Source organism: Microbacterium sp. LMI13-1-1.1 (assembly GCF_040815625.1).
GTDB lineage: Bacteria > Actinomycetota > Actinomycetes > Actinomycetales > Microbacteriaceae > Microbacterium > Microbacterium forte.
The window spans coordinates 445,123-557,113 of the sequence record NZ_JBFPNL010000005.1 but is presented as its reverse complement, the minus strand read 5'-3'; the positions used below and the strand labels follow the sequence as shown (position 1 = coordinate 557,113).

Here is a 111,991-nt window from a genome sequence, read left to right as displayed (position 1 = left end):
ACGACGGCTCGGGCGAGGAGACGGCCGCGCGATTGGTCGAGATCGCGCGCGATCGCGACTACGTGCGCGTGGCGTACCTTGCGCATTCGGGGTGGCCGGGGACCCCGCGCAACCACGGCATCGACGACGCACGCGGCACGTACATCCAGTTCGTCGATCAGGACGACTGGCTCTATGACGGCGCCCTCGAAGCCCTCTGCGACTATGCCGACCAGCACTCCTCCGATGTCGTGGTGGGCAAGGAGGTCGGCATCGGTCGCCGGCTGCCGAGCCGCATCTTCCGGAAGGACGTGCCCCGGGCGCGCCTCGGCGAGGATCCGCTGCTCGAGATGCTGACGCCGCACAAGATGTTCCGCACCTCGTTCCTGCGCGAGAACCGCATCCGCTTCCCCGACGGCAAGGTGCGGCTCGAGGATCACCTGTTCGTGATGCGGGCATACTTCGAGGCGTCGACGATCTCGATCCTCGCGAGCCAGCCCTGCTACGCGTGGGTCAAGCATGCGGGCAGCGCGAGCTCGTCGCGCATCGAGCCGGAGACGTACTTCCCTCATCTCGAGGCCGTGCTCGACCTGGTCGAGCGCTACACCGAGCCCGGGCGACTGCGCGACAGGCTGCTGCGTCACTGGTTCCGCGGAAAGATCCTGAAGCGGCTGACCGGCAAGAAGTTCCTCGGCTACCCGGATGAGTATCGCGACCGTCTGATCGACGTGGTCGGGCCGCTCGCGAAGCGCCGATTCGGACCGGGCGTCGACGGTGGCCTGTCGTTCCCGAACCGCATCCGGGCAGGGCTGCTGCGCGCCGATCGGCGGGCCGACTTGGTGAGCTTCGCACGGTTCGAGATGGAGATGAAATGCCGCGCGGTCGTGACGTCGGCCCGGTGGTCGCGGGGTGGCGGCCTGTATCTGACGTTCGACGTCTCGGTCACCCGCGATGGACAGGAAGCCCTCGTGTTCGAACACGGCACGGGGCGTCTGACCTCGTTGCCGGTGTCGATGGACGGCCTGCCGACCGCTCTGCTCGAAGCAGGGCGCGAGCTGCAGAACGATCACGTCGAGCTGGTGCTGCGCGACAAGGCTGCAGGGGTCGAGCGTCGCATCGCCTCCGTGCATCCGCGCAGCCTCGGTGCGATCTCGGTCGCGATCGATCCGCTGAAGGTGTTCGGGCCTGCCGACGAGTCACGCGGCGCGAAGCTGTTCGTGACGGTCAGGCGGGCGGGGTGGACGTTCGACGTGCCCCTCACCGCGGATGCCGAGACCCTCGCGGACGCGGGGCACTCGCCGCTGCTCGCGGGTCGCACGTGCACGCCGGTCGTCGGGCGCGGCGGTTCTGTCGAGCTGCGCCGGCAATGGCCCGGAGGGCGCCTCAAGGACCTGGCCGGCCGTGCGGTGCGCCGCGTGCGGAGCGGGTCGCGCAAGAAGTGACGGTCAGCGCGGGAGCGTGAGGATCTCGGCTCCGGTCTCGGTGATCGCGATCGTGTGCTCGGTGTGGGCCGTGCGGCAGCCGGTGGCGCTGCGGAGGGTCCAGCCGTCGGCGTCGGTCACCAGCACGTCGGTGTCGGCCATGACCCACGGTTCGAGCGCGAGCAGCAGACCAGGGCGCAGCGTGTAGCCACGACCGGGGCGCCCAGCGTTCGCGACGTGCGGGTCCTGGTGCATCGTCGAGCCGATGCCATGGCCCCCGAACTCGAGGTTGATCGGGTAGCCGGCATCGCTGAGCACCGAGCCGATCGCGTGCGAGAGGTCGCCGATGCGGGCGCCCGGGCGGGCGACGGCGATGGCCGCGGCGAGCGCCCGTTCGGTCGCGTCGATCATCGCCAGATCGGCGGATGCGGCGTCGTCGGAGGGTCCGTCACTGTCGCCGACCACGAAGCTGATGGCGGCATCCGCCGAGATCCCGTGCAGAGTGACCGCGAGATCGAGGGTGAGCAGGTCGCCGTCCGCGAGCGCGTAGTCGTGCGGCATCCCGTGCAGCACCGCGTCGTTCACCGCGGTGCAGACGTAGTGTCCGAAGGGCCCGCGGCCGAACGACGGGGCGTAGTCGACGTAGCAGGACACTGCGCCGGCATCCTCGATCATCTGCTTCGTCCAGCGGTCGAGATCGAGCAGGTTCACGCCGACCGTCGTGCGCTGCTTCAGCGACTGCAGGATGCTGCCGACGAGCGCGCCGGCATCCCTCGCCCGGGCGAGCTGGTCGTCGTTGAGGATCTCGATCATTGTGGCCTCCGCATTCGGCGTCGTGGTCATTCCAATAACTATCCCGGTAATACTATCCCGGTATTAGAATGGGCACATGATGGTTCGCATGCCACTGACTCCCGCCGAGGTCGAACGCGGAGAGCGTCTCGGCGCCCTGCTGCGGCGAGCGCGCGGCGAGCGGTCGATGCTGAGCGTCGCCCTCGACGCGGGTGTCTCCCCCGAGACTCTGCGCAAGATCGAGTCGGGTCGGGTCGCGACTCCCGCCTTCTCGACCATCGCGGCGATCGCCGGTGTGCTGCACCTCTCACTCGATTCGGTCTGGGCCGAGATCGAGCCGCCGGTGCACGCGATCGGTCACGCGCAGGTCGCGTCCTGAGATGGCGCATGCGCTGATCACGGGCAGCTCGCGAGGCATCGGTCGCGCGGTCGCTCAGGCGTTCGCCCGCCGAGGCGACCGTGTCGTCGTGCACTACGGCCGCGATCGGGATGCCGCAGAGCAGACCCTCGCATCGCTCGAGGGATCGGGTCACGCGGTCATCGGCGGCGACCTCGGGGATCCGGTCGAGGCGCAGCGCGTGGCCGAGGAGGCCGTCGCCGCCCTGGGTTCGCTCGACATCCTCGTGAACAACGCCGCGGTCGCGCCGAGCGTTGCCAACGCGCATCGCGTCGACTCGGCGTCGTATGCCGAGTGGCAGGCCGCCTGGTCTGCGATGGTGTCGGTCAACCTGCTCGGGGCGTCGAACGTGACGATGCTCGTCGCGCAGCACATGATCGAGCGCGGATCCGGCGGGGCGATCGTCAACGTCGGGTCGCGTGGAGCGTTCCGCGGTGAAGCCGACCACCCCGCATACGCCGCGACGAAGGCGGGGCTGCAGGCGTTCGGCCAGTCGATGGCCCTCGTTCTCGCCCCGCATGGCATCTCGGTGACCTCCGTCGCTCCCGGCATGGTGGCGACCGAGCGACAGTCGGCGAAGCTCGAGAGCGAGCAGGGCGACAGCATCCGCGGGCAGAGCCCGTTCGGTCGCGTCGGCACCCCCGAAGAGGTGGCGGATGCCGTCGCCTACCTCACGTCTTCCTCGGCGGTGTGGGCTTCGGGCACCGTGCTCGACCTCAACGGGGCGTCGTACTTCCGCTGAGCTCGCCGCTCTCTCCTAGCGAGAACTGTCGTGGACGCGTCGAATCGCCGTCTCCGTCGCCGCCGACCCGTGAACCTGGGTGGTCACCTCGAGCGCGAGACGTCTCTGAGCGGCTCGGTCGGGTGCATCCGTCGCGACCGCAGCCTCGTACTCCTCGATCTCCGGTCGACTGAGGAATGTGAAGATCTTGAGACGCGCGATCACGTCGGAGTCATCCGTATCGAGCCAGAACCGATAGAACGAATACGGGCTGCACATGTCAGCGTCCAACCAGATCGCATTGCCCTCGCTCTTGCCGAACTTCGTGCCATCGCTGTTCGTGATCAGCGGTGTGCCGAAGGCGTGCACCGACTTCCCCTCGACCCGACGGATGAGAGCCGTGCCGCTCATGAGGTTGCCCCATTGGTCCGCACCACCGGTCTGCAGGACGCACCCGAGCTGCCGATGGAGCTCGAGGAAGTCCAGACCCTGCAGGATCTGATAGCTGAACTCCGTGTAGCTGATTCCCTCGGCGGATGCCAGGCGAGAACTCACTGCGTCCTTCTTCACCATCGTCCCCACGCGATAGTGCGTGCCGATCTCACGAAGGTAGTCGAGCGCAGACAGCGGGGCTGTCCAGGCGAGGTTGTCAACGATGCGGGCGGAGTTGTCGCCCTCGAAACTCAGGTAGCGCTCAAGCTGCGATTTCAGCTTGTCCACCCACTCCGCCACCGTCGCCCGAGAGTGCAGAGTGCGCTCAGCCGTCGGGCGAGGATCTCCGATGAGCCCCGTAGAACCGCCGACCAGTCCCACAGGTCGGTGTCCAGCGAGCTGTAGCCGCCGCATCGTGAGCAGCTGCACGAGGTGCCCGAGATGCAAGCTCGGCGCCGTCGGATCGAACCCGCAGTAGTACACGACCGGCGGCCCCGCGAGCAGAGCCCTCAGTTCCTCCCGATCGGTGGACACCTGGATCAGACCTCGCCAGACCAGCTCATCCCAGACGTTCTCGGGCTCACGCCCCTCACCCGCCATCGATTCAGCACTGCCTCTCTTGTTCACGCGACGGTCACCCCGAGCGATGGAGCCCCGACACGACCTCGACTCGCCCGTCCTGCATCGGACACAGAGACGACCCCAGGGGGTAGCTCATCACCGACGAGGAAGACGGTGGGCGGCTGCTGCAGGAGTTGCTCGAGCACCTCGAGCACATTGGCCCGGGTTACCTTCATCAGAGACTCACCGACTGTCCAGGGATCTTCCCAGGCGCCGTCGGTACAGGCGCGTCGAAGCAGAAACAAGAGCATCCCCCGTGGATCGCTCACCCCGAGCAGCAATCGCCCACAGGTGAGCGATGCCGTTGGTCTCGTGCGGGTCATCTCTGGATCCGACGCGCAATGAGACGAAGATCGCGAAACTGGGCGTACCGCGCATCGGCGCACTGATGAGACGCCCTCCGTTGTCGGCCAGGCGCTCGCTGATCTCAACCGGCATCGATCGCTCGTCTCGAGATCAGAGCCACACCCGTGAACACCGCGATGCATGCCAGCGCACCAGCCAGCGGGTAGACGACGGAGAACCCGAGGATCGACGCCAGGCCGAGCGTCCAGAGGTAGCTCAGCAGTTGGCTCAGGCCGCTGATGCCCTTCCGGAAGCCGAGGGTCGTCGGACGATCGGCGTCTGTCGTCGACTTCTGCACGACGATGGTGATCCCGCCGATCAGGAGATTCCCGCTGGCACCGATGAGTCCGGCACCGAGAGCTCCGAGCCACAGCGCGCCGGAGATGCCGCCGACGACGACAAGTGCGGGACCGAGTCCGGACAGGAGCCCGACGAGCAACAGATTGAGACGGGGAGAATCGCCCAGCCTCTGCAAGGCCAATCCCCCCAGGATCATCCCGACCCCTGAAGCCAGGAGCAGCGCCGCCAAGGCGACGCTGCCTTCCTCCTGGCCGCTCTCCAGGGCGAATCCGAACAGGAGCGACTGAGACCCTCCGAACGCCGCGAAGAGCGCAGCTTCGATCAGGATGTAGCGACCCGCCGTCCCGGTCATCGCTCTCCGGGCGTTCGCCGCCAGATCGGCCAATGGATGACCTGCTGCGGCGGGGCCTGCATTGCCAGCGGACACGCTGCGCGGCAGAGCGATCACGGTGAGAACCAGCGACAACAAGAACGACACGCCGTTTGCCGCCACCAGCCACCTCCCATCGACTGTTGCCGCCGCCAGGGCGCCGGCGGCCGGCGTGACGACGCTCAGCAGTGACAGCGCAGCTTGATATCGGCCGTTCACTGTGCTCAAGCGCTCGGCGTCCACGAGTTGCGGCAGCAGGGATTGGAAGGCGATCTGATTCATCAAGACGACCAGAGACAGGAAAGGCACGGCGACGTAGACGATCGGCGCTCGCTCCGGGCCTGTCACGAAGACAGCCACGGACAGCGCGACACACGCACCAACCGAATCGGCCACGATCAGCGCCCGACGAGCGGACAACCGGGCGACGAAGCCACCGACGAGAGGGCCGAAGATCGCACGACTCAAAGCATCTGCGACGAAGCCACCGAGAGCCAACTGCGTGGAACCGGTCATCGCGAAAAGCCACAGCGGAACGATGGCGGCTTGGAGGCTCGTGCCGGCCCAGCTGCACACCTGGGCTATCCAGAAGTACGCCGGCCTGAAGGCACGAGTGGTCGTGGTCGTGTCGCTCACGCTTGTTCTCTTTCTTGGAACCACTGGATCTTCGATCTGACGCCGGTTCCGCAGATTGCGTGCAGGGTGTCGTGCACCTGTCCGGAGAGGTAGCTACTGCGGATCGGCCACTCGTATGTGGAGATCTCCACGAAGTTGTTCGTCGTCGCAGACGAGGCGGTCTCGAAGGTGACGGTGTCCTGCGAAAGGGTGAGGGACTCAGACGATCCAGGGTCCTGCGAGAGCCACCGTTTCCGCGCGAGACCTGCGATGGGTGCCCAAGCAGATGGACGAGTCCATTTCCTTCTCCTTCGACGAACCGAACGGCATTGCTACTCCTTTGTTTTCGCATTCCCCGCGCCATGCGGTTCTCAATACCGTAAAAGGAGAAATTCATTAGATGCAATATGCAATTGGGGGGCCAGGCCGATCAGCGCAACAATGAGGAAACGATTCCAATATGCGAATATGCCGACATTTGGGAATAATGCACCGACGTGGAATTTCTGATGAGTGCCGACGGATTCGCGAAGGCGCGACAATGTCTGCGATCGGCGCACCGGCTCACTCCTCGGGCATAAGAATGCCCGAGGAGCGCCTACGACCGCCTCGGTTTCAGGCCCGGAGAACGGACTCGAGCAGCCCAGGGAACAGCGCGTCGAGATCGTCGCGCCGCAGCGTCAGCAGCCGTCGTCGGCCGTTGGCCTCGTTGCGGATCACACCCGCCTCACGCAGCACCTTCATGAAGTGCGACTTGGTCGACTTGGGGAGGTTCGGATCGGTCACGTGGCACGCGGCCATGTCGAGCGGGCCGTCGGCGAGCTGCCGGGCGATCGCCAGGCGCTCGGGGTCACTGAGCGCGAAGAGCACGTCGGTGAGCTGGATCTCGGAGCGATCCGGGTGCGGGAGTTCGCCTGGCATGGTTCGAGAATAGTTGAACAATCCGTGGAACGCGAGTACGCTCCGATAGTTCGATGATTCTCGAACTCAGGACTCGAGACCAACCCCGCGGGAGCACGCATGACCACCACGGCACCGATCACCACGAACCCGGGGTCAACATCCGCCATCCGCCGCCCGCGGTTCGGATTCGCGCTGGCGATCGTGACGCAGATCGCGATGATGACCGGCGCGAGCGCTCCCTCGCCGTTCTATCCGGTGCTCGCCGCCGAGATCGGATTCGACGCGATCGTCATCAGCGCGGTCTTCGCCGTCTACGCGGTCGCACTGCTGCTCGCGCTGCTCTCGGCCGGCTCCCTCTCCGATCACATCGGACGCCGTCCCGTCGCGATCGGCGGGCTCCTGCTGCTCGCCGGCAGCATGCTGCTCTTCTGGCATGCCGACTCGGTCGCGACTCTGATGCTCGCGCGCATCCTGCAGGGTGCCGCGAGCGGTGTGCTCATCGCAGCACTCTCGGCCGCTGCCCTGGATCTCGCACCCGGCGGACGCTCGAGGGTCGCCGCCCTCTGGAACGCCCTCAGCCCCGGAATCGGCCTGGCGCTCGGCGCGCTCGTCTCGGGCATCGCACTCGACGTGACCGGCCAACCGCTGCTCGACGTCTTCGCACCGCTCACCGTCATCTACCTCGTGCTCGCCGCACTGTTCTTCCTCGCACCCGAGACTGCACCGCTGCATCCTGGGGCGTGGGGGTCGCTGAGTTTCCGGCTGTCGGTGCCCGCCGGCATCCGCTCGGACTTCTGGCGGGGCGCACCGGCGATCATCGCCGGGTGGGCGACGGGCGGGCTCTTCCTCTCGCTCGGCGCCAACATCGTGCGCACCGAGCTCGGCGGCGAAGCGCACGTCTGGCAGGGCCTCGCCGTCGCGATGCTGGCGGGCATCGGCGCGATCACCGCATTCGTGTTCCGCAATCGCCGACCGCGCACCTCTGTGATCTTCGGCACCGCGGCTCTCGCGACCGGCACCGCACTGTCGCTCATCGCCCTCGGCGTCGAGTCGCTCCCCTTCTACCTCGCCGCGACGGCTGTGACCGGCATGGGCTTCGGCACCGCGTTCTCCGGAGTCGTCGCCTCACTCGCACCGCGCATCCCCGCCACCGACCGCGCCGACACTTTCGCCGTGATCTACCTGCTCGCGTACCTCGCATTCGGCGTGCCGGCCGTCGTCGCCGGAACCCTGGTCGGCGTGTTCGGGCTCGGCGCGGTGTGCGTGGGATACGGCGTCGTGGTCATCGTGCTCGCAGTGGTGGCTCTCGTGCTGCGGGTACGCCGCGCGGAGTAGGCGGGCGCGGGCCCTCACCCTTCGTGAGGCCCCATCGGGGCGCGCAGCGAAAGGACCCGCATCACAAGGTGCTCACCTCTTCGGGAGGAGAACTGCGCCTGGGGAGGAGACTTCGCGCGAATCCCTCCTCCCGAAGGGCGGATCTCCTCCCGAGGCGCCGCGTTCCCGCGGGGCTCACAGCCCCCTTCGGGAGCCCGCATCGGGAGGACGCGCATCACGAAGCCCCCACTCTCTCGGGAGGAGTCCTGCTCCTCGGGAGGAGAACCGCTGCGGAGGAGATCTGCTCCTGAGGAGGAGACTTCGCGCGAATCCCTCCTCCCGAAGGGCAGATCTCCTCCCGAGGCGCCGCATCCCCGCGGGGCGTACACCCCCTTCGGGAGCCCGCATCGGGAGGACGCGCATCACGAAGCCCCCACTCCCTCGGGAGGAGTCCTGCTCCTCGGGAGGAGAACCGCTGCGGAGGAGAACTGCGCCTCGGGAGGAGGCTTCGCGCGAATCTCTCCTCCCGAAGGGCGGATCTCCTCCCGAAGCGCCGCGACCCGCATCCGCCGACTTCCCCTATCGAACGATTAACGATAGATTTCTGTTGTTGCTCGATGAGAGGTGGAGTCATGGGGAAGGCGACGATCGTCGTGTTGAAGGTCGTGATCGTGCTGGCGCTGATCGGATCCGTGGCGGTGCAGGCGCTCATCGTGCCGCTGCTGTGGATCGACCTCGCGGCCGAAGAGCTGTGGGGCCGGATCGCCTTCGTATCGATCGTGGTTCTCGGCGTCGGCACCCTGCAGGTCTTCGGCATCTGCGTATGGATGCTGCTGACGAAAGTGCGCCGCGGATCGATCTTCTCGACCTCGTCGTTCCGCTACATCGACGTGATCATCGGAGCGATCCTCGTGGCCGCGGCACTCGCCTGGATCCTCGCGGCGATACTCGCACCGGGCTCGGCCGCGCCGGGCCTCGTGGCGCTCATCGGCGGCGCGGGTGTCGTGCTCGGCGGCATCGCCCTGCTGGTCGTCGTCATGAAGGCGCTGCTGCGGCAGGCCATCGAGCGCGACACCGAAGCACAGTCGCTGCGCTCGGAGCTCGACAACGAGGTGATCTGATGCCTGTCGTCGTGGATATCGACGTGATGATGGCGCGGCGCAAGATCGGCGTCGGCGAGCTGGCCGAGCGCATCGGCATCACCCCCACGAACCTCGCTGTGCTCAAGAACGGGCGCGCGAAGGCCGTGCGCTTCTCGACCCTCGACGCTCTGTGCGAGGTCTTGGAGTGTCAGCCGGGCGACATCCTGCGCTGGGAAGCGTGAGGGTCGGGAGGCCTGCGACGCGGATGCGACGCACGCGCAGCGTCGGATGCCGGATGCCTAGCGCCCCGCGAGCAACTCCCGCAGCCGTTCGGCCTCGCCCTCGGCCATCCCGTATCCGTGCTCGGGCCCCGGGTACACACCTTCGCGCACCTCGCTCGCATACGCCGCGACTCCGGCCACAGACACAGACCGCACATCGGCATAGCGCTTGACGAACTTGGCGACCCCGCCGGCATAGATCCCCAGCAGGTCGTGGAAGACGAGCACCTGGCCGTCGGCATCCGTTCCGGCTCCGATGCCGATCAGCGGAATGCGCAGCAGGGGTGCGAGCGCCGCGGTGACCTCCGACGGCACGGCTTCGATGACGATCAGTGAGACTCCGGCGTCCTGCAGGGCGAGGGCATCGTCGATGACGGTGAGTGCGGCGTCGGCGGTGCGTCCCTGCGCGCGGTATCCGCCGAGCGACGTGGCTGTCTGCGGCGTCAGTCCGACGTGCCCGACGACGGGGATTCCGGCATTCACGAGCGCGCGGGCACGATCGACCGTGGCGCCGCCGCGTTCGATCTTGACGAGGTCGACTCCCGCCTCTTTGACGAAGCGCTGCGCGGTCGCGACGGCGATCTCGTCCGACGCCTCGTACGACCCGAAGGGGAGATCGCCGACGAGCAGCGGCGTGGTGAGTCCTCGCCGCACCGCCTTCGTGAGCATCAGCATCTCGTCGGTCGTGACGGGCACCGTGCTGTCATAGCCGAGCACCGTCATCGCGGCCGAGTCGCCGACGAGCACCATGTCGACACCGGCCTCCTCGACGATCTGCGCGCTCGGAAAGTCGTACGCGGTGACCATGACGATGGGTTCGCCGGCATGCTTCTTCACGTCGAGATCGCGCAGGGTGAGGCGCTTGGTCGGGGCGGCGTGAGCGCTCATCGGGTCGCCACCAGTTCACCGACGGCGTCGTCGACGCGGACGATGGCGTTCGACCCATCCACGTGCACGACGACGGGTTCGTAGTCGGCGAGGTCTTCGGGCGAGTAGTCGGCATAGGAGATGACGATGATCGTGTCGCCGGTGTGCACGAGGCGGGCGGCGGCACCGTTGACCTGGATGACGCCGGACCCACGTTCGCCGACCAGCGTGTACGTCTCGAAGCGCGAGCCGTTGTCGACGTCGACGACGTGCACCTGCTCGTGCGACAGGATGTCAGCGGCCTCGAGCAGGTCGGGGTCGACGGTGATCGACCCGACGTAGTGGAGGTCACTGCCCGTGACGGTGGCGCGGTGGATCTTCGACTTCAGCATGGTGCGTCGCATCAGGCATCGCCCTTTCCGTCGGTGGTCGTGCTGGTCTCGGTGGTCTCGCTGGTCTCGGTGGTCGAGGTGAGAGTCAGCATGTGGTTGTCGATCAGTCGGGCAGCGCCGACGCGCGCGGCGACGAGGAACAGCGCGTCCCGGTCGACCACCGCCACCGGCCGCAGGGTCTCGGCATCCCGGAGTTCCAGGTATTCGGCGTCGATTCCGGCCGCCGAGAGCACAGCGTGGGCGGACGAGAGGATGCTGTCGCCGTCGCGCTCCCCCGATCGGTGCGCCGCGTCGGCGGCATCGAGGGCGCGGTTGAGCGCGGTCGCCTGGGCGCGAGCATCCGCGTCGAGGTAGACGTTGCGCGAGCTCATCGCGAGCCCATCTGCTTCGCGCACGATCGGGCACGCCACGACGCGCACGTCGAGGTCGAGGTCGCGCACGACCCGGCGCACGACCAGCACCTGCTGCGCATCCTTCTGACCGAAATAGGCGACGTCGGGCTGGACGATGCCGAACAGCTTGGTGACGACGGTGGCGACGCCGTCGAAATGGTGGGGTCCGCGGCTCGCTCCGTCGAGCACCTCGGTGATGCCCGCGACGTGGATGTTCGTGGCGAACCCATCGGGGTAGATCTCGGCCCGATCCGGTGCGAACAGGATGTCGACGCCCTCGGCCTCGGCGAGCGAGGCGTCGCGGGCCTCATCGCGCGGGTAGGTGCTGAGGTCTTCGTTCGCGGCGAACTGGGTCGGATTGACGAACAGCGAGACGACGACGAGGTCGTTCTCCGTTCGCGCCGCCCGCATGAGCGAGAGGTGCCCCTCATGGAACGCGCCCATCGTCGGCACGAGTCCGACCGACCGGCCCACTGCCTTGGCGTCGCGCACCGCGGCTCGCACCTCGGCGATCGTGCGGAGGATTCTCATGCCTGTGGCTCCTCGGTGGCGGCGGTCTGTTGGGTGGCCGCGTGATCAGCGGTCGTGTGGGCGGTCGCATGTGGCGCGCGTCCGGCGACCGCGCGGGTCGCAGTGGCGAGCGCGTCGAAGAGGTCTTGGTAGTCGCCGGATGCCGCGCGCTGCCGCGCCACGGTGGCCTCGTCACCGCGCGCGATCGGCCCGGTGAGAGCGGATGCTGCGCCGCGCGCCGCCCAGTTGTCGACCGTCTGTCGCACGAGTGGTGCGAGGTGGGCGCGGTCGACGCCTGCATCCTTCGCGAGGTGTTCAGCGGCATCGAGCACGGTCAGCACGAAGTTCGAGGCGAAGGATGCGGCGGCGTGATACTCCCCGCGGTGGGCGTCGTCGACGTGGAAGGGGTTCGCACCGATCACCCGCGCGAGCGCTTCAGCCACCTCGAGCGCCTCGGGCGTGCGCCCGTCGACGGCGACGCCGATGCCGCGGAAGACCTCGCTCGTCTCCTTGCCGGCGAAGGTCTGGAGCGGGTGGAGGCTGAAGTCGACGTCGGTGAGCGGCGTCGCACCGGACACGTGCGCCACCAGCCGCGCGTGGGGGCGGGCGGCGAAGGCCACCGCTGCGATGGCGGAGTCCGGGACGCAGAGCAGCGCGATGTCGGCATCCGGCATCGAGTCCTCCCGGCGCAGTGGCCCCCGGACGACAAGGCCTGCCGCACGCAACGCCCGTGCGAGTACGCCGCCGAGACGGCCGGCGCCGACGATGGCGATGGTCGTGTCAGGGGCGAGAGCAGGGGTTCTGTGCATGTCGATTCCCGGCCGAGACGTGCGGCGCGGATGGGATGAGTATCCGCCCGAGGCGGGGTGTGCGCAAAATCTGAGAGCGATGTGCACACCGTTTCGTCTGCATGGGTTGCATAAATCATCAACTATCACGCTAAGAGCCGTGCTTATTGATTCGGCTCGACTTCCGCCCGGTCGTTGAGCGAGGTCGGCGACGCCGCCCGAGACGAGACACCCCGAACGCTGCGACGCCGCAGTCCCGAGTTACAGGTAGTACGTGCGCGAGAGCAGTTCACCGTCTTCGCGGACCCACTCGATCGTGACGCCGCGCACCGCTGGACCTCCCAGAGTCCGACCCAGAAGCACCTCGAACGACGCCGTCGGCGGCACGTCGAGCGGAAGCTGCTCACTCAACGCCGCCTCGATGCCGGCCGTCGCCGTGATGCCTGACACGGTCAGAACCTCCCCGCTCGTGTTGCGGAAGCTCCCGACCCGTCCATCGCTGCGGAACATCCACGGCTCCGGCTCGGCAACCGACGACGCCCGGAGGCTGCGGCCACCCGGCTGTGCCGTCGGCTCGCGGTTGAGCGCCTCCCCGATCTCGCGCACCCCGCCCTTCGCGCATAGGCTGTTGATGAATGCGATGACAGCGACGGTCGACGCCGCGATGGATGCCACGGCGCCGAGCCACGAGGGCACGACGACGCCCCAGAAGTCGGTCGGCACGGATTCCATGACCGCACTCTATCCGCGGCCGCCGACACCGGACAGGGGCGGCCTGCTCCGTGACGAGTCCTTGCCGCGTTTCGTGTCGGGCGGCTCCGCCGGCCTCGCTCAACGACCGGGGAACGGCAGGCCCCCGCATCCGCCGTACCCTTAACTGTTCTGCCCCACCCCCGGGCACCTTCTCTGGAGCATCCCCATGTCTGCAACTGCGGTCGACGATCGTGCCCGCTATCGGGCGAACCCGACGGTCCTCGAAGCGCTGAAGAGTCCGAGGATGCTGACGCGCGAGGTGCTCGCGGGTCTGGTCGTGGGTCTCGCGCTGATTCCCGAGGCGATCGCGTTCTCGGTGATCGCGGGCGTCGACCCGAAGGTGGGACTGTTCTCGTCGTTCATCATGGCGGTGTCGATCGCCTTCCTCGGTGGGCGTCCGGCGATGGTGACCGCGGCGACCGGAGCCGTCGCGCTCGTGATCGCCCCGGTCGCGCCGACGTATGGGATGGACTACTTCATCGCGACGGTGATCCTCGCCGGCATCTTCCAGGTGATCCTCGGGGTGCTGGGGGTCGCGAAGCTGATGCGCTTCATCCCCCGCAGCGTCATGGTCGGGTTCGTGAACGCGCTGGCGATCTTCGTGTTCAGCTCGCAGTTCCCGCAGCTGATCGATGCGCCGTGGCTGGTCTACCCGCTGGTCGCGCTGGGAATCGTCGTGATGATCGTGATGCCGAAGATCACCACGATCGTGCCGGCACCGCTCGTGTCGGTGATCATCGTGACCGCTGTGGTGATGGCGTTCGCGATCACGGTGCCGACGGTCGGCGATCAGGGCGAGCTGCCCAAGAGCCTGCCCGAGCTGTTCATCCCGAACGTGCCGCTGACGTGGGAGACGTTCACGATCATCGCGCCGTTCGCGCTCGGGGTGGCGCTGGTCGGACTCATGGAGTCGCTGCTCACCGCCAAGCTCGTCGACGAGATCACCGACACCCACTCGAACAAGACGCGGGAGTCGTGGGCTCAGGGCGTGGCGAACATCCTCTCCGGAACCTTCGGAGGCATGGGCGGATGCGCCGTCATCGGCCAGACCATGATCGGCGTCAAGGCCTCGGGCGCGCGCACCCGCATCTCGACGTTCTGCGCCGGCATCTTCCTGTTCCTGCTGGTCGTCGTCTTCGGTGACTTCGTGAGCACGATCCCCATGGCCGCCCTCGTCGCCGTGATGATCATGGTCGCCATCGGAGCGTTCGACTGGCACAGCGTCAAGCCGTCGACCCTCACGCGGATGCCGAAGAGCGAGACGTTCGTGATGGTGGCGACCGTCGTGCTCGTGCTCATCACCCACAACCTCGCGGTCGGCGTCGTCGGCGGAGTGCTGGTCGCGTCGGTGCTGTTCGTGCGGAGGGTCGCGCATTTCGTGTCGGTGAGCCGGACCCTGTCGGATGCCGGCGACGCCGTCACCTACACGGTGACCGGCGAGCTGTTCTTCGCCTCGAGCAACGACCTGACGACCCTGTTCTCGTACCCGGAGGATCCCGACCGCGTCGTCATCGACCTCACCGGATCGCACATCTGGGACGCCTCGACGGTCGCAGCTCTGGATGCGATCGAGACGAAGTACACCGCGCTCGGCAAGACGGTCGAGATCATCGGGATGAACGACAGCAGCCAGCGGATGCGGGGAAGGCTCACCGGCGGGTTCGAGTAGCACCGCGCCGAGCATCCCCGGTCGTTGAGCGAGCACGGCGGAGCCGCGCGAGACGAAACGCACCTCACCGGGTCCGTCGGGCCACCACGTTTCGTCTCAGGCGACTACGTCGTCTTCGCTCAACGAACGACAGGCGCCCTTTCAGCGCACCAGAGAGGGCCGCTTGCTGTCGAACTCCCAGCCAGGCACGAGGTACTGCATGCCGATGGCGTCGTCCCTGGCTCCCAGCCCGTGTTCGACATACAGCTCATGCGCCTCGGCGAGCCGAGCGCGGTCGATCGTCACGCCGAGCCCCGGGCGGTCGGGCACTCGCACCGCCCCGTCTCGGATCTCGGGCGCATCGACCGTCAGCTGCTGGCCGTCCTGCCAGATCCAATGCGTGTCGAGTGCGGTGATCTCGCCGGGCGCCGCTGCGCCGACCTGTGTGAACATCGCCAGCGAGATGTCGAAGTGGTTGTTCGAGTGCGACCCCCACGTCAGGTCGAAGTCGTGGCACAGCTGCGCCACGCGCACCGAACCGGCCATGGTCCAGAAATGCGGATCCGCGAGCGGGATGTCGACGGCGTCGGAGCGGATCGCGTGCGCCATCTCTCGCCAGTCCGTCGCGATCATGTTCGTCGCTGTGCGCAGGCCGGTGCGCCGACGGAACTCCGCCATCACCTCTCGACCCGAGAATCGGCCTTCCGCGCCGCACGGATCCTCGGCGTAGGCGAGCACATCGGCCAGGCGGCGGCCGATGCGCACCGCATCCTCGAGCAGCCACCCGCCGTTCGGGTCGAGCGTGATGCGCGCTTCGGGAAACCGTTCAGCGAGCGCGGTGACGACGTCGGCCTCGACCTCGCCGTCGAGCACGCCGCCTTTGAGCTTGAAGTCCGAGAACCCGTAGCGGATCTGCGCGGCTTCGGCCAGGCGCACGATGCCATCGGCCGTCATGGCCTCTTCGCGCCGCACGCTCTCCCACCCGTCGCCGCTCTCGCGCAGATAGGGGAGGTCGGTGCGGTCAGCATCGCCGATGAAGAACAGATACCCCAGCATCGGCACGCTGTCGCGCTGCTGGCCGTCGCCGAGAAGCTCCGCGACCGGCACGCCGAGGTGCTGGGCGTGCAGATCGAGGAGCGCCGACTCGATGCCGGTGACGGCGTGCACGGTCGTGCGCAGATCGAACGTCTGCAGCCCACGACCGCCCGCGTCCCGGTCGGCGAAGCGGGTCGCGATCGCCCGTAGCAGCGAGCGGTATCGGCCGACCGGCTGGCCCGTGAGGAACTCCGCGGCCTCGGCGATGGTGCCGCGGATCGATTCGCCGCCGGGGACCTCGCCGAGCCCCTCCCGTCCGTCCGAGTCCGTCGCGATGACGATGTTGCGTGTGAAGAACGGCGCGTGCGCGCCCGAGAGGTTCAGCAGCATCGAGTCGTGCCCGGCGACCGGGACGACCTCGATCCTCTCGATCGTGGGCACGGAGGTCATGCCGACACCTCGCGCCGCCCGTCGACGAGACGCGACACGTGCCAGGGGTTGGCGTCGCGCAGCACCTCGGGGAGCAGCCCGTCGGGGATGTTCTGATACGCCACCGGGCGCAGGAAGCGCTCGATCGCGAGGCTTCCGACGCTCGTCGTGCGCGAGTCGCTGGTGGCGGGGAACGGGCCCCCGTGCACCATCGCGTGCCCGACCTCGACCCCGGTGGGCCATCCGTTCGCGAGGATGCGCCCGACCTTGCGCTCGAGCACCGGAAGGAGCGCGGCGGCGAGCTCATGATCATCGGCGCTCAGCTGCAGCGTGGCGGTCAGCTGACCCTCGAGCCGTGAGGCGGCCTCCACCAGCTCGGCGGCGTCGCCGTAGCGCACCACCAGGGACGCGGCCCCGAAGATCTCCTCGTTCAGCACGGGATTCTCTTCGAACGACGAGAGCTCGGCGGCGTGGATCACCGGCGCCGGAGCGTGCGGCCCCTCGCCGTCGGTTCCCCGCGCGAGCACCTCGGCGTTCTCGTCTCTGGTCGCGACACCGTCGCGCCACGCGTGCGCGATGCTCGGCGAGAGCATGGTCTGCCCTGTGGCCGCACGCAGGGATTCCGACACGGCCCGCAGGAACGCCTCGCCCTTGGCGCCACGAGGGACGAAGACGACACCGGGCTGCGTGCAAAGCTGCCCGCTCGACCCCGTCGCACTCTGCACGTACCCCGCAGCGAGCGCCTCGACATCGCCGTGCAGGGCCCCCGGCAGGATGAACACCGGGTTCACCGAGCTCATCTCGGCGTAGACGGGAATCGGCACCGGCCGCGCCTGTGCCGTGCGTACGAGCGCGAGACCGCCCTCGCGTGATCCGGTGAACCCGACGGCGTGGATGTCGGGGTCGGCGACGAGCGCCTGGCCGACGCTGCGTCCCGGGCCGAAGATGTGCGAGAACACTCCGGGATGCAGTCCGTGCGCGTCGATGGCGCGTGCGATCGCCGATGCGACGAGCTCGCTCGTGCCGGGATGCGAGCTGTGCGCCTTGAACACGACCGGGCACCCGGCGGCCAACGCAGATGCGGTGTCTCCCCCGGCAGTCGAGAACGCGAGCGGGAAGTTCGACGCCCCGAACACGGCCACCGGCCCGAGCGCGATCTTGCGCTGGCGGATGTCGACGCGCGGAAGAGGTGTGCGGTCCGGCTGCGCCGGGTCGATCCGCACGCCGCGGTGCTCTCCGGCACGCACGACGTCGGCGAACAGCCGCAGCTGCCCGGTGGTCCGAGCACGCTCACCGAGGAGTCGCGCCTGCGGCAACCCGGTCTCCTGCATCGCCCGCTCGATCAGCGTGTCGCCGATCGCGTCGATCTCGTCGGCGATCGATTCGAGGAACGCCGCGTGAGCGTCGGGGGCGAGTCGGGAGAACGACGTGAAGGCCTCGGCCGCGGCGGCGGTCGCCGCGCGGAGCTGCTCGACGTCGATCTGCGAGTAGGGGGGCTCGAGCTGCTCGTCGGTGGCCGGGGCGATGGCGTACAGCGCGGTGCCGGTGCCTGGCACCGAACGTCCGGCGATCGACGAATGCCCGGTGAGGATGGCGGTGGTCATGTCACACTCCTTGAGTCGACGGCGGTGGCGCCGAGAGGATCGGCGAGGTCAGGCGGGAACGGCGGCGAGCAGGCCGGCGCGCTCGAGAAGCTGCGCCAGATCGGCGTCGTCCTGCGCCGACAGGTCGTGCAGCGGCGGGCGGACGGGACCGACGCCGTGTCCGGTCAGACGGAGACCCGCTTTGACGATCGAGACGCCGAATCCCTTCCCGCGGTTGCGGATCGCGATGTACGGCAGCACGAAGCGCCCCAGCTTCTCGGTCACCGCGGCACGGTCCTGAGCGCGCACATCGCGGTAGAACTCGAGCGCGAACTCGGGGACGAAGTTGAACATCGCCGACGAGTACGTGCTCATGCCCATCTGCAGCAGCGGCAGCGCGTAGGTCTCTGCGGTGGGCAGACCGCCCAGGTAGAACAGGCGCTCACCGTTGCGCACGTAGACCGATGCCAGGTGCTCGATGTCGCCCGTCGCGTCCTTGAACCCGACGACGTTCTCGTGCCGTTCGGCGAGGATCGCCATCGTCTCGGCCGAGTAGATGGCGTTGCCGCGGTTGTAGACGATGATCGCGAGCTTCGTAGCCGCGGCGATCGCCGAGACGTGCTCGACGAGACCCGCCTGGTCGCACTCGGTGAGGTAGGGGGGCAGCACGAGGATCCCCTCCGCGCCGGCCTCCTCGGCCGCCCGGGCGTTCGCGATCGCGTGCCGGGTCCAGCCGCCGGCCGAGGCGAGCACCGGAACCTCGGGTCGCGACGACTGCACGGCCGCGCGGACGACCGCTGCGGACTCGGCCGCATCGAGACTGAACCCCTCGCCGGTGCCACCGGCGGCGAAGAGACCGGCCACCCCGAAGCTCGCCTGCCATTCCACGTGCTCGCGGTAGCGCTTCTCGTCGAATTCGAGCTCCGGCGTGAACGCCGTCGCGGGGAACGAGAGAAGACCGTCGCGAAGGTGGTCGGCCAGCTCGGTGGGCGTGAATCGTGCCACGGTGCACTCCTGGGGTGTCGCGCCGGTATCCGGCTCGGATCTGAACAATCGTCACGCTATGCGTGAAACGATGCGCCTACAAACCAAATGGTGGATGGATCAATGCGCCGTCTGCATCAGAGTCCCGACATCTCCGGCACCGGTGTCGGCAGCGGCCGACCGTCGAGGTGGGCCCGGAGGTTCGCGAGTGTGAGGTCTCGCATGTCGAGCCTCGTCTCATGCGTGCCGCTGCCGACGTGGGGCAGCAGCGTCACGTCATCGCGGATGAGCCGCGCGGGCACGTCCGGCTCGTGCGCGAACACGTCGAGGCCGGCTCCCGCGATCCGACCGTCCTCGAGAGCGGCGATCAGTGCATCCTCATCGACGACCGAGCCGCGTGCGATGTTCACCAGGAAGCCGTCGGGTCCGAGCGCGTCGATCACCTCGGCATCCACGAGGTTCTCGGTCGCCGCCCCACCGGGAACCGCGATGACCACGACGTCCGATCGGCGCGCGAGGTCGACGGCCGATGCCACGTGCTCCCACGGCACGCCCTCGACAGGACGTCGGGTCGTGTACAGGATCGTCGTGTCGAAGGCGGCGGCGCGTCTGGCGATCGCCTGCCCGATGCGGCCGAGGCCGAGCACGCCGACCGTGCTGCCCGAGAAACGACGCGTGAGCGGAAACCCTCCCGACTCCCACGCGCCGTCGCGCAGGAACCGCTCGGAGGCGCCGAACCGGCGGAAGACATCGAGCATGAGCCCGAGCGCCGTGTCGGCGACGCAGTCCGTGAGAACGTCGGGCGTGTGGGTCACCCGGATGCCGCGGGCGACCGCCTGGGCGACATCCGTCGTGTCGTATCCGACGCCGAAGTTGGTCACGATCTCGAGGTTCGGGAGGGCGGCCATCAGCTCGGAGGGAACGCCGTTGCGACCGCTCGTGACGACGGCGCGCACCTTCGCGGCATCCGTCGGGTCGAGGGCCGCGAGGTCGTCGGGCAGGCGCACCACGGAGTACTCGTCCTGCAGCGTCCGCTCGAGAGAATCGAGCAGCGGCCCCGCCTGAGCGACGGAGCCGGGAGCGAACGGAGCGGAGGTTTCGGGAGAGTTGATCATGGCGCGAGACTACGTCCGGCCAACGATGCAGTTCCATAAGCGAAGTTGCATGGATTGATGCGCCGCCAGCATCTATGGGGTGAGACCGGCGTAATCTCGCGGATCGCGACTCGGCCGACGGATGCCGCACGGCACCGGCCCTCGGCACCGGCCGCCGGTGCGGCCTTCGCACCTGTTGACGCTCGGGAGGCGGTCTGCGACATTCACAACGGGCCGACAGCCAACGAGGGCCGCGGCCGTCCCCTACCTGGAGGAACCCGATGAAGCTTTCTTCCCCCCGACGCAGAGGCACCCGGGCAGCCGCGGTCACTGCCGGAATCGCATCGATCGCACTGCTGGCTTCGTGCTCCGTCGCCAACTCGGAGTCGGAAGGCGGCGGCGAGGGCGGCACGGGCGACACCCTCCGCGTCGTACTCACGCAGGAGCCCCCGACCCTCGAGGCGTGCGACGCCAACCTCACCTCCACCGGCGTCGTCGTGCGCAGCACGGTCACCGAGCCGCTGGTCGAGCGCAACCCCTCGACGGGCGAGCTCGAACCGTTGCTGGCCACCGAGTGGGAGCAGACCGGCGACACGGAGTGGACGTTCACCGTCCGCGATGACGTCACCTTCCAGGACGGCACGCCGTTCGATGCCGAGGCAGCCGCCTACTCCATCGATCGCGCCGTGAACGGTGACCTCGGCTGCAACGTCGAGGGCTACATCTTCGGCGACGACGACCTCGAGGTCGAGGCGACCGACGCCACCACGCTCACGGTCACCACCCCGAGCCCCGACCCGATCCTCCCCCTGAAGCTGTCGTTCATCGAGATCGTCTCGCCCGAGACCTCGAACACCGAGTTCGTGCGCGAGCCGGTCGGCACCGGCCCCTACGCGATCGGCGAGTGGCAGGCCGGCACGAAGCTGACGCTCGAGCGCAACGACGACTACTGGGGCGACGCCCCGCAGTTCGCCGACGTCGAGTACCAGTGGCGCTCCGAGGGCACCGTCCGTGCCGCGATGATCACCAGCGGCGAAGCCGACATCGCCCTCGGCCTCAGTGCTGAGGACGGCATCGGAGACCTGGGCGTGAGCTACCCGAACAACGAGACGATCGCCCTGCGCTTCTCGGGCGAGACGGCTCCGCTCGACGACATCCGCATCCGTCAGGCGATCAACTACGCCATCGATCGCGAGGGCATCGTCTCGTCGCTCTACCCCGATGGCGACAAGGTGGCCGCGCAGCTGATCCCCGAGGGCATCGTCGGGTTCAACGCCGACCTCGAGCCGTGGGAGTACGACCCCGAGAAGGCGAAGGCCCTGGTCGAGGAGGCTGCGGCCGACGGCGTCGCGGTCGACACGAAGATCCTCATGCCGGTGCGCACCGCGCAGTTCCCGAAGGTCAGCGAACTGGGCGAGGTGCTGCGCGAGCAGTTGGCGGCCGCGGGGCTGAACGTCGAGCTGCGCATGGTCGACACCACTCAGCACCTGCAGTACCAGCTGAGTCCGTTCGTCACGAACGAGGGTCCGATCTCGATGCTCATCCAGCACGGAAACCAGGCAGGTGACGCGCAGTTCACGGTCGAACAGTACATGCTCACGGGCGGAGCACAGGCCGAGTTCGGCGACCCGGCCCTGGACGAGCTCATCACCACCGCGCGGACCCTCACCGGCGACGAGCGCCAGGCCGCGTACGAAGAGGTCTTCGCCTACGAGCGTGAGAACGTCGTGGCCCTGGCCCCGATCGCGCACCAGACGGTCATGCTCGGTCTCGCCGACCGGGTGACCTACGAGCCCAACTCGTCGACCGGCGACGAGCTGCGCATCAAGGAGGTCTCGCTCGCGGGCTGACCGCGAGCGAGAGTGAGAGTGAGAGGCGGGCAACCATGTGGACCTACCTGAGAAAACGAATCCTGCAGAGCGCGCTGCCGCTGATCGCAGTCGTCCTGGGTGTCTTCGTGCTCGCCCGCCTCACCGGCGATCCGTCGCAGCTGTACCTGCCGCTGAACGCGACCGATCAGATGCGCGAGGACTTCGCGGCCCGCAACGGCTTCGACCAGCCGCTGTGGAAGCAGATGGGCGATTACTTCCTCGGAGTCCTGCAGCTCGACTTCGGTCAGTCGCTGCGCACCGGTGAACCCGCGGCCGAGATGGCGCTGCGCGCCTTCCCCGCCACCCTGCAGCTCGCCGCGGTCACGATGATCCTGGCGATCGTCATCGCCGTGGCGCTCGGCAGCTGGGCATCGCTGAAGCCGAACGGCATCGCCGACCGCATCGTGAGCTTCTTCTCGATGACGGCGGCGAGCGTGCCCGACTTCTGGGTGGCCATCCTCGGCATCTGGATCTTCGCGATCACGCTGGGCTGGCTGCCGACCTCCGGCACCGACGGAGCGCTCGTCTGGATCCTCCCGGTCGCGACGCTCATGCTGCGGCCGGTCGGAGTGCTCGCCCAGGTCGTGCGCGGGTCGATGGTGACGGTGTTGGGTCAGCCCTACATCCAGGTCGCCCGCAGCCGCGGTGCAGGGCAGATGCACATCGTCTCGAAGCATGCGCTGCGCAACGCCGCAGCCCCCGCCCTCACCGTGGCAGGCGACCTGACCGTCGGCCTCATCAACGGCGCCGTGGTCGTCGAGTCGATCTTCGGCTGGCCCGGCATCGGCAAGCTCATGATCGACTCGATCCTGCAGCGCGACTTCGCGGTGCTGCAGGCCGCGGTGCTGATCACAGCACTGGCGATCTTCGCCCTGAACATCATCATCGACCTCGGTTATGCACTCCTCGACCCGCGAGTCAGGCCGACGTCCGGCTCTCGCGCCCGTCGTCGCGGCCCGGGGGCGCTCTCCGACACGAAGGCAGAGGTGCTGACGAATGTCTGACAACAACGCATCGACAGTCACCGTCCTCACTCAGAAGGCGCGCGGAGCACGGTCGTCCGGCCGCGCCAACCTCTGGCAGCTGCTGTGGAAGGACAAGGTCGCCGCATCCGCCGCCATCATCCTCGCGTTCATCGTGCTCACCGCGATCGTCGGTCCCCCGCTGTTCGGCGAGATCGCGCAGCGGCAGGACCTCGGGGCGCGCAACATGCCGCCGTTCAGCTTCCAGCTCGGCTGGGAGTACGCACTCGGCAGCGACTCGCTGGGACGCAGCCTGCTCGCCCGCATCGTCACCGCGGCAGGCACCACCCTGGGTGTCGCCGCCGCGGCCGTGGTCGTCTCTGCGATCGTCGGATCGATCTGGGGCATGTGGGCCGGATTCCACCGCGGATGGCGCGAGTCGGTGTCGATGCGCATCGCCGACGTCATCATGAGCTTCCCCTCGCTGCTGCTCGCGGTCGTGATCCTCTACGTCTTCAACCCGAGCGCGGCGAACATCGTGCTCGTGCTCGCGATCACACGCATCCCTCTCTACCTGCGCACCGCGCGAGCGGATGCTGCCGAGCTGCGCTCCCGGATGTTCGTCGATGCCGCGACGAACTTCGGAGCCACGAATCGCGCCATCGTCTTCCGTCACATCGTCCCGAACGTGCTGCCGACTCTCGTCACGCTCGCCACGCTCGAGTTCTGCTACGTGATGCTGGCCGAGTCCTCGCTGAGCTTCCTCGGCATCGGCATCCAGCCGCCCGACGTCAGCTGGGGCCTCATGGTCTCGCAGGGGCGCCAGTACCTCGCCGAGGCGTGGTGGCAGTCGGTGCTCCCGGGTCTTGCGATCGTGATCACCACGGTCTGCGCCAACGTGCTGGCCGCGTGGCTGCGTCTCGCGACCGATCCGGGCCAGCGCTGGCGCCTGCAGAGCAAGAAGCGTCGTCGCGTGATCGGCTCGATCGCCGCGCGCCGCTGAGCCCCTGGTGACGGTCCTCGAGTTCACGCTGCTGGGTGCGGTGATCCTCGCCGCCGCCTGCATGCAGGGCTCGATCGGATTCGGCATGGGCATGCTGGCTGCCCCGTTCATCGCCCTCATCGACGCCACGCTGCTGCCGGTGCTCGTGATCATGCTGGCGATGGTCGTGACGCTGATCGTGGTGGTGATGGATCGCGCAGCGCTCGACCTGCGAGGGGCCGGCTGGGCGCTGGCAGGCCGCGTGCCGGGAACCGTCGTCGGCGCGGGCCTCGTCGCCGTCATGTCGGCGACCGCGCTGTCGTGGGCGGTCGCCGGCGTCGTGCTGCTGGGGGTCGTCATGTCGCTGCGCGGCTGGCACCCGCGGGTGACCAGGACGACGCAGGCGGTGGCGGGGGCGCTGTCGGGCCTCATGGGCACGACGACGTCTGTGGGCGGCACACCGATGGCGATCATCTGGCAGGGGTCAGAGGGGCCACGGCTGCGTGGCACGATGTCGGCGTTCTTCCTCGTCGGGTCGTCGCTGTCGCTCGTGGCCCTGTTCCTGTGGGGCGCGGTGCCGACGCATGCGCTCGCCACCGCCGCCTGGATGGCGCCATTCGCCGTGGGCGGCGTGGTGCTGTCGCGGTTCGTGAACAGGTTCCTCAATCGGCGGCGTACGCGAGCGATCGCCCTCGGGGCGTCCGCTCTCGGCGCCGTGACGCTGATCGTCACCCGCCTGGTCGAGATGTTCTGACCGGATGCCGAGGCGCTCAGCGCCTCAGTCCTCCTGCTCAGCGAGCTCGATCCTCGTGCTCAGCGCACCTGACGCTCGAGGGGAAGACCGGCGTCGAGCAGGTCGATGTTGCGTGCGATGTCGGCGGCGCGCGCGGTGAAGACCTCGCTGGCGTGACCCGAGTGGTGCGGGGTCAGCACCACCCGGTCGAGCGCGGCGAACCTCTGCACGACAGGAGGCGCCTCGGCGCCCTGCGGCGCATCCCACCACACGTCGATCGCCGCCCCTCCGATGCGTTTCTCTGCGAGGGCTGCGTACAGGGCGTCCTCGTCGATGAGCGCGCCACGGGCGACGTTGACGATCAGCGCGTCGGCGTGCAGCTGCGCGAGCGCGTCGGCATCGATCATCCCGCGCGTGCTCTCGGTGAGGGGTGCGGTGACGACGACCACATCGCTCTCGCGCAGCAGCGGATGCAGCTGCTCTTCGCCGTACACGCGATCGAGCAGCTCGGTGCCGGGTCCGCCCGCGTCCGGATGCCGGCGCAGGGCGACCACGCGCATCCCGAACGCCTTCGCGAGGTGGGCGACGGAGCGGCCGATCTCGCCATAGCCGATGAGCCCCAGGGTGCTGCCGGCAAGCGATCGGTGGTACGGCACGCCCGTCGGAGGAGAGCCCGGCACGGTGGCGATCGTGCGCCACTCTCCCCGGCGCATCTCGGCGTCGGCCTCGAGCGCTCGACGGCGCAGCATGAGCGCCGTCATGATCACGTGCTCGGCGATCGCGGGGCCGTGATGACCGGTGTTGCACAGCGGCACACCATCGGGCACGGCTTCGGCATCGATCCGGTCGACTCCGGCACCCGTCGCATGCACGAGCCGCACGTGATCGGCGCCGGCCATGTCGTCGGTGGTGAGCCGCGAGCAGATCACCACGTCGGCACCGTCGATCGCGGCGCGCGCGGAGCCGGGCACACCAGGATCGGCGAACACCCACTCGTGCGGCCGCTCGGTGCGGCGCAGATCGTCGGAGAACGCCGACATGATCGCGTCGGTGACCGCGATGCGCAACGGACGGCTCGCCGCGATCACCAGCGGGGACTTTCCAGCACGTATCCGGGGTCGACCCGCTGCATGTAGCCGGTGTCGTCGCGCTCGCGGATGCCGCCGTCGAGGTACTGCCGATGCAGCCGCGCCAGCGCCTCGGGGTCGAGGTCGACGCCGAGGCCCGGTGCGGTCGGCACCGCCAGCGACCCGTCGACGAAGCTCAGCGCGCCCGGCGCGATGACGTCCTCGTCTTCACGCTTCCAGGGCCAGTGCGTGTCGCATGCGTATCCGACGCCGGGAGTGGCCGCGGCCAGGTGGGTCATCGCGGCAAGGCTGATGCCGAGGTGCGAGTTCGAGTGCATCGAGAGCCCCCACCCGAGAGTCTCGGCGAACCCGGCGAGCAGGCGCGAGCGCTCGAGCCCTCCCCAGAAGTGGTGGTCGGAGAGCACGATGTCGATCGCGCCGAGACGCACCGCCTCGGGGATGTGCGAGAACGCCACGACGCACATGTTGGTCGCGAGCGGCAGATCCGTGTGGCGGCGCACCTCGGCCATGCCCGCAAGGCCCGGGGTGGGGTCTTCGAGGTATTCGAGCACGTCCTTCAGCGCGTCGGCGACCCGCAGCGAGGTCTCGACGGTCCAGGCACCGTTCGGATCGATGCGCAGCGGGTGATCGGGAAACTCCTCGCGCAGCGCGAGGATCGCCGCGATCTCGTCGTCGGGCGCGAAGACCCCGGCCTTGAGCTTGAGCGCTGTGAAACCGTAGGTGTCGACGATGCGCCGCGCCTGCGCGACGATCCCCTCGGGCGTGAGGGCTTCGCCCCACTCGTCGACGGACCCTCCCGGATGACCCGCCCACTTGTAGAAGAGGTAGCCGCTGAACGGCACGGCATCGCGCACGCGCCCGCCCAGCAGCTCGCTGGCCGGCACCCCGAGCATCTTTCCGCGGATGTCGACGGTGGCGACATCGAACGGCGAGAGCACGCGGTCGCCCGTGCTGGTGCCCGTGACCATGCCCGACATGCCGTGCCCACCGCGGATGCCGTCGCCGGCCACGCTGCGTTCGACCCGCGCGCGCAGATCATTGGTCGCGAACACGTCGCATCCGAGCACCGCGTCGGCGGCGACCTTCATCCGCTGCAGGTGCGCACTGTCGCCATAGGTCTCGCCGAGCCCGACGACCCCCGACTCGGTGATCACCTGAACGATGGCGCGCAGCGCCAGGGGCTCGTGCACGCCGACGGTGTTGAGCAAGGGCGGGTCGTGGAAGGCCACGGGCGTGATGCGGACGGACCGCACCGCGTTCTCGGCCAGCCGCGTGGCAGCAGGGACAGACAGCAGGAGCTCTTCGGACATCACGCCTCCGTTGGTGAGACTCCGGGGACTCCGCATCAGCGGATTCCGCGTCATCGAGTTTCTCCGACACTATGGTGGGGACAGATGCGCAGACAAACCAAAAGTCGCACTGATTGATGTCGGGAGTGGATCGATGATCTCGCTGGTACAGCTCGAATGCTTCATCGCCGTGGCCGAGGAACTGCACTTCGGGGCGGCGGCGACACGGCTGAAGATGACCCAGCCGCCACTCAGTCGTCAGATCCAACAGCTCGAGCGCGAGCTCTCGACCAGGCTGTTCGACCGCACCAGTCGTCGTGTGGCGCTGACCCAGGCCGGGCGCGCGCTGCTTCCCAACGCGCGCCGCCTCCTCGACCTCGCGGCGAAGGCCGTCTCGGATGTGCGCTCCGTCGGCGAGGGCGCGGCCGGCACCGTCACGATCGCGTACACGGCGATGGCGGGCCAGGCGGTCGTGCCCGATCTGCTGCGCCGTGCGTCAGCCGAACTGCCGGGTGTCACACTGCTGCTGCGCGAGCTCGTCTCCCTCGACCAGGTGGAGGAGCTCGAGAAGGGCACGGTCGACATCGGCCTGATGCGGCCGCTGCTCGCCCGACCGCAGATCAGCAGTCGCGCGGTCTACCGCGAGCGCCTGTCGTTGGCTCTTCCGAGCGATTCGGCCCTCGCGCAGCGCGGCGAGCCGCTGAAGCTCATCGACCTCAAAGACGAGTCGCTGCTCATGTACTCGCCGAGCGGCGCACGGTACTTCCACGACCTGCTGCTGTCGATGTTCGTGGCGAGCGGGGTGCATCCGCACATCGTGCAGTACGCCGGGCAGGTGCCCGCGCTGCTCGCGATGGTCAGCGCCGGCATCGGGTTCACGCTGGTGCCGGAGTCCGCCGAGCGAATCTCCCCCGACTCGGTGACGCTGCTGCCGATCAGCGACGCCGATCCGTCGTCGCGGGTGAACAGCGTCGAACTCGACATCGCGTGGAACGCGGAGTCTCACAATCCGCTCGTCGAACGACTGCTGAGCCTGGTCGACGAGGTGGATGACTCCGCGTGATCGATGCAGCGAGCGCATAGCCCAATGCCGATGTAGGGCTTGATCAGGATGAATCCGCACGCCTAGCGTGAACGGAAGATGATCAGTGCTGATGGCACGACCCGTGCTCGACGAGGAGGACGCATGCCGAACGACGTCGCCGCGACCGCCGATGAGTCCGCTCGACTCGGCGAGTCCGTGAACCCGACGCCCAGCGGGCAACCCGCCGCGCGTGACGACATCCTGCGTGTCGAAGACCTGCGCGTCGCCTACCGGATCGGCGACCGCGAGGTCGATGCGGTGCGGGGCGTCGACCTGAGCGTGGGTCGCGGCGAGGTGGTCGCGATCGTGGGCGAGTCGGGCTCGGGCAAGAGCACCGTCGCGCAGTCGATCATGAATCTTCTCGCTCCCAACGCCGAAGTGGTGAGCGGGCGCATCGAGTTCGAGGGCGAAGACCTCATCCCACTGAGCGAACGCCGCTGGCGCAGCATCCGCGGACGCCTGATCGGGCTGGTGCCGCAGGATCCGGCGCTGTCCCTCAATCCCGTGCGGCGCGTGGGCGTGCAGGTGGCGGAGCCACTGCTCGTGCACGGACTCGCGACGAAGCACGACGCTCACGATCGCGCGGTCGAACTGCTCGAGATGGCAGGGCTGACGTATCCGGCCGAGCGGGCGAAGCAGTACCCGCATCAGTTCTCGGGTGGCATGAAGCAGCGCGCGCTGATCGCGGGGGCACTGGCCGCGCAGCCGAGCCTGATCATCGCCGATGAGCCCACGAGCGCTCTCGATGTGACGGTGCAGAAGCAGATCCTCGACCACCTCGCGGACCTGACGCGAGAGCTCGGAACGGCGATCCTGCTCATCACCCACGACTTGGGGATGGCGGCCGAACGGGCCGACCGGGTCATCGTCATGAAGCAGGGCGAGATCGTCGACTCCGGGCCGGCAGAGCAGGTGATGAACGCCCCGACGCACGAGTACACGCGCAAGCTCATCGCCGCAGCGCCCCGGTTGAGCGCGCACGAGCGGCGGACCGCATCGACCACGGCCCGCATCGAGTTCGGCGGAGAGCCGATCGTGCGGGTGACCGAGCTGACCAAGATCTTCCCGCTGCCCAAAAGCGCAGGCGACCGCCGCACGCTCACGGCCGTCGACGCCGTCTCACTCGAGGTGCGCCGCGGTGAGACGCTCGCCGTCGTGGGCGAATCCGGATCGGGCAAGAGCACGCTCGCGCGACTCGTGCTGCGCCTCGAGGAGCCGACGTCGGGATCGATCTCCTTCGCCGGCGAGGACATCACCCACCTCAAGGGCGAGAAGCTGCGTCAGCTGCGGCGGCGGTTCCAGATGGTCTACCAGAGCCCGTTCGACTCGCTGAACCCGCGCATGACGATCGAGCAGCTCATCACCGAGCCGCTGCTGTCGTTCGGCGAGGGCGATCGACAGTCTCGATCGAAGCGCGCTCTCGAGCTGTCGGAGCAGGTCGCTCTCCCCGACGGGATGCTCGGCCGCTTCCCCGACGAGCTCTCCGGCGGCCAGCGACAGCGCGTGGCGATCGCCCGCGCCCTCGCGCTCGATCCCGAGTTCCTCGTGCTCGACGAGGCGGTCTCGGCGCTCGACGTGTCGGTGCAGGCGCAGATCCTCGCGCTACTCGACGAACTGCAGCGCGAGCGCGAGCTGACCTACCTCTTCATCACGCACGACCTCGGAGTCGTCGCCGAGACGGCCGACCGCGTCGCGGTTCTCAAGAACGGAAAACTCGTCGAGTGCGGTGACGCGACGCAGATCTTCACGGCTCCGCAGGAGGAGTACACCCGCATGCTGATCGAGGCCGTGCCCGCGTTCTCCGCCTGACGCGGTCCCCGGTCGTTGAGCGAGCACGGCGGAGCCGAGCGAGACGACACGCCCCCGCATCGGCCCACCACGTTTCGTCTCAGTCGACTTCGTCGTCTTCGCTCAACGAACGGCATACCCCCGGTCGTTGAGCGAGCCGTCGTCGCCCCCCCCGGTCGTTGAGCGAGCACGGCGAAGCCGAGCGAGACGAAACGCACCCCACACCGGCCCACCACGTTTCGTCTCAGGCGACTTCGTCGTCTTCGCTCAACGAACGGCATACCCGGTCGTTGAGCGAGCACGGCGAAGCCGAGCGAGACGAAACGCACCCATCGAACGGCATACCCCTCGGTCGTTGAGCGAGCACGGCGAAGCCGAGCGAGACGAAACGCACCCATCGCACGGCGCAACGTTCACTTCGCACTCCCCGTGCGTTCACCTCCGCCGCCTATCTTGAGTGCGGTCGCGCGAACGCGGCTAAGAAACAGACAGATCGTTGTACATAAACCACAACTCCGGGGTAAAGTCAGATCAGACATACCTCGATGACGAGAAAGGCGACCATGGTCGACATCCGAAAGAAGCGCTGGTCTCTCCTGGGAATCGCTGCGGTGGCGGCCGTGACCCTGACCGGCTGCGCAGGCAGCAGCACCGAGACCGACGGCGGCTCGAGCGACGGCGGGTCGGATGCGACCCTCATCGTCTACACCAACTCGAACAGCGACGGCCGCGGTGAGTGGATCACCGAGAAGGCAGCGGATGCCGGCATCGACATCGAGATCGTGGGCCTCGGCGGCGCCGACCTCACCAACCGCATCATCGCCGAGAAGAACAACCCCGTCGGCGACGTCGTGTTCGGTCTGAACAACATGTTCTTCGAGCAGCTCAAGGCCGAAGAGGCGATCACCGCCTACGAGCCCGAGTGGAGCGGAGAGGTTCCCGCCGACGCGGGAGACCCGGCCGACGGCGCCTTCTGGCCGCTCGTCGAGCAGGCCATCGTCACCGTCTACGACGAGAACACGACCACCGACGCCCCCTCCGACGAGGAGGACCTCTGGACCGAGAAGTACGCGGGTCGCTACGAGGTCAACCCGGCACTCGGCCAGGCCACCCCGCAGCTCGTGCTCGCCAGCATCCTGTCGCGTCACCTCGACGAAGACGGCGACCTCGGCGTCAGCGATGAGGGATGGGACCTCGTGAAGGCGTACTACGCCAACGGCTCGCCCGCGGTCGAGGGCACCGATCTCTATGCCCGCATCACGCGTGACGAGATCGACTACGGCGTGCTCCCCTCGAGCGGCATCGCCGCCCGTGACGAGGAGTACGGCACCAAGACCGGCATGATCGTTCCCGACTACGGCGTGCCGTATGTCACCGAGCAGATCGCGCAGATCAACGGCACCGGCAACGAGGACAAGGCGCAGGAGTTCATCGACTGGTTCGGCAGCGCCGAGGTGCAGGGTGAGTTCGCCGCCGAGTTCAACTCGATGCCCGTCAACGAGGGCGCGGTCGAGCAGGCCAACCCCGAGGTCGTCGAGCTCATGGGCACGCTCGACCGTCAGGACATCGACTTCGGCTTCGTGAGCGAGAACCTCGGCGCGTGGGTCGAGAAGGTCACGCTCGAGTACATCGGCTGATCGAACCGAACCCCTCTTCACCACCTAGCCGGAAAGACAGCATGATCCGTTTCGAAGATGTCGAGGTCGCGTTCGGCGATCACCATGCGGTCTCGCACCTCGATCTGGAGATCCGGGAGGGTGAGTTCTTCACCCTCCTGGGTCCGTCCGGATGCGGCAAGACCACGGCCCTCCGCACACTCGCCGGATTCGTCGAGCCGACCGGCGGGCGCATCCTGATCGGCGGGCGCGACGTCACGCGCGTGCCGAGCGAGAAGCGCGGCGTGGGCATGGTGTTCCAGAACTACGCGCTGTTCCCGAGCATGAACGTGCGCGAGAACATCGCGTTCGGCCTCTCTGTCCAGAAGACGTCGAAGGCCGACCAGCGCCGCCGCGTCGACGAGATCGCCGACCGCACCGGGCTCGCGCAGTCCCAGCTAGAGAAGAACGTGTCGGAGCTCTCGGGTGGGCAGCAGCAGCGCGTGGCGATCGCCCGCGCGCTCGCGCTGACCCCCAGCATCCTGCTGCTCGACGAGCCGCTGTCGAACCTCGACGCGAAGCTGCGCGTGCAGCTGCGTGAGCAGCTGAAAGAGCTGCAGCGCGAGGTCGGCGTGACCACGGTCTATGTCACGCACGATCAAGAAGAGGCGCTCACCCTCAGCGACCGCATCGCCGTGCTCGACGCCGGCACGCTGCAGCAGGTCGGCACTCCCGAGGAGATCTACGACCGCAGCGCGACGCCGTTCGTCTGCCGGTTCATCGGCGAGAACAACCGTCTCAGCCCGGCGCAGATCACGAGCCTCGGCGGCGGACTGGATGCCACGGCAGAGAGCTATGTGCGGCCCGAGAAGCTGCACCTTGCCGAAGCGGACGAGGTCTCTGCGGCATCCGCCTCCCTCGCTGGCACCATCGTCGACCGCACGTACCACGGCAGCCACAGCGTCTACACGGTGACGGCAGAGGATGCCGCGCTGCGCGTCAGCGTGCCCGCCGCGGCGAGCGCCCGCCAGTGGAACCCGGGCGACGCGGTGCGCGTCGACGTCGACCCCCGCTGGATCCTGCAGTACCCGGCGGCGTGACATGTCGACTCCCCAGAACTCGCAGAACTCCCAGAACCCCACAGACCCCGCGGTCCCGCCGTCAGCGGCCGTGACCGGAGAAGCCGGCTCCTTGACGACCCACGCGGTCGTCGAGGGTCAGACGCCGGGACCGCGGCCCCGTAAAAGAGGAAAGCCCGGCAGCGTGAAGGCGATGCTGCGCTCGCCGCTCGCCTGGATCACGGGCATCATCGTGATCTGGTTCGCAGCCGCCTTCCTCGTGCTGCCGAACGCCGCCCTGCTCGGCGTCACGTTCTTCCCCGACGGCCAGTTCAGCATCCGCGCCGTCGAGAAGCTGTTCGGCAGCGAGCGCGCGCTGAAGACGCTCGGCAACAGCTTCCTGCTCGCCGTAACCCTGTCGATCACGGTCAACGTGGTCGGTGTGTTCATCGTGCTGGTGACGAAGTACTTCCAGGTGCGCGGCGCGAAGATCCTCTGGCTCGGCTATGCCACGACCCTGATCTACGGCGGCATCGTATTGGCCGCGGGATACAACTTCATCTACGGCCGGTTCGGGTTCTTCACGAACATGATGGTCAACGTGTGGCCCGACATGGACCGCGACTGGTTCTCGGGCTACTTCGCCGTCGTCTTCGTGATGACGTTCGCGACCACGACGAACCACATGCTGTTCCTCTCGTCCTCCCTCGGCAAGGTCGACTACGCGTCGATCGAGGCGGCGAAGCTCATGGGCGCGTCGACGTGGACGATCCTGCGCCGCATCGTGCTGCCGGTCATGAAGCCGATGCTCTTCGCCGTCACGGTGCTCACATTCCTCATCGGGCTCGGGGCGCTGACCGCTCCGCTCGTGCTCGGTGGACCCGACTTCCAGACCGTCGCACCGCTGATCATCGATCTCTCGCGCAGCCCCATCACGCGTGACATCGCAGCACTCCTGGCGATCGTGCTCGGCATCGCGACGATCATCCTGCTCGCGATCATGAACCGCTTCGAGAAATCGGGCGTGTACTTCTCGGTCGCCAAGGTGGCGACGCCGATCCAGAAGCAGAAGATCCGCAACCCGTTCGCGAACGTCGTCGTTCACGTCATCGCCTACCTGCTGTGGGTGATCTACCTGATCCCGGTCGTGCTGATCGTGATCTTCTCGTTCGTGGATGCGCGCAGCATCCTCGCCGGTTCCATCACGCTCGACAGCTTCACGCTCGACAACTACATCACCGTGTTCTCGAGCGCCGAGGCGATCCGTCCGTTCATCGTCAGCGTGGTCTACAGCGCCGTGGCGTCGATCGTCGTGGTCGGCGGGCTGCTGTTCGTGGCGCGGATGCTGCAGAAGCACCGCAACCTGCTGACGACCGCGATCGAATACGTGCTGCACATCCCATGGATCCTGCCCATCGTGCTGATCGCGCTCGCCCTCGTGACCGCATTCGACGAGCCGCGGGCCATCGTGGGCGGCTTCGTGCTCACCGGCACGCCGATCCTGCTGCTCATCGCCTACATCTGCGTGAAGATCCCGTTCACGCTGCGCCTGCTCAAGGCCGGGTTCGCGTCGGTGCCCGATTCACTCGAAGACGCCTCGCGCATCCTCGGGGCGAAGTCGCTGACGACGTTCCGCAAGGTGCTGGTTCCGCTGGTGCTGCCGACGGCCGCGGCGATCACGGCTCTGAACTTCAACAGCCTGCTCGACGACTACGACGCGGCGATCTTCCTCTACCACCCGCTGTTCAAGCCGCTGGGTGTGGCGATCCAAGAGAGCACGCGTGGCGAGAACAATCTCGACGCGATGCCGATCACGTTCGTCTATACAGTGCTGCTCATGATCATCATGGGTGTCACCATGTATCTCGTGTATGGACGAGGTTCGCGCGCCGGAGCGCCCCGCAAGGCCAAGAAGGCGCGCGCGTGAGTGGTACATCGTCTCCGGATGCTCCGGGGCTGCGCGTCACGGTCAGCGATGTGGCCGCGGCTGCCGGAGTCTCCCGCGCGACCGCGACCAGGGCACTGAAGGGCGAGGGGCGCTTCGCTCCCGAGACCCAGGAGCGGATCCTCGCCGAGGCCGAGCGCCTCGGATATGTGCGCAACACGATGGCGGCCGAGCTCGCCGCCGGCCGCACCGGCACCGTCGGGCTCATGCTGCGCGACGCGAGCAACCCGGCATACGGCCTGCTGTTCTCGCGGCTGCAGGATGAGGCACACAGGCGTGGCCTCGACCTCGTGACCGTGACGATCGGCGCCGACGTGCAGGGCGCCGAGCAAGTGAACGCGCTGCATCGGCTGCTCGGGATGCGCGTGGCCGGACTGATCGTCGCGACCGGTGGCATCACGGCCGCGCAGCTCGAGCCGTTCGCCGACCAGGTGCCGATCGTGCGCGCGGGGCGGGTCGAGACGGCGGAGCGGATTCATACCGCGCACTATGACGATCCGGAGCACGGGCGGATGCTGGCCTCGCATGTTCTGTCGTTGGGGCATCGGCGGGTGGTCGTGCTCTCCGGTGCGGAGGACGTGTCGTTCGCAGAGCATCTGCGGGCGTCGGCGATGGAGTCGACGTTGGTCGCTGGCGGGGCATCGGTGACTGTGGTGTCTGCGGGGGCTGCGCCGACCGATGGAGTGGATGAAGCGCTGGATGCCGTGCGCGCCGGGGCCACAGCGGTGATGTGCGCGTCGGACTATCGGCAGCTCGCGGTCATGCGCGCTCTGCGTGCTGCGGGGTTGTCTGTGCCCGGCGATGTGAGCGTGACGGGGTGCGACGGCATCCTTCCCGGTGCCGACCTGCTGGGGCTTACGACGCTGCGGATTCCGGTCGAGGCTGTTGCGGCAGCGGCTGTCGAGACTATGCAGCTTCTTCTGAGTTCTGACGCCGACTCTGCGCCGACCGTCCGGCAGCCGTTCGTGGGAACTCTCGTGCCCGGGTCGACTGCCGCGGCCATCTGACTTCTGTCCTGTACTTGTTCGTCGTCTCACTGGAAGAGAAATGATCCTCACCGAGCACTCTCGCCCATCGCACACCTTCGTGCACATCTCCGATACGCACCTTCCCGGTGAACGCGCGCCGCTCTACGGGAGTGGAGCGGATGCCGATGCGAACCTCGCTTCTGTGTTGTCGCGGCTGGTGTCCTCGGGGCTTCGCCCTGACGCTCTCCTGTTCACCGGGGATCTCGCGGATCGGGGGGATGCTTCGGCTTATCGGCGGTTGCGGGAGTTGGTGGCACCGGCGGTGGAGACGCTGGGGTGTGAGGTCGTCTGGGCCATGGGCAACCACGACGAGCGTGGGGCGATGCGGACGGAGTTGGGGCTTGCCGGCGGCTCTTCGGATGCTGTTGTCGAGGTGCGGTGGTTCGGTGGGATGCGGGTGATCGTGCTGGATTCGACAGTTCCCGGGCAGCACTGGGGGCGGGTCGATGAGGCGCAGCTCTCCTGGTTGGCGGCCGAGCTTGCTACGCCCGCCCCGGAGGGCTCGCTGCTCCTGATCCATCACCCGCCGCTGCCGACGGTGCTCGACCTTGCGGTGACTGTGGAGCTACGCGAGCAGGCTTCCCTTGCTGAGGTGCTGCGCGGTTCGGATGTGCGGGGGATCCTCTCGGGGCACGTCCATCACCCGTCCTTCGGCACGTTCGCGGGGATTCAGGTGTCGGCCGCGTCATCGAGTGCGTACGGGCAGGATCTGGCGCAGCCCGTCGGAGCGACGCGTGGGCAGGATGCCGCGCAGGGGTACAACCTCGTGCACGTGTACGACGGGACGATCGTGCACTCGGTCGTCGGGCTTGAAGTCGGTGCGGATGTCGGGGAGCCGGTGGCGGCGGAGGAGGCCGGGCGGCGGATCGCTGGGCGGGGGATCTCTTGGCGGGAGCGGCGCCCCGTTCGTTGAGCGGGTCAGATGTGTCGCGCGACGCGAGGCGGTCAGCGTGGTGGGCCACAGTCACACTGATGGCAAGGGCTGTGCCCTGGTCAGTCTTCCGTCAGCCGCCGACAAACCCGGACATGACAACAGCGAAGCCGGCGGCTTCGCACGCAGCCGCGAGGTCCGCGGTGGGGTCATGCGCTCCTAACGCGAAGGCCCCGAGAAGCGTTTGCCCATCAGGAGCCGCCTCTTTCACGGCGTCGACCGTGTCAGCTATTGACCCGTGGTCGGCGCTAGGGGTGTTGCTGAGAACCCGAGAGGCGAGGTCCGCCCACTGGCTCAGCTCGTCCTGACTCATGCGATCGGTTTCGAAAGCGGCTCGCGCATTGTAGAGAATGGTCCGCACGTCGCCTAGCGCCGCACAGGTTGCTTCATCCTCGGCGGCAGTCGACGTGGGTGTCGGCGTCGGCGTTGCTGTCGAGGGCTGCGCCGTCGAGGTCTCGTCCCCTAGGTTTGGCGACGAAGCGCAACCGGTCAGGCTACCGAGCAAGAAGACGACGAAAGCGGCGCCATAAAGCGGGAGGCGGCCGGTTCGAAGGAGCGACATGGCTTCAACTTACTCGTCCAGCCGACAGTGGCAGGAGCCACGACCGCAGAGGATGCGCGGCAGCTGGTGTTGTAGCGCAGGCATTGGATAGCGTGCGGTCATGTGGAAACGCGCAAACGTCGTCACGGTCGCCCTCGTCTCTGCGTTCTGCACTGCAGCGCTCGTCGGGTGTACGGCCTTGGCTCCAGAAGCTGTCGAGACACCAGCGACGGTCACGACAACGGATGGTTCAAGCGCGGCGCCAGTGCCTAGCGGGACGCCAGCGCCCGAAGCATCACAGGAATGTCGACTGCCCCGCGGAGATTCCACGATCTTGAACGATGAGCTGCTTGATGTGGACCTATACGCGGCCATGGCTGATTTCGGCCCGCGGGCGGGAGCTGAAGGCACAGTGAGCTACGCGGAGGATGGGACTCTCGCTTCGTACTTGGTCGCACCGGGGGATTCCAAGGCTGCAATCCGCGATCGGCTCTGCGTTGGGCACTACTCGTTCGAGGCGCTGAATGCGGTTCGACGCGGCAGCCTGTACTCGGTGGAGCCGACGAATCAGGCGTACCTGACACCGCTGTATGCGGGCGACACGCTGAATCTCAGCCCCTACACGATCGCGAGCGTCGGAGACGTCAACGGTGAAGTTCACTCATACGAAACCGTGTTGATCCTGCCCCCACAGCATTGAGGCTCCAATGGCCCTGCCCCGCAGCGGGCGGTAACACGCAGATCAGTGGCTCCAAGACTGCGCAGGGTCAACCACCGACACATCACGTCGAGCCGTGTGAAGTGCTCCCACCGCTCGGAGTGCCTCGCGAAGTCCCGCCACTCCCGTGAAGTGATGTGTCGGCATCCCGAGCTCCTCCGCCCCGACGAGCTTGCTCGCCGAATCATCGGTGAAGAAGACCTCCTGCGGTGCGAGCTGCATCTCATCGAGCACGTGTTGGAACGCCCGCACGTCGGGCTTCGTCCACCCGATCTCTGCGGAGTTGAAAACAGCCTCGAAGTGAGAGCCGATGTTGATCGAATCGACCTCGTCCGGAATCGTGTCGGTCCCGTTGGTCAAGATCGCAGTGCGGATGCCGTTCGCTCGCAGTTCATCGACAAGGTGGAGCACCTCCTCGTCGACATGGAAGGGCTGACTCCCCCACGCCTCAGCTGCTGCCGCGTTGCCGAGCTCGACGCCGAGCCGCTCAACCCACTCTCGGCGAGAGATGCGACCGGTAGTCACCTGTTCGAGATGGTGTGGAGCGAAGGCGATCGCCTCGATGGAGCCGCGTTCGAGTTCGTGAGCCCGCTCAATGCGCGCAACGTTCTCGGGGTCGAAGTGACGGACGACGCCGTCGAGGTCGAAGAGCACGGCGCGGATGGGAGGCATCGGAACAATGTAGCGGGGCAGACAGTCACCAACCGGCGTAGGCCATGATCGGAGCATGGAAGCTTCGACGATTCTCCCGAGGTCCCTAATCGAGATCTCGAGCCGCTACGACATCCCGGTCGCGAACATCCGGTCCGCTCTGAGGTCGAAGTACCCCGAGCTGCGCCCGATGCCCAAGTCGCTTGAGCTGAATGACGACCACGTCGCCCACATCCTGGCTAGCTTTCCAACCGAAAGCGCGCGCCCGCTCGAAGCCCACTCGACGCCCGCACTTCTTGGCCAGTATGCAGACATCATCGCTGAACTGCGGGCACGCGGCGTCATACGCACTGCCAACGCACCGGTCGGAGACTACGCAGAGCACCTCGCGCAGCAGGTGTACGGCGGGACGCTCGCGAACAACTCCGTGAAGTCACATGACCTGCTGAGCGAAGCGTCTCAGCGCATTCAAGTGAAGGCGCGAGCCGTAGGAAAGGCGAGCAACCGTACGACGAAGTTCTCGACCTTTCGGTCATTCGAATTCGACCTCGCTTGCTTCCTCCTGTTCGATTCCCGTACGTACAACCTCATCTGGGCACGCGAGCTCGCGCCTGACGTCGCGCGCTCACTGGCTCGACACTCAGACCATGTGAACGGGGATCACCTGACCAGGGCCGTCGTCGAGCGTGAAGGTGAAGACGTGACGGCGGACTTTCGACGCGTCCTGGACTTGGCGGGATCGTAGAGGTTCACCCCCGATCAGGGAGGAGTTCGCGTCCGCCGAAGATCGGTACGGCTCTCAGTTCCAAGGCATAAGGCTCAAGATCCTCAGCGGATCGCGCGCCCTGCACATCGGACCCCACATACCAATAAAGGTGCCGGGAACCGTCCTGGCGATGCTGCTGCGCGAGGGCAAGAGCTTCGTTGCGAGTCATCAACCACGCACGATCTGAACTGAGATCGACGAGGACGAGGGTCTCCGCCCGAAGGTCATGTGGAAATGTAAACCCGAGGGACAAGCGCCCCGTACCACCGGCCGGAGTAGGGGTGTACTTCGTTTTTACTTGAACCGTTGTTGCCCGCGTAGCTCCCGGCGCGTACACGACGAGGTCGACCCCGGAGTCGGTCGTAAGGCGTGCCGAATCCAACCCCATCTTGAGCAGCTTGTACTGGGTAAGGAGCTCGCCGGCTGCTCCGATGTGCAGAGTACTCAGGGATGACGAGGTACCCAACGCACTCAGTCCTTGTATCGCCGCACGGCGTCCCTGATCGCGTCGGCATGAGCATAGATCTCGTCCAGCTCCTCGAGAGCATGGCGCGTCTCGACCTTCTCTTCGTCGAGCAGGCCGAGGTACTTCTGCTTGCCGTTGAAATGAAGGCGCGCGACCGGCTTGCGGTTGTTGTCGTCGAGAAGGACGGCGAAGTAGCTCTTCGCATCGCGGTGGGTCACTCGCTGTGGCTTCACTTCTCCACAAGCGATGGCCTTCACGATCTGGTAGCCCTCAAGCTCCTCCAGAGTTGTCTCGATCTCTGTATCCCGATCGAGGTCTGCCTCCGCTACCTCGGCGCTGGCGGGTGCTGGCGCCGTCGACGTATGAGTGATCCCGCTGACGCCCAGCGCAGTCTTGAGCCTCTCGTTGACCCGCTCCGTAAGGAACTGCTGACCGGCCTTGCTCACAAGAGTCGTGAACTGCTGACGGACCTTCTGCGTGTAGGAACCATCGAGCACGCGCGTCGCGAAGAACTTGATCCACTCGTCGGTGGGCTCGCGGAACTGTGCCGCGATCTCGCGCTTGAGCGCTCCGATGTACTTGAGTTCCTCTGCGGCGCTGATGATCGAGTCGAGATCGAAGCTCTCCTTGCTCAGCTTTTGGATCTCGTGGATGAGCGTCTCGTCGATGTCGAGCAGATCAAGGACGAGGAACGGCTTCGCGTCCATGCGGTTCGGAGCATCGAGGTCGGTGTAGAACTGCCAGACCACGCCATTGGTCAAGATCGCGATCCGGGCATTGGTGACAGAGAAGTAGCGGAACAGCTGTGACGCGTGCTCGATCTTGAGCGCACCCATCGACGGCTTGCACTCGATGAGGATCTGCACCTCACCATCACACATGATGGCGTAGTCGACCTTCTCGCCCTTTTTGGTGCCCACGTCTGCCGTGAACTCCGGGACGACCTCAAGTGGGTCGAACACGTCGTACCCGAGGATGGTCGAGATGAACGGCATCACGAAGGCGTTCTTCGTCGCCTCCTCCGTCCCGATTGCCGTTGCCTGGTTCTTCACCTTGGTCGCCAGGGAATCGAGACGCTCCGAGAACTCCACCGCTACTCCGATCTTCGTTGAACACGCATTTATCCAGACGATAGCGGAATGCCGGGACATCGGGACAGAAAGCTGGGCTGCGGAAGTGCGCGGGGTCTCCGCTCGGCGGCGAGCGCGCTGATGCGGCATCCGTGATCTGCTGGTGTCCTGCCATGGCTTCTACACCGCACTCACCAGGCATCACGAGGGCGAGGACCGGATGCTGCTCCCCGCACTCGTGGAGGATCATCCGGAGCTGGGCGCCGCGATCCGGAAGCCATGCAGGATCATTCGATGATCTGCCATCTCATCAACGGGCTGCAGTCGGTGCTCGTCGGGGCGCGACCGCCGCGGAGCCGGCGTCCCATCGCGAGGGCATCAGCGCCATCATGGAGAGCCACTTCCGTTATGAGGAGCGCGAGCTGCTCGACGAGCTTGACACGCTCGCCCGCGACGCTAGTCCGGGACGTATGCCCAGGCCCCTGTGAGCGCTTGACCGATCGAACGAGCATGATGTCCGGCTCCACCTGCCACACGTCCATCTCGCTCGACGGGTTCGTCGCCGGTCCTTACCAGAACCGCGACAACCCCCTCGGAGTGGCGGCATCGAGCTGCATCGCTGGCACCTCGGCGATACACGAGCGACGGATGCCGACGACGCGGCCACCTCGTGGCTCGGACGGCCTTGCGGTGCGCACGTGATGGTCGAAACCTGTTCGATCCGATCCGTGGGCGAGAGGGAGGAAGACTGGCGCGGCCGGTGGGGCGGGGAGCCGCCGTACCGCGCGCCGGTGTTCGTGCTTTCGCATCACACGCACGAGCCGATCGAGACGGAGGGAGGGACGACGTTCGACTTCGTGACCGGCGGGTTCGACGCGGCATATGCGGCGGCGGCCGAAGCTGCCGGTGGTGCGGGGGTGGATATCGTGGGCGGTGCGGCGGTCGTGCGGCAGGCGCTGCACGACCGGGTGATCGATGAGCTGGCGCTGGACATCACTCCGGTGCTGTTGGGGTCCGGAAGCGGATGTTCGACGGGGTGGAGGAGTTCGGGTTCGAGTCGGCGGAGGTGCTGCGCTCACCATTGGCCACGCATGTGCGGTACCGGCGGCCGACTGAGTGAACAGGCGACGTAGCGCTTCAGGATCGCGCGCACCTCGGCGATCGACCGGCCGAACACAAGCGTGATCGTCGTTCTAAGCCAGATTGTCGCTACGTTCGCCGGCACGTCGAGCGCCATAGAGGGCGCGCTCGCATCGCGAATCCACGCCGGGGCCGCGGAGAAGAGCGACCTGTCGTCAGACGCCGAGATCAGGCGTGACGACGGCAACATACAGCATGTCGTCGTCCTCGATGCGCCAGAACACCGTGTAGTCGGTGCCCGGGATCTTCGTGCCCCACAGATTCAGTGAGGATACGTGTTCGGACCACGGCGCATGCGGGGCCTCATCGGGATCCTTCATGATCTGGTCCAGGACGTCCCAGAGTCGTTCGTACACGTGCTCACGCAGCTGATCTACGACGTCACCAGCGTCGTTGGCGAAGGAAACTTCCATCCTTGTAGGATATAGCACGGTGGGTCAGAACCCAAATGCCCCGATTCCCCCACTACCCTATTTCCCGTGCTACATTGGAACCACTAGCTCACCACTAGGTGATCGAGAGCTTGGAATAGCCCTGATCAGAACCTCGCACAGGCGGGGCTTGCCCGGACACGAGAGCCGGGGACAACCGAAGGAACACACCGACCATGACACTCGTGCATTCAGATGCTCGGGGCCGACTCAGCCTCGGCAAGATCGTTCAGGCTGATCGCGACTACCGGGTAACCACCAGCCCATTTGGGACCGTCACGTTAGAACCCGTGACGGTTATCTCGGACTACGAGCGGCGAGTCCTCTCCAACGCAGAGCTTGTCGAAGCGTTGCATGCTGCCAATGGGCAGATCGAGCGCGGCGAAGTCCGAACCATGACCCGGAGGCCGGTACGCCAGGAGGCGTGAGGCTCAAGGCATAGAAAGGTGCGCAGGGAATCCGCGCACCTTTTCTATGCCTTGATTGGTCTCCCAAAAACACATACCGTTCGATCCCGGCCACTCCGGCCTCGAACTCGGGCGGCCCCCGAGCGGAACCTGTGGCCGCTGCGCCTCGCAGTCATGTTTTCCTCGAGCGACATCGGAAACTGTCTGAGTGACTCGTGGTCATTCTCTAACCCGAGCCGGCACTGCGCCTCGTGCACTGGATCCTCGAAGCGAGGTCCTGAGCGCAGACAGAGGGCGCGAGTTTCGGCTCGGCGTTCTTGCTCAACGTCGCGAAGGTGTAGGAGGACTTCGTCGGGTCGGGGCTTCCGCCGACGCTGAAGCCCGAAGGGTTCGAAGTCGATCTGCAGGTGTCGGACTGGCGGTTGGACACTACGGCCGGGTTGTCGCGGTGGCCGACACCAGCACAAAGTGTGGGGTGAGAATGATGACTTGCCCCCCCCAACGCCGACGTGTACCAAGGGCTGACGTACGCGAGCACAGCGCAGGTGCCCGAGGTGCATCTGCTGTACGTGTCGGGAGATGTGGAGCCGAGGCGGTACCGATCGCGGCCACGGGGACCGTGGTGGTGGCACATGTAGTGGATCTCAGCGGGCCAGAAGAGTTGATCACTCGAGTTGCCGAGCTGGCGCGTGCGCTCGTCGCTTCGAGTCACTGACGCCTCACCTTCCTTTCGCAAGCCGAAGACGCCCGTCTCATGGAAGCCGTTCGCCGTCATCGGCGGAGTGCTCGCCGTAGTCGCGACCATCGTCGTGGTCAACGTGGCATTGTCCTCCGGGGGAGGCGACGCAGAACCGGCGGCGACGGCCTCGCCAAGCTCAACGCCCCGCGATGAACCGGAGCCGACTCCTGAGCTGACCACAGCACCAGAGCCGACGGCAACACCTGAGTAGGTCACTCTGACCGCCTCGAACAATACGGATCTCGTAGCACTCCTCACTGGGCCTCAGGATGGCCCGACGGCCGAAGCGTTCGCGACGAAGTATGAAGGCCAGACCATTGAGTTCGATGGTGCCATCGGAGCGATGAACTCTCACGACGGCTACACGACGCGGTAAGGCATCCTCATCAGTGTCGGCGACTACAACGAGACGCAGTCGTTCGATGGCCCCAACTTCCAGTTCCGCGATGTGAACGTCACAAACGATCTGAATCCGACCGGCGACGTGCCCGATTCCGTCGGCGTCGGAAACAATCTGCACGTGGTCGCTCGTGTGGGTGCGTACGAGCCGGACACAATCCTCTTCCTGCTCGAGCCGGTGACGGCACTCGTCCGCTGAGATTCTTCACGGTGGTCTGATCTGGGGCGAGTGCGGTGGATCCCACCGCACTCGCCCCAGCGGCCTCGCACTTGGCGCCAGCGATCACGGGATCGCGGGGTGTCCGTGATTGTCGCGAACTTCGTCGTCGCACTTACCCCCAGCCGCGCGGCAGGCTGAGCGGTTCGGGGCCATCCGACCCAGTGTCGCTGCATGTTAGCGCCTGCGCCCTGCCGACCTTGGGCATCGGGCGGCTCGACCATCACCCGCCTCGATGCGAGCGAAACGGAGCGGCGGTCGCGGAGAGGGGGAGGGTTGGGCCCTGCCCGAGTTTCCGCTTATCCCTGTCGCGAGTGGTCACCTCGCCCCCCATCCCCTAGGGTGAGCGAAACACTAATCCTCTACTGCTCGGAACTGCCAGTGCCCCAGTTCGACTTCGGCCATTTTTATAAGTTCATCGTTTCCGCTGGCCTCGTCCTCGTCGCGTCCGCGTTCGTGCTGCCGTGGATCTTTTTTCAGTCCACAGAGATTCTCACGATCCCGAAACATGAACTTGATGACCTTACTGGTACTGCGAAGGAGCTGATCCTCGAGCGCCAGGACGGTCTTCGAGACTTTCAGGAGGGGGCGTTCCCAGCTGCCCCGATCGTCCTCGGCTTAGTCGGCGCCCTTTCAGTTGTGGTCGGCCTAATCGCGTGGCATGCTCGCCAAACAACGCAGAACGCCTTGGAAGATATCGATCTTGAGACGAAATTGGCCGCGCTATCAGATGCCACCCCAACTGAAGTCGATTCCAAACTCCGAGAAGAGGTCACGGAGGATCTAGGACATCGTGGGGTAGCCGCGATTGTCGAACTAGCCGATACTGAGCCTGGTTCGCCAGATTCGGCGGGGCCAGGCGGGCCGACACGCTCGGGGTCCGACATGACGAACCTAAACAGGTTTGGCGCCGTGAGTTCTCTGATGGATCGAATGCGGGACTGGGAAACTGCTCTGTTCGAGCGGCTACAGCAGGCGTACACAGGTGAGACCCGTCCACGCCGCAATGTTCGTCTGACCACCGTTGACGGACGGGTCTATATCCTTGATGTGCTGCTCTCGCCAGACACCGACAGCAACTGGGGACAGCTGGCAATCGAGTTAAAGGCCGTCTCGACCCCCAGCCTCCTTATCCCCCGAATACGCGACGCCGTCACTCGGATCGGCGCCGCAGCCATGAGCCTCAAAGCTGGCCTCGTCTATACCGGCCTGCGCGGTCGCCCGCCCAGGACCACAACCACCGCGGTTGTCATGTTGATATGCAACAACTTCTCACTCACCAATGAGAGGCTGCGGCTATCCGTGGAGGCCGCCGTACAGGAACTCCACTCGATCCTGCAAGTCAGGGTCGGCGTTGTAGTGATCTCCGCGGATTCATTTGAAGCCACGGACGCAGCCACTATGCGGGCGATCATCACCCAGGCGTGGACGACTCACACTGACAACGATCAGCTCGTCTGGCGCCCTTGACAAGGAGGACGTATATTCACTCAGCGATCGACTCCTCGAGCGCGGTAGCAACGGCTTCGAACTCAGCCAAAGCTGCGGTGAGATCCTCTACGATCTCCCGAGCGATGACGTCCGGCGATGGCAGCGAGGCGAGATCGTCGAGAGAGTCGTTTTTCAGCCAGGTGATGTCGAGGTTGACCTTATCGCGGGCGATCAGCTCGTCGTAGTCGAACGATTTCCAGCGTTCGGACTCCACACGCTCTTCGCGCGAGTTTCCGTGTAGGTACGACTCGACGAACTCGTCGAGGTGTGCACGGCGCAGCGGATTCTGCTTGAGCGTGAAGTGCTGGTTGGTGCGCAGGTCGTACACCCAGATCTTGCGCGTCCACGGAAGTTCGCTCGCGGGCTTCTTGTCGAAGAACAGCACGTTCGCCTTCACGCCCTGCGCGTAGAAGATACCGGTGGGCAGGCGAAGAATCGTGTGCAGGTCGAAGTCGTTCAGCAGCTTTCGTCGCAGCACCTCGCCGGCGCCGCCTTCGAAGAGCACGTTGTCGGGGAGTACGACGGCGGCTCGTCCGTTGATTTCGAGAATCGTCATGATGTGCTGTACGAAGTTGAGCTGCTTGTTGCTCGTCGTGGCGACGAAGTCGGCACGCTCGATCTCGGTGTTTTCCTTCGACTCCCGTCCGTCGGCGCCGACCATTGTCATCGACGACTTTCGGCCGAACGGCGGGTTCGACAGCACGACGGAGTATCGATCGCCGGGGTCGTTGATCAGAGCGTCGCGCACGTCGATGAGGGACTTGCCGTTTGGAGTGCCGATGCCGTGCAGGAGCAGGTTCATCGCGGCCAGGCGTGCCGTGCCGTCGACGAGTTCGGTGCCGTGGGCGAAGTCGTCGCGCAGCCGGTCGCGCTGTACCGGCGTGAGGTGTTCGGCATTCCGAGACGCGTGGTCGTGGGCGACAAGCAGGAACCCGCCGGTGCCACAGGCGGGGTCGACCACGGAATCGTCGGCATTGGGCCGTACAACGTCGACGATGGCCTGGATCAGGTCGCGCGGAGTGAAGTACTGACCCGCTCCTGAGCCCTTGTCTGAAGCGCCCTTGGCGAGCAGCTGCTCGTAGGCATCGCCCTTGAGGTCGGTGCCGGATGCCGACCACTGCTCCTTATCGATGAGGTCGACGATGAGGCGTTTGAGCTTGGCTGGGTCTTGAATGCGGTTCTGCGCCTTGCGGAAAATGACGCCGAGAGTACCGGGCTGGTTCGCCAAGCCCACGAGGATCTTGGTGTACTCGAACTCCAGCGCCACGCCTTCAGCGTCGAGCAGGCGCTGCCACGAGTACTCCTCGGGCACGATCTGCTGCGGCTGGAGCTTACGGTTAGCACGCTCGTGCGCCATCTTGAGGAACAGCAGGTACGTGAGCTGCTCGATGTAGTCGAGCACGCCAACGCCGTCATCACGCAACAGGTTTCGGAACGAATCGAGCTTGTCGACCAGGCGACGGGAATCAGTCATCGGTTTCCTTTCTCGGCGGCCGCATGGATCCTTCTGAGAACCGAGGGGTCGACGGACGCACTGAGGAGTTGTCCATCCGGAGTCGGGTGAACACGCCGCGTCCGGTTGAAGATCTCCGAATGGTTGAGGTCGACGATCGACTTCAGGTACAGGTGCACCTTCGACTCGTGGGTGAACGCACCGCGCAAGGACCTGAGCATCGGCGTCGTCGTGACCCACTCGTAGGGAGAATCTCGGATCAGCTGATACTCGATAGCCCTGGTGACGCAGGCAGCAACCCAGTCGGCGAATTGGATGCTCGAACTCAGCACGCTATCGATGTGCATAGGTGGTTCGATGATTCGTCTCATCTCCGGATGTTCGGAGGCACGGCCTAGGACATGGCTGTACATCTTGGGTAGGCGGGTGGCTCGCGTCTTCTCGTTGATCTGATCGATCATCACCATCACGTTGCGGTCGCAAGAGTCGGCGTGGCGAGCGATCCTGTTGAGCGCTTCTCGCATCGCTGCGGTCTCGCGCTCTTCGGTGTTGAGGCTCGTCTGTTTAGGGGAGCCGAGTGGCTTCTCATCGGCGTAGTAAAACAGGTTGCCCTGAAGAGTGCGGAGCCGACGCACGAGAGAACCGAACACGCGGATCTGCTGTGGGTAGGTTCGGTCGGTATCCGGGCGGAAGATGCTCGCGCCCTTGCGCTCCCAGCGGCCAGGGTGTTCAGCGGCCCCAATCTCCGTTCGGAACAGCGTCTGCTTCTGCTCAGCGAAGATGGCGCCGAACTGTCGAGCATTCTGGTGCGGGATGATGAAGCCGGCATAGCCGAACGCGGGGCTCGTGTTGAACCGCGGATGCGTTCGGTCGACGAAGGAACCGGTCTCGCCGATCTCGTCGATGTACGCCAACAGCATGTTTACGATTATCCCGTCAACGCAGAAGCCCACGCTTGCGCGTGGGCTTCTCGAATCGGCGCTCGAGGAACTCTTTCATCCTTAGCTACCAACTCTGATCCTAACTCACAAAGATGGGTGAGGCGAGAAGAGATCTCCCCAGTTGCGCTTCGTGGAGAGGCCTGGGGGATGGAGATCCCCAGACTGGACCGCCGCGCGCGACCATTGTCGGTCCGCTTACGCATCCGCGACACCACGGCTCTCCCAGACCCCGAACGATCCTTCGACACTCACCCATTCGACGCGACCGTTGCATGAGCGGCCCAGTGCGACTGCTGCGGCCGTTGACGGGGACGAAAAGACGAGGTCTCGCGTGGTGCGTCCCGTCTTGTTCTCGACCATAATCGAACCGTCGGCAACGAGTTCTTCGTGGCGGGCTCGGTAGCTCGCGTATGCTCGCTGCGTGCTGGCAGCGTTGCCGACGCCGTGCCACACCGGAACCACGAGTGAGCCGCTGAGCATCACGAACTCACCGTCGATCTGCTGGGCTTTCGCATCGACGCCTTGCTTCGGATTCTTCAGTCGGAAGATTGGAGATACGGCATACTCGGACGATCCGGATGCTCCTGCTGTGGGACGAACGCGTATGGCATTCACTCCGAGAACTGGGAGCACGATCTGCAGCTGCCCGAGGAAATACTCCATGTCGGACAGGTCGGCCTCGGGGAGTCGTGGTCGCGGGGGAGCGGTGCCGTTCTCGAGCGTGACGCGGCCGGCTTGCGTGGCGAGTTCGATCAGACGCGACTCGAGGTATCGGACGTGCGATTTCGTGAGGTTCGTGTCCTTGGACGTGACGATGACCGCTTGGCTCCAGAACGGCTTCTCCTTGGCATGGCTGCGCAACCTTGTTGCCACCGTGTCTGCTTCACCGACATAGCATCGAGTGCCGCCGACGGCATGCTCGTCTTCGCCGAGAAGAAGGTACACGCCAGTGCGCTCGGCTTCTTCGCGTGCGACGAGCTCAGCCAAATCAGACCTGCGCGCTGAAACGATACTGCCGGTCCAGTTGGTGATCTCGGCGGTCGTGAGGCCGCCCGGCGTCCCGTCAGCGAGGAAAAGCTTGACCTGCTTGCCTGTCATGCGTCGAGCATCTCGGCAACTTCTGACATCTCGGTCGAGGATCCTGTCAGACGGCCCGAGAAGGCAGCCAGAAGCAGGGAACGACGCAGGGCCGTTGAACGGAGGCGCGCAGATGCGATCGCGTTCGAGAATCGTCTTCTGTCGGCATCAAGCGAAGAGAAACTGTCCAGTAACCGGTCTTGCTCAGCCAATGTCGGAAGCGGGATGGCCAGTGAGTCGAGTTTGCCAAGGCTCAGATTGTGTTGACCAGCGCTCGACGCCGCCAGCTTCTCGATCCTTAGGCGAAGCTGCGGCGTCGACAGCATTGCGTGGACCCACTGCGGACGGACCAGGTCGGAACGAAGTCGGTAGCGGATCAGGTAGGAGGCGAAAGCAGCGTCAAGATCAGCAGGCGCGACAGCTGATCGACCAATGAGATCAAGAGATCCATTCGTGCGAACGATCAGGAGATCTCCTTCGGACAACATGGACTTTGCAACGTCAGCACCAGAATTGGCTACACGCTTCTCGTCGCTCAGGTCGATCGTGCCGTCCACAAGGTTGGGGATTCGAACAACCGCAGGCCCGGGGCCTTCAGCGACACATTTTTCCGAGGTCCCATAGCCGGCGTCTGTCGCAAGGCTCGCAAGCGAGGCGGTCGGCCACTCATGCAGTCGCGCAAGCGTGACCGTTCTCAGAGTGTCCACCCCCCGGCGCGCCTGGCGGATATAGCTCTCCGCAGCATCGAGGTGGGACAGATGATCCTCGAGGATCGCGATAATACGGCGTTGCTCCCCCAAGGTTGGAACAGGCAGCTCGAAGGCGTACCATCGCGGCATTTCGATCGATGCGACGGTCGTCCCCGCCTTGCGCGTGTCTCTCAAGAGATCGCGCTCGAATGCTCGTAGACCCCAGGCGATCCACCGCGGATCGATTCCGTCGCGCGGAACCACGGCCTTCATGTCCTGGTTCATAGCGGTGGCAAACGGAACCAGGGCCACGGGAATTGTGCGCTCCAAAATGCCCGAGCGAGTGACGACGGCAATCGATCCCTCGGGTACGAGTTTGGTCGATGACCCTATTACTGCCGCTGCTGTCACGTGGTCCGTCGTGCTGTGCAGGATCTCGGGCCCCATGTCCTTTGGGGACAACCAAGGCACGTCGCCATTGGTCCAGAAGCTGGGGTTTGATTTTGACGGCGTGCCTCCGCCGTACCATGTGCCTAGATCGCGGAGCCTAATCTTCTCCCAGCTCACGCGGCCAACTCCCGACTCAGTTCTTCGATGATGTCTCCCGCATTGTCACCGAGATCGCGGAGAGCGCCGTCGATGCCGCCTCGCTCATCAAATGGTGCGTTCTCAAGGTCATCAGCATCCAACTCCGCAGAGGAGGCAATTACCTGCATCATCTTGTCTAGCCACCACCGCTGAGTCACGGTGAAGGTCGCACCCGCCTGTTCTTGGCGCGTCAGCCAGTTCGCGTAGCGCGCCTCGACCTGCTCGGCGTAAGGCACGAGAGCATTATCGACTCCAGCCTCGAGGCGGAGCAGTGAGATGAGGTCGGTGACACCGTGCCGATCGCGGTTCTCGGGGCGGCCTCGGTACTCGACCTCGAGCGAGAGATATGCATTCCAGATCAGGTCGACGGTCCAGTTGTGCGGCGGACGTGCGATCCGCTCCTTGAGCTCTTCGATCTGCGCGAAAGAGATGCCCCGCCCTTTTGCCTCGAACATCAACTGGATCGCGGTGATCTCCGCACGGTGCTCGTTCAAGTATTCGCGCCAGGACTCGACGATCTCCTTTGCACGCTCTGTCCGCTGCACGCCGTACGCCTCGTTGAGCACATCGGCGCTAACCTCGTCGATCACCTGATCCTTCAGACGACGCAGTTCGATGATCCGCGTGCGCAACTCGGGATTCGCAGCGAGCGGCTCAGTGGCCTTTTCGAGCATCTCCTCGATCACGTCTGCGGGCGCGCGGTCTGGCTGCGCGGCGATCGCCTCTGCCTGCTTCTCAGTATCCACGGCACCGACCAGCGCTCGCACGATCGCATGCATCGACGTGTGCGCGACATCATCCAGCTCGGCGCGTTCTTCGGGCTTTAGTTGCCGGTCCAGCGCGGCCAGGCGGCTGGCGAGAGTCGCGGTCTCATCCTCGCTCAGGTTCAGCGTGGCGGCCTTGTCGAGCAGCTTCTTGAGGCTGATCGATCTGTCGCGGTTCAGGGGCGGCTCGACGAAGTCGTGCTCGGTGACGCCGATCGCGTCGACGATCACGAACCGGGTCTTCGCCTCGGCGTCCTCGGTAACCGAACGGAGATCTGCCGAATCGATGGTGCGCGCACCACGCCCCTTCATCTGCTCGAAGTACTGGCCGCTGCGCACGTCGCGCATGAACATCACGCACTCCAACGGCTTGACGTCGGTACCGGTGGCGATCATGTCCACGGTGACCGCGATGCGCATGGCGGGACTGGTGCGGAAGGCCTTGAGGTAGCCCTTCGGGTCTTTCGCCGAGTACGTGATCTTCGTTGCGAAGTCGTTGCCTTTGCCGAACACCTCGCGCACGGTCTGCACGATCTCCTCTGCGTGGTTGTCGTCCTTGGCGAAGATCAGCGTCTTCGGCACGGTGTGTCGGCCGGGGAAGATCTCAGTGAAGAGCTTGTCGCGGAAGGTCTCGAGCACGAGACGAATCTGACTCTTCGCCGTCACCGCGCGGTCGAGTTGGCCCGGCGCGTAGTCGAGATCGGCATCCAGCTTGACCAGCTTTTGCTCACGGGTACCGCGGTTGACGGTTGGCACGTATGTTCCCGCATCGATCGTCGAACCGTTCCCGGTGATTTGTGTCTTGATCCGGTAGATGTCGAAGTCGACGTTTACGCCGTCAGCTACCGACTGCTGGTACGTGTACTCAGAGACGAGGTTCTGCTGGAAGAATCCGAAGGTCTGCTTGCTCGGCGTCGCCGTGAGCCCGACGATGTGTGCGTCGAAGTATTCGAGCACGCCTCGCCACACGCCGTAGATGGAGCGGTGCGCCTCGTCGACGATCACCAGATCGAAGGCTTCTGGCGGAAGGTCAGGATTGTACGCGACGGTCACCGGCTCGTTTGGCGCGAAGTCGTCCAGGCCAGGGTCATCGCCCTCGGGAACGTCTTCATTCTTGATGGCCTTGAAGACTCGCTGGATCGTCGAGATCGCGACCTTCGTGGAATCCGGCATCCCGCCGCGTGTGAGCTTCGCGACGTTGTAAAGCTCGGTGAAGCGTCGACCGTCATCGGGTGTCCGGTAGTTCTGGAACTCGCCCGTTGTCTGATCGGCGAGGTTGTTGCGGTCGACGAGGAACAGCACCCGCTTGAAGCCACCCCATCTCAGCAGCCGATACGCCTCGGTGACCGCGGTGTACGTCTTGCCCGCACCGGTCGCCATCTGTACCAATGAACGTGCGAAGCGCTGCTCGGCGAGGCTGCGCTCAATGCCTTTTACCGCATCGATCTGAGCAGGGCGGAGGCCCGACTGATCGAGGGTAGGAAGTTCCAGAACCTTTCCACGCCACGTGGGTGCCACCGACGGCTTGTCGTTGGCGGAACGGATCGTGGCGGCCAACGTCTCCGGTTTAGGAAAGTTAAAGATGCGTCGTGACCGCGGCACCGGGTCGAACCCGTTGGTGAAGTGAGTCTCAGTGCCGGAGGCCTCGAATACGAAGGGCAGACGTCCCTCGGGGGCGAGCGACTTCTTGCGCACGTCGTCGGGAAGACCGGTGGCGTACATTGCCGATTGCCACTCCACGCCCGAGAGGGGCGTGCCCATCGGCTTGGCTTCAATCACGCCGACCACTGCTTTGTCGACGTAGAGCAGGTAATCGACCCGCCCGTGCCCGGACTTCATGATGACTTCGCGCACGGCTATCCCGCGCTGCGGAGAAAAGAGGTTGAGGTTCTTGCGGTCCTGAACAGACCAGCCGGCAGCAACGAGCTGGCGGTCGATCTCCACCCGCGCCCTCTGCTCCGCCGCCAGCTGGGCGCCCGCACTCTCATCCATCAGTTGAGAGCTTATCGGCGGCCCCGACGCACTGAGCGAAGTCTGACGCAAACGGGCCGGGTCGACAGCCTCACGACAACGGCGTGGTGCGTCCTGTCACGTGATTCGTAGGACGGCACCGCGATTCCATCAGAGCCACGGCGTACACTGACCTATAAGTAGACGCACCGTTGCGAAACCCAAGCCTCAAGGAGCTCGACCATGGCCCTCACCGCACACTCCACCATCGGCGACTGGATGGACGACCCGACCGGCGGGCCACTCATCCGCGCACTCTTCGAGCAGACGGGCGCCGACCCCGAGCTCCTAACCCCCGTGCTCGGACTCCCGCTGCAGCAGCTCGTCGCGATGAGCCAGGGCCAGCTCCCCCAGTCGGTCGTCGACGACCTCGTGCGCGCAGCCAACGGTGGCGAGATCCCCGAGGCCGACGAGTCCGAGGGCTGGACCGAGAAGCCCACCACCGGACGCTTCGCCGGTAAGACCGTGATCGTCACGGGCGCAGCATCCGGAATCGGCAAGGCCACCGCATCCCGTATCGCCCGTGAAGGCGGACGCGTCATCGCCTCCGACATCGCCGCCGACAAGCTCGACGCCCTTAAGGCCGAGCTGCCGGATGCCGACATCACCACCGTCGCCGGTGACCTCACCAAGCAGGACGCGATCGACGCCGTCATCGCCGCCGCGGGCGACCGCATCGACGCTCTCGCGAACGTCGCCGGCATCAACGACGACTTCTCCCCCGCAGGCGAGACGACGGATGCCGTCTGGGACCGCGTCATCGCCATCAACCTCACCGCCCCGTTCAAGCTCATGCGCGCGGTGCTGCCGATCATGGAGAAGGCCGGCCGCGGCTCGATCCTCAACGTCTCCAGCGAAGCGGGCCTGCGCGGCAACTCCTCGGGCAACGCCTACACGGCCAGCAAGCACGGCATCATCGGCGTCACGAAGTCCGCGGCGTTCATGTACGGGCCGAAGGGCATCCGCGTGAACTCCGTCGCACCGGGAGGCGTCGCCACCGGCATCCCGATGCCTCCGAACATGTCGGAGTACGGCTCGGGCCGCCTGGCCCCGTTCCAGCAGGCGATCCCGACAGTCGCGACCGCCGAGCACCTCGCCGCGTCGATCACGTTCCTGCTGTCGGACGACGGCGTGAACATCAACGGTGCCGTGCTGGCATCCGATGGTGGGTGGTCGGTGCAGTAAGCGTCAGTATTGGAGGCCGGCACGGCTGCCGTGCCGGCCTTCGAACTCGCCGATCGCTCGACGAGCCCTGCGCAGCTCGAAGATCCCGACGCCCACTCCGGCGCCGAAGACGACGAGGCTGATCCACCGGTAGACCGCGCTCGGATCCAGCGCGATCGCGACGGCCCATCCTGCGAGCAGGACAGTCGAGAACACGATCGTGTAGAGCGCGAAGTTCTTGCGGCGTTGCAACGCGATGCGCTGCTGAATCAGGGAGGGCTCGGCGGTGGGCTCGCTCATGGGGCGAGCCTAGACCGCTCCATCGCTCGAAGGCTCAGGTCGCCGCCTCTCACGACGGATGACAGACTGACCCCATGCCCGAGCGTCCGGAGATTGTCTGCATCTGCGGCTCCATGCGATTCCTCGACGACATGCGTGCGGTGAGCCAGAGCCTGACTCTTGCGGGCCACATCGTCCTCCTGCCCTCCGAGATCGACGGCCCGATCGCTGACGCACAGAAGGCCGCGCTCGGCGAGTTGCATCTGCGCCGAATCGATCTGGCCGACCGCGTCGAGGTAGTGAACCGGGGCGAGCACTACGGCGAATCGACGCTCCGCGAGATCGCCTACGCGGAGGCCGCGGGCAAGCCCGTAACCTTCGTCGGCCTCGCCTGGGGCTCGCAGTAGTCCTCACATCTCCGCCGCCTACCCTGGCTCTCATGAAGAAGCTCTCCACGCTCGCGTCGCTGGCCGTCGGCATCCTGATGCTCTCCGGATGCTCGCAGGCGTCGACCATCGCGGCCTGCGGTCAGGTCGCCGCTCAGGCCGCGCAGGTGACCGGAGTGATCGGCAGCGTCAGCTCGCCGACTCCCGAGGCCGCGCAGGCAGCTCTCGATGAGGTCAAGACCGTCGCCGAGAACATCCGCGGAGTCGATGGACCCGAGGAGTTCGTCACCCTCCGCGACTCGTGGACGACGAGCATCGACGCATTCGCCACCGAAGGCGAGAAGGCCATCGCGGGTGACATCACAGGCCTGGACGCGGCGACGACAGAGATGCGTGCGGCGACCGACGCGATGCTCGCGTACTGCACTCCGTAGTCGGCACCGCCCGCGGGCACTTCAGCCGCTCGTTCGGCGGAACCCTCATCGCGATCTCGACTCTCTCGACGCTCGCACGCCCGCCCTCGAAGGCACGAGGCCATCACCGCGGACCTCCCCTGCATCCGCTCGGACGAGACGTTCACCCGGATTCCGGGGCAGCGACTGCTTCTAGTTCAGACAGCTCTGTAGTACCGTTCAAGCCACGCTGACGAACCGAGACCCGTGATGCGACTTCGACTGTTTCTGATTGCCGTGGCGGCCGTGATCGGCGCTGCATTGACCTGGTGGGGCGCCACCACGCTGTTCGCCTCCGGTGTGCGGGCTGACCTCGAGGGAACTGCCGGCGGTCTCGACCTACTGCCTGCTGCTGCGGCCGCAGGGGGAATCGTATGCGTCGTCTGGGCGCTGTGCGCGCTCGCCTGGCAGGTGGGCATCATCCGGACGCGACGACGTTCGCGGCGCTCACCGGAGGGACAACCCGCGCGCTGACCTGGGCGCTGACACCAGCTCGGTGACGGTGCAACCCACGGGCGTGACCTATCGCGCAATGCCTCGCAGCAGCCGCGTCACCGTCTCCTCGACGCGCTCTGCGCTCAACGGCTGACCGATCAACGCCGCGTAGGACGCCATGGCGATGAGCTGGTCGGCGATCGCGTCGGCATCCACGTCGGCCCGCACCTGACCGTCGACCTGTCCGCGCGCGATCCGCTCGGCGACCCACGAGCGGATCGGCGCCGCGAGACGCTCGTTGAGCGCCAGGCCGAGTTCGTGGTCGGTGGCGGTCACCGCGATCAGCGCCCGGGCGAGCGCCACGCCCTCGGGCCTCGCGAGCCCGGCAGACATCGCCGAGAACCAGGCGTGCAGGTCAGCCCGGATGTCGTCGCTCATCGCGACTGCGGGATCCGCTCCTGGCAGGTCTCCTTCGAGCAGCGCCTCACCGAGGATCGCCGCCTTCGACGGCCACCAGCGGTAGATCGTCTGCTTGGCGACTCCCGCGGTCTCGGCGAGCCCCTCGATCGTCACCGCTTCGTAGGCGCCGGCCACCACGGCAGCGCGCATCGCCTCGAGCACAGACTGGCGCGCTGCTTCACTTCGGGGACGGGGCACCTGAACAGGCTATCCATCGGAACACCTTCAGTTGCGCGGGCGGTAGGTGTGAGCGACCGCTCCTGATGCGAAATCGCGGCGCTCGATGAGCTCAAGGCTCAGGCGCTGGCTCAGACCGTCGAGCAGCCGCGGGCCGCTTCCGGCGACAACCGGGTGCACGACGAAGGTGAACTCGTCGATCAACCCCCGCTCAGCGAGCGCGAGAGGGAGAGTCACCCCACCGACGGACATGCCCTGGCCCGGCTGCCGCTTGAGCTGCTGAACGGCCTCACCCAGGTCACCTCGGATGAGCTCTGCGTTCCAGTCGACCGCATCCAGCGCGCTCGACACGACGTGCTTCGGCACGCGGTCGATGGCCTCGGCGAACGGGATCTCCCATTCCTGCATCCAGTCGGGCCACACACCGGATGCCGGGCGACGCCACGCGCCCTCCATCATCTCGTAGGTCGTTCGGCCGTAGATGACGGCATCCGCCCGCTCCATCTCAGACGTCCAGAAGCCCATCAGCTCCTCATCCGGAGCGACACCCGCCTCGTGGTGGACACATCCATCGAGAGTGACGTTGATCGCGTAGCGCAGTGGTCTCATCTCGCACTCCTTAGCCAGCAGATTGCGCCATCCTCGCATTCCTTCGCATCACCTTCAACGGGACGGTTGTGAGATCTGGTCTGCTCGGCAAGCACCCCTTCATGCTCGTGCGCAATATATAGGGAAAGTGTTGATTCTCAGCCTCGCATAAGCAAATATCGTCCTCACATGGAGCAATTGACGTCCGAAACGGAGTAGTTCGAGACGTGATCTCCGCCAGTAGGTCGTGTTCCGCGCGGCCGAGAGAAACGAGAGGGGGAAATGATGCTTATCGCGCCCAAGAATCGTCGTGTATTTGTTGGCCGTCAGGGCAAGAGCAAGTACGGAGGCCGCCCTTAGGAGGCCGATAACAATGAAGAAGGGGCCGGTGTTCGCACCGGCCCCTTCTCCTGGGGAGGGGTGGCACGTTGGAAGCGATCTATCGAGAGATCTGCGCCGAGCTCGGTCTCGAGCCGAGCGTGGTCGAGCAGCCTTCGAGAAACACCGCGGTGGAGGTGGCGGAGTTCCACGGGGATTCAGGTTCCGTCTGGGCACCAATCAGCGCCACGAGAATCTGGGGATGCCGCACCTGTCTCGGATCATCGCTATTGCTCCTCGAGCAGCACTACGCAGACTTCGATCGCCCCGGCCTCGTCACGGAGGAGGCGATCAGCCTCATTCTGCGGATGCTGGACGGGCATGGCATTCCCGTCGCGGTCACCAACATCTATGGACCACAATGCTGGTCCGTCTGCTTCCCTGTGCCCGACTGCGAGGATTGCCGTGATGCACCGCGGGAGCTGTCGGACCTCACCCGCACCTTTCACGCCTTGAGTTCTCGATCGAGTGAAAGCGACGAAGCAGATACCCGCGGTCGTCGAAGCGTCCTCGCTGCAGACTTCGTCGCCGCCAATCGAGCGGCCATCGGGTTTGCAGCGATCGTCAGCAATCCATACGACGGCGGTGACGAACCGCATGCGACGCTGCTGGAAGGACTGATCCGCACCTCCACGAATCCGACGGACTGCGAGGTAGCAGGTGGAAAAGGGCTGACCACGGGACAAGCTCTCGCCAGTTTTCTCGGTGAGGGACTGGAACGGTACTTTGCCGCGGACCCGTTCCCTGCACGAGTGACCCTCGGACTCGAGCGCGATCTCGCCGACGCCATCGATCCGATCGTCGAGTTCGGCTACCCAGCCTGCGATTCGACTCTCGGGATTGATGCATACAAACCCGATCTTCTGACGGAATGGGTTGCTGGTGAGAACCTGATGAGCCGCAAGGAGGTTCTCGTGCCGGCGAACCTCGTCTTCTGCCCGTACCTGCCCCGAAGCTCAGACGCTTGCCGGTTCACAGTGACGTCGACGACCGGTGTGGCCGCCGGGGCAAACCTCGACGATGCGACGCTTCAGGCCCTGCTGGAGCTGATCGAGCGCGACGCCTTCTGGTACTACGCACGAACAGGGCAGCGCTTGGCAGCGCTCGCCGTCGAGGACCTTCACCCCTACGTCGCGGACGCTTTGAGTGGCCTGCCGGGGCGGATGCTGCTCCACGCGCTGCCCAATCCATTCAATGTCGCCGTCGTGCACGCCACGTACGTCACGGACGAACAGTCTGCGACGCGCACAGCCAGAGGAATCGGAGCAGGCAACGACATACGTGAGGCGTCGATGCGAGCATTCATCGAGTGTCTGCAGATCCTGCATTCGCTCGACCTTGCGATTGAGGTTGAGGCAGTCGAGGACGACATGCGACGCCTCTGGTTCACGGGCGAGGCTGTGGACGTTCTCCCAAACTTTTTCCAGGACTCTGCTGATTCCCGACCGCCGGCGAAGATGTGCCAGGAAGCCACACTGCCCTCACTGATCGACGCCCTCTCGCGAGAAGGCATCGATGTGTATCGAGTCGTCCTCGCGAACTCACCCAGCTTTGCGGTGATCCGAGTCGTCGCGACAGGAATGTGCATCACCGATGCAACGTACTTCGCTTCTTCCAACAGGCTCTCAGAGTTCGCCCGTTCGCTTCCATCTGCCCCTGCGCCGCGCATCGCATACGCGGGGCCGACCTTCATGTGAGAAATGACCAGGATCTACGCGTATTACGTGCTCAGCGCGGCTGGGGTCGCGTGCTTCACCGTGGTCGACGTCGTCTACTTTCAGGCACTCGGATACTCGCTTGCGTTCGTGGGGGTCATGACATCGGCATTCAGCATCGCCGTCGCGGCGACAGAGTTGCCGTTCGCTGTGGTTTTCGACCGCTATTCCAACAAGCTCGCCCTTCAGGTGGGCAACTTCGTCCGCATTGCCGCCTTCTCGCTGTTCTTCTTGAACCTGTCCCCGACGCTGCTCATCACCGCGCAAGTACTCGCAGGCATCGCTGTCGCGGCGCTCAGCGGGACAAGCAACGCGCTGATCATCAATCAGCTCCCGAACGCCGACGCGAACTCCATCTCGCGCACGTTTGGACGCCTCGAATACCTTGGCGGAGGGGCCGCGATTCTGGCTGGGCTGCTCGGGCTGTGGCTGTTCCAGATCAGTCCGGAGCTGATCTGGCTCGGGGCCATCGGCCTCTATGCCCTCGCAACGATGGTCGTCTTCTTGTTCAAGGACGCAGCGGCAGAGGCCCAGCAAGTCCCTTGGAAGCAATATCTGAGAGATGCGGGCGGGGTGATCAACGGCCCCTACACCCTCATCTACATCGTGACCAACGCATGCGCTGTCGCTCCATTTCTGCTCTGGCAGGTGAAGTTCGACATGGTTTCACTCGGCTTCATCTTCGTGGGCTTCTTCGTGATGAACGCCACTTCGGTCTTGGCGCCCTCGCTCCTCCGTTTCATCAAGATCTCGCCGAGTCGAGTGATGATTCTGGCAGCGTTGAACGCGATTGCGACGCTGCTCTTCGCTTTTCTCGATCAGCCGGTACTCATCGTGGCGTCCTTTTTGCTCCACGTCGGTCTGCAGATACTGCAGACCATCGTCGTCGCGGGGCTCTTCCACGAACGGATCGGCAATAACTATCGGGCGACGTCGGAATCATTGGTGTCAATGGCGGACTCAGTCATCGTCGCCATAGTCGCTCCGATCACGATGATCATCGGGGACCGCTGGGGTGTGGAGTGGGCGATCACATGCTCAATCGCCTTATACGCCGTTTGCGTCGTTCTGGTTGCGGCGGGCCCCATGCGCACATCGAGGCGTCAGCCTGTGATGAAAGAGGTACCGTGACCGACGTCCGAGCGATGCTCGCCTGCCTGGCGAACGACGAGATCGCGCGCGTCTTCGCGCACATCGTCCTGCACGGCCATCCGGGCGACGAACTCTCCCCCTCCCGACGGCAGAAGGCCGTCAGAGCGTTGGTGCGCGGCGGCCTCGTCGAGGATCGCGGCGAGGGCTATACCTTCCAATCCCGCGGGATCAAGGAGGCGCTGGCCGACCTGGTCAGCACTTCAGGAGGCGGCGGCGCCGATCGATCGACTCGCTGGATTGGTGCGGATGGCCAAATCAGCCAGTACCCGCGGCGTCGAGATGAGCGCGCCGCACTTCTGCAGAGCATCGGCGAGCGAGCGCTCGAGACCGACGAACGCGTCACGGAAGCCGAGGTGAACGCTCGCCTGGAGCGATACACCAGCGATGTTCCAACGCTGCGCCGATACCTGATCATCCACGGCATCCTGGCCCGCGAACCGGACGGTTCGGCATACTGGCGGCCCTAGTGCCAAGGCGGCTGCCCGCGGCATCACGGCTGCACAGGGTTCTCACGTCAGCACTTCAGGGCGTTCGCCGCCACAAGGCCTCACCGCAGTCCTGGAGAACGCCTCCGCTGCCGATTATCGTTGGCGCATGACCCCCGTCCGACCCCGCGTCATCTCCGTGCGCAGCGGTCAGGTGCGCCCGACCGGGTCATGGCTTTACGTCTGGCTCGACACGGCCACGGGAGAGATCGTCCACATCGGCGGAACGGGTGTCGACCCGGAGCTGCGAGCGCATCTGCACCTGACGAGTGACGACGCTCAGCTCGGACGCGTGCGGGCCACGGTGCCGCATGCACTCGAGCGCGACTTCGACGTGCTCGCGTTCGAGCTGGCCGAGGGAGTCGGCCGCGCACGCGCGCAGGCAGCGTTGGACTCACGCCTCTCGCAGGGCGATGACGCCGGGCGGCTGGCGGACGACCTAAGCGAGATCATCGATCCGCTGGCGCGAGCGATTTCGGATTACCGCGCGAATCTCTCGACGACGACGTAACCCCTCAGCACTCCACCACGTTCACCGCCAACCCACCGCGACTGGTCTCCTTGTACTTGTCGCTCATGTCGGCGCCGGTCTGGCGCATCGTCTCGATCACGGCATCCAGCGACACCACGTGGCTGCCGTCGCCGTGCAGGGCGAGGCGGGCAGCCGTGACGGCAGTCGAGGCGGCTACGGCGTTGCGCTCGATGCAGGGAATCTGCACGAGTCCGGCGATCGGGTCGCACGTGAGCCCGAGGTGGTGCTCCATGGCGATCTCGGCCGCGTTCTCGACCTGCTGCGGGGTTCCGCCGAGCACGGCACAGAGCCCCGCGGCCGCCATCGCACAAGCGGAGCCGACCTCGGCCTGGCATCCGCCCTCCGCCCCCGAGATCGACGCGTTCGCCTTGATGAGCGAGCCGATCGCGGCGGCGGTGAGCAAGAAGGTCCGCACAGCCGCGGCATCCGCCCCGGGCACGAACCGCGAGTAGTACATGAGCACAGCGGGCAGGATGCCGGCGGCACCGTTCGTGGGAGCGGTGACGACCCGCCCACCCCCGGCGTTCTCCTCATTGACGGCGAGCGCGAACGCCTGCAGCCAGTCGGACGTGACCGGCTGCCCCGCAGCCTCCGCACGCAGAATGCTGTCGCGCATCGAGCGCGCGCGCCGCGGCACGCCGAGCCCGCCCGGCAGCAGTCCCTCGGCATCCAACCCCGCGTCGACGCACTCGCGCATGGCGGTCCAGATCGCATCGAGACCAGCGTCGACGGCATCGGCGTCACGGGCGGTGAGCTCACCTGCACGCGCGACGTCGGCGATCGACAAGCCATCGACGCACAGCGAGAGCAACTCCGCAGCCGTGCGGAACGACGGCATCCCGTCAGCCACGACCGGGCTCTCGACAACCTCGCCGACACGCTGGATGAACCCGCCGCCCACCGAGAGGTACGTCTCCTCCACCAACGGATCAGGACCATCTCCGAACGCCCGGATCACCAGCGTGTTCGGGTGCGCGGGCTGCCGAGTGAACGGATCGAGCACGACATCAGAGCTGTCAAACGCCACGGGCACGACACCACCGAACAACAGCGGTGACCCCGCCGGATGCCCCGACCACGCGCCGCGCACGGCAGCCGGGTCGCAGGTCTCAGGATCAAGACCCGCCAACCCGGCGACGACCGCATCGGGCGTCCCATGCCCGAGTCCGGTCGCCGCGAGCGACCCGTACAGAACGACCTCCACACGACGAGGGCCATCTGGATGCTGCGCCAGCACACGCCGGGCGAAGTCGCACCCGGCGCGCATCGGCCCCACCGTGTGCGACGACGAGGGGCCGATGCCGATCGAGAACAGGTCGAACGCCGAGACGTACACGCCGCGGCGGGCGTCGGTCGCCGAGGCGAGAGTCGTCACTCCTCGCCCTGCGGGTGGGTGGTCGCCCCGGCCGGTCGCGCGGCCTGTCGGGCGAGCAGATCCGCACGCGACGACGGCGTGAGCGCCGCGGTCGCCGCAGCCCACGCAAGGCCGATCGCCGAGTCGATGACTGCGCGGTCGGCGGCGGGTGTCGCCGCATCCGCCGCGAATCCCTCGGTGTGTGGAGCCGACGTGGAGCCGATGATCGCGATACCGGGGTGGATCGACGGCACGACCTGAGAGACGTTGCCCATGTCGGTCGATCCGCCCGCCATTCCGGAGAAGGCGATGGGCTCGCGTCCGAGCTCGGTCAGCGCGTCGTTCCAGGCGTCGGAGAGCAGCGGCTCTTGCACGAGCGGGTCGTATCGCGGCTCGGTGCGCACCTGCTCCCACGAGCATCCCGAGGCGAGCGCGCCCGCTTCGAAGCAGGCCATCACCCGCCGCTTGGCGTCGCGCAGCTCGTCGAGATCGAACGAGCGCACCTCGGCCTGCAGCACGGTGCGCGCGGGGATGATGTTCGTCACCTCACCGCCCTGTGTGATCACGGCCGCCGTTCGGACGGTGCCGGGCAGCTGCTGACGGAGCAGTCCGATCGCCGTGAGCGCGATCGTTGCCGCATCCAGCGCGTTGACGCCCTTGTCGGGAGCCGCAGCGGCATGCGCCGGTCGCCCCGTGTAGGTGATCTGGAAGCGGTCGACGGCCTGGGTCGCGAAGCTCTCGCATCGCACGTCGATGCCGGGGGCGCCGTGCACCATGAGCGACACCGTGGCGTCTTCCCACGCGCCGCCCTCGAGCATGAGCACCTTGCCGCCACCGTGCTCTTCAGCGGGGGTGCCGAGCAGCTTGACGGTCAGCCCTGCGTCGTCGGCGATGGCCGCGAGCGCGATCGCCGCACCGAGGCCGGCGGCCGCGATGACGTTGTGTCCGCAGGCGTGACCGATGACCGGAAGAGCGTCGTATTCGGCGCAGATCGCGACCACGAACTCCCCGTCGCCGAAGCTGGCGTCGATGGCCGTGTCGACTCCGAACGCGCCGACGGTGGCGGTGAAGCCGGCATCGCGCAGAGCCCCGGCGACCAGGTTCGCCGCCCGCACCTCTTCGAACGCGATCTCGGGATCGTCGTGGATCTCGTGGCTGATCTCGACGAGACGCTGCTCCCAGGAGCGCACGGCATCCGCGCTGCGCTGCTTCGCCTCCGCGAGGTCGAGCAGGGTGCGGGTGGACGGGTCGGCGAGGGTCATGCGGTTTCTCCTTCGAGAACGGGGTCGGCCGTGGCGGCGGGGACAGGAAGAGGGGTCTCGGCGACCGGAGCAGGAACGCGGAGGAAGAGAGCGAGCACCGCCATCGCGACGCCGATGGCCGCGCAGATGCCCCACACCGCGACGTATCCGCCGAACGAGGTGGTGGTCACGGCGGTGTCCCCCGTGCCGACGGTCATGAGGAAGCTGCCCATGACCAGGGCGAACACCGCACCCGCGACGGCTCCGGCCGCGGTGCGAGACGTGTTGTAGAGGGCCGAGGCGATGCCGACCGAGTCGGCGGGGGCACGACGCACCACGATGGTCGGCAGCACGGAGATGAGCAGACCGTTGCCGAGGCCGCCCATCACCATCGACCCGACGAACACCGCGACGACGGTCGGCGCCGTGATGAAGGCGAGGTAGCTTCCCGCGACCAGCACACCGCCCAGGACGATCGCGCCCTTCGCTCCGATGCGCCCGGCGACGCGGTCTCCGACGATCGACGCGAGGAAGGCCGAGAGCGCTGCGGCCAGCGAGATGACGCCGACCATGGCCGCGGTGAACCCGAGGCCGAAGCCGACAGCATCCGGATCGCTGAGCACGTAGACGCTGGAGGCCGTCTGCCCGCCGAACAGCTGCGCGCCGAAGAGGAACGCGATGATGATCGGCAGTCCGATGCCGCCCTTGGTGAGCAGAGCGATGTCGATGAGCGGGTACGCGACGCGCTTCTCGACCATCACCCACACCACGAGCAGAGCGACACCGCCGAGGATCGCGACCCACGTGATCGGGTTCGTCCACCCCCACGCCGACGCGTTCGAGATGCCACCGAGTGCGGCGAGAAGGCCGATGCCGAGCAGCGAGGCGCCGAGCCAGTCGGTCTTGCCGGCGGCGCGGACGGTGGTCTCGGGAACGAGGAACGCCACGACCGGCACGCAGATGAGAAGGAAGATCGCAGGAAACCAGAGCACCGCCCGGAGGTCGCCGAGTGCTCCGAACAGCAGGCCGGAGCCGAGGGCACCGAGGGCGGCCCCGAAGGTGAGCGCACCGACGAGCTTGCCGATCGATCGTCCGGCGGACTTCTCGTCGCGATCGCGGACGATGGCGAACTCGAGCGGCAGGAAGGCGGCGAGAGGCGCCTGCAGGGCCCGGCCCACGAGGAAGAGCTCGTAGCTCGGGGCGATGGCGACCACGATCGATCCGAGCGCGACGAGCGCCGTCGAGATCAGCAGCAGTCGCTTGTGCCCGTATCGGTCACCAAGCTTGGCCAGGATCGGCACACAGACGACGGTGGCGAGCATGTAGGCGGCGCTGACCCAGTTGAGCTGCGCGGCGCCGACGCCGAACTCCTCGCCGATCGCGGCGAGCAGCACGGGGTACCAGCCCTGCAGCATTCCGGAGCCGAGCTCCATGACGACGAGGAAGCCGACGGCCCCGCGCAGGGCGGTGCGGCCGGAGATGGTCTTGCCAGGCGGTGCGGGGACAGCCATGAGGACTCCTTGAGAGGGATCGGGTGGAGCAAGAGCGGATCGGGTTGCAGCGACTCTAGGAACGGGGTTGTACGATCACGGTCAGGTGCACGAAATCGGATGCAGGGGCGTGGCGCATGCAGGAAATCGGACTGGACGACCTCGACCAGCGACTCATCCACGCCGTGCAGGTGAGTCCGCGCGCGACCTGGAACGCGCTGGCGCCCGTCGTCGGCGCCGACCCCGCCACCCTGTCGCGGCGGTGGGCTCGGCTCGTGGCGGAGGGCATCGTCTACGTCACCGGGTATGGCGCGGGCGCGCCGGCGGTGCTCGTCCTCATCGAGATCGAGTGCAGCCCGGGCGAGACGCTGGCGGTCGCCGAGACGCTCGGAAGAGACCCCGAGGCGTTCACGATCGACCTCACCGCGGGTGGACGCGACATCTTCCTGACACTCGCAGTGCCGGATGCCGAGGCCCTGGCCGTCTGGACGCTCGAGCGCATCCGCGGGGTAGCCGGCGTGCGCTCGATGCGCACTCACCTGGTCTCGGAGACCGTCCGCGATGCGCGGGGATGGCGGCTCCGGGCGCTCACCACACAGGAGGTCGCGCAGATCGAGGCCCTGGAACGGCGCGCCCCCTCCGCATCCGTGCGCATGTCGGCGGAGCAGAGGAACGCGATCGCGGCCGAGCTGGCCTACGACGGTCGCGTCGGGATCACGGAGCTGGCCTCGCGGCTGGGGATGGCCCCTCGGCGGGTGCGCGATGCGATCGCCGAGATGCGCGAGTCGGGGCGGCTGGCGATCCGCGTCGACGTCGCCCGGCGCTACACGCCCTGGCCCATCTACGCGTGGTACTTCCTGCGGGTGCCGGCCGCGATGGCGGCCCGCATCGGTGCGCAGCTCGGACGCATCGAAGAGGTGCGCCTCGTCGCGAACACCGTCGGCGAGTACAACGTGATCATGGCGGTGTGGCTGCGCACCCTGCAGGACGTCGCACGCATGGAGGCGATCATCGAAGAACGCCTGCCCGGGGTGAGCATTGCCGACCGGTCGGTCGTGCTGCGCACGACGAAGCATCTCGGGCATCTGCTGCACGCCGACGGGCGCGCGTCGGGCGAAGTCGTGCCGCTCACGATCTGAGCGGAACCCCCTGGTCGGAGTGCCACGCCCTGCCTACACTGACGGCCATGTTGAAGATCGTGTCGATCGTGATCCGCGTGAACGACCTGCCGGCGCAGTCCCGCTTCTGGCAGGCGGCACTCGACTATGTCGAGCGGGACCCGGCATCCGACGACTGGGTCGTGCTGAAACCGCGCGACGCGGACGCCCCCTGCATCGCCCTCGACGCGCATCATTCCGAGCGGGTGCTGCCGCCCCGCATCCACCTCGACATCTACGCCGAGGATCAGGATGCCGAGGTGCGCCGCCTGGCCGAGCTCGGCGCCCGCGAGGTGCACTGGGACAACCGGCCCGACGACGCCGACTACGTAATCATGGAAGACCCCGAGGGCAACCGATTCTGTGTCGTGGACCGGCCGGACTGGGCGGGGTGGGAGCGGTATCGGGAAGACTGAGCCGGGCCGCTGGAACCGCGCCTACAGATTGACCCTCGGGTCTGCGTTGCATTCGAGCGCACCCCGCTCCCCCTCACCAGAACGCAGGTAGGGAAAGGACAGGGTCGGATTGTCACGGAGGAAGTCCTCGGGCGTGTAGTCAGGAGCGACGATGCCGTTGCGGATCAGGCACTCAGAAACGATCTCTTCGATGGGCAGGTTATGCGGATTCTTCTGTGGCCAGAACCAGAGGAAGCCGAGCCAGGCCTCGCCCGTGAATCGCTCGCACTCGCCCATGACTTCGCTGAGACGATCGACCGACAGAGAGTTTCTCTGCGCCTCGTAGCCGCCATCCCGCGTGTACCCCTCGAACGTCGCACCTTTACTCGAGAAGCAGGCAGCCATCCGTCGTTCGACCGCAGCCCACTCTTGTTCGGAGATCTTCTCGTCTTCGATCACGAGGCGCACGAAATCCGACTCCGATTCCACCCACGCTTCGGCATAGTCCGATGCGAAAGGCCCGGAGAAGTCGAGGGTGTCACGAGCGTCCGGTGACGCAGCCGAAGTCTGGATGCTCGTCACCGTCCCCGTGCACCCGGCGAGGGCGAGCATCGCGAGGGACGCCACGATCCCCGTGCTTCCCAGCAATCGCAGCCGCGTGTACCGCACCTGGTCGTTCTGATTCATACCCGCCCCCTTCGTCGGCACTCACATCGCCAGACGTTGTCGAGCGGACCCCGGGAGAGTGCGAGCGCTCGAGGTCCGCTCGAACGGTCGGGAGACATGTCAATCGGCGCCTTTGCCCGTCTTCGCGACCGCATGACGTAGCAAAGCACACATATGAGGACAGTGCAGTATCTTGCATCGCCGTCCGACCGGGGAGTGTGACGCGGTCCCACTCCAGCGCTGACGCTCTCGCCGACCGAGGTGGCATTCCGGTCTGAATCGTTACTTGTCCGACGCGTCCAGCAACCGATATACAGGTCAAAGCGCTCTGGGGGCGCTGGCGATTCGTCGCCTCACTGTCGAGGGGAACTCTCATGTCACTGCCGCCTGCCTCCTGGCATCCAGATCCGCAGAATCCGCATCAGCTGCGCTGGTGGGACGGCCATCGCTGGACGGATGCCACATCGCCGTCGCCGGCTGCTGCCGTGACATCGCAGCTGTCGCACCTCGCTCCGGCCGCAGCATCCGTCGCCTCGAAGCGACGCAGCGGGTGGCGCACCGCTGGCATCATCTTCGGCGCACTCGTGGTCGGCGGGGTACTGGCCCGTGTGTCGCCGATCGCGATCCTGCTGGTGGCCACGGCGATGGTCGGCATCGCCCTCTATGTGATGGCCGCTCGCGCTCTTCCGGCACTGGGGCTCCGGTCGCGGATGTCGGGCGTGGTCGCCCTGGGCATGGCCGCTCTTCTGGTCACGGGTGGCGGCATCGTCAGCGCGAACAGCGGAGCAACCCCGACGGCATCCGAGCCGCAGAACTTCGCGGCGGTTGAGACATCGGCTCCTGCACCGAGTCCCGCCCCCACGCCGACCACGTTCGAGACGGCGACCGAAGAGGTGCCCGTGCCGTTCGAGGCGGCCACGGTCGACGACCCTCAGCTCGATCAAGGCGCCACAGCACTCGTCGCCGCCGGCGTGAACGGCGTGAAGGTGATCACGTACCGCGTGACCCTGGTCGATGGTGTGGAAGTGTCTCGCGAGGTCGTCGGCGAGGCTGTCTCGGTGCAGCCGGTCAACGAGGTGACAGCGATCGGAAGCAAGGCTCCCGCACCGGTTGCCGCGCCCGCTCCTGCGCCCGCGCCGGCGCCCGCACCGGTGCCGCTCGTGCAGCAGGGCGGTGGTGGCTGCGACTCGAACTACACCGGTGCATGCGTGCCTATCTCCAGTGACGTCGACTGCGCTGGCGGCAGCGGAGACGGGCCCGGATATGTGCAGGGTCCCGTGCGGGTCGTCGGCTCGGACATCTACGACCTCGATCGCGACGGTGACGGGATCGCCTGCGACTAGTCGCGCGAGTCGATGCGGGCCCGGTCTAGGCGAGGACCCGCCCCATGACCTGTCGGTCCTCTCCATACGTCGCGAGGGTGACCCACCCGCTTGACGAGTAGAGACGAACGGCCGGATCATCCGAGCGGGCCGACGTCGAGAGCAGCGCTCGCTCATGCGGCAGGTCGGCGACGAGCGCATCGTGCAATCGACGCCCGATTCCGTGGCCCCGCGCATCGGGTATCACCGCGAGCTCGACGAACTCGAAGTGACCGCCGATCCAGTCGTCGACGCTCGAGCCGACCTCGCGTGAGATGAAATCAGACCAGTACTGCCCGCGCTCGCCGGTGTATCCCCAGGCGAAGCCGAGCATCCGCTCGTCGTCACGCGCTGTGACGAGGCGGAAGCCCGCCCGCGATCGATGCCGGTCCCAGACGGATGCTCGCCACTCGTCGGCATCCGCGACCTCACCGAAGACTGCAGCCCAGACCTCAAGGATCTCAGGGTCGAGCCCGGCCGCTTCCGCGCCCGAGAGCGTGACGACCGTGGGCACGCTCACCGTCCGACGTAGGGCCGCGCCGGTCGAGCCTCTTCTGCCAACGCCTGACGGTGCGACGTCAGCGCCGATCGCACAGCCGTGTAGATCACGAGCCACAGGATCAGCAGTCCGATCAGGAAACCGGCGACGGGGAGGAGGATCGAGAGGAGAAGAGGGTCCATGGCGCCAGGATAGCCATCGCGTGTGCGGGGCTAGTCTCCCGCCTCGAGCGACCGGTAGAAGTAGAACGCGCGCTCGCCGGAGTCCGGGTCGACGCCACTGAACCCGTGCCGTTCGTAGAAGCGCATCGCCCCGGCATCCGACTCGTCGACGTTGATCTCGATCGCCGCGACTCCGAGTTGCTCGCAGATCTCGACCATGTGCTGCAGGATCGCGCTGCCGATTCCGGTGCCCCGCTGCTCGGGCTCGACGTACATCTCGTCGAGCAGCGCGACCGGCCCGTCAGACCACACGTTCGGGCGCAGGGTCACGAGGGCGACGCCCGCGGCAGGGTCGTCTGCGAGCACCCGCGAAGGTCGAGGCTCCGGCCAGCAGCGTGCGCAATCGTTCGGCGAGCACCTCGACCCCCGGGGTCTCGGTGTCGAACTCCGTGTTGAAGGCGTGCAGCATCGCGGCGAGGCGGTTGGCGTCCGAGGGATCGGCCCGTCGGATGCGGGGAGTCGGGGTCATGCGGGGGCGCCTTTCTTGTGTCGTGGTGCGTTTCGTCTCGGGCCGCTCCGCGGGCCTCGCTCAACGAACGGAGGCGGGCCTCTCCGCGGGCCTCGCTCAACGGACAGATCACGGTCGTTGAGCGAAGACGACGAAGTCGACTGAGACGAAACGTCGACCGCGGGGGCGTTTCGTCTCGGGCCGCTCCGCGGGCCTCGCTCAACGAACGAGGTCCGCGGCACACTCAGCGATCAGGCGCTGTCCGAGTCGGCCTTGCGCGACCCGGCCTCGAGCACATCGCCGGCCGGAAGCTCCTGGTGTCCGCCGAACTGCAGGCGCATCGCCGACAGCACCTGGTTCGCGAACTTGTCTTCGTCGCGCGAGGCGAAGCGCTCGAACAGTGACGCCGCGAGCACCGGCACGGGCACGCCCACGTCGACAGCGGCCTTGACCGTCCAGCGGCCTTCGCCCGAGTCGGAGACCCGACCGGCCAGACCGTCGAGCTGCGGATTCTCTGCCAGCGCGGCGGCCGTCAGGTCGAGCAGCCACGACGAGATGACGGACCCTCGGCGCCACAGCTCCGCGACCTTCGACGTGTCGATCGGGAACTGGTAGAACTCGGGCTCCTCCAGCGGGGCGATCTCGGCCGAGTGCTCGGCCTCGCGCACTCCGGCATCCGCGTTGTGCAGCAGGTTGAGGCCCTCGGCGATCGACGCCATGATGCCGTACTCGATGCCGTTGTGCACCATCTTCACGAAGTGCCCCGCGCCCGACGGCCCGCAGTGCAGATAGCCCTGCTCCTCGGGGGTGAGATCTCCCGTGCGACCGGGAGTGCGCTCGATCTCGCCGACCCCGGGAGCGATCGTGCGCAGCACGGGCTCGATGCGCTGCACGGCCTCATCCGGTCCGCCGACCATCAGGCAGTACCCGCGGTCGAGCCCGAACACTCCACCGCTCGTGCCGACATCGACATAGTGGATGCCGCGCTCGCGGAAGGCCTTCGCCCGCCGCACGTCGTCGCGGTAGTTCGAGTTGCCGCCGTCGATCAGGATGTCGCCCTCGTCGAGCACCTCCGCGACCTGGTCGGCCACCGCTCCCGTGAGCGAGGCAGGCACCATCATCCACACAGCCCGCGGCGCTTCGAGCTTCGACGCCAGGTCGGCCATGCTGTCTGCACCCACGGCTCCCTCGGCGACCAGCGCCTGCACCGCATCGGCGTTCACGTCATAGACCACGCACTCGTGCCCCGCCCGCATGAGGCGGCGCACGATGTTGGCACCCATCCGACCGAGTCCGATCATCGCCAGCTGCATGAGAATCCCTTCGTCCCCGCCCCCGATGGGCCGAGTCGGGGCAATCCTGGCACGGGTTCAGGGGTGGCTCAATGCCGTGGCGCGGTGGGCGCTCGGTGCGGGGTCGATGACGCACCGCTGGCCCCGGTTTCCGATGCAGAAGTGACCTCGCACGCATCGGGCACTCGGTGCGGGGTCGAAAACGCATCCGAAGGGCCGTCTTCCGATGCGAAAGTGACCCCGCACGCGGCCCGCCCTCGGTGCGGGCCGCGTCCGGGCAGCCCTCACAGATGCACGCTCAGATCACGGATGCAGGCCGAGCCCGTCGTTCTCGGCATGCATCTGTGATCCGGACGTGCAGGTGTCGACGAGCCCAGACCTTCCGCATCCGGGCCGAGGGCTCCCCGTGGATGGAAGGATTGAAGAATGACGACCGGAACGTTCGACCAGATCACGCAAGACGACCTGCGAGCGGCAGGCAGCCTGAAATGGACGAACTTCCCCGACATGATCGGCGCGTTCGTCGCCGAGATGGACTTCGGACTCGCCCCCGCGATCAACAGCGCGGTGAAGGATGCGTTGGATCTGGGCGTCACCGGCTACCTGCCCGAGAAGCTCGCCAAGGACCTCTCGCAGGCCACGGCCCGCTGGTACTCCGATTCGTATGGGTGGGAGATCTCGCCCGAGCGGGTGCACCATGTCCCCGACGTGATCGCCGCGTTCGAGCTGGCGATCGAGCACTTCACGACTCCCGGCTCGGCGATCATCGTGCCGACGCCCGCATACATGCCGTTCCTCCTGGTGCCGCCGATGCATGACCGTCGAGTGATCGAGGTGCCGAGCATCGAGGTCGACGGACGCTGGGTCATGGACCTGGATGCCGTCGCCCAGGCATTCCGCGACGGCGGCGAGATGCTGGTGCTCTGCAACCCGCACAACCCGCTCGGTACCGTGGCGACCCGTGACGAGCTGCTCGCGATCGCCTCGGTCGTGGCGGATGCCGGTGGCCGGGTGTTCTCCGACGAGATCCACGCACCCATCGTCTACGCGCCGGCTCAGCACATTCCGTACGCATCGGTGTCGGAGGCGGCGGCGTCGCACACGCTGACCGCGACGTCGGCGTCGAAGGCGTGGAACCTCGCAGGCCTCAAGTGCGCGCAGGTCATCCTCTCGAACGACGCAGACGCCGCGCTGTGGGAGAGCCTCGGATTCTGGGCAGGGCACGGCACCTCGACGCTCGGCGTCGTCGCGAACATCGCGGCCTACACGGGCGGCCGCGAGTGGCTCGATGAGGTGGTCGACTACCTCGACGGCAACCGGCGGATGCTGGCGCAGCTCGTCGACGAGAAGCTGCCCGGCGTGCGGATGATCGTGCCCGAGGGCAGCTACATCGCGCTTCTCGACTTCCGCGAGACCGGGTTGACCGGGGATCTCGGCGAGTGGTTCCGTGAGCACGCCGGAGTCGCGATGACGGATGGCGCCGCCTGCGGTGAGGCAGCGATCGGATACACGCGCTTCGTCTTCGCGCTCCCCCGACCGGTCATGGTCGAGGCGGTCGACCGGATCGCCGCCGCACTGCGCGACCGGGCGGTCTGAGCGCGTTTCGTCTCGCTCCGCTCGCTCAACGACCGGTGCTCCTCTTCCGCTTTCGGTCGCTGGCCGAGGACGGCGCCCCTCCCGGTCGTTGAGCGAGGACGGCGAAGCCGCCCGAGACGAAACGCACCGCACCCCCTCCTCCCGGTCGTTGAGCGAGGACTGCGAAGCCGCCCGAGACGAAACGCACCCACCCCCGGACGGCGGCGAGTGTCGGCATCCGCGCGTACGCTCCGCCTGCATGGGATACGTCTACATTCTTCGCTGCTCCGACGGCACGCTCTACGTCGGCAGCACCCGCGATCTCACCAAGCGGATCGTCCAGCACCAGGAGGGGATGGGCAGCGAGTACACGAAACGGCGGCTCCCGGTCGAACTCATCTGGAGCAGCGAGCACGCCCGCATCGATGATGCCTTCGCATGGGAGAAGCGCCTGCAGGGGTGGAGCCACGCGAAGCGACTGGCGTTCATCGACGGCGGGCTGGATGCGGTGCGTGGGTGGAGCGTGCGGGAGCGGCGCGAGCGGGCGGCTCGGGGGAAGCGTCCCGCGGTGAGGTAGCGCGTTTCGTCTCGGGCGGCTCCGCCGGCCTCGCTCAACGACCGGGGGCGAAGGGTCCGCCGGCCTCGCTCAACGAACAGGGACGAAGGCGCTCAAAGGGCGGGGGACGAAGGCTCCGGCGGGATCCGGAACATCGCCGCCGCATCCGCATCCGCATCCGCATCCGCATCCGCATCCGCCAGACCATCGCCGATCCCAGGCGCGCAGCTGCGCCAGGCGACGCGGGGTTCCCGTGACGCCGAGCATCATCGCGCCGGTGACCATGCGCGATTCAGACCCCAGGCCAGAACCAGACGAATAGGTATACTTATTCCCAGGCAGCAGCGCCCAGAATCGCGGGATTCCAGCCGTCTCGTACATAACTAAACATATAAATAGATTTAATCTGCATTCCGGGCTACACTCGGCGATGTCGTCCAGAGCGGGGCGACCTCAGGTTCACCGAGGAGCATCGTGGCTCAGACCCATTCGGACTTCATCCACTCCGTCGCAGAGCGCGTGCGATCGCGGACAGACGAGGCGACAGCGGCCATGTTCGAGCGCTGCTTCGAGAACACCCTCGGCACCACCCTGCGCGAGATGCCCGACGGCACCCTGTTCATGCTGACGGGCGACATCCCCGCGATGTGGCTGCGCGACTCGACCGCCCAGCTCGGCCCGTACCTGCACTTCGCTGCCGAGGACCAGACCATCAGTGACATGATCGCCGCGGTGTCGCGCCGGCAGATCGAGTACGTGCTGCTCGACCCGTATGCCAACGCCTTCAACGCCGCACCCGACGGCAGCGGACACCAGAGCGACCGCACCGAGCAGTCGCCCTGGATCTGGGAGCGCAAGTACGAGGTCGACTCCCTCTGCTACCCCGTGCAGCTCGCACACGACCTGTGGGCGACGACGGGCCGCGCCGACCATCTCGGCGACTCCTTCGCCCGCGCCGCACGTGCGATCATCGAGCTTTGGCGCACCGAGCAGGACCACGAGGCCCACTCGACGTACCGGTTCGAGCGCTTCGACTGCCCGCCCAGCGACACACTCGTACGCGAGGGGCGCGGCAGCGAGACGGCGCAGACGGGCCTCACCTGGTCGGCGTTCCGCCCGAGCGACGACGCCTGCGAGTACGGCTACAACGTGCCGGGGAACATGTTCGCCGCAGTCGAGCTGCAGCACATCGAGAGCATCGCGATCGAGGTGCTGCACGACGAAGACCTCGCGGCGAGCGCTCGCGACCTGCGCGCCGACATCGAGCGCGGCATCGCCGAGCACACGGTCGTCACGAGCCCTTCGGGCGACGACATCTATGCCTACGAGGTCGACGGTCGCGGCGGCATCCTGCTTCTCGACGACGCGAATGTGCCGAGCCTGCTGTCCCTGCCGCTGATCGGCTGGTGCGGAACGGACGATCCGCTCTACCTCGCAACCCGCCGCTTCATTCTGAGCACCGCGAATCCGGTCTTCTTCACGGGAACCCTCGCCTCGGGAACCGACTCGAGCGGCCTTGGCAGCCCGCACACCCCGGTCGACCACGTCTGGCCGATCGGCCTCTGCATCGAAGCGCTGACCACTGACGATCGGGCCGAGAAGGAGCGCATCCTGCGGCTGCTGCTCGAGACGGATGCCGGAACCGGCCTCATGCACGAGTCGTTCCTCGTCACCGATCCATCTGTCTTCACCCGGGAGTGGTTCTCGTGGGCGAACGCGATGTTCTGCGAACTCGTGCTCGACATGACCGGACTCGCCACTCCCCGTCGAGAGCCCGTCCGCCGCAAGCCCCTCACCGAAGCGCGACCGGCATGAGCGCCACGACCACGGACGCTCCGGCATCCGTCGACGAGTCCCGCCCGACGAACACGGGGCCCACACCCGGCAAGCCGCGCAAGTCCCGCAACCCCAGCGCGAGGCAGATGACCTGGAACGCCTGGCTGTTCCTGCTCGTGCCCGGCGTGCTGTTCGTCGTGTTCATGGCGCTGCCGATCGTCATCGCACTCGTGCTGAGCCTCACCGACTACGCGATCGTCGGCGACTTCGAGTGGCTGGGCATCCAGAACTACCTCGACATCGCGGTCGACCCGTTCTTCTGGATCGCCCTGCGCAACACCGCGTACTACACGGTGCTGTACGTGCCGGCGGGTCTCGTCGTCGCCCTCGGCACCGCCCTGCTTCTCAATCGCCGCCACCGTGCGGTGCGCCTGTTCCGCACCCTCTTCTACATCCCCGTCGTCGCCTCGACAGTGGCGACCGCGACGATCTGGTTCTGGATGCTGAACCCGCAGAACGGTCTGCTGAACGTGGCGCTCAGCTGGTTCGGCGTCGACGGGCCCGCGTGGCTGTACGAGTCGCAGTGGGCGATGATCGCGATCGTCATGATGAGCGTCTGGGCCGGGTTCGGCGCCAACATGATCATCTTCCTCGGGGGCCTGCAGGGAGTGCCCGGGGAGCTCTACGAAGCGGCCCGCCTCGACGGGGCGAACGCCTGGCAGCAGTTCCGCTACGTGACGCTGCCGTCGCTCACGCGCACGACGTTCCTCGTGTCGACGCTGCTCATCATCGGCGCGTTCCAGGTCTTCGACCAGGCCTATGTGCTGACGAAGGGCGGACCGGGCAACTCGACCGTCACGATGGTCTATTACATCTACAACAAGGGCTTCGGCGCGCTCGAGATGGGCTACGCGTCGGCCCTGTCGTTCGTGCTCTTCCTGATCATCCTCGTGTTCTCGCTTCTGAACGCGAAGCTCAACAACCGGAAGGGCGTCTGATGACGAACACGCTCAGCGGTGGCCGCGCCATCGAGACCGCGGTTGCCGCCGGCACCCCGGTGGCCGCGCCCCTGCCCTCGCGCCGCAAGCCGACGACCCGCAAGCGCATCGCGACGGTCGGCTGGTACGTCGGCGTCATCCTGATCAGCGTCGTCACCGTCGCCCCGCTCGTCTGGACGATCTCGACCTCGTTGAAGCCCGCCACCGAGATCCTCTCGGGCGCGCTCAACCTGATCCCCGCGAACGCCACACTCGAGAACTACCTGCAGGTGTTCGAGGAGGTGCCGTTCGGCCGCTACTTCGTGAATTCGCTCGTGCTCGGCATCGGCGGGGCCGTGACGAACATCTTCTTCGGCGCCCTCGGCGGCTACGCCCTGGCCAAGCTGCAGTTCAAGGGCCGCGCGGCGGTCTTCGCGGTGTTCCTCTCGTCGCTCATGATCCCCGGCATCATCACGATGATCCCGTCGTTCCTGATCCTGCGCTCGATCCCGTTCGCCGGCGGCAATGACGTCTTCGGACAGGGCGGTCTCGGCCTGATCAACACCTACTGGGCCGTGATCATCCCCGGTGCCGCCGGAGCCTTCGCCGTGTTCTTCATGAAGCAGTTCTTCGAGACGCTTCCCGACGAGCTGGGCGAAGCGGCCCGCATCGACGGCGCGAGCGAGTTCCGCATCTTCGCGATCATCTACTTCCCCCTCGCCAAGGCCGGGCTCGCAGTGCTGGGCATCATCAGCTTCCAGGCCGGATGGAACAACTTCCTCTGGCCGCTGATCGTGCTCAACAGCCAGGACATGATGACCGTCCAGGTCGGCCTCGCCTCGTTCGTCAACAACTACGAGACCGCTTTCGGTCCCCTCATGGCCGGCACCGTGATCGCCAGCCTCCCGGTGCTGCTCGTGTTCCTCTTCGCGCAGCGCTACATCATCGAGGGCGTCGCCCACGTCGGGTCGAAGTGATCCACCGGTTTTCCCTTTCCCACCACACCCACCACACGCATCACACCAAGGAGATTTCGATGAAGAAGCACCTGAGAGTCCTGACCGTGTTCGCCACGGCATCCCTCGTCGTGACCGTCGCCGGCTGTGCATCCGGCAGCGACGCCGGCGGCGGCGACGGCCCCGAGCCCGTCGTCATGTGGGGCTCGTGGTCCGGCGACCAGGTCGACCAGCTCGAAGCCCAGGCCGAGCGGTTCAACGAGTCGCAGGACGACTACGAGGTCTCGTACGTGCCGCAGGAGCTCGTCGAAGAGAAGCTCCTCACCTCGCTCGCCGGCGGTCAGGTTCCTGACGTCGTGCTCTGGGACCGCTATCAGACCTCGCTCTACGCACCCAAGGGGGCACTCGCCCCGATCGACGAGTTCATGGAAGAGGATGCCGTCGACACGAGCATCTTCTACGAGCCGGCGCTCGGCGAGATGGAGGTCGATGGCGAGCTCTACGGCCTGCCGCTGCTCGTCGACAACCGGTCGCTGCTCTTCAACCAGACGCTGCTGACGGATGCCGGAGTCACCGCACCCACCGACTGGGACGAGCTGAAGACCGCCGCCGAGGCGCTCACCGTGAAGGACGGCGGCAAGCTGACGCAGGCCGGCCTCGACCTCAGCGACCCCGGCCTGTTCAACATGTACCTCGCGCAGGCGGGCGGTCAGCTGCTCAACGACGACCAGACGAAGACCGCGTTCAACAGCCCTGAGGGCCTCGAGGTGCTGAACTTCTGGCAGAGCCTGCTCGATGCGGGCGTCTACGAGCAGGGCTTCGGCGACACGGGAGACTCGTTCGCCGAGAGCCGCACGGCCATGAAGCTCGACGGGCCCTGGGCGCTCTCGACCCTCGACAAGGTCGACGGCCTCGAATACGGCGTCGTGCAGCCGCCCGCCGGACCGAACGGCGACCAGGGCGCCTACATGGGCGGCTTCGGACTCGTCATCCCCGAGGGCGCGAAGAACGCCGAAGGCGCGTGGGAGTTCATGAAGTGGTGGACGACCGAGGCCGAGAACGGTGTCGCGTTCGGTGAGATCTCGGGCTGGATCCCGGCCAACATCGAGGCCGCGAACGACCCGTTCTTCACCGAGGACGAGCACTACGCCGCCTTCATCGAGACGATGAACTATGCGCAGACCCGCCCCAATGTGCAGGGCTTCTCGGACGTCGAGGGCAAGGCGCTCGTGCCCGCGCTCGAGCGGTTCCTGTCTGGCGAGATCTCGGCCGAGCAGGCGCTGAAGGATGCCCAGGAGCAGGGCGACCAACTTCTCGAACAGAACCGCTGACCCCCGTCGGATCGCGCAGCCGTCTCAGGCGGCCGCGCGATCCGCCGCCATCCACCCTCAGGAAAAGGACATATGACCAGCACTTCCGCGCAGACCTGGTCGGCCCGTGCCGACACCGCGCAGCAGAGCCTCGACCACTTCTTCGGTGTTCCCGGCATCCAGTTCCTCGCGAACAGCCACCCGCATGACCGCGGCAACACCGAGGTCTTCAACTACTGGTGGCTCGCCCACGTGATCGACGCCCGAGTGGATGCCTGGGTGCGCACCGACGACGACGCCTGGATCGCGCAGGCGATCACCGCACGCGACAACATCGTCGAGCGCAACGGCGGGCAGCTCTTCAACGACTATTTCGACGACATGCTGTGGTTCGCTCTCGCGCTCGAGCGCGTGCACCGGGCGACCGCCGAGCGGCAGTACCTCGACGAGGCGATCGCGATCTGGGATCACGTCATCGCCGAGGGCTGGAACGAGACTCTCGGGTGGAGCCTCGCCTGGCGCAAACAGCAGCTCGCCTACAAGAACACTCCGGCGAACGGGCCGCTCGTGATCCTCGGGGTGCGATTGAGTCGCCTCGACACGTCGCGCGACTATCTGTCGTATGCGCGGCGGGCCTTCGACTGGCTGACCGCGAACCTGGTCGGCAACGACGGCTTCGTCGAAGACGGCATCAACCGCACCGGTGACGGCGCCGTCGACACCCAGTGGCGCTTCACCTACAACCAGGGGCTCTATGTCGGCGCCGCGGTCGAGCTGTTCCGTGCCACGGGCGACGACGTCTTCTTGCAGCGGGCCGTGCAGACGGCGATCACCGCGGTGCGCGAGCTGAGCGACGGGACGGTCTTCCCGGACGAGGGAGACGGCGGCGACGAAGGCCTCTTCAAGGGCGTCTACTATCGCTACCTCGGTGAGCTGCTGGCGGTTCTGACCGAGTCGGACTCCTTCGCCTCGGAGCGGGTCGAGCTCGATGGCTTCGTGCGAGCCGGCACCGATGCGCTGTGGCAGAACGGCCTGGTCGACGGGCACCTGCGCCCGGGCAACGACTGGTCGCGGCCCCCGGTGGAGTGGGTCCCCTACTCGACGATGGTCAGCGCGATCTTCGCCGTCGAGCAGCGGGCACGACTCGAGGCTCGAGAGGTCGGCGGTGTTGTCGGCGGTGTTGTCGGCGGTGGTGTCGGTGCTGCGGTCGGTGCTGCGGGAGCTGAGGCTCCGGCGGGTGCGGCTCCGTTGGGTGCGGCTCAGGTGGGTGCGGCTCAGGTGGGTGCGGCGCGCGTAGCACGCTGAAACCGGCTCTATGATCCGCCCGTGGGCTTCGGCCTGCGGGCGGATCGCTGCGTTCGGGGGGTCTCCGCGTCCGACCGGATCTCGGCCTGCGGGGGCGGGGCAGCGGTCTCGTATTCAGCATGATCGGCCGGGATCAGCGCCTCTACGACGGTTCGAGCCGGGAATCCGAGATCCGTGCTGAATTGTGAACGCGCAGCCGGTCAGACGCGACGAGTCAGCCGCGCGGAGCGGCCGACGACGAGCCGAGGATGAGCTCCGTGGGCAGCACGACCTTCTCGATCTCGCTCGGCGCGCTGATCTGGCGCCTCACCGACTCGACAGCCTTCTCGCCGAGAGTGCGCTGTTGCTGGCGGATGTGGGTGTAGCGGAACAGCCGTGTGTCGAACGTGGCATCCGGGTGGTCGAAGCAGACGATCGAGATGTCCGCCGGAACCTCGAGCCCGAGTCTGTGGCATGCCTCGCGCAGCATCAGCGCGATGTTGTACTCGGCCGCGACGTAGCCGGTGATGTCGGGATGCTCTTCGATGAACGCGACCAACCGGGCGATGTCCTGCTCGATGGTGTCGGCGCTGCCGGGCACGGTCGAGCCGATCGTGCGCAGCTCGGCGCTGTTCTCGAGGGGCAGATGGTTGGAGGCGTGAGCGTGGATGTACCCGTTGCGCCGATCGTCGCTCGATGAGACGTGGCTGGTCGAGCTCACGAATCCGATCGTCTTGTGTCCGAGGTCGAGCAGGTGCTCGGTCGCAGCGCGCCCACCCGCGAGGTTGTCGGAGCAGACGGCCGAGACCGGGATCCCGTCGAAGAGGCGGTCGAGGATCACGACGGGGAACTTCTTGGCGACCAGTTCGAGGGCGGCGGGCGGGATGTACTCCGACGAGCTCGGAAGCAGGATCAGGCCCTCGACACCGGCGCCGACCAGGGCGCGGATGCAGGCGTCCTCGTCGGCGAGGTCGCCTCCGGATCGCTTGAAGACGACATGGGTGTCGGCGCCGGTCGCCGCGAGGATGCCCTCGATCACCTTGTTGCCGAAGCTGTCGTCGAAGCTGGTGATCACGCACCCGATCAGAGAGGGGCTGCGGTCGGCGTCGTTCTGCACACGGGCGGGAGCCTGCGGCGCCGTGGGCGTGAGGCTGGTGACCACCGTGCCGATTCGCGGGCGGCGCATGATCAGACCGTCGGTGCGCAGAAGATCGAGCGCCCGTTTGATCGTGATGGGGCTGACATCGAACCGGCTCGACAGCTCCGCCTCGGACGGCATCCGGTCGCCGACCGCGTACTCGCCCCGCAAGATCGACTCGCGCAACGCTTCGTACACCTGCTTGTAGAGCACGTCTGTCCGATCGTTTCAGCCAATAGTTATATTTAATCTACAGGCTTCGTGAACGGATGTCGCGCCGTACGCCACCTCGCCGCCGCGGGAACGATTCACCGCGCGCGAACGGCATCCCCCATCGCCGCGAACGCCTCGCGCAGGATCGGCCGAGGAGTCGCGAACACGACGCGTACGAAGTCCTCGTACCCGCGTCCGAGCAGCGCCCCCTCGGTCAGCACGACTCCCGCGTGGTCGCGGAAGAAGGCGGCCGGCGCGCCCTCGATCCCCAGCTCGCTCGTGTCGATCCAGCCGATGTAGGTCGCGTCCGGTTCGCGATAGATCGCGCCGGGAAGATGTTCGGCGACGAGCGATCCCAGAAGGTGCCGCGTCTCGGAGAGATACGCGAGCACCCCGTCGAGCCACGGCTTGCCCTCGCGATACGCCGCGGTCGACGCGACCACGCCGAGCGTCGCGGCTCCGTGCTGCACCGAGAACCCGAACCGGCGGTAGAGCTCCTGGTCGGCGTCATTGGACGTGATCAGCTGAGCGGTCTTGAGCCCGGGGATGTTCCATGCCTTCGACGCGCTCGTGCCGGTGACGGTGTGCGCGGCCGTGGCCTCAGACACCGACGCATAGGGGATGAACGGTCGGCCGTCGAAGCGCAGCGGCGCGTGGATCTCATCCGCGAACACCCGACCGCCGTGGCGCTCCACGATCTCGGCGAGCGCCTCGAGCTCGGCTCTCTCGACGACGGTTCCGGTCGGGTTGTGCGGGTTGCAGAGCACGAGCGTGCGGGCACCGGCGGCGAACGCCTCATCGATGCGCTGTAGGTCGTGATGCCAGCGCCCGTCGACCTGGACACCGGGGATCTCGATCACCGGATGCCCGATCGCGGGCAGATATGTCAGGAACGGCATATATGCGGGAGTGGGCACGATGACCGGTGATCCCGCGGGTGCGTACTCCTCCACCGCGACGCGCAGCGCGGCCATCACGTCGGACACCGGATGCACGCGCTCCGGATCGATCGCCCAGTCGTACTCCCGCTGCATCCACTCGGCGGTCGCCTCACCGAGCCGGGCGGCCAGCGGGGGCGACAGGTATCCGAGGTTCTCTTCGTCGATCGCTCGGTGCATGGCATCGGCGATCACGGGCGCAACGCCGAAGTCCATCTCGGCGACCCACGCGCCGATGCGTCCAGGGTGCAGACTCCACTTGCGGCTCTCAGGTCGATCGAGGTCGAACCTCGTGCGGGAGTCGAACAGATGCGGGTCAGTGCGCGCGCGGTGATCGGTCATGGCGAGCCGCTCTCAGCAGCCCGCGAACCGACATCGGACGGCGGTCACACGAATGCTCACGCGATCACCGTCGCGGGGCGACCGGCACAGCCGGCGGTCGTGGTCGTGGACTCAGACACGCGTACTCCTTCACAGCGGGAGCTTCCACACTAAAGACGCTCACGCCGTAGCGCGATTCCCGTTTCGGCGAGTGACGGCGGCCGATCGGCAGCGAAGCCGGAGGCTGAGTCTGGGCGCGGGAGGGGCACGGGAGGGGCACGGGGTCAGCTCAGTCGACGCTATGGGGAAGCACTATCTCGACTTGTCGTGCCGAACCCGCGGCGGTATGCGGCGGGGCTGATGCCGAGCCTCCGCCCGAACTCCTGACGCAGACTCTCGTAACTCGGAAAACCGGAGAACTGCGCGGCGGCGGTCGCGGTGTGTCCCTGGTCGAGGAAGCCGCGGGCCACCTCGAAACGGATGTCGCGGACGTACCGGGCAGGGGTCGACGAGAGCTCGTCGTGGATGAGCCGGGTCAGGTGACGCGCGCTGATGTTGAGGTGCGCCGCGAGGGCATCGAGCGAGAAATCACCCTGGGGATCGGACGCGACGAGTTCCGCGATCTGCACCGCCATGGGCGACCGAGGCGCCACGCCCTGCAATGGTGCGGAGAACTGCGACTGCCCGCCCGATCGCTGCATGTAGACGACGAGAGCCCGCGCGACCTCACGCGTGAGCGCAGGGCCGTGATCCTCCTCCACGAGTGCCAGAGCCAGGTCTATTCCGGCGGTGACCCCCGCGGACGAGTAGGTGCTGCCGTCGCGCACATAGATCGCGTCAGGTTGCACGTCGCACGACGGGCACAGCGCCGCGAGCTCCTGCGTCACCTTCCAATGCGTGGTCGCGCGTTTGCCGTCGAGAAGCCCCGTCGCGGCAAGCACGAAGGCGCCCGTGCACACCGACGCGACGCGACGCGCAGACGTGGCCGGAACGGATGCCGCGTCGGCGAGTGCCCGCGAGACCCGCGCACGCGGATAGACCGTCGAGCCGGGGATGATGTAGGTGTCGAGCGCGGGCGAGCTGTCGACGGCACCGTCTACGGAGACCCGCATACCCAGGTTCGAGACGACGTCTGCTCCGGTGGGAGACAGGAACGACAGCTCGTAATCCGCCCCCTGCTTGTTCGCCTCTGCGAACACCTCCGCGGGGCCTGCGACGTCGAGCAGGGTGACACCGTCATAGACCAGGAACCCGACTCTCGCAGGCGCCTGGGTCGCACCGTCGGTGACGGATCGTGTGGGCACGCCACATTCAAACACAGACGCGGGGATCGAGAGGGGCGGATTGGTCCGCATCCAAGGGGTTCCTGGCGGAAAACCGGCGGCGCGAGCAGACCCTTGCCGAGGAGCATGGCTGAAGGGGAATTCCAGACGAAAGGACCCGATGATGACCGCATCCATTGCCGGCATGACAGCACCTGATACGGATGTCGCGGCCGCTGCGAACGAGCTGGCCTCGAGGCTGACAAGCCCACTCCTGCTCGAGCATTCTCGACGCGTCTTCTACTTCTCGCTCCTCCATGCGGACCGGCTCGGCACGAAGGTCGACGCCGAGCTGCTCTATATCGCCGCCCTGCTGCACGACTCCGGCCTCGCCGTGCCGTTCTCGGAGGTCACGCAGCGATTCGAGGTTGACGGCGCCGACCACGGGAAAGCTCTGCTGCTCGATCACGGATTCTCGACGACGGAGGCCGACACCGTCTGGACGGCGATCGCCCTGCACACGACTCCGGGAATCCCCAGCCACATGGGAGCGGAGATCGCTGCCCTGCACTTCGGGGTACTGACCGACGTCCTCGGATTCGGACTGGATGCGCTGGATCCGCTCGCGGTGCGGGCGATCACCGACGCCCATCCCCGCGGCGACTTCAAGCAGGGCTTCCTCCGTGCTGTCGTCGACGGCCACCGAGATCGACCGGATACCGCGAACGGCACGGTGAACTCCGACATCCTCGAGCACTCCGATCCCGACCTGCACCGCACCACCACGGTCGAGCGCATCCTGGGCGCCCCGTGGACCAGTTGAGCAACACCAGAAGGAGCATGATGATGCGCGCGATAACCGTCACCGACCGAGAAGCAGGAGTCGAAGGCCTCCGTCTGACGGACCGGCCCTACCCCCATGCGGCCGAGAACGATGTGATCGTTCGCGTGCACGCCGCGAGCTTCACCCCGGGCGAGTTGGCATGGCCGGGCACATGGAGCGACCGCGCTGGGCGCGACCGCACCCCGAGCATCCCCGGACATGAAGTCTCGGGTGTGGTCGTCGAACTGGGCTACGGCACGACGGGTCTGACGGTCGGACAGCGCGTGTTCGGACTCACCGACTGGGCGCGAGACGGCTCGCTCGCCGAATACGTCGCCGTGGAAGCACGCAATCTCGCCCCGTTGCCCGCAGACATCGGCCATCTGGATGCCGCGAGTCTGCCGATCTCGGGACTCACGGCGTGGCAGGGGCTGATCCAACACGGCGCGCTGCGCACCGGACAGACCGTGCTCATCGACGGCGCAGCGGGAGCAGTCGGTGCTCTCGCCATCCAAGTCGCCCGCGACGCCGGGGCGACTGTTATCGGGTCGGGCCGTTCGGCGCGACGCGATGTCGTGCTGGCGAACGGCGCACATCACTTCCTCGACCTCGACTCCGAGTGGGTGCGGGGGACCGAACAGGTGGACCTCGTGTTCGACGTGATCGGGGGCGAGATATCCACACGATCCGCCGCGCTGGTGCGCCGTGGCGGGGCCCTGGTCAGCATCGCCGAACCGCCGACGACAGTGCGTCCGGACATCCGCACCGGCTTCTTCGTCGTCGAGCCGAGCAGGCGGCAACTCGTCGGCTTGAGCCGCATGGTCCTCAGCGGCCGGCTGAAGCCGCGGGTCGGCACGGTGGTGACGCTGGGCGAGGCGGCGGACGCCTTCGTGAACCGCCCGAACGGCGCGGGCAAGATCATCGTGCAGGTGAGCCCGCACACATGAGGGACCCCGTCAGCCGGCGAAGGCGATCCCGCTCGCCGTGCGCACCAGCGTCGCGTTGTCGGGAGCGGTCCGCCCGTCGGGGAGGGAGAGCGTGTCTTCGAGTCCGATGCGCGAATCGAGTTCGAGCTCGACGGCGAGAGTGAACGTAGGCCACGCCGATCGCAGTTCCCCATGCAGCAGGATCGGGATGTTCGGCTCGTCGAGCCGCACGTGCGCGATCAGCCCCCCGGCGTGGCGACGAACGACTTCGACGGCCTCGTCGGGCAGTTCGATGAGCACGCGTGTGCATCGGCTGCGGACAGGCGACTGAGTCCAGGCCTCGAGACCCGTCGCGTCCCAGATGCCCGCTTCGACTCCGACTCCTCGGCTGAGCAGCAGCTCGGCGACGTCGTCAGCGCCGGCCTCGTGCCAGTTGACGGATGCGAAGTCGGGGAGGTCCGTCCACTCCGAGATCGCGGCCAGCCGCAGCTCGACATCGGGCTCGATCCACGCTCCGGTCGTCACACCGATCGGCACCTCGGGGCACGCAGCCCTCAAGGCCCGCAGCCACCGCCCGACGTCAGCGGCAGCCAGGCTGTCGTGCCCCGCGGCATCCTTCGGGTGCACATGGATCTCGGTCGCCCCCGCGGCCACGGCCCGCGCCGCATCAGCTGCGGAGAGGGCTGCGTCGGCACTCAGTGCCGGATGCTCTGTTGCCGAACGGGCGCCGTTGATGCAGGCCTGCAACAGCATCCGTCGGTCTGACCGGTCCAACGAATCGCCGCCCATCAGTTCATGAGGTCGCGCGGATGCCAGTCATACAGATTTCCGGTGTCGGATGGTCCCTCGTCGGTGCGCACGGTGTGCTGCACCTGACGCGCCGCCGCTGCTCCGCGGCCGGCCCGGACGGCTTCGTCTTGGGTCCCGAAGCTGGAACCCAGGGTGCGGGATTCGCCCTCGATGCGGTTGAACCAGATCCCGTCACGCTGGAAGGTCTCGATGTCGCCTGCGGCCATGCCACGTCCTTTCGATCTGCCTCCTTTCTACGTGACGGGCCTGAGACCGGGTGAGCCCCTTGACAGTGTGCCGCCCCGTCGTCAGACGAGCCAAGAGCGTCGCGATGAGGGTCGAAAGAGCGGACCATTCACCAAATAGTCGCGACGTCAAGCCCTGTGACGAGCTCTGCTCGTGCGGTTTACGGTTATCGGATGCATGACCCGGATGCATCAGCAGGGAGCAAGTGATGACGTTGGAAGTGGTCTCGCCCACGGCTGCACTCCTCGACGGACGGTACGTGCTGCACGACCGCGTCGGGCAGGGCGGCATGGCGACCGTCTATCGCGCTGAAGACACGCACCTCGGACGCATCGTCGCGATCAAGATGATCCACGGCGAGGGCCCGGTCGCATCGATCGAGCGGGCGCACACCGAGAAGGCGCTTCTCGCATCGCTGAGTCACCCCTCGCTCGTGACGCTGTACGACGCGCAGCTCACCCCCGGGCGACCCCAGTACCTCGTGATGGAGTTCGTCGACGGACCGACCCTCGCCGCGCGCATGGCCGAAGGACCGCTGCCGCCCCGAGACGTCGCGCGTATCACTCGCGACCTCGCCGAGGGACTGGCCGCGGTGCACGCGGCTGGGATCGTGCACCGTGACGTCAAGCCGTCGAACGTGCTGCTGGCACGGGGTCGGTCGGGCCGGCCTCTCGCCGCGAAGCTCGCCGACTTCGGCATCGCCACGTCGATCGAGGACACTCGGCTCACGACGCCGGGGATCGTGCTCGGCACACTCACCTATATGGCTCCGGAGCAGCTGCGCGACGCCGCTCCCGGCACTCCAGTCGATGTCTTCGCGCTGGGCCTGGTCGTGCTCGAAGCCCTCTCGGGGGAGACCGGGTACACCGCGCTCGGCTCCGGACGCGCGGCGGCGATCGCCCGCCTCGCGCAACCGCCGAGGATCTCCGAGACGGTTCCCCAGGAGTGGCGCGATCTGCTGACCCGCATGACGCGGCTCGAGCCCGAAGAGCGACCGACCGCGGCCGAGGTCGCTCGTGCAGCGCGAGGTCTGCTGAGGGGCTACGCGTCGGACGCCAACGGTTCCGCAGTCGCCGCGGCGGCGGCAGCCATCGTCGCGTCGGCCGGAGCGGATCCTGTGGGAAGCACGGCGCCGGTGGAGGATGCCGGCGCGCACTCTGCCGCGACTGCGAAGCCGATGGCGGGAGCGGGACCGGATGCCGGCGGTTCGCCGCCGACCGGCGTGACCGCTGTGCTCCCGGCGACAGACGCTGCCGGTGTCACTCCGGTCGCCGGTGCCGCACCTGTCGCCGCTGCCGGCGCTTCCCGCACCCGAACCCGCAACCGTGTGCTCGCGGGCGCTGCCGGACTCGTCGCGACCGGGGCGATCGTCGCCGGCCTCGCGGCATTCACCGCCCCCGCATCCGCCGACCTGTCGAGAACGGCGTCCGTGCCAGTCGTCCGCGCACCGGCCGAGACGACGCCCGCTGACGTGCCCGCGGCTCCCGTCGAGGTCGTCATCGTCTCCGAGGACTCCGGCGAGGGCGGGAAACCCGACCAGGTAGACGATTCGGGGAACGCAGGCAAGGTCGACAAGGGCAACAAACCCGACAAGGCCGACAAAGCCGACAAAGCCGACAAGGGCAAACCGGGCAAGGAATAGACTCCGTCGACGGGTCGACACCCTCGACGACGGGCAGCGATCGGGATTGCCGCGCCTCTCATCTGCGATGAGGTCGAGACGGGCGGTGAGGGTCGACATGGTCCTCGACGCATCACACGGCGCTCTACCGGAGAGCACACCGCAGTAGCGTGTGCGTATGGCCGCGACAGTCTCCGACGATTTCCTGAGATCGATCGACACGCTGCTCGCTCGGGTCTACATCGAGCACGGAATCCGGGGGGACGTCGCCGATGATGGCCGCTCGATCGTATTCTTGAGCAAGCGCCGCAATCGAACCGTCGCTCTGTCCTGGGACTCCGACACGCGCCCGGGCGAGATTTCGTGGCAGCTGGATTACTCCCAAGACGGAACGACCTCACAGCGCTATGACGGCGTCTTCCCCGCTAAAGACCCCGGGAGTCGCACTGCCGGGCTGATCTCACGACTCGCGCCGAAGTCACCGAGTCGTACCGTTGACACAAAGGGCAAGCTCGCCGTGATCGTCTTCGGATGGACGATGCTGGTCGGCACTCTCGCGCTGCTGAAGCTCCTCGCGGTGTCCACGCCGGGAGGCGCGTGGACAGCCGACGACTTCCCGTGGGCACCCCTGCTGAGCAATGCGCAGCAGATCGCGAACGCCCTGACGCTCGGCGACCTACCGCTCATCATCATCGGCAGCTTTCTCAACTCCCCACTGCCGGGGCTGATCGTCCTGTTCGGGATCGGGATGCTCTTCATCCTGCACGCCCTCCCTCGCATCACTCTGTCTGACGACGTCCTGTCTTGGCGGGCCGGAGCGATCTACCTGTTCACGATGCTTGCCGGATTCGGCACCATCGCCCTCGCTCCGGCCCCGTGGAACATCGTGTCGTGGGTCGTGCTGATCTATTTCGGCTTTGCAGTCTTCAAGAATTACTCCGTCCCGTGGCAACTGGAGCGTTGGGCGCGCTTCTCTCGCATGGTGCTCATATCGCGATTCGCGGACCGGCCGAGCGCGCTCGCCGAACACCCTCCCGATCGCGTAGTCACTCTGGGAGAGGTAGCGGACGAGCTTCACACGCTCGCGCTGAAGCTCCGAAAGACGGCACTGAAGAAGCGGGACCACGCGCTGAACAGTGATTCTTGGAATGACGGCTACTTCATCGCACGTCTGACGAAGATCGGACTGGCCGCCGACTTCCGCGCGGCGAAGCGATCGGGGCCGGCGAACTCACGAGCCCTGGGAAGGCGGCACGTCGCGGATGTCGTGTGGTTCCGGACCCAGCAGTGGAGCCTCTTTCGAGGCATCCCACTCCTGACTGCCGTTGCGCTCGCCATCGTCGTCCTCTCACCGACCCCGTGGATCGCGCCCGTATGCGCGACATCCGCCGGCGACGCTCGGACCGTCTTCGTGCTCCCGAGCGGCAACCCGACTTTCGTCGACGACACCACGCGTGACGTCACGGCGCTCACGTCGTGGGACGGGTACACGTTCACCCCTGGATCCTGCTGACGCTCCTCAGCCCGCGTAGGCGGCCCGCACGTCGAGCACCCAGGTCACGCCGAAGCGGTCGGTGAGCATCCCGAACCCGGGCGACCACGCCGACGCGGCGAGCGGCTCGACGATCGAGGCGCCGTCTGCGAGAGCGTCCCAGTATCCGGTGAGCTCGTCGAGCGAGTCGGCGCGCAGCGACTGGAAGAAGGGGCGGTCGGTGATCGTCATCCCGTTCTCCCGCGAGGTCGTGCCTGCGGTCGCGTCAGAGTCATCCGCACCCGGGATGTCGTATGCCATCAACCGGAAGCCGTCGGCGGTCTCGACCTGCCCGAACACGATCTTCTCGGCGCCGGGCACGCCCGCAGGCATCCCGAAGTCGCCGTAGGTGGCGAGTGTCACCTCGCCGCCGAAGACAGCTCGGTAGAACTCGAGCGCCTGGCGAGCGGTGCCGCGGAAGTTCAGGTGGGTGGTGGTTGCGATGCTCATGATGTCTCCTCGATCGTCGTGCGGCGGATTCGCCGCCGAGACCAACACTCACAGCAGAAGAGGACAGTTTCGGTCCTCTACCTGACGCAGAATGGATGCCATGACCGGCAGCTCCTCGCGCATGCTCGCCCTGCTCTCGCTGCTGCAGACGCAGCGCGACTGGCCGGGGCAGGTGCTCGCCGACCGCCTCGACGTCACACCGCGCACGGTGCGCCGAGACGTCGGCCGACTGCGCGAGCTCGGCTATCGGATCAGTGCGATCAAGGGCCCTGACGGCGGATACCGGTTGGCCGCCGGCTCCGAGCTTCCTCCTCTTCTCTTCGACGACGAGCAGGCCGTCGCCATCGCGGTCGCGCTGCAGAGCGTGCCCGCCACGGGGATCGACATCGACGAGGGCGCCGCTCGTGCGCTGGCCGCCGTGCGGCAGGTGATGCCGTCGCGCCTGCGACATCGGGTCGACGGCATCCGCTTCACCGGCGTCGAGAACGAGACCCGGGTGGATCCGGCGGTGCTCGAGGCCGTCAGCGCCGCAGTGCGAGACCGGCACGTGCTGCGTTTCGACTACGGCGACCACGACCGCCCGGCCCGGCGCACCGAACCGCACGCCGTCGTCGCCCGCGAAGGGCGCTGGTACCTCCTCGCGTGGGATCTCGAAGCCGACGACTGGCGCACCTTCCGACTCGATCGGATGAACCCGCGCATCCCGACCGGCCCCGCCTTCACGCCGCGCGAACTTGCCGCCGCCGACGCGCAGACCTACCTGGCGGCTCGCGCGAAGGGGTCGGATGCCGAGGACCGCTGGCCCTGCATCGGCGAGCTCGTGCTTGACCTGCCCACCTACGAGGTCGCGCAGTGGATCGGCCGTGACGGCACGGTGGAGCCCATCGACGACGTTTCGTGTCGCGTCACGGTCGGGTCGTGGTCGTGGGTCGGCATCCTCGCGTCGATCGCCCGCTTCGATGCGCCGTTCACGGTCGTCGGGCCACCCGCTCTGGCGGATGCTGCTCGCACCCTCACGGGGCGGTTCGCCGCCGCATCCTGATCTGCGGCCTGCATCGCTTCCCGTGCGTGGTCAAAAGTGCATGCTCCAGCGTCGATTCGGATGCCTTTTCGACCACGCACCCGGTTCAGGATGCGTTTTCGACCACGCACTCGTCATGCTCCTCCGCCCGGGCGATCGGCCACAGCATCCCCCGGTAGACTGGCCATGCCCCGCCGGCCCCTCATCTAGGAGTGCGCGTGACCACCGCCCCTGCACCTGCCCACAAGCACGTCCCCGACTCCGTCGAGAACGCAGCCGCGACTCCGGAGAAGGAACAGCCCTACGCAGCGCTGGGCCTCAAGGACGACGAGTACGCCCGCATCAGGGAGATCCTGGGCCGCCGCCCGACCTCCGGTGAGCTGGCCATGTACTCCGTGATGTGGTCGGAGCACTGCTCCTACAAGTCGTCGAAGAACTACCTGCGCCGTTTCGGCCAGAAGGTCTCAGACGAGATGAAGGAACGCCTGATGGTGGGCATGGGCCAGAACGCGGGCGTCATCGACGTCGGCGAGGGCTGGGCCGTCACCTTCAAGGCCGAGTCGCACAACCACCCGTCGTTCATCGAGCCGTTCCAGGGAGCGGCCACCGGCGTCGGCGGCATCGTCCGCGACATCATCTCGATGGGCGCACGCCCGGTCGCGATCATGGACGCCCTGCGTTTCGGCGCGATCGACCACCCCGACACCGCCCGCGTCGTGCACGGCGTGACCAGCGGCATCAGCTTCTACGGCAACTGCCTGGGCCTTCCGAACATCGGCGGCGAGACGGTCTTCGACTCCGTCTACCAGGCCAACCCGCTCGTCAACGCGCTCGCGGTCGGCGTCCTTCGCCACGAAGACCTCAAGCTCGCCAATGCCACGGGCGTCGGCAACAAGGTCGTGCTGTTCGGCGCCCGCACGGGTGGCGACGGCATCGGCGGCGCCAGCATCCTGGCATCCGACTCGTTCGACAGCACCGGACCCACCAAGCGCCCCGCGGTGCAGGTGGGCGACCCGTTCGCCGAGAAGGTGCTCATCGAGTGCTGCCTCGAGCTGTACCGCGACGAGCTCGTCGAGGCGATCCAAGACCTCGGTGCCGCGGGGATCTCGTGCGCGACCAGCGAGCTCGCGGCCAACGGCAACAGCGGCATGAAGGTCTCGCTCGACAACGTCCTGCTGCGCGACCCCTCGCTCACGGCTGAGGAGATCCTCATGTCGGAGTCGCAGGAGCGCATGATGGCGATCGTCGCCCCCGAGAAGCTCGACGCGTTCCTCGCGGTCGTGCAGAAGTGGGACGTCGAGACGTCGGTGCTGGGCGAGGTCACCGGAGACGGCCGCCTCATCATCGACTGGCAGGGCGAGCGCATCGTCGACGTCGACCCCTCGACCGTCGCGGTCGACGGCCCGGTCTACGACCGCCCGGTCGCGTACCCGACGTGGATCGACGCACTGCAGGCGGATGCCGCCGAAAACCTGCCCCGCTCGAACGACCCCGAGGTGCTGCGCGAGCAGTTCCTCAACCTGGTCGCCTCGCCGAACCTGGCCGACACCCGCTGGATCACCAACCAGTACGACTACTACGTGCTCGGCAACACGGCCCTCTCGTTCCCCGATGACGCCGGCATGATCCGCGTCGACGAGGAGTCGGGTCTCGGCTTCGCGATCTCGACCGACGCGAACGGCCGCTACTGCCAGCTCGACCCGTATGCGGGGGCGCAGCTGGCCCTGGCCGAGGCGTACCGCAACGTCGCCGTCACCGGCGCCGTGCCCACCGCGATCACCGACTGCCTGAACTTCGGCTCTCCCGAGAACCCCGAGGTCATGTGGCAGTTCGGGCAGACCGTCGACGGTCTCGCCGACGGATGCTACGAGCTCGGCACCCCGGTCACCGGCGGCAACGTCTCGTTCTACAACCAGACCGGCGACGTGCCGATCCACCCGACCCCGCTCGTCGGCGTGCTCGGCATCATCGACGACGTCTCGCGCCGCATCCCCTCGGGATGGCAGGACGAGGGCCAGAACATCTACCTGCTCGGCACGACCTCGACCGAGCTGTCGGGTTCTGCGTGGGCCGAGACCGTGCACCAGCACCTCGGCGGACTGCCCCCGAAGGTCGACCTCGCGGGGGAGAAGCGCCTCGCAGGTCTGCTCGGTGCGGCACGCGACGAGTGGCTGATCTCGTCGGCGCACGACGTGTCGGAGGGTGGCCTCGCTCAGGCCCTCGCCGAGGGCGTCTCGCGCTTCGGCGTCGGCGCACGCGTCTGGCTCAACGAGATCATCGAGCGCGACGGAGTGGATGCTGCGACCGCACTGTTCTCCGAGTCGACCGGTCGCGTCATCGTGACGGTTCCCCGCGAGGACGACGTGAAGTTCCGTGGGCTCTGCGAAGGCCGCGACTACCCCGTGATGCGCATCGGCGTGACCGACTCCGAGGGCGCGAAGCTCGAGGTGCAGGACGTCTTCACGGTTCCCGTCGCCGAGATCCGCGAGCGCTCGCAGGCCACTCTGCCCGCCGCCTTCGGCCCGACCGTCAGCGAGCCGGTCAGCGCATGAGCGGCGACGGCCTGAGCGAGGACTACGGCGACCTGGGCGAGAAGCGCAATCGCCGCCTGCGCATCGTCGCCTGGAGCGTCATCATCGCGCTCATCCTCGGCGGCGGCGGCGCGACCGTCATCACACTGCTGCTCGGCTGAGTTCGGGTCCTCCTCGTTCGGGTGCCGGGGCGGGTCGGGTGCTCCTTCGCGCCTCGTGCTCGTCTCCCGTCGGAGTCGGGTCGACGAAGCAGTCGACGAGATGGCGACGAAGGCCGCCCGGCCGAGGCGAGGAGCGGATGCGACGTCGTTCGCGTACGGGCATCGATCGGGTCTGGATGCGCAGACAGGTGGCCAGACAGCGGTGGCTCGGTGAGCCGGACGACTACCGCGAGAAGAAGAAGCGGGTCAGCCGCACGATCGAATCAGGGTCGTGGTGCTCGCGCCCCAGCGATTCGACGATGATCGCGCCGAGGATCGCTCGTCCGAGCTGCTCGACAGGCGCCTCCTCAGCGAGCTGCCCGTCGCGGATGCCACCTCGGAGGCGTTCGGTGAGGTACTTCTCGACCCCGAGGCTGTCGCCGAGGTGCGCTCCGACTCCGGCGTCCTCCGTCGCCGCGGCGACGAGCGAGCGCAGAAGAGCGCCTCCCTCGGGCGCCTCGAGGATCGACAGCACGCTGCGCAGCCAGGTCTCGACATCGGCGGCGAGGTCTCCGGTGTCGGGAACCACGAAGTCGACGGGGATGAGCCGACCTTCCGCGAGGCATTCGCCGATGAGGGCTCCGCGTGACGGCCACCAGCGATAGATGGTCTGTTTGCCGACGCCGGCCTCTTTCGCGATGCCTTCGATCGTGAGCCGGTCATACCCCTGGTTGTGGAACAGACGAGAGGTCGCGTCGAGGATCGCTTCACGGGCAGCAGTGCTGCGCACGGGTCCGCTTCGATGCTCGTTCACCACACGTTCAGGATAACCACAGAACACTAGACGAGACGCCCCGTATGATCTATCCGTCTGAAGGAGATCGTTGTGGCTGCACTGCTGTACCGCCTGGGTTCGTTCGCTGCACGCAAGGCGTGGACGGTGATCGTCTCGTGGGTCGTCATCCTCGGCCTGGGTGTCGGCGCGTTCCTCACCCTCGGGGGCACACTGAGCAACAGCTTCGACATCCCCGGCACTGCCTCGGGTGCCGTGACCGACCAGCTCGCCGAGAAGCTGCCCGACACCGCCGGCGGCACGGGAACCGTGGTCTACCAGACGACCGACGGATCGGCCTTCACCGAACAGCAAAAGCAGGAGATCTCGGATCTCGCGTCGAGCGCCGAGGATCTCGACGGCGTCGCATCCGTGATCGATCCGTTCGACGCTCAGCAGCAGCAGGCCGTGCAGGCGCAGGACCTCGCTGACGGCAAGGACCAGATCGACGGCGGCCGCGCCCAGCTGGATGCCGGTCAGACCCAGCTCGATGACGGACGCACCCAGCTCGATGCGGGTCTCGAACAGCTCACCACCGCTCGATCACAGGCCGAGGCGGGCGGTGCTCCCGCCGAGCAGCTCGCGGCGTTGGACGCTCAGATCGCCGCCCTCAATGGCCAGCTCACCGAGCTCGACGCCCAGCAGAAGACGATCGACGAGTCGCGCGACGAGCTCGACGCCAACGCCGAGAAGGTCGACCTCGGATCCACGCTCCTCGATCTCACGAACGGCATCGGCGTCGTATCCGAAGACGGCTCGACCGCGATCGTCAACGTCTCGTTCGAGGACCCCCGCCTCGAACTCTCCGAAGAGGTCAAGCAGGGCACGATCGAGCACTTCGACTCCTCCCCGATCGATGGCGTCGAGGTGAACTTCGGCACCGACATCGCGCAGGGGGTCCCCGAGATCTTCGGCGTCGGAGAGGCGATCGGCCTCGCGTTCGCTGCGGTCGTGCTGATCGTGATGCTCGGCACGCTCATCGGCGCGGCCCTGCCGATCGTCACGGCAGTCGTCGGCGTGGGCGTCGGCGTGACCGCATCCCTCGCCTTCTCGGGCGTCGTCGACATGGCATCCGTCACCCCGGTGCTGGGTGTGATGCTGGGCCTCGCGGTCGGCATCGACTACTCGCTCTTCATCGTGAACCGGCACCGCAAGCAGCTGCTGAACGGCGTGCCGGTGAGAGAGTCCATCGGCCTCGCCACCGGCACCTCGGGCACCGCCGTCGTGTTCGCCGGCACCACGGTCATCGTCGCTCTGCTCGCCCTCAACGTGACGGGCGTGCCGTTCCTCGGCCTCATGGGCACGGTCGGCGCAGTCTGCGTCGCGGTGGCCGTGCTCGTCGCGATCACGCTCGCCCCCGCGATCCTCGGACTCGTCGGCACTCGCCTGCTCAGCGGCAAGGCCCGCGCCACGATCGGGCAGCCGCATGCCGCGGGCAAGCCCGTGAAGCAGATGTCGACGCTGCGTGCGATCGTCACCGTGCTCGTCAGCGTCATCGCGCTGCTGATCGTCGCGATCCCTTCGATGTCGATGCGCCTCGGCCTGCCCGACGGCGCGAGCGAGCCCTCCGACTCGACCAGCTACCGCGCGTTCCACATCGTCGACGAGCAGTTCGGCGAGGGGGCGAACGGTCCGCTGCTCGTCACCGCCACTCTCGACGACGCGGTCAGCGACGACGACCTGCTCGCCACTCAGGTCGAGATCGCGCAGACTCTCTCCGACCAGGACGACGTCGTCGGCGTCGCCCCGATCGCGACGTCCGACGACAACACGCTGCTCGCGTTCCAGGTGCTCCCTGCAGAGGGCCCGAACAGCGCCTCCACAGAGAAGCTCGTGCAGGATATCCGCGCACTGCCGCAGCTCGACGGCGGCATCACTCTCGGAGTCGCCGGCCAGGCGGCCACCAACATCGACATCTCCGAGGCGCTGGCCGGCGTGCTGCCGCTCTACCTCGTGGTCGTGGTCGGGCTCTCGCTGCTCATCATGATCGTCGTGTTCCGCTCGCTGCTCGTGCCCATCATCGCGACCGGAGGCTTCGTGCTCTCGCTCTTCGCGACCTACGGCCTGATCGTCGCCGTGTTCCAGTGGGGCTGGGGCGCCGAGATCATCGGTCTGCACAGCACCGGTCCGATCCTGAGCTTCCTGCCGGTGATCCTCGTCGGCATCCTGTTCGGGCTCGCGATGGACTACCAGCTGTTCCTCGCCTCGGGCATGCGCGAGGCGTATGTGCACGGCGCCTCAGCCCGAGATGCGGTGGCCCAGGGCTTCCGAGCCGGGCGCTCGGTCGTCGTCGCCGCGGCCCTCATCATGGTCTCGGTCTTCGGCGGGTTCATCTTCTCGGAGTCGACGATCATCCGCTCGATCGGCTTCGGCCTCGCCTTCGGTGTGCTGCTCGACGCCTTCGTCGTGCGGATGCTGCTCATGCCAGCCCTCATGCACCTGCTCGGCCGTTCGGCCTGGTGGCTGCCGCGGTGGCTCGACCGCATCCTCCCCAACGTCGACATGGAAGGTGCAGCGCTCGAGCGCGACCACCCCGGCGTGCGGACCGACACGGTTCAGGTCGTCGCGGCCGCAGACGACGCAGAAGCGCGCTGACGTCACGCACCCCGGAACCCGGATGAGGCGGCAACAGCACGCCACCTCTTCCGCGGACGCTCGAGCGTGGGTAGCCTCGGCCAGCAAGGAGGCACCATGGCCATCGCACCCGTCGACGTGGCCCTCGATGCGAACATCGAGGGCCACCTGATCGGCTCACCCGTCAGCATCATCCGCGAGTTCACCTCGACCCTCGGCAGCGGGCCGCGACTTCACCGGCATCCGTACGTCGAGACCTTCGTGATCCACCGAGGCCGCGCGCTCTTCACCGTGGGCGACGAGCAGGTCGTCGGATCCGGAGGACAGGTGCTGGTCGTCCCGGCGCTCGTCAGCCACCGTTTCGAGGTGCTCGACGGCGGCACCTATGAGGCCACCCACATCCATTCGAGCGATCGGTTCATCACGGAGTGGCTGGAGTAGTCACTCTTCTCGCCACCAGGCGTGCGATCTCCAGCCGGATGAACTCGGCGACCCGCACACCGGGTCAGACCACCATCCCGCGCCAGATCACCTCGACGGCAGCCCTCAGACGGGCGGTGACCGCAGGGTCGTCCATCCGGTCGCCGCGCACGACGATCTGGTAGTACGCGGTGCCGGCGATCGCATCGAAGCACGCGTCGACGTCGAGATCCGGGCGCAGCTCACCGCGCGCGATCCCTGCGCGCAGCGCGTTCAGCAGCGGCACCCGCCTTCGCGACACATGCGACTGCCAGTACGCCTTCTGCAGCGCACGGTCCGACATCACGAGCCGGATGCGCTGACGGAATCGCTCCTCCGCATACCCGGATGCCGCGACCGACAGAGCCACTCCGCTCTCGCCGAGCCCGAGCCCGTCGAACAGCGCATCGCGAAGATCGACGTCGTCCGGATACTCCGGCGGCACCATGCGCCCGACGTCGAGCGCGGCCGCGATCAACGTCGTGAGCGACGGCCATCGGCGGTACAGCGCCGCCCGACTCACCCCGCTCCGCGCGACCACGCGGCTGACGGTCACCTCCTCCCCCGCGTCGATGATCTCGAGCGTCGCGGCGACGATCTGCCCGTCGATGTCCTCATCACGCGGACGGCCGGGGCGGCGGCGAACCGCAGCCCCGAGAGCATCCTGCGCCACAGCCGTGATCACACCAGCGCCCGCTCGCGAAGACGCGTGATCGTCGCGTCCGACAGCCCTGCCGCTCGCAGCGGTGCGAGAGCGTCGCCGTGCTGCTCGCGCAGCGTGTCGAGCAGGGTGCGCATCGACACCTCCATCGAGCCTTCGAGCAGCGCCGCGCTGGCCCCGGCGGCACCCGCGTCGAACCCGAGCGCCTTCCACATCGCGCCCATCACCGGAGCAGTGCGCTGCATGATCGCGACCATGTTGCCGCCGGTGAGGGCATAGTCGGCGACGATGTCGTCATCCGCCGCACCGAGAGCGAGCAGCAGCATCGCCGCGACCACACCGGTGCGATCGCGCCCGGCCGCGCAGTGGAACGCCGCGGTTCCCGGAGTGTGTGCGATGACGTTCAGCGCCGTGACCAGCTGCGGCGCGGCCACCTCGACCATGCGCAGGTACATCCGCCCCATCGCGTCGTGGGTGAGCTCGGGGGCATCCCGGTTCATCGACTCTCCGACGTCCGCGATCAACGGCAGGTGGTGGTAGGCCACGGGGTACTCGGCGAGAGGGCCGCGACCGGTGACCGAGACCTCCAGCGGCGAGCGCAGGTCGATGATCGCGGTGAGCCCCGCGGCGACGAGCTGTGCGGCGACGTCGGTCGTGACGTAGGCGAGGTCGTCGGTGCGAATGGCGAGGCCCTCGCGCAGCACGCCGCCGTCGATCCGAATGCCGCCGAGATCGCGCAGGTTGACGGGGGCGCTGAGCACCAGGTCGATGTCGGCGATGGTCATGTGATTCTCCTTCGGATGAGGGCACTGCCCTGGTCGATCGCCGTGACGAGCACGATGATGCAGATGATGATGGCGCTGAGGTGTCCGTAGTCGTACATGCGCATCGCGGTCGTCAGCTCGAGGCCGATGCCACCGGCGCCGACGAGACCCAGGATGGTCGCGCCGCGCACGTTGCCCTCGAACAGCAGCAGCGTGTACGAGGTCAGCAGGGGTGCGGACTGCGGCAGGATGCCGTATTGGATGACCTGCCGCTTCGAGGCGCCGACGGCCTCCATCGCGACGACCGGTCCGCGGTCGACCTGCTCCATGGCCTCGGCGAAGATCTTGCCGATCGATCCGATCGATCCGAGGGTCATGGCCAGGATGCCGGCGAACGGGCCGAGTCCGACGGCCGAGACGAACATGAGCGCGAACACGAGATCGGGCACCGAGCGGATGATGTTCATCACCCATCTCGTCGGGTAGTAGACCCACTTCGGCGCGATGTTCGACGATGCGCCGAACGCGGCGAGCAGCGACAGCACGGCGCCGAGCACCGTGCCGACGACAGCCATCTGGAACGTCTCGAGCAGCAGCGCGAGGATGGTGCCGATCTTCGAGAAGTCCGGCGGGAACAGCCGGGAGAGGAACTCGCCCATGTTGACGGCGCCGTCACCCAGCTTGATGAAGTTGAACTCGGCGCCGTTGAACGACCAGATCAGCAGCAGCGCGGCGATCGGCAGGCCGATCAGGAAGCGAGCCCGCGGAATGCGGAACGCGCGCTCCAAGCGCGAGCGCTCCCCGGCATCCAGGGTCGGGCGAGTGGACGGCCGGTCGGCCTTGCCGCCTGGGCCAGCCGCCGAGCCATCCGTCGAGCGGCCCGCCGGGCCATCCGTCGAACGGGGATCAGTGGTGAGCGTCATCGTCGTGCTCCTCGTCGTCGTAGAGCGGCGCGAGTGCCGCGGCATCCAGCTGCGATGTGGCGCCGGCGACCAGCATCCGTCCGTGCCGCAGGCCGATGATGCGGTCGCTGTGCGCGAGGGCGAGCGGCAGCACATGCAGGCTGACGAGCACCGGGATGCCGTCTTCGGTGGCGATCTCGCGCAGCAGTTCGAGCACCGAATCGGCGAGCTTGGGGTCGAGCGATGCGACCGGCTCGTCAGCGAGGATCACCTTGGGCTGCTGCATGAGCGCCCTGGCGATCGCCACGCGCTGCTGCTGGCCGCCCGAGAGCGACCGCGCAGGGGCAGTGGCCTTGTGAGCGATGCCGACGCGGTCGAGCAGCTCGAGCGCGCGGCGGCGATGCGCGGTCGAGAAGCCGCCCACCAGATTGATCGCGCCGGCGCCGTGCAGCGCTCCGGTGAGCACGTTCGTCATGACGCTGAGCCTCGGGATCAGGTTGAACTGCTGGAACACCTGGCCGACATCCGAACGCAGCGTGCGCAGCTCGCCGCGCGCGAGGTTGGTGACGTCATGGCCGGCGACCCTGACCGACCCCGCCGAGATCGGGGCGAACCCGGTGAGGCTGCGCATGAGAGTCGATTTGCCCGAACCCGAGGCGCCGAGCAGCGCGACCATCTCACCGGGGAACAGGTCGAGGTCCACGCCGTCGAGCACCGTCGTGGCGTCATACGCGACGCTCAGGTCGCGCACCGACACGAGCGGGAGCGCCTGTCGGACTTCGGCCGTGGGCGTGCGGCCGGGGGCGGACGTTTCGTCTCGTCGCTCCGCTCCTCGCTCGACGACCAGGACTTCTTTGCTCGTTGAGCGAGCGGAGCGAGACGAAACGCTCGCACTCGTCATTTCAGGTCCTTGAGCTCGACACCGGCGACCGCCGCGATCTCGGCGAACGACTCGAACGACGAGCCGTCGGGGTCGACCGTCTGCTCGGCCGCAGCGAAGGCGCCGTAGGCTCCGAGAGCTTCGGCGTTCTCGGGGGAGAAGACCTCGGCGATGCCGTCCTGGATGAGCTTGCGCGTCTCGTCGTCGAGCGACTGACGTCCGAGCACCGCGCCCTGGATGTCCATGGCCGGGCTCTCGCCCACCGCGCGCCACTCGCCGTCGGCGAAGGGGAACATCGGGGCGTCCAGCTCGGTGAGCATGACAGCGGTGCACGCGGCATCGACCTGCCCCTGCTGCAGCGCCGCGAAACTGCCCTCGTGGCCGCCCGCGAAGATCGCCTCGTAGTCGGTTCCCTGTTCGAGCCCTGCTTCGTGCAGCATGTACACCGGCATGAAGTAGCCCGAGCTCGACGCCTGGTCGGCGAAGGCGACGGTCTTGCCCTCGAGGTCTTCGACAGTCTCGATCGGCGAATCGTTCAGCACGACGCAGGTCGAGACGGGCTTGCCGTCTCCCTGGAAGGCGACGAGTGCGTCGACCTCGCCCGTGTTGACGGCGAGCGCCGAGGGGAAACCGCTCATGATGCCGATGTCGACGTGGTCGGCGCGGATCGCCTCGACCACGCTCAGGTAGTCGGGCACGTCGGTGATCTCGACATCGCGGCCGGTGGACTCTTCGAGGAGTTCGGCGAAGACCTCGATCGGGTTCTCGGCGGTGGGGTCGTCGCCGACGGGAAGCGTCGCGATCGTGATGGGACCGTTCGGGTCGGCGGGAGCCGCTTCGGCAGTCGGGCTCTGGCAGCCGGTGAGGGCGAGGGCGGCGAGGCCGAGGAGGCCGACGGCGGGCAGGGTGAGGCGGCGCATGATGACCTTTCGGGAGGAGGCGTTCCCGATTTCCGAGAACAGGAGTATTCCAACTCGCGAAGGTGACAGGGATTTACGAGACCGCCGTACTCGAAACGGAACGCTGAGTGAACGGCTGGTGTCGGTGGTCGTGGGCACGGATGTCGGTGACCGGGCCTAGAGTGTGCGGATGACCCCTGACGTCCGTGCTCGCCTCGAAGAGCTGCGCGCCCAGGCGGCAGAGCGGGTCGCAGCGACCGGGGCGACCCTCGCCGAGCTGATGCACGACCGGGAGGGGGCGAACGACGACGACGAGCACGACCCCGAGGGCGTCACGCTCTCGTCGGAGTGGTCACGGCTGACGGGACTCGCCGAGGCGGCGGCATCCGAACTCGCGCAGGTCGACGATGCGATCGCTCGGTGGGATGCCGGCACCTACGGAATCTGCGCGAACTGCGGCCGCCCGATTCCGCAGGCTCGTCTCGAGGTCCGACCGTTCGCGACGCACTGCGTCGCCTGTGCGGAGAAGCTCGGCCTCTGAGCCGGGGCTTCCGCCGACCTGAGGACGTGTCATCTCGGACGGCTCAGCCGTCGTCGCTCGACGACCGAGCGCGCCGCGACGCCCGACACCAGGTCACCAGGTCACCAGAGGAACGTGACGCCCACGGTGAGCACCGCTCCGAGCACGGCGACCGCCCACCAGTACCACGCCCGCCGGCGAGGGAGGAAGGGCAGGCGAGCCCGCGACCCGCGGAGGACGAGGATGCCGATCGCGGCGAGCGCCGGCGCAAACGCGATGCCCCACAGCCAGCCGCCGACGGAGAACCACGGTCCGCTGTGCCAGAGCAGCAGGAGGCCGAAGGCCGCCCAGATCAGGTCGCCGATCGACGGCAGCAGCGCCTTCACGCGGAACGCGCGGATCAGGGCGACCAGGCTCAACAGCAGTGCGAGCCCGAAGATGCCCCACGCGATGCCGACGGATGCACTGTCGACCGCGGGAATCGGCGCGCCCGACACATACGACATGGCGATGTAGTCGGCCGGGGCCACGGTGTTCGACAGCGCGAGGAAGGCGGTGCCGGCCTCCCGGTCGAGGGTGAGCATGGTGCGGAATCCCCCGGTTCCGCCGTTGTGCCAGGTCTGCAGGCCGTCGCCGTCGAACGATGCCGACGTGATCCATCCCCATCCGATCTCAGCCCCCTCTCCCATGGGCGCGGTCGGATCGAGGGCTGCTGAGCCTGGGGCAGTGCCGTCGAGGTTGGCCTGCGCCCACAGCGCGAGGTCTGCCGCGGTGGTGAACGTCGACGCGCCGGCGGGCAGGTAGCCCTCTCCCCACCACCGAGGAGCGGGGACGCCGTTGATCAGGAATCCGGGCACGGCATCAGCCGGCACCTCGTCGGCCGTCGCCGTGACGACCGTGTCGTCCATGCCGAGCGGTTCCGTGATGCGCTCCCTCAGCAGGGCCGCGTAGTCGTCAGCATCCGCTGCCTCGACCAGCGCCGTTCCGAGCAGCGAGACGGCGAAGTTCGAATAGACCGACCCCTGATCGGGGTCGACCGGGGCGACTGCGGCGTCGGCGATCAGCTGCTCGGTCGTCGTGGTCGCGTAGGGGTTCTCGTTGAGGAGGACGCCGCTCAGCGCCTCCGCCTCCGCCGTGACGCCGAGTCCGGGCAGCCCCGACGAGTGCTGCGACAGCGACGCGAGGGTCACCTCGCCGGCGGCCGTGCCCTCGAGGTCGGGAAGATGTTCGGCGAGCTGATCGTCGGCGCTGACCTCTCCGCGCTCGATCGCGTCGGCGAAGAGTGCGCCGGTGAAGGTCTTGGTGATGGATCCGAGCTCGAACACCGTGTCGGCGGTCGGGGCTCCAGGGTGTGACGGGTCGGCGTCGCCGAGCCCGGCGAAGACCGCTCCGTCCGGGCCGATCTCGGCGACCGAGAGCGCCCGGAAGCTGTCGAGGCTGCCGGGCAGCGAGCGGATGAGGTCGGCGAGCGCCTCATCGCCTGCGGTCGACGCGCTGACGGTCTGCTGCTGCGGCCCGATCGCCGCACCGAGCGCGACGCCGACGACCGCAGCCGCGCCGATCGCGGCGAGGATCGCTCGCGTGGGGCGGCGGCGCGGGGCATCCGCTGCGCTCTGGCGGTCCTGCAGGTCTGGGGACGGGATCGAGGGGGTGGTCACGGTGGGCTCCTCAGCTCGAAGCGATCATGGTCAGGACGAGAAGGGGCACCACGCGGGCGGCCGGCACCTCGTAGTACCCGCGGCGCGGAGAGACGAGCCACCCCGCAGTGACGAGCTGCCGCAGGTGGTGGTAGAGCTGGCCCGACGAGGCGAGGTGCTCGAGCTGCAGCAGCTCGGCCGTCGTGTGCGCTCCGCGCATCACCTGCCGCACGAGCTCGATGCGCGCCGGGTGCCCCAGGGCTTCGAGCGGACGGGCGAGATCGCTCCAGTCCTGCGCGAGCAGCCCTTCGGCGTGCAGGCCGTACTGCCAGCGCACCGGCCCCGCCTGCGTCTCGACCGCACCGGCCATCATCACCGCGCCGGGCGCACGGCGTCCGAGCTCGTTCACGAACCAGAGCGGGTCGTCGGCGCCGGTCGGCTCGGGCGCAGCATCCGCCGCCTGCGGCTCCGCACCCGATTCCGCACCCGATTCCGCACCGTCAGCGGGTGCGGAGGCGTGAGCAGCGAGTGCGGACAGCCGTGCGACCTCGTGCTCGAGGTCGGCCAGTCGGCGCTCGATCGTGCTCTGGTCGTCGGGTTCCATGATTCGAACCTATCAAAAGTTCGTAATTACGGAAAACAGATGGGCGAGAAGGCGGAGCCGCGGGCGACGCCGCGAAGCCCGAGAAGTAGGCTGAGGACATCATGGACGAGTTCATCCGGGGCTTCTGGATCTTTGCGGGCAACTACTGGTGGCTCGCCTTCCCGATCCTCGGCATGGCCGGAGGTGCCGCGAAGGCGTGGGAGCGCAGCGCGAAGCGCCGCCACGAGCGGCGCATCGAGACTCTGCGCCTCAAGGCGGAGATCAAGACCGCCCAACTCGAGGCGCGCAACGGCCGTGCGAAGCGCATCGGCCCAGCCGTCGTCGACACCACGGCATCGGTCACACCGAACACCCTGCTCGAGCGTCTCTTCTCCGAGCACGACGAGATCACCGCCCGCTGGCTCGACTACGAGCTCGACGTCGCGAAGCTCATCGCCTTCCCCGCCATGAGCGACGGCCGCCAGCCGCTGGTCGCCGCCTTCCTGCGGGCCAAGAAGACGGCGGATGCGCTGCGCCCGCCGTCTGCCGACTCGACCGTGACCGAGCGGCAGGTCTCGGAGTACCTCGACGCGGTGGGCGCGTATGCCGTGGCATTCGAGATCGCCGAGAAGGATGCCCGCAGGCTGCGCGACTCGACCTTCACCGAACCCGAGCGCAAACGTCTGGACCGTGCGCAGCAGCTGCTCAAGGTCGCGGTCGACGAATCCGCCACGCAGGCCGAACGCAACGTCGCCTACCGCCGCGTGCGCGACGAACTGGAAGGGCTGATCCTGCTGAGCGACGAGGCCGTGCAGGTGCTCGAGAAGCAGGTGGCCCGTGAGCTGCCCGAGCACGCGACGGCCGCCGCCTCGCCTGCTTCGGAGCCCGAGAGGATCGTCCTGCCCTCCGCGACGAAGACACCCCCGCCCCGAACCAGAACAGCCGAGCCGGCGCAGCCGAGCGCGAACGACGACCGGGAGACCCCGCAGTGATCACCCGATTCGAAGAGCTCGACTGGCAGAAGACCCCGATCGGCGAGCTGACGCTGCGCCGACGCACCGAGCCTGCAGTCGGCCAGGAGATCTACGAGGTCAGGCTCGGCGACGAATACCTCATGTCGAGCCTGTTCACGGTGGCCGAGGAAGAGCTCTCGAACCTGGGTCTGGCCGCTGTCGGCGGCGACGGTCTCTCGGTCCTCGTCGGAGGGCTCGGGCTCGGATACACGGCGGTCGCCGCACTGCGAGACGAGCGCGTGGCTTCGCTCACCGTGGTCGATCGGCTCGGGGCTGTGATCAGCTGGCACCAGCGCCGCCTGCTGCCCGTGTCGGCTGAGCTCGTCGACGACCCGCGCACCAGTCTGGTCGAAGACGACTTCTTCGCCCTGGTCCGGGCAGCACCCCGTGAAGACCACCCCGGATACTCCGCGATACTGCTGGACGTCGACCACTCGCCGCGCCACCAACTCGACCCCACGCACGCCGACCTCTACACCGCGGACGGCCTGCGTGCGCTCGACCGGCACCTCGCCGCCGCCGGCGTCTTCGCCCTGTGGTCGGACGATCCGCCCGACCAGGACTTCATGGCCCTGATGCACGCCGTGTTCGATGATGCGGTCGCCCACGTGGTCGATTTCGCGAACGCCGTCACGGGCGGCACCTCCTCGAACACCGTCTACGTCGCGCGCAGCCGCCGCACGGCGGATGCGGATGCGACCGCCGATCATGCACAGAAGGTGGCCTCGTGACCCCGAAGACGGTCGTGCTCACCGGAGCATCCGACGGCATCGGCGCAGCCGCAGCGCGCCAGCTCACCGCATCCGGTCACCGACTCATCCTCGTCGGCCGCTCTGTCGAGAAGACGAGGGCGGTCGCCGCCGACACCGGTGCCGAGTGGTTCACCGCCGACTTCGCCAGACTCGACGACGTGCGCGAGCTCGCGACGAAGATCGCCGACACCGTGGGCGACGGCGGGATCGACGTGCTCGCGAACAACGCCGGTGGCATCTTCGGCGATCAGACCCCGACGGTCGACGGCTTCGAGAAGACCCTGCAGGTGAACCACCTGGCGCCGTTCCTGCTGACGAACCTGCTGCTGCCCCAGCTGCGCGCCGGCCGCGCGTCGATCATCAACACGTCGAGCGTCGCGCACCGCCTGTTCGCGCGGCTGGACATCGACGACCTCGACAATCGCAAGAACTTCAGCGCGAACAGGGCCTATGGCGACGCGAAGCTCGCCAACGTGCTGTTCACGAAGAGTCTGCACACCAAGTTCCACGGCGAGGGTCTGAGCTCGGTCGCCTTTCACCCCGGCACCGTGCAGACGAACTTCGCCTCGGACTCGAACACACTCATGCGGTTCGTCTACCGCACCCCGCTCAAGCGTCTGCTGCTGATCAGCAGCGAGAAGGGCGGCAGCACGCTGAGCTGGTTCATCGAGGGAACACCCGACGAGACCTGGATCTCGGGCGAATACTACGACGAGCGGGTGCTGACGCGTCGCGTGAATCCGCGCATCGAGGATGCCGCACTCGCCGAGGCGCTGTGGCAGAAGAGCGCCGAACTCGTCGGCATCAGCGCCTGAACGCCTCCGCTCCGCCCGGAGATCGCGTCCAGGATGCAGGAGTATGCTGGCGAGTCGGGTCACGTGACCCGTTCAGAGCGCGAGAGGCGGTGATGGCGATGTCCGGTGATAGTTGCGACGCCGCCCCCGTTGCGTCGCGTCTGACGGCATCCGTGCGTTGAGCTTCGGTTCCGCACCTGCACGTCCTGCTTCGCAGCCGTCGGCGGCGTCTTCCGCCCCCTGACGAATTCTGCGCACGCCCTCTCTGATCCGGCGTGCGCCTGCGAGAACGGAGCCAGCCATGGCCCTCATCGACAACGGCGTGTACGTGCACGGACGCCGCGTGGAGACCCCGAAGAACCTCGACGAGACCTACCGGTCGCTCGACGCCCACGGCGGCATCGCGTGGATCGGCCTGTATCGACCGAGCCCTATCGAGGTCGCCTCCGTCGCGCGCGAATTCGACCTGCATCCGCTCGCCGTCGAAGACGCGCTCTCGGGCCACCAGCGATCCAAGGTCGAGCGCTACGGCGACACGCTCTTCGCCGTGCTGCGCCCCGCTCGCTACCGCGACGAGCAGGAGTCGATCGAGTTCGGCGAGCTGCACCTGTTCGTCGGCCCCGACTTCGTGGTGACGATCCGGCACGCGGAGTCGCCCGACCTCGCGGCCGTCCGCCGCCGCATGGAGGCGCACCCCGAACTGCTCGCGATGGGACCGGAGGCGGTGTTCTACGCGATCCTCGACGAGGTCGTCGACGGCTACGAGCCGATCGTCACCGGGCTGCTCAACGACATCGACGAGATCGAGGACCAGCTCTTCGGCGACAGCGACGACGACGCGCTGTCCCGGCGCATCTACGAGCTCTCGCGCGAGGTCATCAACTTCCAGCGTGCGGTGCACCCGCTCGCCGGGATGCTGGAGTGGCTCCGCCGCGGCTCGGAGAAGTACCGCATCGACGAGGAGCTGCAGCGGTCGCTGCGCGACGTGCTCGACCACGTCATCCGCGTCAATGAGCGGGTCGACTCGTTCCGGGCGATCCTCGAGAACGCCCTCACGGTGCATTCCGCTCTCGTCGCACGACGGCAGACCGAGGCGGGGCTGGCCCAGAACGACGAGATCAAGAAGATCTCCTCGTGGGCGGCGATCATCTTCGCGCCCACGCTCGTCGGCACGGTCTACGGCATGAACTTCGAGGTCATGCCCGAGCTGCACTGGGCACACGGATACCCGATGGCGATCGGAGCGATGGCCGCCTTCGCGGTCGCCCTCTACGGGGTGTTCAAGTACAAGAAGTGGTTGTGAGGCCGGGCGGGCTCAGCGGTCGTCGCCGCTGAGCCTGTCGAGCAGGTCGTCGATGTCGTCGACCTCGACGGTCTCGACCTCGGCGCGATCGCGCACCTCGATGTTGGCGACCTCGAGGTCGTCGTCGAGCTGCACGAGGATCCGCGAGTCGGGGAACTGCTTCGGCGCGTCGAAGGCGATCAGCACCGCGTCGGCGAACACCACCACGGAGGTGGCCTCGAGATCGTCGCGCAGGTCGATCTGCTCGAGCACCGGCTCGTCGTCGACAGCCTCGTCGATGTCGTCGGCGACCTCGTCGATCACCGCACGCCACCGCGTCTCGGACACCGACAGGATGCGCGTGATCGCCTCGAGCAGCGCGTCGTCGTCGAGGGTCTCCTCGTCGTCCTCCAGCTCGGGATCGACGTTGACCGTCACCACCGCGCCGGCGGCATCGATGGTCGCGCGGCCGTAGATGAGACCGTTCTCGGCGGCCGGATCATCGAGAAGGCCGCTGTCGACGATGCGGGCGAGAAGGTGGTCGAGCAGTGACGAGGCCATGAGACCAGTCTTCCACGTCGCCGCCGCTAGGCTCGTGTGCGTGCCGAATGCAGACGCCCCCGCCTCCGCCGCATCCGACCTCAGCCGCATCGCGGCGTCGCTCGTCGGCCCCGATCCGCTGAACTGGGTCATCACCGGCGACTCGATCACCCACGGACTCGTCCACACGCAGGGCGGTCGCAGCTATGCCGAGCATCTGCACGAGCTGATCCGCGGCGAACTCGCGCGCACCCGTGACGCCGTCATCAACACCGCGATCAGCGGGCACCGCATCACCGACATCCTCGACGACTGGGATCGCCGCGTCGCGTCCTGGCAGCCGGACATCGTCACCCTCATGATCGGCACGAACGACATGGCGACCGGCCCCGGTCAGGTCACCGTCGAGCCAGCCGCGTTCGCCGCCTCACTGCGCGACTTCGTCTCGCGAGTGCGCGCGTCCGGTGCTGTTCCGGTGCTGCAGACCCCGCCGTCGATCGACGTGGCGAACGCACCCGGGCGCGAGCGGATCATCGAGTTCGCGGATGCCGTGCGCGAGGTCGCCGCATCGGAGGACGTGATCCTCGTCGACCAGCACGCCCGTTTCACCGAGCTCGGCAACGGCGGTGTGCCGTGGGGGCTGATGGGCGACCCGTTCCACCCGAACGCCGCGGGTCATGCCGCACTGGCGCTCGAGCTCGCGAACGCGCTCGACATCTGCCCGCCGCACGACCGCGACCGCACCCTGCCGCTGCTCGAGGCGCAGATCGCGATGGCGCGCCTCAACGCCTGAGCCGACTCCGGCCACCCCGTGGTGGGTGGTCACACGCGCATCCGGCACTCGGTGGGTGGTCGAAAACGCATCCCCCGGCCCTGACAGCGCTGCTTTTTCGACCACCCACCGCTCGCCCGCCCCTCGCGACTCGACCCACAAGATGCACTGGTGCATCGATTCGTATACCAGTATCTTGAACCGCATCCGAAGTCGTACCGCGGGGGAGCGATGAAGGGGGGACGCTGTGTCTCATGTAGTGGCAACAGGTGCAGGCAAGGCGATGATGGAGCGCCGGAACGATCCGACGCACGACTACATCCTCGGGCTCACTCGAAAGAAGAGACCGCGCGTGCTGTTCGTCGGCACCGCGACCGGTGACGACGCGGCCTACATCGTGAGTTTCTACTCGACATATGACTCCGACCGCTGCGCGCCGCATCACCTGCCGCTCTTCCACCGCTCGGTCGACGACCTCGCGGGCTTCGTGAAGGGATTCGACGTCATCCACGTCGGCGGCGGCAACACGGCGAACATGCTCGACGTGTGGAAGCGGCAGGGCCTCGACGAGATCATGCGCGAGTTGTGGGAGGACCCCGACTCGAACGTCGTCTTCACCGGAGGCAGCGCCGGCGGCATCTGCTGGTTCGAGGGCGGCACGACCGACAGCTACGGACCCACGCTGCAGGTGCTCCCCGAAGGACTCGGATTCCTGCACGGCAGCTTCTGCCCGCATTACGACGCCGAGGATCAGCGCCGCCCGCTGTTCCACGCATCGCTGCTGAGCGGCGAGCTCGCCACGGGATACGCGGTCGGCAACCTGCAGTCGCTGCACTTCGAGAACTCCGAGTTCGTGACCGCGATCAGCCCGGTCGAGAACGCCCTCGCGCTGCGCGTCGAAGCCATCGACGGCAAGATCGTCGAGACGGAGCTGGCCACCGAGATCCTCACCGGCTCTGGCCCCATCACGAAGGGGCCGTCGACATGAACGACAACGTGTGGATCCTCATCGCCCAACTGATCGTCGTCATCCTCGCGATCTACATGGGCACCCGCACCAGCGGGATCGGTCTGGGAGTGTGGGGTCTCGTCGGTGTGGCCGTGCTCATCTTCGTCTTCGGAGAGGCCCCGGGCAACGCCCCGGTGGATGCGGTCTTCATCGTCATCACGGTGATCACCGCCGCATCCACCATGCAGGCCGCCGGAGGCATCGACTGGATGGTCTCGGTCGCCGCCAAGGTGATCAGGCGCAAACCCAAGTCGGTCGTCTTCCTCGCACCGGCGATGTCGTTCCTCTTCACGGTCGGAGCGGGCACCGGGAACATCTTCTACCCGTTGCTCCCGGTGATCTACGACGTGTCGTACCAGCAGAAGATCCGACCAGAGCGCGCGCTGTCGGTCTCGGCCGTGGCCTCGCAGGTCGGCATCCTGTGCTCCCCCGTCTCCGCCGCGACGGCCTCGATGGTCGTGCTGCTGGCGCCCCAGGGCGTCGACCTCGGTGGACTGCTGCTGATCATGTGGCCGGCGTCGATCGCCGGTCTCTTCGTCGCCGCACTCGTGATGATGCGGCACGGCAAAGACCTCGAGGACGACCCAGAATTCCAGCGCCGTCTCGAGAGTCACCAGATCAAGCCACCGGTGGTGGACGCGCACGACACGAAGCTGCCGCGCACCGCGGTGCTGTCGGCCGCGCTGTTCCTGATCGGCGTCGGCGTCATCGTGCTGTTCGGGCTCTTCGAGGGGCTGCGCCCGGTGATCGGCACGGATGACGCCGGCGACCCCGTTCGTCTGAGCGTGACCGTCATCATCGAGGTGGTGATGGGCATCATCGCGGCTCTCATCTTCGTGTTCTGCAAGGTCAAGGCCGCAGACGTGCCGAAGCAGCCGACGTTCCCCGCCGGTATCGTCGGTGCGATCGCCCTGTTCGGCATCGCCTGGCTCGCCAACACGTTCGTCGCGGCGAACCAGACGCTCATCGTCGATGGCCTCGGCTCGGTGGTCTCGGGATCGTCGGCGTTCCTCGGCGCGCTGCTCTTCGCGCTCGCCCTGTTCGCCGTCGCGATGCTGACCACGAGCCAATCCAGTGCGACCAACGCGATCGTCCCGATCGGCATCACGATCGGGCTGCCCGCGCCGCTGCTGGTGGGGCTCTGGCCGTCGACCATGGGCATCTACACGCTGCCGGCCAACGGCAGCCAGGTCGCGACCGTGGCGTTCGACCAGACCGGCACGACGAAGATGGGCAAGTTCGTCTTCGACCACTCGTTCCAGCTGCCGAACCTCGTCTACGTCGGCGTCGCGATCGTCGTGGGTGTGGTGCTCTCCTTCCTGTTCTCGTGACGTGAGGGTCCCCTGAGATGCCGGTGGACCTCGATCGCTCGGCCCTGCGCCAGTTCCTTCTGGGACTCGCGCAGGGCATGAACGCGTCAGCCGAGTCGGTCGACCGCATCCGCGACA

General features: G+C 67.0%; 109 protein-coding genes and 2 pseudogenes (2 of these 111 running past the window's edge). 60 read left to right on the top strand and 51 right to left on the bottom strand.

What is annotated here, in order from left to right:
- Positions 1–1,421, top strand: partial view of a glycosyltransferase family 2 protein gene (locus MRBLMI13_RS09605; RefSeq protein WP_367822119.1) — the 3' portion only. Its footprint begins 109 nt before the window's first position; only the last 1,421 of its 1,530 coding nucleotides appear in the window; its start codon lies beyond the left edge, outside the window; it ends in the stop codon at positions 1,419–1,421.
- Positions 1,422–1,424: 3 nt separating this feature from the next.
- Here the strand turns inward: MRBLMI13_RS09605 and map are convergent, their stop codons facing one another.
- Complete coding sequence (gene map / locus MRBLMI13_RS09600) at positions 1,425–2,213, bottom strand: type I methionyl aminopeptidase (protein ID WP_367823094.1); 789 nt, start codon at positions 2,211–2,213, stop codon at positions 1,425–1,427.
- A gap of 79 nt (positions 2,214–2,292) precedes the next feature.
- Here map and MRBLMI13_RS09595 point away from each other — a divergent pair, with 79 nt between their 5' ends.
- The gene (locus MRBLMI13_RS09595) at positions 2,293–2,571 is read left to right on the top strand and encodes a helix-turn-helix domain-containing protein (RefSeq protein ID WP_367823092.1); all 279 of its coding nucleotides are present in this window, start codon (positions 2,293–2,295) and stop codon (positions 2,569–2,571) included.
- A gap of 1 nt (position 2,572) precedes the next feature.
- Positions 2,573–3,331, top strand: coding sequence for an SDR family NAD(P)-dependent oxidoreductase (locus MRBLMI13_RS09590; protein WP_367822117.1), 759 nt, complete (start codon positions 2,573–2,575; stop codon positions 3,329–3,331).
- Between the two features lie 42 nt (positions 3,332–3,373).
- Here MRBLMI13_RS09590 and tyrS read toward each other — a convergent pair.
- The 3 genes and pseudogenes from tyrS to MRBLMI13_RS09575 all read right to left on the bottom strand — a co-directional run.
- Positions 3,374–4,342: pseudogene (gene tyrS / locus MRBLMI13_RS09585) on the bottom strand (tyrosine--tRNA ligase); the annotation flags it as partial.
- Positions 4,343–4,790: 448 nt separating this feature from the next.
- A complete protein-coding gene (locus MRBLMI13_RS09580; protein ID WP_367822115.1) occupies positions 4,791–6,014 on the bottom strand; it encodes an MFS transporter in 1,224 nt (407 codons plus the stop codon).
- 594 nt (positions 6,015–6,608) lie between these two features.
- On the bottom strand, positions 6,609–6,914 hold the full coding sequence (locus tag MRBLMI13_RS09575; protein ID WP_367822113.1) for an ArsR/SmtB family transcription factor: 306 nt from the start codon (positions 6,912–6,914) through the stop codon (positions 6,609–6,611).
- Between the two features lie 99 nt (positions 6,915–7,013).
- On the opposite strand from MRBLMI13_RS09575, the gene MRBLMI13_RS09570 reads away from it, so the two are divergent.
- The 3 genes from MRBLMI13_RS09570 to MRBLMI13_RS09560 all read left to right on the top strand — a co-directional run bounded on the left by MRBLMI13_RS09570 (position 7,014) and on the right by MRBLMI13_RS09560 (position 9,534).
- Positions 7,014–8,231 (top strand): MFS transporter, encoded by a 1,218-nt coding sequence (locus tag MRBLMI13_RS09570; RefSeq protein ID WP_367822111.1) that lies wholly within the window; start codon positions 7,014–7,016, stop codon positions 8,229–8,231.
- A gap of 611 nt (positions 8,232–8,842) precedes the next feature.
- The gene (locus MRBLMI13_RS09565) at positions 8,843–9,331 is read left to right on the top strand and encodes a DUF2975 domain-containing protein (protein WP_367822109.1); all 489 of its coding nucleotides are present in this window, start codon (positions 8,843–8,845) and stop codon (positions 9,329–9,331) included.
- Entirely contained in the window at positions 9,331–9,534 is a 204-nt protein-coding gene (locus MRBLMI13_RS09560) for a helix-turn-helix domain-containing protein (RefSeq protein ID WP_367822106.1), read from the top strand. The genes MRBLMI13_RS09565 and MRBLMI13_RS09560 overlap by 1 nt, the downstream gene beginning before the upstream one ends.
- A gap of 57 nt (positions 9,535–9,591) precedes the next feature.
- On the opposite strand, the gene panB is transcribed toward MRBLMI13_RS09560, so the two are convergent.
- The 5 genes from panB to MRBLMI13_RS09535 all read right to left on the bottom strand — a co-directional run bounded on the left by panB (position 9,592) and on the right by MRBLMI13_RS09535 (position 13,254).
- Positions 9,592–10,461, bottom strand: a complete 870-nt coding sequence (panB, locus tag MRBLMI13_RS09555; protein WP_367822104.1) for a 3-methyl-2-oxobutanoate hydroxymethyltransferase — start codon at positions 10,459–10,461, stop codon at positions 9,592–9,594.
- Positions 10,458–10,844: an aspartate 1-decarboxylase gene (gene panD, locus MRBLMI13_RS09550; protein WP_056375323.1), complete on the bottom strand. Its 387-nt coding sequence runs from the start codon at positions 10,842–10,844 to the stop codon at positions 10,458–10,460. The genes panB and panD overlap by 4 nt, the downstream gene beginning before the upstream one ends.
- Positions 10,844–11,755, bottom strand: a complete 912-nt coding sequence (gene panC / locus MRBLMI13_RS09545) for a pantoate--beta-alanine ligase (protein ID WP_367822102.1) — start codon at positions 11,753–11,755, stop codon at positions 10,844–10,846. Before panC ends, panD begins: the two co-directional genes overlap by 1 nt.
- Positions 11,752–12,543, bottom strand: a complete 792-nt coding sequence (locus MRBLMI13_RS09540; protein WP_367822100.1) for a DUF2520 domain-containing protein — start codon at positions 12,541–12,543, stop codon at positions 11,752–11,754. Before MRBLMI13_RS09540 ends, panC begins: the two co-directional genes overlap by 4 nt.
- A gap of 240 nt (positions 12,544–12,783) precedes the next feature.
- On the bottom strand, positions 12,784–13,254 hold the full coding sequence (locus MRBLMI13_RS09535; protein ID WP_367822098.1) for a hypothetical protein: 471 nt from the start codon (positions 13,252–13,254) through the stop codon (positions 12,784–12,786).
- A gap of 187 nt (positions 13,255–13,441) precedes the next feature.
- Here MRBLMI13_RS09535 and MRBLMI13_RS09530 point away from each other — a divergent pair, with 187 nt between their 5' ends.
- Positions 13,442–14,944: a SulP family inorganic anion transporter gene (locus tag MRBLMI13_RS09530; RefSeq protein WP_367822096.1), complete on the top strand. Its 1,503-nt coding sequence runs from the start codon at positions 13,442–13,444 to the stop codon at positions 14,942–14,944.
- Positions 14,945–15,085: 141 nt separating this feature from the next.
- On the opposite strand, the gene MRBLMI13_RS09525 is transcribed toward MRBLMI13_RS09530, so the two are convergent.
- The 4 genes from MRBLMI13_RS09525 to MRBLMI13_RS09510 all read right to left on the bottom strand — a co-directional run bounded on the left by MRBLMI13_RS09525 (position 15,086) and on the right by MRBLMI13_RS09510 (position 20,069).
- Positions 15,086–16,408 (bottom strand): enolase C-terminal domain-like protein, encoded by a 1,323-nt coding sequence (locus MRBLMI13_RS09525; protein WP_367822094.1) that lies wholly within the window; start codon positions 16,406–16,408, stop codon positions 15,086–15,088.
- Positions 16,405–17,991, bottom strand: a complete 1,587-nt coding sequence (locus tag MRBLMI13_RS09520) for an aldehyde dehydrogenase (NADP(+)) (protein ID WP_367822092.1) — start codon at positions 17,989–17,991, stop codon at positions 16,405–16,407. The genes MRBLMI13_RS09525 and MRBLMI13_RS09520 overlap by 4 nt, the downstream gene beginning before the upstream one ends.
- Positions 17,992–18,039: 48 nt before the next feature.
- Complete coding sequence (locus MRBLMI13_RS09515; RefSeq protein WP_367822090.1) at positions 18,040–18,975, bottom strand: 5-dehydro-4-deoxyglucarate dehydratase; 936 nt, start codon at positions 18,973–18,975, stop codon at positions 18,040–18,042.
- Between the two features lie 116 nt (positions 18,976–19,091).
- Complete coding sequence (locus tag MRBLMI13_RS09510) at positions 19,092–20,069, bottom strand: 2-hydroxyacid dehydrogenase (RefSeq protein WP_367822088.1); 978 nt, start codon at positions 20,067–20,069, stop codon at positions 19,092–19,094.
- Between the two features lie 260 nt (positions 20,070–20,329).
- Here MRBLMI13_RS09510 and MRBLMI13_RS09505 point away from each other — a divergent pair, with 260 nt between their 5' ends.
- From MRBLMI13_RS09505 to MRBLMI13_RS09490, 4 genes are read left to right on the top strand one after another with little or no spacing between them, the layout of a single operon-like run.
- Positions 20,330–21,898 carry an ABC transporter substrate-binding protein gene (locus MRBLMI13_RS09505; protein WP_367822086.1) on the top strand — a complete coding sequence of 523 codons (1,569 nt, stop codon included), beginning with the start codon at positions 20,330–20,332 and terminating at the stop codon, positions 21,896–21,898.
- Positions 21,899–21,933: 35 nt separating this feature from the next.
- Positions 21,934–22,923, top strand: a complete 990-nt coding sequence (locus MRBLMI13_RS09500) for an ABC transporter permease (RefSeq protein ID WP_079112023.1) — start codon at positions 21,934–21,936, stop codon at positions 22,921–22,923.
- Entirely contained in the window at positions 22,916–23,884 is a 969-nt protein-coding gene (locus MRBLMI13_RS09495; RefSeq protein WP_367822084.1) for an ABC transporter permease, read from the top strand. Before MRBLMI13_RS09500 ends, MRBLMI13_RS09495 begins: the two co-directional genes overlap by 8 nt.
- A 7-nt stretch (positions 23,885–23,891) precedes the next feature.
- Positions 23,892–24,617 (top strand): sulfite exporter TauE/SafE family protein, encoded by a 726-nt coding sequence (locus MRBLMI13_RS09490; protein WP_367822082.1) that lies wholly within the window; start codon positions 23,892–23,894, stop codon positions 24,615–24,617.
- 59 nt (positions 24,618–24,676) lie between these two features.
- On the opposite strand, the gene MRBLMI13_RS09485 is transcribed toward MRBLMI13_RS09490, so the two are convergent.
- Both MRBLMI13_RS09485 and MRBLMI13_RS09480 read right to left on the bottom strand, forming a co-directional pair.
- Positions 24,677–25,684, bottom strand: a complete 1,008-nt coding sequence (locus tag MRBLMI13_RS09485) for a 2-hydroxyacid dehydrogenase (RefSeq protein ID WP_367822080.1) — start codon at positions 25,682–25,684, stop codon at positions 24,677–24,679.
- Positions 25,681–26,994 (bottom strand): glucarate dehydratase family protein, encoded by a 1,314-nt coding sequence (locus MRBLMI13_RS09480; RefSeq protein ID WP_367822078.1) that lies wholly within the window; start codon positions 26,992–26,994, stop codon positions 25,681–25,683. Before MRBLMI13_RS09480 ends, MRBLMI13_RS09485 begins: the two co-directional genes overlap by 4 nt.
- A 133-nt stretch (positions 26,995–27,127) precedes the next feature.
- Between MRBLMI13_RS09480 and MRBLMI13_RS09475 the strand changes: the two genes are divergently transcribed.
- The 7 genes from MRBLMI13_RS09475 to MRBLMI13_RS09445 all read left to right on the top strand — a co-directional run bounded on the left by MRBLMI13_RS09475 (position 27,128) and on the right by MRBLMI13_RS09445 (position 36,384).
- Positions 27,128–28,036 carry a LysR family transcriptional regulator gene (locus MRBLMI13_RS09475; RefSeq protein WP_367822076.1) on the top strand — a complete coding sequence of 303 codons (909 nt, stop codon included), beginning with the start codon at positions 27,128–27,130 and terminating at the stop codon, positions 28,034–28,036.
- Positions 28,037–28,159: 123 nt separating this feature from the next.
- Complete coding sequence (locus MRBLMI13_RS09470; protein ID WP_367822074.1) at positions 28,160–29,866, top strand: dipeptide ABC transporter ATP-binding protein; 1,707 nt, start codon at positions 28,160–28,162, stop codon at positions 29,864–29,866.
- A 542-nt stretch (positions 29,867–30,408) separates the two neighbouring features.
- Positions 30,409–31,482: an extracellular solute-binding protein gene (locus tag MRBLMI13_RS09465; protein ID WP_367822072.1), complete on the top strand. Its 1,074-nt coding sequence runs from the start codon at positions 30,409–30,411 to the stop codon at positions 31,480–31,482.
- A gap of 41 nt (positions 31,483–31,523) precedes the next feature.
- Positions 31,524–32,540: an ABC transporter ATP-binding protein gene (locus MRBLMI13_RS09460; protein ID WP_367822070.1), complete on the top strand. Its 1,017-nt coding sequence runs from the start codon at positions 31,524–31,526 to the stop codon at positions 32,538–32,540.
- A gap of 1 nt (position 32,541) precedes the next feature.
- Positions 32,542–34,425 carry an ABC transporter permease gene (locus MRBLMI13_RS09455; protein WP_367822068.1) on the top strand — a complete coding sequence of 628 codons (1,884 nt, stop codon included), beginning with the start codon at positions 32,542–32,544 and terminating at the stop codon, positions 34,423–34,425.
- Positions 34,422–35,450, top strand: coding sequence for a LacI family DNA-binding transcriptional regulator (locus MRBLMI13_RS09450; protein ID WP_367822066.1), 1,029 nt, complete (start codon positions 34,422–34,424; stop codon positions 35,448–35,450). Before MRBLMI13_RS09455 ends, MRBLMI13_RS09450 begins: the two co-directional genes overlap by 4 nt.
- A gap of 40 nt (positions 35,451–35,490) precedes the next feature.
- A complete protein-coding gene (locus MRBLMI13_RS09445; protein WP_367822064.1) occupies positions 35,491–36,384 on the top strand; it encodes a metallophosphoesterase in 894 nt (297 codons plus the stop codon).
- 91 nt (positions 36,385–36,475) lie between these two features.
- On the opposite strand, the gene MRBLMI13_RS09440 is transcribed toward MRBLMI13_RS09445, so the two are convergent.
- Complete coding sequence (locus tag MRBLMI13_RS09440; RefSeq protein WP_367822062.1) at positions 36,476–36,964, bottom strand: hypothetical protein; 489 nt, start codon at positions 36,962–36,964, stop codon at positions 36,476–36,478.
- 313 nt (positions 36,965–37,277) lie between these two features.
- Between MRBLMI13_RS09440 and MRBLMI13_RS09435 the strand changes: the two genes are divergently transcribed.
- A complete protein-coding gene (locus MRBLMI13_RS09435) occupies positions 37,278–37,643 on the top strand; it encodes a hypothetical protein (protein WP_367822060.1) in 366 nt (121 codons plus the stop codon).
- Positions 37,644–37,685: 42 nt separating this feature from the next.
- Here MRBLMI13_RS09435 and MRBLMI13_RS09430 read toward each other — a convergent pair whose 3' ends face one another.
- Positions 37,686–38,333 carry an HAD family hydrolase gene (locus MRBLMI13_RS09430; RefSeq protein WP_367822058.1) on the bottom strand — a complete coding sequence of 216 codons (648 nt, stop codon included), beginning with the start codon at positions 38,331–38,333 and terminating at the stop codon, positions 37,686–37,688.
- A gap of 55 nt (positions 38,334–38,388) precedes the next feature.
- Here MRBLMI13_RS09430 and MRBLMI13_RS09425 point away from each other — a divergent pair, with 55 nt between their 5' ends.
- Complete coding sequence (locus MRBLMI13_RS09425; protein WP_367822056.1) at positions 38,389–39,057, top strand: DUF6998 domain-containing protein; 669 nt, start codon at positions 38,389–38,391, stop codon at positions 39,055–39,057.
- 492 nt (positions 39,058–39,549) lie between these two features.
- On the opposite strand, the gene MRBLMI13_RS09420 is transcribed toward MRBLMI13_RS09425, so the two are convergent.
- Complete coding sequence (locus MRBLMI13_RS09420) at positions 39,550–40,635, bottom strand: type I restriction endonuclease (protein ID WP_367823090.1); 1,086 nt, start codon at positions 40,633–40,635, stop codon at positions 39,550–39,552.
- 677 nt (positions 40,636–41,312) lie between these two features.
- Here MRBLMI13_RS09420 and MRBLMI13_RS09415 point away from each other — a divergent pair.
- Complete coding sequence (locus MRBLMI13_RS09415) at positions 41,313–41,747, top strand: hypothetical protein (RefSeq protein WP_367822054.1); 435 nt, start codon at positions 41,313–41,315, stop codon at positions 41,745–41,747.
- Positions 41,748–41,909: 162 nt separating this feature from the next.
- Here MRBLMI13_RS09415 and MRBLMI13_RS09410 read toward each other — a convergent pair whose 3' ends face one another.
- A complete protein-coding gene (locus MRBLMI13_RS09410; RefSeq protein ID WP_367822052.1) occupies positions 41,910–42,167 on the bottom strand; it encodes a hypothetical protein in 258 nt (85 codons plus the stop codon).
- A 194-nt stretch (positions 42,168–42,361) separates the two neighbouring features.
- On the opposite strand from MRBLMI13_RS09410, the gene MRBLMI13_RS09405 reads away from it, so the two are divergent.
- From MRBLMI13_RS09405 to MRBLMI13_RS09395, 3 genes and pseudogenes are all read left to right on the top strand, one after another.
- A complete protein-coding gene (locus tag MRBLMI13_RS09405) occupies positions 42,362–42,613 on the top strand; it encodes a hypothetical protein (protein ID WP_367822050.1) in 252 nt (83 codons plus the stop codon).
- A 935-nt stretch (positions 42,614–43,548) separates the two neighbouring features.
- Positions 43,549–43,929: pseudogene (locus MRBLMI13_RS09400) on the top strand (DUF4839 domain-containing protein).
- 399 nt (positions 43,930–44,328) lie between these two features.
- Positions 44,329–45,417 (top strand): hypothetical protein, encoded by a 1,089-nt coding sequence (locus MRBLMI13_RS09395; protein WP_367822048.1) that lies wholly within the window; start codon positions 44,329–44,331, stop codon positions 45,415–45,417.
- Positions 45,418–45,433: 16 nt separating this feature from the next.
- On the opposite strand, the gene MRBLMI13_RS09390 is transcribed toward MRBLMI13_RS09395, so the two are convergent.
- The 5 genes from MRBLMI13_RS09390 to MRBLMI13_RS09370 form a co-directional block, all read right to left on the bottom strand.
- Positions 45,434–46,912, bottom strand: a complete 1,479-nt coding sequence (locus MRBLMI13_RS09390; protein WP_367822046.1) for an N-6 DNA methylase — start codon at positions 46,910–46,912, stop codon at positions 45,434–45,436.
- Positions 46,909–47,811, bottom strand: a complete 903-nt coding sequence (locus tag MRBLMI13_RS09385) for a DUF3800 domain-containing protein (protein ID WP_367822044.1) — start codon at positions 47,809–47,811, stop codon at positions 46,909–46,911. The genes MRBLMI13_RS09390 and MRBLMI13_RS09385 overlap by 4 nt, the downstream gene beginning before the upstream one ends.
- Positions 47,812–48,027: 216 nt before the next feature.
- A complete protein-coding gene (locus tag MRBLMI13_RS09380) occupies positions 48,028–48,930 on the bottom strand; it encodes a GIY-YIG nuclease family protein (protein ID WP_367822042.1) in 903 nt (300 codons plus the stop codon).
- Positions 48,927–50,165: a restriction endonuclease subunit S gene (locus MRBLMI13_RS09375; RefSeq protein WP_367822040.1), complete on the bottom strand. Its 1,239-nt coding sequence runs from the start codon at positions 50,163–50,165 to the stop codon at positions 48,927–48,929. The genes MRBLMI13_RS09380 and MRBLMI13_RS09375 overlap by 4 nt, the downstream gene beginning before the upstream one ends.
- Positions 50,162–52,942: a DEAD/DEAH box helicase family protein gene (locus MRBLMI13_RS09370; RefSeq protein WP_367822038.1), complete on the bottom strand. Its 2,781-nt coding sequence runs from the start codon at positions 52,940–52,942 to the stop codon at positions 50,162–50,164. Before MRBLMI13_RS09370 ends, MRBLMI13_RS09375 begins: the two co-directional genes overlap by 4 nt.
- A 201-nt stretch (positions 52,943–53,143) precedes the next feature.
- On the opposite strand from MRBLMI13_RS09370, the gene MRBLMI13_RS09365 reads away from it, so the two are divergent.
- The gene (locus MRBLMI13_RS09365) at positions 53,144–54,145 is read left to right on the top strand and encodes an SDR family NAD(P)-dependent oxidoreductase (RefSeq protein WP_367822036.1); all 1,002 of its coding nucleotides are present in this window, start codon (positions 53,144–53,146) and stop codon (positions 54,143–54,145) included.
- 3 nt (positions 54,146–54,148) lie between these two features.
- On the opposite strand, the gene MRBLMI13_RS09360 is transcribed toward MRBLMI13_RS09365, so the two are convergent.
- Entirely contained in the window at positions 54,149–54,424 is a 276-nt protein-coding gene (locus tag MRBLMI13_RS09360; RefSeq protein ID WP_367822034.1) for a hypothetical protein, read from the bottom strand.
- Positions 54,425–54,498: 74 nt separating this feature from the next.
- Between MRBLMI13_RS09360 and MRBLMI13_RS09355 the strand changes: the two genes are divergently transcribed.
- The 3 genes from MRBLMI13_RS09355 to MRBLMI13_RS09345 all read left to right on the top strand — a co-directional run bounded on the left by MRBLMI13_RS09355 (position 54,499) and on the right by MRBLMI13_RS09345 (position 55,715).
- A complete protein-coding gene (locus MRBLMI13_RS09355; RefSeq protein ID WP_367822032.1) occupies positions 54,499–54,810 on the top strand; it encodes a hypothetical protein in 312 nt (103 codons plus the stop codon).
- Between the two features lie 32 nt (positions 54,811–54,842).
- A complete protein-coding gene (locus MRBLMI13_RS09350) occupies positions 54,843–55,223 on the top strand; it encodes a hypothetical protein (protein WP_367822030.1) in 381 nt (126 codons plus the stop codon).
- Between the two features lie 255 nt (positions 55,224–55,478).
- The gene (locus MRBLMI13_RS09345) at positions 55,479–55,715 is read left to right on the top strand and encodes a hypothetical protein (RefSeq protein ID WP_367822028.1); all 237 of its coding nucleotides are present in this window, start codon (positions 55,479–55,481) and stop codon (positions 55,713–55,715) included.
- Positions 55,716–55,763: 48 nt separating this feature from the next.
- Here the strand turns inward: MRBLMI13_RS09345 and MRBLMI13_RS09340 are convergent, their stop codons facing one another.
- Complete coding sequence (locus tag MRBLMI13_RS09340) at positions 55,764–56,333, bottom strand: TetR/AcrR family transcriptional regulator (RefSeq protein ID WP_367822026.1); 570 nt, start codon at positions 56,331–56,333, stop codon at positions 55,764–55,766.
- A gap of 27 nt (positions 56,334–56,360) precedes the next feature.
- Positions 56,361–56,921 (bottom strand): dihydrofolate reductase family protein, encoded by a 561-nt coding sequence (locus MRBLMI13_RS09335; RefSeq protein ID WP_367822024.1) that lies wholly within the window; start codon positions 56,919–56,921, stop codon positions 56,361–56,363.
- Positions 56,922–57,328: 407 nt separating this feature from the next.
- Between MRBLMI13_RS09335 and MRBLMI13_RS09330 the strand changes: the two genes are divergently transcribed.
- The 4 genes from MRBLMI13_RS09330 (at position 57,329) to MRBLMI13_RS09315 (ending at position 61,141) form a co-directional block, all read left to right on the top strand.
- Entirely contained in the window at positions 57,329–58,975 is a 1,647-nt protein-coding gene (locus tag MRBLMI13_RS09330; protein ID WP_367822022.1) for a YcaO-like family protein, read from the top strand.
- A 3-nt stretch (positions 58,976–58,978) separates the two neighbouring features.
- The gene (locus MRBLMI13_RS09325; protein ID WP_367822020.1) at positions 58,979–60,124 is read left to right on the top strand and encodes an MFS transporter; all 1,146 of its coding nucleotides are present in this window, start codon (positions 58,979–58,981) and stop codon (positions 60,122–60,124) included.
- Between the two features lie 14 nt (positions 60,125–60,138).
- Positions 60,139–60,612 (top strand): DUF2087 domain-containing protein, encoded by a 474-nt coding sequence (locus MRBLMI13_RS09320; protein WP_367822018.1) that lies wholly within the window; start codon positions 60,139–60,141, stop codon positions 60,610–60,612.
- A 127-nt stretch (positions 60,613–60,739) separates the two neighbouring features.
- Entirely contained in the window at positions 60,740–61,141 is a 402-nt protein-coding gene (locus tag MRBLMI13_RS09315; protein WP_367822017.1) for a hypothetical protein, read from the top strand.
- A gap of 4 nt (positions 61,142–61,145) precedes the next feature.
- Here MRBLMI13_RS09315 and MRBLMI13_RS09310 read toward each other — a convergent pair whose 3' ends face one another.
- From MRBLMI13_RS09310 to MRBLMI13_RS09300, 3 genes are read right to left on the bottom strand one after another with little or no spacing between them, the layout of a single operon-like run.
- A complete protein-coding gene (locus MRBLMI13_RS09310; protein ID WP_367822015.1) occupies positions 61,146–62,537 on the bottom strand; it encodes an L-serine ammonia-lyase in 1,392 nt (463 codons plus the stop codon).
- Positions 62,534–63,778: a M20 family metallopeptidase gene (locus tag MRBLMI13_RS09305; protein ID WP_367822013.1), complete on the bottom strand. Its 1,245-nt coding sequence runs from the start codon at positions 63,776–63,778 to the stop codon at positions 62,534–62,536. The genes MRBLMI13_RS09310 and MRBLMI13_RS09305 overlap by 4 nt, the downstream gene beginning before the upstream one ends.
- Complete coding sequence (locus MRBLMI13_RS09300; RefSeq protein WP_367822012.1) at positions 63,775–65,268, bottom strand: MFS transporter; 1,494 nt, start codon at positions 65,266–65,268, stop codon at positions 63,775–63,777. Before MRBLMI13_RS09300 ends, MRBLMI13_RS09305 begins: the two co-directional genes overlap by 4 nt.
- Before the next feature lie 116 nt (positions 65,269–65,384).
- Here MRBLMI13_RS09300 and MRBLMI13_RS09295 point away from each other — a divergent pair, with 116 nt between their 5' ends.
- Together MRBLMI13_RS09295 and MRBLMI13_RS09290 are read left to right on the top strand one after the other, a co-directional pair.
- Positions 65,385–66,386, top strand: coding sequence for an Lrp/AsnC family transcriptional regulator (locus tag MRBLMI13_RS09295; RefSeq protein ID WP_367822010.1), 1,002 nt, complete (start codon positions 65,385–65,387; stop codon positions 66,384–66,386).
- 47 nt (positions 66,387–66,433) lie between these two features.
- The gene (locus MRBLMI13_RS09290) at positions 66,434–66,820 is read left to right on the top strand and encodes a VOC family protein (RefSeq protein ID WP_367822008.1); all 387 of its coding nucleotides are present in this window, start codon (positions 66,434–66,436) and stop codon (positions 66,818–66,820) included.
- A gap of 21 nt (positions 66,821–66,841) precedes the next feature.
- On the opposite strand, the gene MRBLMI13_RS09285 is transcribed toward MRBLMI13_RS09290, so the two are convergent.
- Complete coding sequence (locus MRBLMI13_RS09285) at positions 66,842–67,411, bottom strand: hypothetical protein (RefSeq protein ID WP_367822006.1); 570 nt, start codon at positions 67,409–67,411, stop codon at positions 66,842–66,844.
- A 428-nt stretch (positions 67,412–67,839) separates the two neighbouring features.
- Between MRBLMI13_RS09285 and MRBLMI13_RS09280 the strand changes: the two genes are divergently transcribed.
- Positions 67,840–68,808: a G5 domain-containing protein gene (locus MRBLMI13_RS09280; RefSeq protein WP_367822004.1), complete on the top strand. Its 969-nt coding sequence runs from the start codon at positions 67,840–67,842 to the stop codon at positions 68,806–68,808.
- 25 nt (positions 68,809–68,833) lie between these two features.
- Here the strand turns inward: MRBLMI13_RS09280 and MRBLMI13_RS09275 are convergent, their stop codons facing one another.
- The 5 genes from MRBLMI13_RS09275 to gnd all read right to left on the bottom strand — a co-directional run bounded on the left by MRBLMI13_RS09275 (position 68,834) and on the right by gnd (position 71,307).
- Positions 68,834–69,340, bottom strand: a complete 507-nt coding sequence (locus MRBLMI13_RS09275) for a GNAT family N-acetyltransferase (protein ID WP_367822002.1) — start codon at positions 69,338–69,340, stop codon at positions 68,834–68,836.
- A 2-nt stretch (positions 69,341–69,342) separates the two neighbouring features.
- A complete protein-coding gene (locus MRBLMI13_RS09270; protein WP_309692902.1) occupies positions 69,343–69,507 on the bottom strand; it encodes a hypothetical protein in 165 nt (54 codons plus the stop codon).
- A gap of 30 nt (positions 69,508–69,537) precedes the next feature.
- Positions 69,538–69,852: a GNAT family N-acetyltransferase gene (locus MRBLMI13_RS09265; protein WP_367821999.1), complete on the bottom strand. Its 315-nt coding sequence runs from the start codon at positions 69,850–69,852 to the stop codon at positions 69,538–69,540.
- Positions 69,788–70,015, bottom strand: coding sequence for a hypothetical protein (locus MRBLMI13_RS09260; protein WP_367821997.1), 228 nt, complete (start codon positions 70,013–70,015; stop codon positions 69,788–69,790). The genes MRBLMI13_RS09265 and MRBLMI13_RS09260 overlap by 65 nt, the downstream gene beginning before the upstream one ends.
- A 230-nt stretch (positions 70,016–70,245) precedes the next feature.
- Positions 70,246–71,307, bottom strand: a complete 1,062-nt coding sequence (gene gnd / locus MRBLMI13_RS09255; RefSeq protein WP_042540663.1) for a phosphogluconate dehydrogenase (NAD(+)-dependent, decarboxylating) — start codon at positions 71,305–71,307, stop codon at positions 70,246–70,248.
- A 405-nt stretch (positions 71,308–71,712) separates the two neighbouring features.
- Between gnd and MRBLMI13_RS09250 the strand changes: the two genes are divergently transcribed.
- The 7 genes from MRBLMI13_RS09250 to MRBLMI13_RS09220 all read left to right on the top strand — a co-directional run bounded on the left by MRBLMI13_RS09250 (position 71,713) and on the right by MRBLMI13_RS09220 (position 79,741).
- On the top strand, positions 71,713–72,882 hold the full coding sequence (locus MRBLMI13_RS09250) for a MalY/PatB family protein (RefSeq protein ID WP_056375267.1): 1,170 nt from the start codon (positions 71,713–71,715) through the stop codon (positions 72,880–72,882).
- Positions 72,883–73,120: 238 nt separating this feature from the next.
- Positions 73,121–73,438, top strand: coding sequence for a GIY-YIG nuclease family protein (locus tag MRBLMI13_RS09245; protein WP_311877601.1), 318 nt, complete (start codon positions 73,121–73,123; stop codon positions 73,436–73,438).
- 453 nt (positions 73,439–73,891) lie between these two features.
- Positions 73,892–75,232: a glycoside hydrolase family 125 protein gene (locus tag MRBLMI13_RS09240; RefSeq protein WP_367821994.1), complete on the top strand. Its 1,341-nt coding sequence runs from the start codon at positions 73,892–73,894 to the stop codon at positions 75,230–75,232.
- Positions 75,229–76,191 carry a carbohydrate ABC transporter permease gene (locus tag MRBLMI13_RS09235; protein WP_367821993.1) on the top strand — a complete coding sequence of 321 codons (963 nt, stop codon included), beginning with the start codon at positions 75,229–75,231 and terminating at the stop codon, positions 76,189–76,191. The genes MRBLMI13_RS09240 and MRBLMI13_RS09235 overlap by 4 nt, the downstream gene beginning before the upstream one ends.
- Entirely contained in the window at positions 76,191–77,147 is a 957-nt protein-coding gene (locus tag MRBLMI13_RS09230; RefSeq protein ID WP_367821991.1) for a carbohydrate ABC transporter permease, read from the top strand. The genes MRBLMI13_RS09235 and MRBLMI13_RS09230 overlap by 1 nt, the downstream gene beginning before the upstream one ends.
- Before the next feature lie 59 nt (positions 77,148–77,206).
- Positions 77,207–78,457, top strand: a complete 1,251-nt coding sequence (locus MRBLMI13_RS09225) for an ABC transporter substrate-binding protein (protein WP_042540657.1) — start codon at positions 77,207–77,209, stop codon at positions 78,455–78,457.
- Between the two features lie 72 nt (positions 78,458–78,529).
- The gene (locus MRBLMI13_RS09220) at positions 78,530–79,741 is read left to right on the top strand and encodes a glycoside hydrolase family 76 protein (protein WP_367821989.1); all 1,212 of its coding nucleotides are present in this window, start codon (positions 78,530–78,532) and stop codon (positions 79,739–79,741) included.
- Positions 79,742–79,955: 214 nt separating this feature from the next.
- On the opposite strand, the gene MRBLMI13_RS09215 is transcribed toward MRBLMI13_RS09220, so the two are convergent.
- The 3 genes from MRBLMI13_RS09215 to MRBLMI13_RS09205 form a co-directional block, all read right to left on the bottom strand.
- Positions 79,956–81,071 (bottom strand): GntR family transcriptional regulator, encoded by a 1,116-nt coding sequence (locus MRBLMI13_RS09215; protein WP_367821987.1) that lies wholly within the window; start codon positions 81,069–81,071, stop codon positions 79,956–79,958.
- A gap of 95 nt (positions 81,072–81,166) precedes the next feature.
- Positions 81,167–82,351, bottom strand: a complete 1,185-nt coding sequence (locus MRBLMI13_RS09210) for a MalY/PatB family protein (RefSeq protein WP_367821985.1) — start codon at positions 82,349–82,351, stop codon at positions 81,167–81,169.
- 278 nt (positions 82,352–82,629) lie between these two features.
- Complete coding sequence (locus MRBLMI13_RS09205) at positions 82,630–83,634, bottom strand: GlxA family transcriptional regulator (RefSeq protein ID WP_367821983.1); 1,005 nt, start codon at positions 83,632–83,634, stop codon at positions 82,630–82,632.
- A gap of 163 nt (positions 83,635–83,797) precedes the next feature.
- Between MRBLMI13_RS09205 and MRBLMI13_RS09200 the strand changes: the two genes are divergently transcribed.
- Positions 83,798–84,415, top strand: a complete 618-nt coding sequence (locus tag MRBLMI13_RS09200; RefSeq protein ID WP_367821981.1) for an HD domain-containing protein — start codon at positions 83,798–83,800, stop codon at positions 84,413–84,415.
- Positions 84,416–84,438: 23 nt separating this feature from the next.
- On the top strand, positions 84,439–85,362 hold the full coding sequence (locus tag MRBLMI13_RS09195) for an NADP-dependent oxidoreductase (RefSeq protein WP_367821979.1): 924 nt from the start codon (positions 84,439–84,441) through the stop codon (positions 85,360–85,362).
- Between the two features lie 9 nt (positions 85,363–85,371).
- On the opposite strand, the gene MRBLMI13_RS09190 is transcribed toward MRBLMI13_RS09195, so the two are convergent.
- The gene (locus MRBLMI13_RS09190; RefSeq protein ID WP_367821977.1) at positions 85,372–86,094 is read right to left on the bottom strand and encodes a 3-keto-5-aminohexanoate cleavage protein; all 723 of its coding nucleotides are present in this window, start codon (positions 86,092–86,094) and stop codon (positions 85,372–85,374) included.
- A 35-nt stretch (positions 86,095–86,129) separates the two neighbouring features.
- Positions 86,130–86,357: a DUF2188 domain-containing protein gene (locus tag MRBLMI13_RS09185; RefSeq protein WP_042540651.1), complete on the bottom strand. Its 228-nt coding sequence runs from the start codon at positions 86,355–86,357 to the stop codon at positions 86,130–86,132.
- Between the two features lie 227 nt (positions 86,358–86,584).
- On the opposite strand from MRBLMI13_RS09185, the gene MRBLMI13_RS09180 reads away from it, so the two are divergent.
- Together MRBLMI13_RS09180 and MRBLMI13_RS09175 are read left to right on the top strand one after the other, a co-directional pair.
- A complete protein-coding gene (locus tag MRBLMI13_RS09180) occupies positions 86,585–88,018 on the top strand; it encodes a serine/threonine-protein kinase (RefSeq protein ID WP_367821975.1) in 1,434 nt (477 codons plus the stop codon).
- Between the two features lie 157 nt (positions 88,019–88,175).
- Complete coding sequence (locus MRBLMI13_RS09175) at positions 88,176–89,510, top strand: hypothetical protein (RefSeq protein ID WP_367821973.1); 1,335 nt, start codon at positions 88,176–88,178, stop codon at positions 89,508–89,510.
- Between the two features lie 6 nt (positions 89,511–89,516).
- Here MRBLMI13_RS09175 and MRBLMI13_RS09170 read toward each other — a convergent pair whose 3' ends face one another.
- Positions 89,517–89,978: a VOC family protein gene (locus tag MRBLMI13_RS09170; RefSeq protein ID WP_367821971.1), complete on the bottom strand. Its 462-nt coding sequence runs from the start codon at positions 89,976–89,978 to the stop codon at positions 89,517–89,519.
- Positions 89,979–90,078: 100 nt separating this feature from the next.
- On the opposite strand from MRBLMI13_RS09170, the gene MRBLMI13_RS09165 reads away from it, so the two are divergent.
- The 3 genes from MRBLMI13_RS09165 (at position 90,079) to MRBLMI13_RS09155 (ending at position 93,691) form a co-directional block, all read left to right on the top strand.
- On the top strand, positions 90,079–91,020 hold the full coding sequence (locus MRBLMI13_RS09165) for a helix-turn-helix transcriptional regulator (protein WP_367821969.1): 942 nt from the start codon (positions 90,079–90,081) through the stop codon (positions 91,018–91,020).
- 197 nt (positions 91,021–91,217) lie between these two features.
- A complete protein-coding gene (gene purL / locus MRBLMI13_RS09160) occupies positions 91,218–93,551 on the top strand; it encodes a phosphoribosylformylglycinamidine synthase subunit PurL (protein WP_079111983.1) in 2,334 nt (777 codons plus the stop codon).
- Entirely contained in the window at positions 93,548–93,691 is a 144-nt protein-coding gene (locus MRBLMI13_RS09155) for a hypothetical protein (protein WP_164481679.1), read from the top strand. Before purL ends, MRBLMI13_RS09155 begins: the two co-directional genes overlap by 4 nt.
- A gap of 223 nt (positions 93,692–93,914) precedes the next feature.
- Here the strand turns inward: MRBLMI13_RS09155 and MRBLMI13_RS09150 are convergent, their stop codons facing one another.
- Positions 93,915–94,484 (bottom strand): TetR/AcrR family transcriptional regulator, encoded by a 570-nt coding sequence (locus MRBLMI13_RS09150; protein ID WP_231567518.1) that lies wholly within the window; start codon positions 94,482–94,484, stop codon positions 93,915–93,917.
- Between the two features lie 72 nt (positions 94,485–94,556).
- Here MRBLMI13_RS09150 and MRBLMI13_RS09145 point away from each other — a divergent pair, with 72 nt between their 5' ends.
- On the top strand, positions 94,557–97,097 hold the full coding sequence (locus tag MRBLMI13_RS09145; RefSeq protein WP_367821966.1) for an MMPL family transporter: 2,541 nt from the start codon (positions 94,557–94,559) through the stop codon (positions 97,095–97,097).
- 96 nt (positions 97,098–97,193) lie between these two features.
- A complete protein-coding gene (locus tag MRBLMI13_RS09140) occupies positions 97,194–97,517 on the top strand; it encodes a cupin domain-containing protein (RefSeq protein ID WP_153302115.1) in 324 nt (107 codons plus the stop codon).
- Positions 97,518–97,581: 64 nt separating this feature from the next.
- Here MRBLMI13_RS09140 and MRBLMI13_RS09135 read toward each other — a convergent pair whose 3' ends face one another.
- Genes MRBLMI13_RS09135 through phnD form a run of 5 tightly spaced genes read right to left on the bottom strand, consistent with a single transcriptional unit; the run spans position 97,582 to position 101,662 of the window.
- Positions 97,582–98,220, bottom strand: coding sequence for a TetR/AcrR family transcriptional regulator (locus MRBLMI13_RS09135; RefSeq protein WP_367821964.1), 639 nt, complete (start codon positions 98,218–98,220; stop codon positions 97,582–97,584).
- Positions 98,217–98,981, bottom strand: coding sequence for a tyrosine-protein phosphatase (locus MRBLMI13_RS09130; protein WP_367821962.1), 765 nt, complete (start codon positions 98,979–98,981; stop codon positions 98,217–98,219). Before MRBLMI13_RS09130 ends, MRBLMI13_RS09135 begins: the two co-directional genes overlap by 4 nt.
- The gene (gene phnE / locus MRBLMI13_RS09125) at positions 98,978–99,883 is read right to left on the bottom strand and encodes a phosphonate ABC transporter, permease protein PhnE (protein ID WP_367821960.1); all 906 of its coding nucleotides are present in this window, start codon (positions 99,881–99,883) and stop codon (positions 98,978–98,980) included. The genes MRBLMI13_RS09130 and phnE overlap by 4 nt, the downstream gene beginning before the upstream one ends.
- On the bottom strand, positions 99,867–100,763 hold the full coding sequence (gene phnC, locus MRBLMI13_RS09120; protein WP_367821958.1) for a phosphonate ABC transporter ATP-binding protein: 897 nt from the start codon (positions 100,761–100,763) through the stop codon (positions 99,867–99,869). Before phnC ends, phnE begins: the two co-directional genes overlap by 17 nt.
- The gene (gene phnD / locus MRBLMI13_RS09115; protein WP_367821956.1) at positions 100,760–101,662 is read right to left on the bottom strand and encodes a phosphate/phosphite/phosphonate ABC transporter substrate-binding protein; all 903 of its coding nucleotides are present in this window, start codon (positions 101,660–101,662) and stop codon (positions 100,760–100,762) included. The genes phnC and phnD overlap by 4 nt, the downstream gene beginning before the upstream one ends.
- 169 nt (positions 101,663–101,831) lie before the next feature.
- Between phnD and MRBLMI13_RS09110 the strand changes: the two genes are divergently transcribed.
- Positions 101,832–102,182: a TraR/DksA family transcriptional regulator gene (locus tag MRBLMI13_RS09110; protein ID WP_367821954.1), complete on the top strand. Its 351-nt coding sequence runs from the start codon at positions 101,832–101,834 to the stop codon at positions 102,180–102,182.
- A gap of 101 nt (positions 102,183–102,283) precedes the next feature.
- Here the strand turns inward: MRBLMI13_RS09110 and MRBLMI13_RS09105 are convergent, their stop codons facing one another.
- A complete protein-coding gene (locus MRBLMI13_RS09105) occupies positions 102,284–103,819 on the bottom strand; it encodes a serine hydrolase domain-containing protein (protein ID WP_367821952.1) in 1,536 nt (511 codons plus the stop codon).
- A 10-nt stretch (positions 103,820–103,829) separates the two neighbouring features.
- Positions 103,830–104,402 carry an ArsR/SmtB family transcription factor gene (locus tag MRBLMI13_RS09100; protein ID WP_367821950.1) on the bottom strand — a complete coding sequence of 191 codons (573 nt, stop codon included), beginning with the start codon at positions 104,400–104,402 and terminating at the stop codon, positions 103,830–103,832.
- A 101-nt stretch (positions 104,403–104,503) separates the two neighbouring features.
- Here MRBLMI13_RS09100 and MRBLMI13_RS09095 point away from each other — a divergent pair, with 101 nt between their 5' ends.
- The 4 genes from MRBLMI13_RS09095 to MRBLMI13_RS09080 all read left to right on the top strand — a co-directional run bounded on the left by MRBLMI13_RS09095 (position 104,504) and on the right by MRBLMI13_RS09080 (position 108,243).
- Positions 104,504–105,373 carry a hypothetical protein gene (locus tag MRBLMI13_RS09095; RefSeq protein WP_367821948.1) on the top strand — a complete coding sequence of 290 codons (870 nt, stop codon included), beginning with the start codon at positions 104,504–104,506 and terminating at the stop codon, positions 105,371–105,373.
- Complete coding sequence (locus tag MRBLMI13_RS09090; RefSeq protein ID WP_367821946.1) at positions 105,370–106,125, top strand: spermidine synthase; 756 nt, start codon at positions 105,370–105,372, stop codon at positions 106,123–106,125. The genes MRBLMI13_RS09095 and MRBLMI13_RS09090 overlap by 4 nt, the downstream gene beginning before the upstream one ends.
- Positions 106,122–106,961 (top strand): SDR family NAD(P)-dependent oxidoreductase, encoded by an 840-nt coding sequence (locus tag MRBLMI13_RS09085; RefSeq protein ID WP_367821944.1) that lies wholly within the window; start codon positions 106,122–106,124, stop codon positions 106,959–106,961. The genes MRBLMI13_RS09090 and MRBLMI13_RS09085 overlap by 4 nt, the downstream gene beginning before the upstream one ends.
- Before the next feature lie 280 nt (positions 106,962–107,241).
- Positions 107,242–108,243: a magnesium and cobalt transport protein CorA gene (locus tag MRBLMI13_RS09080; RefSeq protein ID WP_309692831.1), complete on the top strand. Its 1,002-nt coding sequence runs from the start codon at positions 107,242–107,244 to the stop codon at positions 108,241–108,243.
- A gap of 12 nt (positions 108,244–108,255) precedes the next feature.
- Here the strand turns inward: MRBLMI13_RS09080 and MRBLMI13_RS09075 are convergent, their stop codons facing one another.
- Positions 108,256–108,783, bottom strand: coding sequence for a cytochrome C5 (locus MRBLMI13_RS09075; RefSeq protein WP_367821942.1), 528 nt, complete (start codon positions 108,781–108,783; stop codon positions 108,256–108,258).
- 40 nt (positions 108,784–108,823) lie between these two features.
- On the opposite strand from MRBLMI13_RS09075, the gene MRBLMI13_RS09070 reads away from it, so the two are divergent.
- The 4 genes from MRBLMI13_RS09070 to MRBLMI13_RS09055 all read left to right on the top strand — a co-directional run.
- Complete coding sequence (locus MRBLMI13_RS09070) at positions 108,824–109,555, top strand: SGNH/GDSL hydrolase family protein (protein ID WP_367821940.1); 732 nt, start codon at positions 108,824–108,826, stop codon at positions 109,553–109,555.
- A gap of 238 nt (positions 109,556–109,793) precedes the next feature.
- A complete protein-coding gene (locus MRBLMI13_RS09065) occupies positions 109,794–110,522 on the top strand; it encodes a Type 1 glutamine amidotransferase-like domain-containing protein (RefSeq protein ID WP_367821938.1) in 729 nt (242 codons plus the stop codon).
- On the top strand, positions 110,519–111,874 hold the full coding sequence (locus tag MRBLMI13_RS09060) for an anaerobic C4-dicarboxylate transporter family protein (RefSeq protein ID WP_311877662.1): 1,356 nt from the start codon (positions 110,519–110,521) through the stop codon (positions 111,872–111,874). Before MRBLMI13_RS09065 ends, MRBLMI13_RS09060 begins: the two co-directional genes overlap by 4 nt.
- 17 nt (positions 111,875–111,891) lie before the next feature.
- Positions 111,892–111,991: the 5' portion of a threonine/serine ThrE exporter family protein gene (locus tag MRBLMI13_RS09055; RefSeq protein WP_367821936.1), read on the top strand. The gene runs 1,229 nt beyond the window's last position; the window shows 100 of its 1,329 coding nt (coding positions 1–100); it begins with the start codon at positions 111,892–111,894; the stop codon falls past the right edge of the window.

What these genes read in the sequence shown, in the direction of transcription:
- MRBLMI13_RS09305 (WP_367822013.1), bottom strand. Translation starts at nt 63,778, where the DNA reads ATGACCCTCGCCGACCCGTCCACCCGCACCCTGCTCGACCTCGCGGAG.
- MRBLMI13_RS09350 (WP_367822030.1), top strand. Translation starts at nt 54,843, where the DNA reads ATGAAGAAGCTCTCCACGCTCGCGTCGCTGGCCGTCGGCATCCTGATG.
- MRBLMI13_RS09270 (WP_309692902.1), bottom strand. Translation starts at nt 69,507, where the DNA reads ATGGACCCTCTTCTCCTCTCGATCCTCCTCCCCGTCGCCGGTTTCCTG.
- MRBLMI13_RS09595 (WP_367823092.1), top strand. Translation starts at nt 2,293, where the DNA reads ATGGTTCGCATGCCACTGACTCCCGCCGAGGTCGAACGCGGAGAGCGT.
- gnd (WP_042540663.1), bottom strand. Translation starts at nt 71,307, where the DNA reads ATGCAGCTGGCGATGATCGGACTCGGTCGGATGGGTGCCAACATCGTG.
- MRBLMI13_RS09280 (WP_367822004.1), top strand. Translation starts at nt 67,840, where the DNA reads ATGTCACTGCCGCCTGCCTCCTGGCATCCAGATCCGCAGAATCCGCAT.
- MRBLMI13_RS09080 (WP_309692831.1), top strand. Translation starts at nt 107,242, where the DNA reads ATGGCCCTCATCGACAACGGCGTGTACGTGCACGGACGCCGCGTGGAG.
- MRBLMI13_RS09455 (WP_367822068.1), top strand. Translation starts at nt 32,542, where the DNA reads ATGTCGACTCCCCAGAACTCGCAGAACTCCCAGAACCCCACAGACCCC.
- MRBLMI13_RS09335 (WP_367822024.1), bottom strand. Translation starts at nt 56,921, where the DNA reads ATGAGACCACTGCGCTACGCGATCAACGTCACTCTCGATGGATGTGTC.
- MRBLMI13_RS09260 (WP_367821997.1), bottom strand. Translation starts at nt 70,015, where the DNA reads ATGACCCCGACTCCCCGCATCCGACGGGCCGATCCCTCGGACGCCAAC.
- MRBLMI13_RS09495 (WP_367822084.1), top strand. Translation starts at nt 22,916, where the DNA reads ATGTCTGACAACAACGCATCGACAGTCACCGTCCTCACTCAGAAGGCG.
- MRBLMI13_RS09235 (WP_367821993.1), top strand. Translation starts at nt 75,229, where the DNA reads ATGAGCGCCACGACCACGGACGCTCCGGCATCCGTCGACGAGTCCCGC.
- MRBLMI13_RS09295 (WP_367822010.1), top strand. Translation starts at nt 65,385, where the DNA reads ATGCAGGAAATCGGACTGGACGACCTCGACCAGCGACTCATCCACGCC.
- MRBLMI13_RS09445 (WP_367822064.1), top strand. Translation starts at nt 35,491, where the DNA reads ATGATCCTCACCGAGCACTCTCGCCCATCGCACACCTTCGTGCACATC.
- MRBLMI13_RS09245 (WP_311877601.1), top strand. Translation starts at nt 73,121, where the DNA reads ATGGGATACGTCTACATTCTTCGCTGCTCCGACGGCACGCTCTACGTC.
- MRBLMI13_RS09220 (WP_367821989.1), top strand. Translation starts at nt 78,530, where the DNA reads ATGACCAGCACTTCCGCGCAGACCTGGTCGGCCCGTGCCGACACCGCG.
- MRBLMI13_RS09565 (WP_367822109.1), top strand. Translation starts at nt 8,843, where the DNA reads ATGGGGAAGGCGACGATCGTCGTGTTGAAGGTCGTGATCGTGCTGGCG.
- MRBLMI13_RS09410 (WP_367822052.1), bottom strand. Translation starts at nt 42,167, where the DNA reads ATGGAAGTTTCCTTCGCCAACGACGCTGGTGACGTCGTAGATCAGCTG.
- MRBLMI13_RS09225 (WP_042540657.1), top strand. Translation starts at nt 77,207, where the DNA reads ATGAAGAAGCACCTGAGAGTCCTGACCGTGTTCGCCACGGCATCCCTC.
- MRBLMI13_RS09195 (WP_367821979.1), top strand. Translation starts at nt 84,439, where the DNA reads ATGCGCGCGATAACCGTCACCGACCGAGAAGCAGGAGTCGAAGGCCTC.
- MRBLMI13_RS09095 (WP_367821948.1), top strand. Translation starts at nt 104,504, where the DNA reads ATGGACGAGTTCATCCGGGGCTTCTGGATCTTTGCGGGCAACTACTGG.
- phnD (WP_367821956.1), bottom strand. Translation starts at nt 101,662, where the DNA reads ATGCGCCGCCTCACCCTGCCCGCCGTCGGCCTCCTCGGCCTCGCCGCC.
- MRBLMI13_RS09170 (WP_367821971.1), bottom strand. Translation starts at nt 89,978, where the DNA reads ATGAGCATCGCAACCACCACCCACCTGAACTTCCGCGGCACCGCTCGC.
- MRBLMI13_RS09365 (WP_367822036.1), top strand. Translation starts at nt 53,144, where the DNA reads ATGGCCCTCACCGCACACTCCACCATCGGCGACTGGATGGACGACCCG.
- MRBLMI13_RS09520 (WP_367822092.1), bottom strand. Translation starts at nt 17,991, where the DNA reads ATGACCACCGCCATCCTCACCGGGCATTCGTCGATCGCCGGACGTTCG.
- MRBLMI13_RS09130 (WP_367821962.1), bottom strand. Translation starts at nt 98,981, where the DNA reads ATGACCATCGCCGACATCGACCTGGTGCTCAGCGCCCCCGTCAACCTG.
- MRBLMI13_RS09285 (WP_367822006.1), bottom strand. Translation starts at nt 67,411, where the DNA reads ATGCTCGCCCTCGCCGGGTGCACGGGGACGGTGACGAGCATCCAGACT.
- MRBLMI13_RS09575 (WP_367822113.1), bottom strand. Translation starts at nt 6,914, where the DNA reads ATGCCAGGCGAACTCCCGCACCCGGATCGCTCCGAGATCCAGCTCACC.
- MRBLMI13_RS09560 (WP_367822106.1), top strand. Translation starts at nt 9,331, where the DNA reads ATGCCTGTCGTCGTGGATATCGACGTGATGATGGCGCGGCGCAAGATC.
- phnE (WP_367821960.1), bottom strand. Translation starts at nt 99,883, where the DNA reads ATGACGCTCACCACTGATCCCCGTTCGACGGATGGCCCGGCGGGCCGC.
- MRBLMI13_RS09425 (WP_367822056.1), top strand. Translation starts at nt 38,389, where the DNA reads ATGGAAGCTTCGACGATTCTCCCGAGGTCCCTAATCGAGATCTCGAGC.
- MRBLMI13_RS09370 (WP_367822038.1), bottom strand. Translation starts at nt 52,942, where the DNA reads ATGGATGAGAGTGCGGGCGCCCAGCTGGCGGCGGAGCAGAGGGCGCGG.
- MRBLMI13_RS09315 (WP_367822017.1), top strand. Translation starts at nt 60,740, where the DNA reads ATGACCCCCGTCCGACCCCGCGTCATCTCCGTGCGCAGCGGTCAGGTG.
- MRBLMI13_RS09505 (WP_367822086.1), top strand. Translation starts at nt 20,330, where the DNA reads ATGAAGCTTTCTTCCCCCCGACGCAGAGGCACCCGGGCAGCCGCGGTC.
- panC (WP_367822102.1), bottom strand. Translation starts at nt 11,755, where the DNA reads ATGAGAATCCTCCGCACGATCGCCGAGGTGCGAGCCGCGGTGCGCGAC.
- MRBLMI13_RS09180 (WP_367821975.1), top strand. Translation starts at nt 86,585, where the DNA reads ATGACGTTGGAAGTGGTCTCGCCCACGGCTGCACTCCTCGACGGACGG.
- MRBLMI13_RS09290 (WP_367822008.1), top strand. Translation starts at nt 66,434, where the DNA reads ATGTTGAAGATCGTGTCGATCGTGATCCGCGTGAACGACCTGCCGGCG.
- MRBLMI13_RS09525 (WP_367822094.1), bottom strand. Translation starts at nt 16,408, where the DNA reads ATGACCTCCGTGCCCACGATCGAGAGGATCGAGGTCGTCCCGGTCGCC.
- MRBLMI13_RS09075 (WP_367821942.1), bottom strand. Translation starts at nt 108,783, where the DNA reads ATGGCCTCGTCACTGCTCGACCACCTTCTCGCCCGCATCGTCGACAGC.
- MRBLMI13_RS09430 (WP_367822058.1), bottom strand. Translation starts at nt 38,333, where the DNA reads ATGCCTCCCATCCGCGCCGTGCTCTTCGACCTCGACGGCGTCGTCCGT.
- MRBLMI13_RS09570 (WP_367822111.1), top strand. Translation starts at nt 7,014, where the DNA reads ATGACCACCACGGCACCGATCACCACGAACCCGGGGTCAACATCCGCC.
- MRBLMI13_RS09535 (WP_367822098.1), bottom strand. Translation starts at nt 13,254, where the DNA reads ATGGAATCCGTGCCGACCGACTTCTGGGGCGTCGTCGTGCCCTCGTGG.
- MRBLMI13_RS09175 (WP_367821973.1), top strand. Translation starts at nt 88,176, where the DNA reads ATGGCCGCGACAGTCTCCGACGATTTCCTGAGATCGATCGACACGCTG.
- MRBLMI13_RS09405 (WP_367822050.1), top strand. Translation starts at nt 42,362, where the DNA reads ATGACACTCGTGCATTCAGATGCTCGGGGCCGACTCAGCCTCGGCAAG.
- MRBLMI13_RS09200 (WP_367821981.1), top strand. Translation starts at nt 83,798, where the DNA reads ATGACAGCACCTGATACGGATGTCGCGGCCGCTGCGAACGAGCTGGCC.
- MRBLMI13_RS09110 (WP_367821954.1), top strand. Translation starts at nt 101,832, where the DNA reads ATGACCCCTGACGTCCGTGCTCGCCTCGAAGAGCTGCGCGCCCAGGCG.
- MRBLMI13_RS09355 (WP_367822032.1), top strand. Translation starts at nt 54,499, where the DNA reads ATGCCCGAGCGTCCGGAGATTGTCTGCATCTGCGGCTCCATGCGATTC.
- MRBLMI13_RS09470 (WP_367822074.1), top strand. Translation starts at nt 28,160, where the DNA reads ATGCCGAACGACGTCGCCGCGACCGCCGATGAGTCCGCTCGACTCGGC.
- MRBLMI13_RS09155 (WP_164481679.1), top strand. Translation starts at nt 93,548, where the DNA reads ATGAGCGGCGACGGCCTGAGCGAGGACTACGGCGACCTGGGCGAGAAG.
- MRBLMI13_RS09510 (WP_367822088.1), bottom strand. Translation starts at nt 20,069, where the DNA reads ATGATCAACTCTCCCGAAACCTCCGCTCCGTTCGCTCCCGGCTCCGTC.
- MRBLMI13_RS09060 (WP_311877662.1), top strand. Translation starts at nt 110,519, where the DNA reads ATGAACGACAACGTGTGGATCCTCATCGCCCAACTGATCGTCGTCATC.
- MRBLMI13_RS09185 (WP_042540651.1), bottom strand. Translation starts at nt 86,357, where the DNA reads ATGGCCGCAGGCGACATCGAGACCTTCCAGCGTGACGGGATCTGGTTC.
- panB (WP_367822104.1), bottom strand. Translation starts at nt 10,461, where the DNA reads ATGAGCGCTCACGCCGCCCCGACCAAGCGCCTCACCCTGCGCGATCTC.
- MRBLMI13_RS09475 (WP_367822076.1), top strand. Translation starts at nt 27,128, where the DNA reads ATGATCTCGCTGGTACAGCTCGAATGCTTCATCGCCGTGGCCGAGGAA.
- MRBLMI13_RS09540 (WP_367822100.1), bottom strand. Translation starts at nt 12,543, where the DNA reads ATGCACAGAACCCCTGCTCTCGCCCCTGACACGACCATCGCCATCGTC.
- MRBLMI13_RS09590 (WP_367822117.1), top strand. Translation starts at nt 2,573, where the DNA reads ATGGCGCATGCGCTGATCACGGGCAGCTCGCGAGGCATCGGTCGCGCG.
- MRBLMI13_RS09250 (WP_056375267.1), top strand. Translation starts at nt 71,713, where the DNA reads ATGACGACCGGAACGTTCGACCAGATCACGCAAGACGACCTGCGAGCG.
- MRBLMI13_RS09480 (WP_367822078.1), bottom strand. Translation starts at nt 26,994, where the DNA reads ATGTCCGAAGAGCTCCTGCTGTCTGTCCCTGCTGCCACGCGGCTGGCC.
- MRBLMI13_RS09530 (WP_367822096.1), top strand. Translation starts at nt 13,442, where the DNA reads ATGTCTGCAACTGCGGTCGACGATCGTGCCCGCTATCGGGCGAACCCG.
- MRBLMI13_RS09440 (WP_367822062.1), bottom strand. Translation starts at nt 36,964, where the DNA reads ATGTCGCTCCTTCGAACCGGCCGCCTCCCGCTTTATGGCGCCGCTTTC.
- MRBLMI13_RS09385 (WP_367822044.1), bottom strand. Translation starts at nt 47,811, where the DNA reads ATGCTGTTGGCGTACATCGACGAGATCGGCGAGACCGGTTCCTTCGTC.
- MRBLMI13_RS09500 (WP_079112023.1), top strand. Translation starts at nt 21,934, where the DNA reads ATGTGGACCTACCTGAGAAAACGAATCCTGCAGAGCGCGCTGCCGCTG.
- MRBLMI13_RS09100 (WP_367821950.1), bottom strand. Translation starts at nt 104,402, where the DNA reads ATGGAACCCGACGACCAGAGCACGATCGAGCGCCGACTGGCCGACCTC.
- MRBLMI13_RS09390 (WP_367822046.1), bottom strand. Translation starts at nt 46,912, where the DNA reads ATGACTGATTCCCGTCGCCTGGTCGACAAGCTCGATTCGTTCCGAAAC.
- MRBLMI13_RS09190 (WP_367821977.1), bottom strand. Translation starts at nt 86,094, where the DNA reads ATGCTGTTGCAGGCCTGCATCAACGGCGCCCGTTCGGCAACAGAGCAT.
- MRBLMI13_RS09460 (WP_367822070.1), top strand. Translation starts at nt 31,524, where the DNA reads ATGATCCGTTTCGAAGATGTCGAGGTCGCGTTCGGCGATCACCATGCG.
- MRBLMI13_RS09140 (WP_153302115.1), top strand. Translation starts at nt 97,194, where the DNA reads ATGGCCATCGCACCCGTCGACGTGGCCCTCGATGCGAACATCGAGGGC.
- MRBLMI13_RS09380 (WP_367822042.1), bottom strand. Translation starts at nt 48,930, where the DNA reads ATGACAGGCAAGCAGGTCAAGCTTTTCCTCGCTGACGGGACGCCGGGC.
- MRBLMI13_RS09210 (WP_367821985.1), bottom strand. Translation starts at nt 82,351, where the DNA reads ATGACCGATCACCGCGCGCGCACTGACCCGCATCTGTTCGACTCCCGC.
- MRBLMI13_RS09320 (WP_367822018.1), top strand. Translation starts at nt 60,139, where the DNA reads ATGCTCGCCTGCCTGGCGAACGACGAGATCGCGCGCGTCTTCGCGCAC.
- MRBLMI13_RS09465 (WP_367822072.1), top strand. Translation starts at nt 30,409, where the DNA reads ATGGTCGACATCCGAAAGAAGCGCTGGTCTCTCCTGGGAATCGCTGCG.
- MRBLMI13_RS09300 (WP_367822012.1), bottom strand. Translation starts at nt 65,268, where the DNA reads ATGGCTGTCCCCGCACCGCCTGGCAAGACCATCTCCGGCCGCACCGCC.
- MRBLMI13_RS09325 (WP_367822020.1), top strand. Translation starts at nt 58,979, where the DNA reads ATGACCAGGATCTACGCGTATTACGTGCTCAGCGCGGCTGGGGTCGCG.
- MRBLMI13_RS09360 (WP_367822034.1), bottom strand. Translation starts at nt 54,424, where the DNA reads ATGAGCGAGCCCACCGCCGAGCCCTCCCTGATTCAGCAGCGCATCGCG.
- MRBLMI13_RS09165 (WP_367821969.1), top strand. Translation starts at nt 90,079, where the DNA reads ATGACCGGCAGCTCCTCGCGCATGCTCGCCCTGCTCTCGCTGCTGCAG.
- map (WP_367823094.1), bottom strand. Translation starts at nt 2,213, where the DNA reads ATGATCGAGATCCTCAACGACGACCAGCTCGCCCGGGCGAGGGATGCC.
- MRBLMI13_RS09230 (WP_367821991.1), top strand. Translation starts at nt 76,191, where the DNA reads ATGACGAACACGCTCAGCGGTGGCCGCGCCATCGAGACCGCGGTTGCC.
- phnC (WP_367821958.1), bottom strand. Translation starts at nt 100,763, where the DNA reads ATGACGAGTGCGAGCGTTTCGTCTCGCTCCGCTCGCTCAACGAGCAAA.
- panD (WP_056375323.1), bottom strand. Translation starts at nt 10,844, where the DNA reads ATGCGACGCACCATGCTGAAGTCGAAGATCCACCGCGCCACCGTCACG.